At 68.2% G+C, this 97,941-nt stretch carries 78 protein-coding genes and 1 pseudogene (1 of these 79 cut by a window edge); 43 read left to right on the forward strand and 36 right to left on the reverse strand.

The window, feature by feature from the left end; all coding sequences use genetic code 11:
* The 3 genes in view from L6Q67_RS12845 to L6Q67_RS12855 are tightly spaced (at most 19 nt apart) and all read left to right on the forward strand, a layout consistent with a single transcriptional unit that may run on beyond the window.
* On the forward strand, positions 1–1,269 hold the 3' portion of the coding sequence (locus L6Q67_RS12845) for a hypothetical protein (RefSeq protein WP_296569906.1). The gene continues 798 nt to the left of window position 1, outside the view; the window shows 1,269 of its 2,067 coding nt (coding positions 799–2,067); its start codon lies beyond the left edge, outside the window; its stop codon occupies positions 1,267–1,269.
* Between the two features lie 19 nt (positions 1,270–1,288).
* A complete protein-coding gene (locus tag L6Q67_RS12850; protein ID WP_296569908.1) occupies positions 1,289–2,806 on the forward strand; it encodes a cytochrome c in 1,518 nt (505 codons plus the stop codon).
* Positions 2,807–2,818: 12 nt separating this feature from the next.
* On the forward strand, positions 2,819–4,303 hold the full coding sequence (locus L6Q67_RS12855; protein ID WP_296569910.1) for a c-type cytochrome: 1,485 nt from the start codon (positions 2,819–2,821) through the stop codon (positions 4,301–4,303).
* A gap of 19 nt (positions 4,304–4,322) precedes the next feature.
* On the opposite strand, the gene L6Q67_RS12860 is transcribed toward L6Q67_RS12855, so the two are convergent.
* From L6Q67_RS12860 to L6Q67_RS12875, 4 genes are read right to left on the reverse strand one after another with little or no spacing between them, the layout of a single operon-like run.
* Positions 4,323–7,712, reverse strand: a complete 3,390-nt coding sequence (locus L6Q67_RS12860; RefSeq protein ID WP_296569912.1) for a CHAT domain-containing protein — start codon at positions 7,710–7,712, stop codon at positions 4,323–4,325.
* A gap of 6 nt (positions 7,713–7,718) precedes the next feature.
* Positions 7,719–8,849, reverse strand: a complete 1,131-nt coding sequence (locus tag L6Q67_RS12865; protein WP_296569914.1) for a VWA domain-containing protein — start codon at positions 8,847–8,849, stop codon at positions 7,719–7,721.
* Positions 8,846–9,784: a MoxR family ATPase gene (locus tag L6Q67_RS12870; protein WP_296569916.1), complete on the reverse strand. Its 939-nt coding sequence runs from the start codon at positions 9,782–9,784 to the stop codon at positions 8,846–8,848. Before L6Q67_RS12870 ends, L6Q67_RS12865 begins: the two co-directional genes overlap by 4 nt.
* 11 nt (positions 9,785–9,795) lie before the next feature.
* Complete coding sequence (locus L6Q67_RS12875; protein WP_296569918.1) at positions 9,796–11,151, reverse strand: DUF4062 domain-containing protein; 1,356 nt, start codon at positions 11,149–11,151, stop codon at positions 9,796–9,798.
* A 236-nt stretch (positions 11,152–11,387) separates the two neighbouring features.
* On the opposite strand from L6Q67_RS12875, the gene tpx reads away from it, so the two are divergent.
* Positions 11,388–11,891, forward strand: a complete 504-nt coding sequence (tpx, locus tag L6Q67_RS12880) for a thiol peroxidase (RefSeq protein WP_296569919.1) — start codon at positions 11,388–11,390, stop codon at positions 11,889–11,891.
* A 66-nt stretch (positions 11,892–11,957) separates the two neighbouring features.
* Here the strand turns inward: tpx and L6Q67_RS12885 are convergent, their stop codons facing one another.
* The 6 genes from L6Q67_RS12885 to alkB form a co-directional block, all read right to left on the reverse strand.
* Positions 11,958–12,779, reverse strand: coding sequence for a peptidylprolyl isomerase (locus L6Q67_RS12885; protein WP_296569921.1), 822 nt, complete (start codon positions 12,777–12,779; stop codon positions 11,958–11,960).
* A 127-nt stretch (positions 12,780–12,906) separates the two neighbouring features.
* Positions 12,907–13,461, reverse strand: a complete 555-nt coding sequence (locus tag L6Q67_RS12890) for a hypothetical protein (protein ID WP_296569923.1) — start codon at positions 13,459–13,461, stop codon at positions 12,907–12,909.
* Between the two features lie 21 nt (positions 13,462–13,482).
* On the reverse strand, positions 13,483–13,839 hold the full coding sequence (locus tag L6Q67_RS12895; protein WP_296569925.1) for a YciI family protein: 357 nt from the start codon (positions 13,837–13,839) through the stop codon (positions 13,483–13,485).
* Positions 13,840–13,850: 11 nt separating this feature from the next.
* Entirely contained in the window at positions 13,851–14,315 is a 465-nt protein-coding gene (locus tag L6Q67_RS12900) for a VOC family protein (protein ID WP_296569926.1), read from the reverse strand.
* A gap of 44 nt (positions 14,316–14,359) precedes the next feature.
* Positions 14,360–14,707 carry a YciI family protein gene (locus tag L6Q67_RS12905; protein ID WP_296569928.1) on the reverse strand — a complete coding sequence of 116 codons (348 nt, stop codon included), beginning with the start codon at positions 14,705–14,707 and terminating at the stop codon, positions 14,360–14,362.
* Positions 14,708–14,798: 91 nt separating this feature from the next.
* On the reverse strand, positions 14,799–15,443 hold the full coding sequence (alkB, locus tag L6Q67_RS12910) for a DNA oxidative demethylase AlkB (RefSeq protein WP_296569931.1): 645 nt from the start codon (positions 15,441–15,443) through the stop codon (positions 14,799–14,801).
* Positions 15,444–15,579: 136 nt separating this feature from the next.
* Between alkB and L6Q67_RS12915 the strand changes: the two genes are divergently transcribed.
* From L6Q67_RS12915 to L6Q67_RS12925, 3 genes are all read left to right on the forward strand, one after another.
* A complete protein-coding gene (locus L6Q67_RS12915) occupies positions 15,580–15,738 on the forward strand; it encodes a hypothetical protein (protein ID WP_296569933.1) in 159 nt (52 codons plus the stop codon).
* A gap of 19 nt (positions 15,739–15,757) precedes the next feature.
* Complete coding sequence (locus L6Q67_RS12920) at positions 15,758–16,723, forward strand: ZIP family metal transporter (protein WP_296569934.1); 966 nt, start codon at positions 15,758–15,760, stop codon at positions 16,721–16,723.
* A 131-nt stretch (positions 16,724–16,854) separates the two neighbouring features.
* Complete coding sequence (locus L6Q67_RS12925; protein WP_296569936.1) at positions 16,855–17,352, forward strand: Dps family protein; 498 nt, start codon at positions 16,855–16,857, stop codon at positions 17,350–17,352.
* Between the two features lie 235 nt (positions 17,353–17,587).
* Here the strand turns inward: L6Q67_RS12925 and L6Q67_RS12930 are convergent, their stop codons facing one another.
* Entirely contained in the window at positions 17,588–18,475 is an 888-nt protein-coding gene (locus tag L6Q67_RS12930) for a pyridoxamine 5'-phosphate oxidase family protein (RefSeq protein WP_296569938.1), read from the reverse strand.
* 5 nt (positions 18,476–18,480) lie between these two features.
* Positions 18,481–19,116 (reverse strand): glutathione S-transferase family protein, encoded by a 636-nt coding sequence (locus L6Q67_RS12935; RefSeq protein WP_296569940.1) that lies wholly within the window; start codon positions 19,114–19,116, stop codon positions 18,481–18,483.
* A gap of 126 nt (positions 19,117–19,242) precedes the next feature.
* On the opposite strand from L6Q67_RS12935, the gene L6Q67_RS12940 reads away from it, so the two are divergent.
* From L6Q67_RS12940 to L6Q67_RS12950, 3 genes are all read left to right on the forward strand, one after another.
* Complete coding sequence (locus L6Q67_RS12940) at positions 19,243–20,136, forward strand: LysR substrate-binding domain-containing protein (protein ID WP_296569941.1); 894 nt, start codon at positions 19,243–19,245, stop codon at positions 20,134–20,136.
* Positions 20,137–20,304: 168 nt separating this feature from the next.
* A complete protein-coding gene (locus L6Q67_RS12945; protein ID WP_296569942.1) occupies positions 20,305–22,095 on the forward strand; it encodes a serine protease in 1,791 nt (596 codons plus the stop codon).
* Positions 22,092–24,446, forward strand: coding sequence for a tetratricopeptide repeat protein (locus tag L6Q67_RS12950; protein WP_296569943.1), 2,355 nt, complete (start codon positions 22,092–22,094; stop codon positions 24,444–24,446). Before L6Q67_RS12945 ends, L6Q67_RS12950 begins: the two co-directional genes overlap by 4 nt.
* Positions 24,447–24,456: 10 nt before the next feature.
* Here the strand turns inward: L6Q67_RS12950 and ovoA are convergent, their stop codons facing one another.
* Both ovoA and dinB read right to left on the reverse strand, forming a co-directional pair.
* Positions 24,457–26,856 (reverse strand): 5-histidylcysteine sulfoxide synthase, encoded by a 2,400-nt coding sequence (ovoA, locus tag L6Q67_RS12955; protein ID WP_296569945.1) that lies wholly within the window; start codon positions 26,854–26,856, stop codon positions 24,457–24,459.
* 39 nt (positions 26,857–26,895) lie between these two features.
* On the reverse strand, positions 26,896–28,056 hold the full coding sequence (gene dinB / locus L6Q67_RS12960) for a DNA polymerase IV (RefSeq protein WP_296569947.1): 1,161 nt from the start codon (positions 28,054–28,056) through the stop codon (positions 26,896–26,898).
* A 172-nt stretch (positions 28,057–28,228) separates the two neighbouring features.
* On the opposite strand from dinB, the gene L6Q67_RS12965 reads away from it, so the two are divergent.
* The 7 genes from L6Q67_RS12965 to L6Q67_RS12995 all read left to right on the forward strand — a co-directional run bounded on the left by L6Q67_RS12965 (position 28,229) and on the right by L6Q67_RS12995 (position 46,997).
* Positions 28,229–28,948, forward strand: a complete 720-nt coding sequence (locus L6Q67_RS12965; protein WP_296569949.1) for a hypothetical protein — start codon at positions 28,229–28,231, stop codon at positions 28,946–28,948.
* Between the two features lie 81 nt (positions 28,949–29,029).
* Positions 29,030–29,713 carry an SDR family oxidoreductase gene (locus L6Q67_RS12970; protein WP_296569951.1) on the forward strand — a complete coding sequence of 228 codons (684 nt, stop codon included), beginning with the start codon at positions 29,030–29,032 and terminating at the stop codon, positions 29,711–29,713.
* A gap of 282 nt (positions 29,714–29,995) precedes the next feature.
* Entirely contained in the window at positions 29,996–31,942 is a 1,947-nt protein-coding gene (locus L6Q67_RS12975; protein WP_296569953.1) for a filamentous hemagglutinin N-terminal domain-containing protein, read from the forward strand.
* Positions 31,926–33,632: a ShlB/FhaC/HecB family hemolysin secretion/activation protein gene (locus tag L6Q67_RS12980; protein WP_296569956.1), complete on the forward strand. Its 1,707-nt coding sequence runs from the start codon at positions 31,926–31,928 to the stop codon at positions 33,630–33,632. Before L6Q67_RS12975 ends, L6Q67_RS12980 begins: the two co-directional genes overlap by 17 nt.
* A gap of 11 nt (positions 33,633–33,643) precedes the next feature.
* Positions 33,644–46,012: a filamentous hemagglutinin N-terminal domain-containing protein gene (locus L6Q67_RS12985; RefSeq protein WP_296569957.1), complete on the forward strand. Its 12,369-nt coding sequence runs from the start codon at positions 33,644–33,646 to the stop codon at positions 46,010–46,012.
* Entirely contained in the window at positions 45,976–46,365 is a 390-nt protein-coding gene (locus L6Q67_RS12990) for a hypothetical protein (RefSeq protein WP_296569959.1), read from the forward strand. The genes L6Q67_RS12985 and L6Q67_RS12990 overlap by 37 nt, the downstream gene beginning before the upstream one ends.
* Complete coding sequence (locus tag L6Q67_RS12995) at positions 46,362–46,997, forward strand: hypothetical protein (protein WP_296569961.1); 636 nt, start codon at positions 46,362–46,364, stop codon at positions 46,995–46,997. The genes L6Q67_RS12990 and L6Q67_RS12995 overlap by 4 nt, the downstream gene beginning before the upstream one ends.
* Positions 46,998–47,158: 161 nt before the next feature.
* Here L6Q67_RS12995 and L6Q67_RS13000 read toward each other — a convergent pair.
* The 10 genes and pseudogenes from L6Q67_RS13000 to apaG form a co-directional block, all read right to left on the reverse strand.
* A pseudogene (locus L6Q67_RS13000) lies at positions 47,159–47,641 on the reverse strand (ISAs1 family transposase); the annotation flags it as partial.
* A gap of 388 nt (positions 47,642–48,029) precedes the next feature.
* Positions 48,030–49,451: an esterase-like activity of phytase family protein gene (locus L6Q67_RS13005; protein WP_296569962.1), complete on the reverse strand. Its 1,422-nt coding sequence runs from the start codon at positions 49,449–49,451 to the stop codon at positions 48,030–48,032.
* 149 nt (positions 49,452–49,600) lie between these two features.
* On the reverse strand, positions 49,601–50,707 hold the full coding sequence (locus tag L6Q67_RS13010) for an acyltransferase (RefSeq protein WP_296569964.1): 1,107 nt from the start codon (positions 50,705–50,707) through the stop codon (positions 49,601–49,603).
* A gap of 30 nt (positions 50,708–50,737) precedes the next feature.
* Positions 50,738–50,995, reverse strand: a complete 258-nt coding sequence (locus tag L6Q67_RS13015) for a MoaD/ThiS family protein (protein ID WP_296569967.1) — start codon at positions 50,993–50,995, stop codon at positions 50,738–50,740.
* Positions 50,992–52,158 carry a glycosyl hydrolase gene (locus L6Q67_RS13020; protein WP_296569969.1) on the reverse strand — a complete coding sequence of 389 codons (1,167 nt, stop codon included), beginning with the start codon at positions 52,156–52,158 and terminating at the stop codon, positions 50,992–50,994. The genes L6Q67_RS13015 and L6Q67_RS13020 overlap by 4 nt, the downstream gene beginning before the upstream one ends.
* Before the next feature lie 108 nt (positions 52,159–52,266).
* Positions 52,267–54,081, reverse strand: a complete 1,815-nt coding sequence (locus L6Q67_RS13025) for an ABC transporter ATP-binding protein/permease (protein WP_296569970.1) — start codon at positions 54,079–54,081, stop codon at positions 52,267–52,269.
* Between the two features lie 45 nt (positions 54,082–54,126).
* On the reverse strand, positions 54,127–54,753 hold the full coding sequence (locus tag L6Q67_RS13030) for a LysE family translocator (RefSeq protein ID WP_296569973.1): 627 nt from the start codon (positions 54,751–54,753) through the stop codon (positions 54,127–54,129).
* Positions 54,754–54,822: 69 nt separating this feature from the next.
* The gene (locus tag L6Q67_RS13035; RefSeq protein ID WP_296569974.1) at positions 54,823–55,959 is read right to left on the reverse strand and encodes a methyl-accepting chemotaxis protein; all 1,137 of its coding nucleotides are present in this window, start codon (positions 55,957–55,959) and stop codon (positions 54,823–54,825) included.
* 201 nt (positions 55,960–56,160) lie between these two features.
* The gene (locus tag L6Q67_RS13040; RefSeq protein WP_296569976.1) at positions 56,161–58,689 is read right to left on the reverse strand and encodes a bifunctional diguanylate cyclase/phosphodiesterase; all 2,529 of its coding nucleotides are present in this window, start codon (positions 58,687–58,689) and stop codon (positions 56,161–56,163) included.
* Positions 58,690–58,823: 134 nt separating this feature from the next.
* Complete coding sequence (apaG, locus tag L6Q67_RS13045) at positions 58,824–59,210, reverse strand: Co2+/Mg2+ efflux protein ApaG (protein WP_296569978.1); 387 nt, start codon at positions 59,208–59,210, stop codon at positions 58,824–58,826.
* Between the two features lie 151 nt (positions 59,211–59,361).
* On the opposite strand from apaG, the gene rpe reads away from it, so the two are divergent.
* Positions 59,362–60,054 carry a ribulose-phosphate 3-epimerase gene (rpe, locus tag L6Q67_RS13050; RefSeq protein WP_296569980.1) on the forward strand — a complete coding sequence of 231 codons (693 nt, stop codon included), beginning with the start codon at positions 59,362–59,364 and terminating at the stop codon, positions 60,052–60,054.
* 13 nt (positions 60,055–60,067) lie between these two features.
* On the opposite strand, the gene L6Q67_RS13055 is transcribed toward rpe, so the two are convergent.
* Positions 60,068–61,009, reverse strand: a complete 942-nt coding sequence (locus L6Q67_RS13055; protein ID WP_296569986.1) for a GlxA family transcriptional regulator — start codon at positions 61,007–61,009, stop codon at positions 60,068–60,070.
* 105 nt (positions 61,010–61,114) lie between these two features.
* Between L6Q67_RS13055 and L6Q67_RS13060 the strand changes: the two genes are divergently transcribed.
* The 15 genes from L6Q67_RS13060 to L6Q67_RS13130 all read left to right on the forward strand — a co-directional run bounded on the left by L6Q67_RS13060 (position 61,115) and on the right by L6Q67_RS13130 (position 80,125).
* Positions 61,115–62,290, forward strand: a complete 1,176-nt coding sequence (locus L6Q67_RS13060) for an MFS transporter (RefSeq protein WP_296569990.1) — start codon at positions 61,115–61,117, stop codon at positions 62,288–62,290.
* A gap of 49 nt (positions 62,291–62,339) precedes the next feature.
* Positions 62,340–63,011 (forward strand): phosphoglycolate phosphatase, encoded by a 672-nt coding sequence (locus tag L6Q67_RS13065; protein WP_296569992.1) that lies wholly within the window; start codon positions 62,340–62,342, stop codon positions 63,009–63,011.
* 190 nt (positions 63,012–63,201) lie between these two features.
* The gene (gene trpE, locus L6Q67_RS13070) at positions 63,202–64,674 is read left to right on the forward strand and encodes an anthranilate synthase component I (protein ID WP_296569994.1); all 1,473 of its coding nucleotides are present in this window, start codon (positions 63,202–63,204) and stop codon (positions 64,672–64,674) included.
* Positions 64,675–64,806: 132 nt separating this feature from the next.
* Positions 64,807–65,379: an aminodeoxychorismate/anthranilate synthase component II gene (locus L6Q67_RS13075; protein WP_296569996.1), complete on the forward strand. Its 573-nt coding sequence runs from the start codon at positions 64,807–64,809 to the stop codon at positions 65,377–65,379.
* A 14-nt stretch (positions 65,380–65,393) separates the two neighbouring features.
* Positions 65,394–66,422: an anthranilate phosphoribosyltransferase gene (trpD, locus tag L6Q67_RS13080; RefSeq protein WP_296569998.1), complete on the forward strand. Its 1,029-nt coding sequence runs from the start codon at positions 65,394–65,396 to the stop codon at positions 66,420–66,422.
* A gap of 174 nt (positions 66,423–66,596) precedes the next feature.
* Complete coding sequence (trpC, locus tag L6Q67_RS13085; RefSeq protein ID WP_296570000.1) at positions 66,597–67,385, forward strand: indole-3-glycerol phosphate synthase TrpC; 789 nt, start codon at positions 66,597–66,599, stop codon at positions 67,383–67,385.
* A gap of 3 nt (positions 67,386–67,388) precedes the next feature.
* Positions 67,389–71,450: a translocation/assembly module TamB domain-containing protein gene (locus L6Q67_RS13090; RefSeq protein ID WP_296570002.1), complete on the forward strand. Its 4,062-nt coding sequence runs from the start codon at positions 67,389–67,391 to the stop codon at positions 71,448–71,450.
* 375 nt (positions 71,451–71,825) lie between these two features.
* A complete protein-coding gene (gene fdnG, locus L6Q67_RS13095; protein WP_296570055.1) occupies positions 71,826–74,882 on the forward strand; it encodes a formate dehydrogenase-N subunit alpha in 3,057 nt (1,018 codons plus the stop codon).
* 12 nt (positions 74,883–74,894) lie between these two features.
* Positions 74,895–75,791 carry a formate dehydrogenase subunit beta gene (gene fdxH, locus L6Q67_RS13100; RefSeq protein ID WP_296570005.1) on the forward strand — a complete coding sequence of 299 codons (897 nt, stop codon included), beginning with the start codon at positions 74,895–74,897 and terminating at the stop codon, positions 75,789–75,791.
* Positions 75,788–76,408 (forward strand): formate dehydrogenase subunit gamma, encoded by a 621-nt coding sequence (locus L6Q67_RS13105; protein WP_296570007.1) that lies wholly within the window; start codon positions 75,788–75,790, stop codon positions 76,406–76,408. The genes fdxH and L6Q67_RS13105 overlap by 4 nt, the downstream gene beginning before the upstream one ends.
* Before the next feature lie 68 nt (positions 76,409–76,476).
* Positions 76,477–77,370: a formate dehydrogenase accessory sulfurtransferase FdhD gene (gene fdhD, locus L6Q67_RS13110; RefSeq protein WP_296570009.1), complete on the forward strand. Its 894-nt coding sequence runs from the start codon at positions 76,477–76,479 to the stop codon at positions 77,368–77,370.
* A gap of 27 nt (positions 77,371–77,397) precedes the next feature.
* Positions 77,398–78,276, forward strand: coding sequence for a formate dehydrogenase accessory protein FdhE (fdhE, locus tag L6Q67_RS13115; protein ID WP_296570011.1), 879 nt, complete (start codon positions 77,398–77,400; stop codon positions 78,274–78,276).
* 152 nt (positions 78,277–78,428) lie between these two features.
* Complete coding sequence (locus L6Q67_RS13120) at positions 78,429–79,154, forward strand: DUF2189 domain-containing protein (protein ID WP_296570013.1); 726 nt, start codon at positions 78,429–78,431, stop codon at positions 79,152–79,154.
* A gap of 36 nt (positions 79,155–79,190) precedes the next feature.
* Positions 79,191–79,745 (forward strand): peptide-methionine (S)-S-oxide reductase MsrA, encoded by a 555-nt coding sequence (gene msrA / locus L6Q67_RS13125; RefSeq protein ID WP_296570014.1) that lies wholly within the window; start codon positions 79,191–79,193, stop codon positions 79,743–79,745.
* A gap of 35 nt (positions 79,746–79,780) precedes the next feature.
* Positions 79,781–80,125, forward strand: coding sequence for an FKBP-type peptidyl-prolyl cis-trans isomerase (locus L6Q67_RS13130; protein WP_296570016.1), 345 nt, complete (start codon positions 79,781–79,783; stop codon positions 80,123–80,125).
* 63 nt (positions 80,126–80,188) lie between these two features.
* Here L6Q67_RS13130 and hisC read toward each other — a convergent pair whose 3' ends face one another.
* A complete protein-coding gene (gene hisC / locus L6Q67_RS13135) occupies positions 80,189–81,280 on the reverse strand; it encodes a histidinol-phosphate transaminase (RefSeq protein ID WP_296570017.1) in 1,092 nt (363 codons plus the stop codon).
* A 108-nt stretch (positions 81,281–81,388) separates the two neighbouring features.
* Here hisC and hisB point away from each other — a divergent pair, with 108 nt between their 5' ends.
* The 10 genes from hisB (at position 81,389) to tatC (ending at position 86,875) form a co-directional block, all read left to right on the forward strand.
* Complete coding sequence (gene hisB, locus L6Q67_RS13140; protein WP_296570019.1) at positions 81,389–81,976, forward strand: imidazoleglycerol-phosphate dehydratase HisB; 588 nt, start codon at positions 81,389–81,391, stop codon at positions 81,974–81,976.
* The gene (hisH, locus tag L6Q67_RS13145) at positions 81,973–82,611 is read left to right on the forward strand and encodes an imidazole glycerol phosphate synthase subunit HisH (protein WP_296570020.1); all 639 of its coding nucleotides are present in this window, start codon (positions 81,973–81,975) and stop codon (positions 82,609–82,611) included. Before hisB ends, hisH begins: the two co-directional genes overlap by 4 nt.
* Before the next feature lie 54 nt (positions 82,612–82,665).
* Positions 82,666–83,415, forward strand: coding sequence for a 1-(5-phosphoribosyl)-5-[(5-phosphoribosylamino)methylideneamino]imidazole-4-carboxamide isomerase (gene hisA, locus L6Q67_RS13150; RefSeq protein WP_296570022.1), 750 nt, complete (start codon positions 82,666–82,668; stop codon positions 83,413–83,415).
* 7 nt (positions 83,416–83,422) lie between these two features.
* Positions 83,423–84,181, forward strand: coding sequence for an imidazole glycerol phosphate synthase subunit HisF (hisF, locus tag L6Q67_RS13155; protein ID WP_296570024.1), 759 nt, complete (start codon positions 83,423–83,425; stop codon positions 84,179–84,181).
* A complete protein-coding gene (hisI, locus tag L6Q67_RS13160; protein WP_296570026.1) occupies positions 84,178–84,582 on the forward strand; it encodes a phosphoribosyl-AMP cyclohydrolase in 405 nt (134 codons plus the stop codon). The genes hisF and hisI overlap by 4 nt, the downstream gene beginning before the upstream one ends.
* A complete protein-coding gene (locus tag L6Q67_RS13165) occupies positions 84,579–84,905 on the forward strand; it encodes a phosphoribosyl-ATP diphosphatase (protein WP_296570028.1) in 327 nt (108 codons plus the stop codon). Before hisI ends, L6Q67_RS13165 begins: the two co-directional genes overlap by 4 nt.
* 12 nt (positions 84,906–84,917) lie before the next feature.
* Positions 84,918–85,265, forward strand: coding sequence for a histidine triad nucleotide-binding protein (locus L6Q67_RS13170; protein WP_296570030.1), 348 nt, complete (start codon positions 84,918–84,920; stop codon positions 85,263–85,265).
* 16 nt (positions 85,266–85,281) lie between these two features.
* Positions 85,282–85,506 (forward strand): Sec-independent protein translocase subunit TatA, encoded by a 225-nt coding sequence (gene tatA, locus L6Q67_RS13175; RefSeq protein ID WP_296570032.1) that lies wholly within the window; start codon positions 85,282–85,284, stop codon positions 85,504–85,506.
* Between the two features lie 98 nt (positions 85,507–85,604).
* A complete protein-coding gene (gene tatB, locus L6Q67_RS13180) occupies positions 85,605–86,141 on the forward strand; it encodes a Sec-independent protein translocase protein TatB (protein ID WP_296570034.1) in 537 nt (178 codons plus the stop codon).
* Positions 86,138–86,875 (forward strand): twin-arginine translocase subunit TatC, encoded by a 738-nt coding sequence (gene tatC / locus L6Q67_RS13185; protein ID WP_296570035.1) that lies wholly within the window; start codon positions 86,138–86,140, stop codon positions 86,873–86,875. The genes tatB and tatC overlap by 4 nt, the downstream gene beginning before the upstream one ends.
* A gap of 171 nt (positions 86,876–87,046) precedes the next feature.
* Here the strand turns inward: tatC and L6Q67_RS13190 are convergent, their stop codons facing one another.
* The 10 genes from L6Q67_RS13190 to L6Q67_RS13235 form a co-directional block, all read right to left on the reverse strand.
* Entirely contained in the window at positions 87,047–87,625 is a 579-nt protein-coding gene (locus L6Q67_RS13190) for a recombinase family protein (RefSeq protein WP_296570037.1), read from the reverse strand.
* A 254-nt stretch (positions 87,626–87,879) separates the two neighbouring features.
* A complete protein-coding gene (locus L6Q67_RS13195; RefSeq protein ID WP_296570039.1) occupies positions 87,880–88,173 on the reverse strand; it encodes a helix-turn-helix domain-containing protein in 294 nt (97 codons plus the stop codon).
* Between the two features lie 56 nt (positions 88,174–88,229).
* Positions 88,230–88,562 carry a type II toxin-antitoxin system PemK/MazF family toxin gene (locus tag L6Q67_RS13200; protein WP_296570041.1) on the reverse strand — a complete coding sequence of 111 codons (333 nt, stop codon included), beginning with the start codon at positions 88,560–88,562 and terminating at the stop codon, positions 88,230–88,232.
* Positions 88,556–88,804, reverse strand: a complete 249-nt coding sequence (locus L6Q67_RS13205) for a hypothetical protein (RefSeq protein ID WP_296570043.1) — start codon at positions 88,802–88,804, stop codon at positions 88,556–88,558. Before L6Q67_RS13205 ends, L6Q67_RS13200 begins: the two co-directional genes overlap by 7 nt.
* Before the next feature lie 171 nt (positions 88,805–88,975).
* Positions 88,976–90,556, reverse strand: a complete 1,581-nt coding sequence (locus L6Q67_RS13210) for a YfjI family protein (RefSeq protein WP_296570045.1) — start codon at positions 90,554–90,556, stop codon at positions 88,976–88,978.
* Complete coding sequence (locus L6Q67_RS13215; protein ID WP_296570046.1) at positions 90,553–90,960, reverse strand: hypothetical protein; 408 nt, start codon at positions 90,958–90,960, stop codon at positions 90,553–90,555. The genes L6Q67_RS13210 and L6Q67_RS13215 overlap by 4 nt, the downstream gene beginning before the upstream one ends.
* Positions 90,957–91,274, reverse strand: a complete 318-nt coding sequence (locus L6Q67_RS13220) for a hypothetical protein (protein WP_296570048.1) — start codon at positions 91,272–91,274, stop codon at positions 90,957–90,959. The genes L6Q67_RS13215 and L6Q67_RS13220 overlap by 4 nt, the downstream gene beginning before the upstream one ends.
* Positions 91,271–91,732 carry a DNA repair protein RadC gene (gene radC, locus L6Q67_RS13225; RefSeq protein WP_296570057.1) on the reverse strand — a complete coding sequence of 154 codons (462 nt, stop codon included), beginning with the start codon at positions 91,730–91,732 and terminating at the stop codon, positions 91,271–91,273. Before radC ends, L6Q67_RS13220 begins: the two co-directional genes overlap by 4 nt.
* Before the next feature lie 1,569 nt (positions 91,733–93,301).
* Complete coding sequence (locus L6Q67_RS13230; protein ID WP_296570051.1) at positions 93,302–95,944, reverse strand: DUF927 domain-containing protein; 2,643 nt, start codon at positions 95,942–95,944, stop codon at positions 93,302–93,304.
* Entirely contained in the window at positions 95,941–97,386 is a 1,446-nt protein-coding gene (locus L6Q67_RS13235; protein ID WP_296570053.1) for an IS5 family transposase, read from the reverse strand. Before L6Q67_RS13235 ends, L6Q67_RS13230 begins: the two co-directional genes overlap by 4 nt.
* Positions 97,387–97,941 lie beyond the last annotated feature (555 nt).

Genomic DNA, 97,941 nt, shown 5'->3' on the forward strand with positions numbered 1-97,941 from the left:
CCCGGCCCCGACGGGCAGCACTGCCGGGCTGGGCTCTACGCCGCGGCCCTGCGTCTGCGCCTGGCCGATGGCCTGGCCCTGCCGCCCGCCCAGGCGATTGACGCCCGGACAGCCGCCACCCTCAAGGCCACCGCCGCCCGCCTGTGGCCCGGCGGCCTGGCCCTGGGGCGGGCCGACCTGCCCAACCGCAACCCCCTGCAGGGGCTGACCCGCTGGCCCGATGACCCCGCCGCGCGGCAGGCCCGCGCCCATGTGCCGGCCGCCTTCGACCCCCTGGCGCCCCGCCTGCCCGACAGCTTCTGGCGGGCTGACGGGGCGGATGCCGTCGCCGAGGCGGTGGGCGGCCTGGCCGGATTCGTCGCCGACGGCGACTGGGCGCGTTTCCAGGCGGCCCTGGCCCGGCAGGGCGCCGCCTTGCCCCGGGTGGTCCGGCAGCTCACCTGCACCCCGCTGCCCGCGTCCCGGGCCTCCCGCTGTCAGGATGCCCGGGGTGCCAGCCTGGACCTCGACCCGGACAGCCGCCAGGTGCGGCGCCTCAGCCTCGACGGTGAGGCAGCACGGGCCCCGTTTGCCCTCACGCCTCGGCCCGGCCTGCGTCTGGCGGGGGGCGATGTGCTGGAGGCGCTGGACACCACCGGTGTCGTCCGCGGGCAGGGCCGCCTGCGCCTGACCGTGCGCGCCGACAGTCAGGCCTTGGGCATGGCCCTGGCCCGGATCGCCGGGGGCGCCGATGCGGACCTGCTGCCGGGCGGGCAGCCTTTTCCCCGGGCGGCCCTGATGCGCGCCCTGCTGACGGCCCTCGGCGACACGCCCCGAGAGCGGCCCGGGGTGTCTCCGCCTCCCGCACTGGCCGCCGATCCGGGGGGCTCCGCGCTGGCCGAAGGCGGCCTGCCTGCCTCCCTGGCGGCCTTCCAGGCCTGGTGCGCCGCCTGCCACCTGGGCAGCGAGGCCTCGCCCCCCAACTTCCTGCATGGCCCGGCCGACGGGCTGGCCGCGCGCCTGCGCCAGTGCGCCCCGCGCATCTACGTACGGCTGGCCATGGCCCGCCTGCCCTTCGCCGCCCGGGCCAAGACGCCCATGCCCCCCGAAACCCTGCTGCCGGCCCTGGGCACCCACCCCGCAGCCTGGGCCGCGAGCCCCGCGCGGGCCGGCCTGGAGGTCACCGTGGCCGCCCTTCTCAAGGCCGAGAGCGGCCGCGACCCGGACATCGACAGCCTGCTGGCCGGCGGCTACGAAGCCCTGCGCCCATGCCTGGCCCCCACGCCATGACCCCGAGGAGGATGCCGCCATGCCCCACCGAGCCGTGATCCCCGCCGCGCGCTGGAAGCGCCGCTTCCTGGCCCTCTTCGCCTTCACCGTGCTGCTGCCGGCGGCCATCCTGCTGTGGCTCGCCGGGCGCTTTGGCGGCGACATCCCGGTGGACTACGCCGACCCGGTGGAGCACTTCAAGTACGGCTCCACCGGCGGCGAGCACGAGATGGGCTTCCCCTACTGGATCTGGCGGGCCCTGCCCGAGGTGTGCGGCCAGTACCTGCCGGGGCCCGGCTACCAGTCCATCGGCATGCTCTACGAGACCAAGCCCGACGGCAGCCTGCGCGACCTGCCGGTGGGGACGTCCCGGCGCCGCTACCAGGGGGTGGATCGGGTCTTTGTAAACTGCGCCGTGTGCCACACCAGCACCGTGCGCACCGCTGCCGGCCAGCCGCCGCTGCTGGTGCCGGGCATGCCCGCCGCCCAGTTCAACATGAAGGCCTTCGAGGAGTTCTTCTTCCGCTGCGCCGCCGACCCGCGCTTTGCCAAGGAGTACCTGATCCCCGAGATCCAGCGCCAGGGCGCCGACCTGGACCTGCTGGACCGCTACCTGGTCTACCCCGCCGCCATCGCCATCATGCGTGACCGGGTGCTGGCCCTGAAGGGGCGCTTCGAGTGGGTCTTCGAGCAGCACCCTTGGGGCCCGGGGCGGGTGGACACCTTCAACTCGGCCAAGGTGATCTTCAATTTCCCCATGCACCGGCTCGACCCGAAGGAGTTCGACGCGCCGGCGGATTTTCCGTCCCTGTGGCTGCAGCGCCCGCGCCGCGAACCCCGTGCCATGGAGCTGCACTGGGACGGCAACAACACCGACATGACCGAACGCAACAAGAGCGCCGCCTTCGGCACCGGCACCACTCCGCCCACCATCGACCTGCCGCGCATCCGCCGGGTGGAGGAGTGGATCCTCGACGCCGAGCCGCCGGCCTTCGGCACGCTCTTTCCGGTGGATCAGGCCCTGGCCGCGCGGGGTGCGCCGCTCTACGCCGAATACTGCGCCGCCTGCCACGGCGCCAGCGGGCGGGACTTCAGCGGCCCCTACGTGGGCCGGGTCACGCCCCTGGCCGAGGTGGGCACCGACCGCCGCCGCCTGGATTCCTACACCCACACCCTGGCGGTAAACCAGGCCACCCTCTACGCCGGCTACCCCTGGCGCTTCACCCAGTTCCGCAAGACCCATGGTTACGCCAACATGCCCCTGGACGGCCTCTGGCTGCGGGCGCCCTACCTGCACAACGGCTCGGTGCCCAGCCTGCGCGACCTGCTGGAGCCGGCGGCCCGGCGGCCGGCCGTGTTCTGGCGCGGCAGCGATGTATACGACCCGGCCCGGGTCGGTTTCGTCTCCGACCAGCCCCAGGTGGACGGCAAGCGCCTGTTCCGCTTCGATACCACGGTGCCGGGCAACGGCAACGCCGGCCACGAGGGGCAGCGCTACGGCACGGCGCTGCCCGATGCCGACAAGGCCGCCCTGGTCGAGTACCTGAAGACTTTCTGAGGGGAGCCCGCCATGACCTTTCCCGCCTCCATCCCGCGACGTGTCTGGCTGCGCGCCGCTGCCGTCGTGCTGCTCCTCACCCTCATCGTCGGTGCCTATCTGGGCTGGAGCCGTGGCTTCCGCGAGGAGCCCCAGCCCGCCTGGGTCTTCGAATCAGCCGAGAGCCGCTTCCGCTATGGCTCCATCGGCGCCGAACACGACGCCGGCGTGCCCTACTGGATCTTCTACGTGCTGCCCCGGGTCTTCCCCGAGAAATTCCGCCAGGACGGCCAGCAGGTGGCAGGTGGCTATGCCGCCCTGGGCGTGGCCTGGGAACAGGGCCAGGAGCTGCCCGTCGGCTTCACCAAGAAGACCATCGGCTTTCCCCGGGTGGGCAACAACTGCGCCGCCTGCCATACCACCAGCTACCGGCGCAGCCCCGACTCCAACCCGGTCTTCGTCAGCGGCGGGCCCGGGCATACGGTGAACATCGAGAACTTCTTCCGCCTGCTCATCGAATGCGCCCGCGACCCGCGCTTCAACGCCGACATCCTGATGGCCGAAATCAACCGTGTGACGCACCTGGACGTGATCGACCAGCTGCTCTACCGCTTCGTGATCATCCCGGTGACGCGCAAGCGCCTGCTGGAGCGGGAGGCCCAGTTTGCCTGGATCTTCCGCCCGGACTTTCCGGAATGGGGGCGGGGCCGCGATGACGGCATGAACCTGACCCGCTACTTCATGCTCAAGGCGCCCATGGACGACCGCTTCGGCCCCGCCGACATCCCCGCCGTATGGAACCTGGCCAAATACAAGGCCGAGACCGGCCAGCTGCCCAATTACGCCGGCGACACCCACGACGTGCACTCCGTGATGATCGACTCGGCCCTGGGGGTGCTTGGCGCCCCCCCGGCCGACAAGGCCGACTTCCACGCCCAGGTGAAATGGCTGCAGGACTACCTGAGCGCCCTTGCGCCACCGCTCTATCCCTTCCCGGTGGATGCCGCCCGGGCGGCGGCCGGCAAGCGGGTGTTCGACGCCGAATGCGCCGCCTGCCACGCCAGCCCGCGCACCGGCACACGCATCCCCCTGGCCGAGGTGGGCACCGACCCCGGCCGCCTGGACACCTGGGACAAGGCCTCGGCCATCAAGGGCAATCAGGTGGTGGCCGCCATGGGCATCACCCGCAAGGGCCTGGTGGAGGAAGACCTGCCCGGCTACAAGATCCCCTTCCTCGACGGCATCTGGCTGCGCGCCCCCTACCTCCACAACGGCGCCGTGCCCACCCTGCGCGACCTGCTGGAGCCCGCAGCACAGCGGCCCCGGGAATTCTGGCGAGGCTACGACGTGTTCGACCCGCTGAAGGTGGGCTTCATCACCGACGGCGACGAGGCCCGCCGGGTGGGCACGCGCATGGATGTGAGCCAGCGGGGCAGCGGCAACCAGGGCCACGAATTCGGCACCAGGCTGCCGGCGGCCGACAAGGAGGCGCTGGTTGAGTATCTGAAGACCTTGTGAGCCCGGGCGAGCCGGGGCCTCAGGCCGCGGACCCGGAGGGGCGTGGGAGCTGGTAGTCCGGGTCGCCCCAGGCCTGGTAGGCGGCCCAGGTGTTGAGCTCCGGTGTGGCCCGTGAGGCGGCCTGCCGGGCTGCGTCCACCGCGTCCTCGAAGCGGCTGCCACTCGCGAGGGCGGTGAAGAAGGATTCGGAAAAGGCGGCGGCCCCCAGGTCATTCACCGCCCAGCCCGGAGCGATCACGGCCTGCACGCCGGCCTTGAGCAGCGCCAGCACCATGTCCCGGGGCGGGCCGTCATTGCCGCCGGCAACAGGGCGGCCGGCATGGCAGCCGTTGAGGAAGACAACGTCGGGCATGACGCGCATCTGCTGCAGTTCCAGCGCAGTGAGGAAGACCCCGTCGCTCAGCACGAAGCCGGTGACCTTCTGCCCGCCCGGCAGGGGGTATTCGTGCACGGCGTTGCCGCTGATAAGAAGGATGCGGTAATCCCGGGCGAAGAGCCGGCTCATGATGGCCGAGGCGTTCTCGCCGGTGCCGACGTTCGTGGTGAAGCCGGCGTTGTGCAGGATGTTCATCACGCCCGCCACTTCCTGCTGGGCGCCGGGCAGGTCCGGCAGGCCGCCATCGGTGTTGGGCAGCGTGCTGGAGGTCTGGGGGTTGCCGATCAGCAGGGCGCTGAGGCTGTCCGGGCGCCGCCGGGGTGAGGCCGGGCGCAGGCCGTCGAGGCGGCGGATGACGCTGGAGGGGAACAGGTCGGCAAACGGGTCCGCGAGGTCGTGGAGGAGCAGCTCCCAGGGCAGCGCGGCAGTGTCCGGGCCGAGGTTGAGGTGATAGCGGTTTGCCCGGGGCAGGGACGCCAGCTCCCGGGGGATGAGCAGCTGGGTGAGGGCCAGCAGGGCTTCGCGGTGGATCTGCATGTCGGCGAGCAGTTCGCGCAGCAGCTGGTCCACCAGCGTGCGCTGGAAGTGCACGGCGGCCTCGATGCGCTGGCCGTCGAGGTCGAGGATGAACTGCAGGACGCCCTCGCTCCGCAGGCGGATGACGAGTTTCCAGAGGATGTTGGGGATCTGGGTCTGACCGCTGCCGGCGGGGATTGCATTCCAGGCCTCGCTATCGCGGAGCGAGTTGGCGATGTCGCTGGCGATCCCGGCGATGGCCGAAGGTCGTTCGTTCTCGGATAGCCCACCGAGATAGCGGATGTGGCCGTCAGCGCCGGTGTTGGCGACCTGGTTTTCGAGCAGGGCGGCGGGCTCGGTGATCGGCTCGACGAGCACCGGGAACAGGTGCTTGCCCTGCCGCAGTGCCCGGTCGATTTCGGCCATGGCGAAGGCGCTCGTTGCCGTGCCTGCGCCGGCGATGGAGATGACCGCATCGGCCTCGTCGAGCATGGCGTCGAGCTTTTCGTGCCAGGCGTCGCCGGCCTTGAGGTCCATGTCCCAGGCCACGTCGATGCCCTCGGCCGCCAGGGCCCGCGCCAGGGGCTGGGCGTACTGGCGGTAGGTGTGGACGTAGGAGATGAATACGCGGGGCCGGGGGGGCGCCGGGGCTTCGTCGCGGGCTTCTGCCTCGGGGGGCGGCGGGCGCCGGACAGGGGGGCGGAGCCCGGGCAGGGCGAGGTAGACCGGGCTGTCCGTTGCCGGGCTCGCCATCGCTGCCTTGAGCCAGTTGCCGATTTCGCCACGCAGCCGGGCCGCCTCGCGGCTGCCCACGTTTTCGCCCAGTTGCTTGTAGCGCAGGATGCGCAGGGTGGCGAGCCCCGGGGGGATGCGGTAGTCCTCGTCGGCCAGCAGCAGGGTCCGGCCGGGGCGCAGGCCGTGGCGCAGGCCGAGCTGGAGGAGCACGTCGGGCGGGCTGGCGGAGAGGTCGACGATGGCCAGTGGGGCGCGTAGGAGGAGGTTGAGTTGCTTGATCTCCAGGCCCGGGCTTGCTGAGTCCAGGCGTACGCAGTGCGCCCCCGCGGCCGAGAGCTCGGTACTGAGCAGGTCCAGCAATCTGTCTGGGTCGTGCTGCCTCTGAGTGATGAAATGGGTCTGGATCACCAGACAGGTCCGGGAGAGCTCTTCCGTTTCGGCGCCGGAGATGGCGGGGCTGGCCGTGGGTGTCTGGTCCACCGAAAGCTGTGGCGGCGAGGCCATGCTTATCGGTGGCTGCATGAGGGTGTTCTGGAGCAGGCTGCGCTGCTGCACGACCGCCGAGCCGGCCGCGACATGCTGCAGCCGCTCAGCCAGGAGGTGCCGGAGTGGCGGCTTGGCGGAGGCGGTACTGGCTGGCGGCGGATAGCGGAGTACTTCGCCGATCCAGTCGGGGAGCAACTCGATGGGGAAGGTCTCGTCCGCAAGGGACTCCAGGTTGGTGGGGCGCAGTGCCAGGCACACCCCCGTCAGGTAAAGCACCATGTCGTCGCGGGTGCTCAGGTCGCAGATCACGGTATCTGCATGGAGGATGTCTCTGAGCAGATCGGACCACTGTGGGCTGGCGACGACACTGAGCGTCCGGGTATCCGCCCGGGAGCTCTCCATGCCTGCTTCTGTCACCGTCTCGCGGATCTCCCGGTAGCTGGCATCCATGTCACGCAGCTGCCCGGTGGTGGCGTCTGTCTGCATGCCCGTGGCCTGGATCACCAGGCAGCGCCGTCGCGGAGTGCGGCCACTGCCTTGGGCGGCTGGCGCGGAGTTCTCTGTCCGGTACTCCGCCAGCACCGCCCCCGGTGCCTTCAGCACGATGTCCCCGACCCGGATCTCGTCACTGCCCAGGGCGCCCAGCAGGCGGCTGGCTTCGTCGTCGTTGCCACCCGCCAGGGCGTCCAGGCCGCGGGCGTAGGCGATGAGTTCGGGTTGGCCGGCGAGGGGCACCTCGATGGCCGAGGCCAGGCCGCCCAGGCGCAGGGCCACGCTGCTGGTGCTGGCGTCCACCTGGCGCAGGGCGTCGGCAAAGGCGTGGGCGGCGCTGGCGGGTTCGAGGAAGGCCAGGGCGACCCAGCGCTGGATGTCCAGGAACTCGGCCATCTGCGGGTCGGCGGCGCGGCTGGCGGCGTGCTCGCGGGCTTCCACGTAGCGCCACAGCAGCTCGGCGATGCGCCGGATGCGCGGGCGCGGGTCGTGGCGGTGGAGGGAGCGCAGCATCACCAGGCAGTGCCAGCGCACCTGAGGGTCGATGCGGTAGTAGCCGCCGCCCAGGGCCGTGGAGAGCGGCGAGAACAGCACGTCGGCTTCCAGGCTGGGGTCGGGGCCGTGGGCGGCGAGGAAGTTCACCCGGATCAGGTTGAGCAGGTCGGGCCGCAGGGTCTCGGGCACCGCGGCGTGCATCAGCAGGAGCAGCGGGTCGCGGCCGTAGTCGGCGGCAAACTGCTCCAGGGCGGCGTAGGCCTCGTGGACTTCCAGTGGGCGTTGGCCGAGGGCGGCGGGGTAGGGCATGGCGGGCTACTTGTTGCCGCGCAGGATGTCGATGGCGCGCAGCAGGTGGGGCGCATCGACGGGGAGCATGGGGACCGGGCCGGTGGCGATGAGCCCGGCGGTGGTGCCGGCCCAGCGGCGTCTGGGCATGGGGTTGAGCCACACGGCGGCGGGGAAGAGGCGCCGGGCCTCGTCGAGGAAATCGGTGGTCTGCAGGGCGCGGCGGCGGTTGAGGGCGCCCCGGGCGCTGCCGGCGTCGCTCACCACCAGCAGGGCGGCCCCGGCGTGGCGGCGCAGCACCTCGTTCCGGTCTTCGGGTTGGTCCAGGTCGGGGGTGGCGTAGAGTTGCCGGCGGGGCTGATTGCTGAAGTAGCGCAGCTCGGCCCGGGCCAGCCGGCCCAGGGGCAGGGAGGCGGCGAGGGTAGCCAGGAAGGGCCGCCACGGGTCCATGCTCGGGCTGGCGTCGGCGAGAATCAGCAGCCGGGCGCTGTTGCTGCGCCGGGGGCGGCACACCGGGCGGCACAGCAGGCCGCGGCGGCAGCGCTCGCGCAGGGTGGCGGCCAGGTCCATCTCGGTGCGCGGGCCGTGGCGGGTGCTGCGGCGGTAGCGGCGCCACAGCACGGCCAGATCCCGGGGGCTGATGAGGGGTTGGGGATCGAGCACGTAGTCCTCGCCGATGGGCGGGGCGCTGGCCAGGCGGGGGACGGGCAGGCCGCTGCCTTCGCGGGCGGCGGCAAAGGAGACCCGGGCCCGGGCGGCCTCGGTGCTCGTCGTGTCGGGTGACGGACCCGGCATCCCGGTGGGGCCGGCCTGGCTGCCGGCGGGGGTGGGGGCACTGGGGCGGGCAGGTGTGGCCGGCGCGACGGCGGGTTCATCGGCGCGGGCGTCGAGGGTGTCGAGGGCCTCGTCGATGCCCGCAATCTGTGCTGCCTCGGGGGCCGGCAGCACGTCGAACCAGCGGGCGATGAGGCGGCGCTCTTCGTCGCTGCGGCCCCACAGGGCGCTGGCCAGCTCCCGCAGGGCGGCCCGGTCGCCCTGGCCGAAGCCCAGGCGCAGGGCTTCCACCCCGTCGAGGTAGTCGCGCACGCCCACCGGCACGCCATGGGCCTTGAGCTCGCGGAACAGCCCGAGCAGCAAAGGTGGCAGGGTGTCGCTCACCGGCGGGCCTCGTCGTCGGTGCGGGCGCGGTAGCGTTCTATGTCCTGGCGCACCTTGAAGAGCACGGCCTGATCCACCGCGTCGAGGGCGTCCACCGACACCGCCTCGGCCTTGCGGCCCTGCCAGTGGAGCACCCGCACCCAGTCCACCAGTTCGCTGGTGGCGGGGAGCTTCTGCATGCCCAGCTCGCGTCCGCGCTCGCGGATGCGACACAGGCGCTCCACGGCACCGGTAATGAGCTCGTCGCCGATCTGCTCCAGTCGGGCGTCCAGGTTCCTGCGCACGATGTCGGCGAGCATGGCCGGGTTGTCGGCGGGGAAATCCAGCTGCACGTACAGGCAGCGGCGCAGGAAGGGCTCGGGGAGCTGCTTCTCCCGGTTGCTGGTGATGAGCACGATGGGCCGCGCGCCGCCCTCGGGCCCCTTCACATGGCGGCCGAAGCCCCGGGCGGCGGCGCAGGCCTCGTCCTCGGCCCGGGGCAGGTCTTCGATGTCGAACTCGAAGCGGTCGAGCACGTCGAGCAGGTCGTTGGGAAAGTCGATGTCGGCCTTGTCCACCTCGTCGATCAGCACCACCCGGGGCTGGCCTTCGCGGATGGCGTGGCCGAGGGGCTCCAGGTCGATGTAGGGATGCACCTGGCGGGCGGCGGTGTTGGCCGGGTCCTGGGCGTCCTGCAGGCGGCGCAGGGCGTCGAAGCGGTAGAGCAGGTCCTTGGCCTGGCTGGTGCTCTTGACGGTCATCACCGTGAGGCCGATGCCCAGCTCCTCGGCGATGGCGCTGGCCAGGCGGGTCTTGCCGCAGCCGGCCTCGCCCTCCACCAGCAGCGGCCGGCCCAGGCGGATGGCCAGGTTGACGATGGTGGCGGTGTGGGGGGCGGCCACGTAATGGGCTGCGCGGGTGCCGGTGAACTCGGCGTAGGGGGCGGTGTCGGGCACGGTGGCTTTCCTCAGCGGGCGCGGCTCCAGAAGCCGTGCAGGTTCAGGCGGTTGTACACGTTGGGTGGGGCGCCGTCGGGGGTGGTGGCGTAGGTGGCGATGGCGTCGCGGGTGTCTTCGTCGAGGCTGATTCCGGCGTTCTTGCGCAGGTCCTTGAGCCAGCTGCGCACGTCCCGGGCGGCGATGGGGCCGAGGGGCGGCAGGGCGAGGATGTGGCGGTAGTCCAGGTCGTCCGCATCGAGATCGTCGGTGCGGAAACCGGCCTCCGGTGGGTCGGCCAGGGCCTCGTGGTCGGTGATGAAGCAGTACAGGCGCCCCCGACCGCCGGGTGGGCGTGCCGCCAGCGCCGCGTGCAGGGGCTGCCAGAAGCGCTGCTGGAAGAGCGCCAGGCGCCGGGCCTCGCGCCCCACGGTGCGCAGGATCAGCACCACCGAGCGGCTGGCCAGCCGGGTGGCCAGAAGCCCCGCCAGGCCGTCGATGGTCGGCTCGCCCAGGAGCGGTTCGCCGAGCTGGCTGCAGGCCCAGCAGATCAGGGATTCGGCGCTGTCGGGTTCATCGGCCTGGCCGCAGCGGATGTCCATGCCGTCCCACTCGTCGTGCCAGTTACGCAGAAACTCGACGAACTCCAGCTGGCCGTGGTTCTCGGGGCCGTGGATGAGGAAGGCGGCGGCCCGCTCGGCGCGGCGCTCGCGCAGGGCCTCCAGGGCGGCGGAGAGGGCGTCGACCTGCGCGCCCCGGCCGATCTGCCCCAGTTCGCTGTCGGGGATGGTGCCGGGGGCCTCGAAGCGGCTGCGGCTGGCCTTGCGCAGTACCGCCTGGTCCCAGTTCTTGATGCAGCACAGGGCCTTGCCCAGCAGCTGCGTCGAGTCGTTGTAGAAGACCTGGATGCGTCCGTCGGAGGCCCACTGGTCGACGCTGGCGAGGAAGGCCCGCTGGGCGGCCCGGTCGGCCTCAGCGTCGACGGGGCTGAGCTTGTCGTGGAAGACGGCGGCCTGATCGCGCAGGTGCCGGTCGGCCTCGCTGCCCGGCACCGGGCGCAGCACGAAGAGGGGGGCCTCGCCCGTGCCCCAGCGGTCCACCGCCCAGCGGAACTCCAGCTCGGTGATGGAGCGGCGCTGCAGGGGCGGTGTCCAGCCGTAGCGGTAGCCGAACAGCCCCATGTAGGCGTCGCATTCGTCCACCTTGCGCTTGCACACCGGCTCGACGAAATTGCCGCCCTCGGCCCAGTCCTCCTGCAGGAAGACCTTGGCGGCCTCGATATTGCCGTGGATGAAGTTGCGCACGGCTTCCCGGTAGGTCTTGCAGTCCTGGGCGGTGGCGCTCAGGAAGATCTGCCGGATTTCCGGGATGTCGGCTTCGTGGGGCATGGCGTGGGCGGATCCGTGGGGAGTCTCCTTGCATTGAAGAATATGCCAGACCCCGGCGCTGTGCCATCGTCTTGCGCGGTCTTTCACCCGGCGATGTCCGACGGCAGTCCTGCCGCCAGCCGGCTCCGCTTTCGGGGGGCTGGTCAGATTCCCCGGGCGGCCCTACCATGGCGCGTCTGGCTTGCCCCCGGGCGCGCCGGCCTACAACAACATCACTGATCCCCAGGAGTCCTCTCATGTCCAGTACCGTTACCCTCGGCGGCAACCCCGTCCAGGTCGAAGGCAATCTGCCCGCCAAGGGCCAGACCGCCCCGGCCTTCTCCCTCGTCGCCAAGGACCTCGCCGACACCCCGCTGGCCAGCTTTGCCGGCAAGCGCAAGGTGCTCAACATTTTCCCGAGCGTCGACACCCCCACCTGCGCCACCTCCGTGCGCAAGTTCAACCAGTCCGCGTCTGATGTGGCCAACACCGTGGTGCTGTGCATCTCCGCCGACCTGCCCTTCGCCCAGAGCCGTTTCTGCGGCGCCGAAGGCCTGAACAACGTGGTCACCCTGTCCACCCTGCGTGGCGCAGCCTTCGCCAAGGACTACGGCGTGGCCCTGGCCAGCGGCCCCCTGGCCGGCCTCACTGCCCGTGCCGTGGTGGTGCTGGACGAGAACGACACCGTGCTGCACAGCGAGCTGGTGGGCGAGATCAAGAACGAACCCGACTACGCCGCCGCCCTGGCTGCCCTGGCCTGATCGGGTTTCGTAGTACCAAAAAAACGGGAGCCCTAGGGCTCCCGTTTTGTTTGCGGGTGATGCGGATCAGTTGATCTTGGCGGCCTTGGCCAGTTCCTGGATGTGCTGATCCACGCCCTGGGCCTGCAGGCGCTGGATGATCTGGGGCTTGGTCTCTTCGAAGCTGGGTACCTTCAGGTCGCGCACTTCGTCGAGCTGGATCACGTGGTAGCCGAACTGGGTCTGCACCGGGGTCTGGGTGTAGCTGCCCGGGGTGAGGGTGGCGAGGGCCTTGCCGAAGGGCTCGACGAAGCCGCCCGGAACCGCCCAGCCCAGCTCGCCGCCCTTGTCCTTGGAGCCCGGGTCGAGGGACAGGCTGGCCAGCTTTTCCATCTTCTCGCCCATCTTCAGACGCTCGATGATGTCCAGCGCTTCCTTCTCTTCCTTCACCAGGATGTGGCGGGAGCGGTATTCCTTGCCGCCGGCCTGGACCACGATGCGGTCGTACTCGGCCTTGGCCGCGGCATCGGTGACCGGGTGGCTCTGCATGTATTCACCCACGTAGGAGCTGGCCATGATCTGCTGGCGGGCCATGTCGAGTTGCAGGGCGACTTCGGGCTTGCGGTCGAGGTTCTTCTTCTTGGCGGCCTGGTTGAGCAGCTCGGCCTGGATCAGGCGGCCGCGCAGTTCGGAGGCCAGCTGGGGGCTGTCCTGGGCACCCTGGGCCTTGGCGCGGGCGGCGAGGAGTTCGTAGGCGGCCTGGGAGATCACGACGCCATTCACCGTTGCCACGGGCTTGCCGAGGGGGCTGGCGGCAGCGGCTTTGGCCGGTTCGGCGGCAAAGGCGGGAGCCTGTGCCAGCAGGCCGGCGATCAGGGCGAGGCGGAACAGGCTGCGGGAGGACTTCATGGTATTTCCTTGGTGTGGAGTGAGGCGCCGCTGCCGGCTGCGGTGAGCGGCAGAGCGCGACTGTATGAAAAACGGGTGACAGCGAGTGTGTCGCGCCCGGCAGTATTCCGAAGGCCGGGGCATTCCGTCAACGCGCTTCGATGGGTGGAGGCAGGCAGGCGTCGGCGCGGGCCTGCAGCAGGGCCTGTTCCCGGGCGTTGCGGGTGAGCCCGGCCGCACGCAGGAACTCGGTGCGGGCTTCGTCGGAGCGGTTCAGGCGGCTCAGCAGATCGCCGCGTACGGCCGGCAGCAGGGGGTAGCCGTCGAGGCTGCCCTCGCTGTGCAGCTGTTCGACGATTTCCAGCCCCGCTGCCGGCCCGAAGGCCATGCCCACCGCCACGGCCTGGTTGAGGCGTACCACAGGGGACGGGGCGGCGTGCGCCAGAACGTCGTAGAGGGCGGCATCGAGGCGTTCGGCGACATCGGCGGCGGCGGCCTGGTGGGCGAAATCCAACTCCCAGGCGGCGGGGTTGGCGGGGAGGCCGTCCGCGGGCCAGCGCTCCAGGGCGGTGACGAGCACGTCCTGGGCGATGTCCTCGGCCAGGCCCACGTCACGCACGATGCGCGCTACCCGGCCGATGACCCGCGCCGCCTCCAGGTGCCACAGGGCGACCAGGCTGCGGGTGGTGTCGTCGGGGGGCATCAGCAGGGTGCTCGGGTGGGGTCAGAGGACGTGGCAGGGCGCGCACTCGCGCACTTCCACGGTGGCCCAGGCGACGGCGGGGCAGCGCCGGGCGATGGCGAGGGCTTCTTCCCGGGTGGCGACGTCGATGAGGAAGAAGCCGCCGACCATCTCCCGGGCTTCGGCGAAGGGGCCGTCGAGGAGCTGGGGCTTGCCGCTGCGGGCGCTGATGCGCACGGCGTGGTCGTCGGTGCGCAGGGATTCGGCGGCGCGCAGGATGCCGTCGGCCTGCAGGCTGGCGGAGAAGGCCATCATGTCGTCGTACAGCCGGTGGGCTTCGGCTTCCGGGCGGCCGGCGCGGTCGCCGCGGGTTTCGTTGATGAGCAGCAGGTAGGCCATGGGGTGTCCTTTCAGGGGGTGCCGGTGCAGCCCTGCACCGAGGCGGCGATGATCTCGTCCGCGCTCATGTCGCGGATGTGGCTGGCCAGGGACCAGGCGTGGCCGAAGGGGTCTTCGACGCGGCCGTAGCGGTCGCCCCAGAACATGTCGGTGGCGGGCAGGGTGACCCTGGCGCCGGCGGCTTCGGCCCGGGCCATGGCGGCGTCCACGTCTTCCACGTAAAGATGCAGGGTCAGGGGTGTGCCGGCAAGGGCCTGGGGGCTGTGGCAGCCCATTTCCGGAAACTCATCCACCAGCATCAGGGGCGAGCCGCCGATGCGCACCATGGCGTGCATCAGGCGTCCGTCGGGGGCGGGCAGGCGTGCCTGCTCCACGGCACCGAAGGCGCGCACGTAGAAATCGATGGCGGCGGCAGCGCCCCGGCACACGATGTGCGGGGTGAGGGCGGGCATGTCGGCGGGGATGGGGTGGGTCATGGTGTTCTCCTTGGTGGGGCGGGTCAGGATTCGGTGGTGGCGAGTCAGCGTACCGGCCGCAGCTCGATATGGGTGGAGTGGCCGGCACCCCGGGGGGTGGGAAAGCGGCGGGCCCACTCCAGGGCTTCGTCGGGGCTGCGGGCCTGGATCAGGGTGTAGCCGGCAACGAGCTCGCCCGGGGTGTCGAAGGGGCCGCGTTCGAGCACCGGCTCTGCCTTGCTAAGGTGAAGGCGCCAGCCTTCGGCGCTGGGGGCGAGGTCCGCGGCATCGAGTAGCGCGCCGCTGCGGGCCAGGGTGGCGTGAAAGTCGGCCATGGCGGCGATCAGCCCGGCATCGGGGGGCTGGCCGGCCTCGGATTCTGCGCTGGCCTTGATGATGATCAGGAATCGCAAGGTGCTCTTCTCCGTGCTGCCGGCGTGGTGGGCCGGCTCTCCTGCTGTCGACGGGCCAGCCGGTGCCGGATCGACATCCGCCTCAAAAAAATCAGGTGGCCCGGCGGAAGGTCAGGTTGATGCGGCATCCACCGGTGGCCGGATGATCCCCCGCGGCCAGGGGCGCCACCCCGTGGAAGTGCAACCGGGCCGGGCCGCCCCACACCACCACGTCGCCGTGCACGAGGGGAAGACGCAGGGGGCTGCCACCCCGGGTCGGGCCGCCGAACAGGAAGGTGGCCGGCAGGCCCAGGGACACCGAGACGATGGGCTGGCTCAGGTCGGCTTCGTCCCGGTCCTGGTGCAGGCCCATGCGGCAGCCGGGCAGGTAGCGGTTGATCAGGCAGGCATCCGGTGCAAAGCCCGGAAAGCCGGCCTCGGCGGCGGCCCGGCGGGCCAGATCGGCCAGGCGCGGGGGCATGGCCGGCCAGGGGGCGCCGGTGTGCGGGTCGGTCGGGCTGTAGCGGTAGCCGCGCCGGTCGCTCACCCAGCCGCATTCGCCGCAGCTGCTCATGGCCACCGACATGGTCTGACCGCCGGGTGTCTGCATCTGCCGGAAGGGCGCGGCGGCGATGACACCGGCCACGTCGGCCAGCAGCGCCGGGGCGTCGTCCAGCGCAAAGGCGCGCAGCAGCAGGGCGCCGGGCTGGAGGGTTTCACGGGGGGCGAGGGTGTCGGGGAAGAGGTCGGCAGTCATGGGCCTGCAGGGGGGAGGGGGGAAGAGGGAGGGCGATGGTTTTTTCCAATCGGGATCAGCGAAACAGGCAATTGGACGGTGCTCCGATGGGTAGGGAGAATGAATCCATCTGGTCCATTCGCACAAGGAGAAAGCCATGACCACGCTCCAGTTGGCACGTCACGAAATCCAGGCCCAGGCCAAGGGGCAGGCCCGTGCCCATCCCGTCCGGTTTGTTGTGGGGGCCGTCATCACCGCCGCGGGGGCTGCGCTCTTTCTTGCCCAGGTGGCGCAGTTCCTCGCCACCGCAATCTGATTCCACGCCGGGAGGGCGCATGCAGGATAACAACATGACGGGGGCCGGGCTGGCCCTCGAGGGGGCGGCGGGTTCGGGCGTGCAGGCCTGGCGTGATGCGTGGCGCTTGCAGGTGCGCCAGCATCCGTGGATGACGGGCGGGCTGGCGCTGTCGATGGCGGCGGTGGCCGTGATGTTGATCTCGGGCATTGCCGAAGGACTGGCGGGGGGCGGTGCGCCCCTGCGTCTGGCAATGCTGGGCGGGCTGGCCGGCTTTGCCGCGACGGCGCTGGGGGGCCTGGCCGGCATCGCCCTGGGGCGCATCTCGGCGCGCATGGAGGACAGCCTGCTGGGCTTTGCCGCCGGCATGATGCTGGCCGCCAGCTCCTTCTCGCTGATCCTGCCCGGCCTCGCCGCGGCGAAGGAGATGACCGGCAACGGCGCCGCCGGCGCTCTGATCGTGGTGGTCGGCCTGGGCCTGGGGGTGCTGCTGATGCTGGGCCTCGACCGCTTCACCCCCCACGCCCATGACAGCACCGGCCCCTGCGGCCCGGGCTGCGAGCGCATCGGCCGGGTCGGGCTGTTCGTGCTGGCCATCACCCTGCACAACCTGCCCGAAGGCATGGCCATCGGGGTGAGCTTTGCCCGGGGCGAGCTGGACGTGGGTCTGCCCCTCACCAGCGCCATTGCCATCCAGGACATCCCCGAGGGGCTGGCGGTGGTCATGGCCCTGCGGGCCGCCGGCCTGGGCGCCTGGCGGGCGGTGCTGATGGCCGGCGCCTCGGGCCTGATGGAGCCCCTCGGGGCGCTGTTTGGCGTGGGCATCGCCGGCGGCCTGGCCCTGGCCTATCCGGTGGGGCTGGGCCTGGCGGCGGGGGCAATGATCTTCGTCGTGTCCCACGAGGTGATCCCCGAAACCCATCGCAACGGCCACCAGACACCGGCCACCCTGGGCCTGATGGGGGGCTTCGCGGTGATGATGTTCCTGGACACCGCGATGGGGTAGTTCGTGGATAGTCAGGGCCAATCCCCATCAGCGAAATTGCCAATTGGACCGGCGGCGGCGGACTTCCGATACTGGAATCAGCCCCGCCGGCATTCATTTCCGGCGGTGGCCTTGATCAAAGGGAGACTGCCATGAAATCCGCCTACCACCCCGCCGGCCCCGTGATGGACATCGGCATCGCCGCCCAGGACCGGGCCGACATCGCCGCTGGCTTGTCGCGCCTCCTGGCCGACAGTTTCACCCTCTACATGATGACCCACAACTTCCACTGGAACGTGAAGGGGCCCATGTTCAACAGCCTGCACCAGATGTTCATGGTGCAATACACCGAGCAGTGGAACGCCCTGGACGTGATCGCTGAGCGCATCCGTGCCCTCGGGCATCCAGCCCCCGGGACCTTCGCCGAGTTCGCCCGCCTGACCTCCATCGAGGCGCCCGAGGGCGTGCCCGCGGCCCGGGACATGATCCGCCTGCTGGTGGCCGCCCAGGAAGCCACCGCCCGTACCGCCCGGGGGCTCTATCCAGTGGTAGACGAGGCCAACGACCAGCCCAGCGCCGACCTGCTCACCCAGCGGCTGGAAGTGCATGAGAAGACGGCCTGGATGCTGCGCAGCCTGCTGGAGGAGTGATGCCTGGTGGGCTTGCTGTGACTGGCCGGCGTTCTGTTGTTTTGCGTGACGTTGGCCGGGGGCAAGTCCCCGGCCAATGTGACGTCATACAACGGAAAACCGTTCCGTAGCGTCAGGAAAGCGCTTTCGACCTCCGCAGCATGAGCCTCAGGCAAGCCGGTGACCGGAAGTCCGCGGTCGAATGAACTCGACCCCACGCGCCGTCCCGCCTGCGTCCTTGTCATCCGGCCACCTGTCACGTCTCACCCGTCGGCGGAGCTGCTTCCCAGCGCAGGGGCAGGGCGGCGGGGCGGTGGGTGACGTGGGTCACCCGCAGCAGCAGGCGACGGGGTGGGCCGGGGAGGATCTCGGCGGTGGCGTTCAGCTGCAGCAGGCCGCCCCCGGCAAAGTCGGCAAAGACCAGGCCGGCCTGGGGGTTGAGCAGCAGGTTGCCCAGGGTGTTGAAGTAGTTGTTGCCGGCAAAGTCGTCGATGCCCAGGGTGTCGCCTTCGACATGGATGAAACCCGGCGGGCCGCCCCGGTGGGAGACATCGACCCCGTGGGCGGGGTCGATGTCGTCCGACGGGTGGGCGGTGGCGATGAAGAAGGTGTCGGCTCCGCGTATCCAGGCCCGCTCCGCGTCGTTCAGGGAGCGGCGCTGCTCCGCCTGGGCGCCGGGTTGCCAGTCCGGGTCGAAGACCGCCCGGCGTGGCTGGATGTACTTGGGGCAGTTGCCGAAGCTCTGGCTCACCGCCAGCCGCAGTCCGTCGGTTCCATGGGCCAGTACCCGGCCGTTGGCCCGGTTGCGCCGCCGGGTGTGAGGCTCGATGCCGAGCAGGCCGAAGCGGGCGCCGGGGGACAGCAGGGTGTGCAGCGGGTCGTCGGGCGCCGGCAGGCGGGCGAGCTGCAGGTGGCGGCTGTCGGTGGCGGTCAGCAGGCCCGGCGGGCCGGCGAGCAGGGTGGCGTGGGGCTGCCCACCCGGCCCCGTGGCCGCCAGCACCACGAAGGGCAGACCGGCGAAGAAGGCCCGGTGCTGCTCGGGCATCTCCTGGCGGATCACCCGGGCCCCCACCTCGGCCAGCCGCTCGCGGCTCCCGGCGGTGGCCTGGAGGGTGGCCTCGCCTTCATGAAAGACGTCGGCCATGGGGGTCAGGCGCGCAGCCCGGCGGCGCTCACCGGCATGGGGAAGAAGCCGGGCAGGGCTTCGACCCGGGCCAGCCAGGCGCGGATGGCCGGATAGGCGTCGAGGGACACGTTACCCTCGGGGCAGTGGGCAATGTAGGTGTAGTTGGCCACGTCGGCGATGGTGGGCTGATCGCCGGCCACCAGCCAGGGGCGGCCGGCCAGCTCCTTCTCCATGATGGCGAACAGGGCGTGGGCGCGGGCGATCACCTCGTCGGCGTGGAAGCTCATGCCGAACACGGTGATGAGGCGGGCAGCACAGGGGCCGTAGGCCACCTGCCCGGCCGCCACCGACAGCCAGCGCTGTACTTGGGCCTCGGTGGCCGGATCGGTGGGCAGCCAGTGGGCGGCGCCATAGCGGCGGGCCAGGTACACCAGGATGGCGTTGGAGTCGGCCACGGTCACGTCGCCGTCCTGGATCACCGGAACCTGCCCGAAGCAGTTCATGGCCAGGTAGGCGGGCGTCTTGTGCTGGCCGCCGAGCAGGTCCACATCCAGCGGCGTGACCGGCAGGCCGAGCAGCGACAGGAAGAGCTCGGCCCGGTGGCTGTGGCCGGACAGGGTGAAGCGGTGGAGCACGATGGGCTGGGCGGGGTGGGTCATGGTAGGCCTTTCTGAAGAGGGAGGTCGGTAGCGCGGAGAACCGCTGAAGGGCAGTGTGATTTAATCCGGGATCCGGATAAATGCCGGAATATGGATTTGACTCTTCCGTTTAGTGGAGTAATTGCCATGGACAAGCTGAAGGCGATGGCGACCTTTGTGCAGATCGCCGAGGCGGGCAGCCTGAGCGCTGCGGCCCGGGCCAGCGGGGCGTCCCTGCCGGCGGTGGTGCGCACCCTGGCGGCCCTGGAGGCCGAGCTGGGGGTGCGGCTCTTCAACCGCAGCACCCGCCGCATCGCCCTGACCGGTGAGGGGCGGCATTACCTGGACAGCTGCCGTGACCTGCTGGCCGCCCTGGCGGAGGCGGAGTCGGCCCTGCGTGACGAGGCGGGCGATCCGGCCGGCCAGCTCACGGTGACGGCGCCGGTGCTGTTCGGGCAGATGTACGTGGCGCCGGCGGTGACGGCCTTCGTGCAGCGTCATGCCGGCATGCGCTGCCGCCTGCTGCTCCTCGACCGCATCACCAATCTGCTGGAGGAGGGGATCGACGTGGGCGTGCGCATCGGGCACCTCGAGGATTCATCGCTGATTGCCCACCCGGTCGGCAAGGTGCGGCGCATGGTGGTGGCCAGCCCGGACTATCTGGCCCGCCAGGGGGTGCCCGCCCATCCGCGGGCGCTGCTGCAGGGCAACTGCATCGGCTTTTCGGCCGGCGGCGGGCCCTGGTGGCGCTTCGAGGAGAAGGGGCGCAGTTTCACCGTGCCGGTCACCGGCAACCTGGAGTTCAATCATGTGGCACCGGCCGTGGATGCCTGCCTGGCCGGCCTGGGCTTCGGCATGTTCATCTCCTACCAGGTGGCGCCGCACCTGGCGGCCGGGCGCCTGGTCGTGGTGCTGGAGGATTTCGAGGCACCGCCGCGGCCGATCAGCGTGGTCCACCCCCATGCCCGCCTGCAGCCGGCGCGGGTGCGGGGCTTCGTGGCGTGGGTGCGGGAGGCGCTGGAAGGGGCGCTCGCAAAATAGCGCCCCTGCAGAACGGTGTGCATGCCCAGGGGGTAGAATCGGCCGGCCCCCATCGGGGAGTGACCCTCCCGCCACGCTCCTGAGCATTCCATCATGCCGATTCCGAAAATTTCCCCATCCTCCCCGCCGGGCTCCGCCATCCGGAGGGGAAAACCCCCCGCCTGCGCGTTGGCGGCCGGGCTCCTGGTGGCCATGGCGGGGCCGGCAGCGGCCTTGTCGCCGCAGCAGGTATTCACCACCGTGGCGCCGGCGGTGACGGTGCTCGAGGTGCGTGACGGGGAGGGCCGGGCGGTGGGGCGCTACTCGGCAACGCGCTGGGCGGCGGGCCGCTTCGTGACCGTGTGCGAAATCCTCGACGGGGCGGCCAGCCTGCATCTCGGCGCCGGGCCGCAGCCCCTGCCGGCGCGGGTGGTGGCCCGGGATAGCGAGCGCAACCTGTGCCTGCTGGCGGCGGAGGGGGATGCGGGGCCAGCCCTGCCCAGGGCCCGTCCGTCCGCACCGGGGGGGCGGGTGTTTGCGGTGTCGAATGCCCTGGGCCTCGGGGTCGGCATCTCCGAGGGCGTGCTGTCGGGGGTGCGGCGCTTTGCGGTGGGGGATTACATCCAGTTTTCGGCGCCCATCTCGCCGGGCTCGGAGGGCGGGGCGCTGGTGGACGAGCTGGGGGCCCTGGTCGGGATCATCGATTACCGCCGGCGCGACGGGCAGAACGTCAATTTTGCGTCCCTGGCCGCCTGGGGGGACGAGATCGAGGGGCGGGCGGCCCGCAGCGTGGAGCAGCAGCAGCGCTACGAGGCCGCCTCGGCCCTGCTCAAGGCGGAGGGCTGGAGTGAGCTGCAGACCCTGAGCACCGACTGGGCGCGACGCGACCCGGACAGCGCCGATGCCTGGCGTTTCGCCGTGTCGGCGGCCCGGGGCCTGCGCCAGCGGGAAAAGGAGCTGGAGGCCTGGCGCGCCCTGTGGCGCATCAACCCGGACCGCCCCGACGTGGGCTACGGCCTGGGTCAGGCCCTGGTGGCGGCCGGGCAGGCCCGCGAGGCCCTGACCCACGCCCAGGCCCTGGTGGCGGGCCACCGGGAGTACGCGCCGGCCCGCCTGCTGGTCGCCCAGCTGCGCCACGGGGCGGGCCAGTACCGGGAGGCGGAGGCGGCCTACCGGGAGTCCATCGACCTCGACCCGTGGCAGATGCCGGCTTACTGGGGCCTGGCAGACCTGGCCCGCCTGCGCGGCGATCATGCCACCTCGATCTCCCTCTATACCCGCCTGGCCAGCCTCTACCCGGAAGCCCCCGGACCCCGCTATGGGCTGGTCCAGGCCTACCTCAACGCCAACAAGCCGGAGCGCGCCTACGGGGTGCTCGCCCGCCTGCCCGACAAGAGCAGGGACGACGCGGCGACCTGGTACTGGCGCGGTGTGGTCGAGGCGCGCCTGGGGCGGCCGGAGGCGGCGATCAGCGCCTTTCGCGAAAGCCTGGCCCGTGACCTGCAGGGCCCTGACCGGGCCTGGGTCGGCATGGGCTTGGCCTACTACGAGATGAAACGCTTTCCCGAGGCCATCGCGGCTTTCGATTCGGCCCATCGGGCCAACCCCGCGGAGCCCTTCTGGGACTACCAGCTGGGGGTGATGCTGAAGGACGGTGGCCGCCCGGAAGAGGCCCTCAAACGGTTCCAGGCCCTGGCGGGGCAGGCCCCCGACGAGGCCCGCAACTGGCGCCAGGTGGGCTTCACCCTGTCGATCCTGAACCGGCAGGAGGAAGCCGCACCGGCCCTCAAGCGTTCCCTGCAGATCGACCCGGCCCAGGCCAAGGTGTGGGCGGCGCTGATCGAAGTCCAGCGCTTGCTGGGGCGGCGCGAGGAGGCCCTGGATGCCTACGAAAAACTCCGCGCCCTCGACGGCAAGGCCGCCGAGGAAGCCTGGCGGGCCAATTTTGCGGCCTTCGAAGACAAAGGGGGCGCACGATGAAGCCGCTGGTGTGGATGCTGGCAGGTGTGCTGGGTGCGGCTGGCGGGCCGGCGGCAGGCGAGACGGACGATGCAAAGCGGGTCTTCGCGCTGGTGTCGCCCGCGGTGGTGACCCTGCGCACGGAGGATGGCGCGGGGGCCGCCGAGGGCCAGGGCAGTGGCGTGGTGGTGGCGCCGGAGCGGGTCGTCACCAACTGCCACGTCATCGAGAACGCCCCGGTGATCCGGGTGTTTGTGGGCGAGCGGGGGCTGCCCGCCACCTGGCTGCGCCGCAATGCCGTCCAGGATCTGTGCCTGCTGCAGGTGGATGGCCTGGGCGTGGCCCCGGCCAGGCTGCGCCAGGGGCTGGCGCCCGGGGTGGGCGAGCCGGTCTTCGCGGTGGGCAACCCCCTGGGTTTCGGCCTGGCGGTGAGCGCCGGTCTGGTGGCCGCCGCCGAGCAGACCCAGCCCTATCCCTACCTGGTCAGCACTGCGCCCCAGTCTCCGGGCTCCAGCGGCGGCGGGCTGTTCGACCGGGAGGGGCGTCTCGTCGGGGTGACCCGCGCCATCCTGGGGACCGGGCAGAACCTCAACATGGCCATGTCCGCCGCGGGGGTGGCGGCGCTGGTGGCGGGCGGCGACGCACCGCCGGCCCCGTTGCAGATCCCGGCCCCCGAAAGGCCGTGGCTGGCCGAGGCCGATGCTTTGGTCCGCAGTGAAAGCTGGGCCGCCCTCGAGGCCCACGCCCGGGCGTGGACCCTGGCCCAGCCCGGGTCGGCGCCGGGGCAGTCCGCCCTCGGGCAGGCCCTGCTGCGGCAGCAACGTCTGCCCGAGGCCGAAGCTGCGCTCCGCGCGGCCCTGCAGAGCGATCCTTTCTCCTTCTGGGCTTGGACGCAGCTTGCCCAGGTGCTCTATGCGCGGGGCGAAGCCGCGGCGGCGGAGGCCAGCCTGGCGAAGGCCGATGCCATCCATCCGGCCAACTCCGAAACCGCGGTGCGCCGCGCCGAGTGGCTGCGCGGGCAGAAGCGCCTGGAGGAGGCCCGCCCCCAGGCCAGGGAGGCCGTCCGGCGTTCGCCGGGGTGGATCTCGGCCTGGCGCCTGCTGGGCTTGATTGAGGACGAAATGGGGCTCCCCCGGGATGCGGCCCGGGCCCTGGCCGCGGCCGCCCGGCTGGGGGACGTGGACGGCGCCGCGCGCAGCCGGCTTGCCGAGCTGTATGCCCAGTCGGGCAAGGTCGAGGAGGCGAGCCGCCTGTCGGCGGGGGCCGAAGGCGGCAGCCGGGAGCAGGCCCGCACCCAGTTGGTGCTGGGCTACGGCGAACTGAAACGCGGTCGCCTGGGGCCGGCGGAGGAGGCCATGCGCAAGGCCGTGGCCCTGGCGCCGGATCTGGCGGACGGGTGGTCGGGGCTGGGGGTGGTGCTGATGCGGCTCGGGCGCACCGCCGAGTCCGAGGCCGCGGCCGACAAGGCGGTGGTGCTGGCGCCGAAGAATGCCGACATGCTGGCCAACCGGGCAGGTGCCCGGATGGAGCTGAACAAGCTGCCCGAGGCCATCGAAGATGCCCGGAATGCCACCGGGCTGGATCCGAAAGCCGTCCATGGCTGGCGCATTCTGAGCGTGGCCTACCTGAAGGCCGGCAAGCCGCGGGAGGCGGCTATGGCCTTCCAGCGGCTCGACGGGCTGGGCGAGATGAGCGTGGACGATCTGGTGTCGTGGGCCGAGGCCATGCTCGGCAGCGGCAACCCGGATCAGGCCCTGGCCATCCTGCGCCGGGCCGAGGCGGCCGATCCGAAATCCCTGCGCCTGTGCCTGACCACCGCCAGGGTCCTCGGTGCCAAGGGGGATGCCGCCGGCGCCCTGGCCTACGAGGAACGTGCCCTGGAGATCGACCCGGTGAGCGTGCTGGCGTGGAGCGGCAAGGGCTATGCCCTGATGAAGCTTGGCCGCCTGACCGAAGCCATCGAGCCCCTGGAGACTGCCGTGCGCCTCGACCCGAACATGGCCAATGCGTGGATCAACCTGGGCGAGGCCCAGCTGCGCAACCGCAACCTGGGGCGGGCCATCCAGGCCCTGGAAAAGGCGCTGACCCTGAGCCCGACGGCCCAGGACGCCCGCTACTACCTGGCCCAGGCCTACCTGGCCGCGCGTATGCCCCAGAAGGCCCGGGAGAGCGCCCTGCGCCTGCTGGAGCGGCAGCCGGGGGCGGTGCCGGTGATGACCCTGGTGGTGCTGAGCCACCTGATGGAGAACAACATCCAGGCCGCCGCCGACGCCTACCTGCCGCTGCGCGCCCGCTCCCCCGAGGCGGCCCGCCAGCTGCGTGAGCGGGCCATCGCCAGCGGTGTGGCCGCGGCCCGCAGCTGGCCCGAGTAGTGCCGGTGGTTCAGCGTTCCCGCTGCCAGAGCATGCCGTGGGTGACGATGAACTGGTACTTGCGGGCGTGCTCGCGGATCACCAGGGGCACTTCCTCTTCCCGGCGCAGCACGAAGCCTTCCTCGCGCAGGTAGGCCTTGAGGGCGTCGGCGCTCCGCACCGGCTCGCCGCCGTGCTCGTAGCCGCCGAGCCAGGCTTCCTTCGGGGTGAACTGCTCCAGCCACGAGTAGGGTGAGAACAGGGCCACCAGCCCGCCCACCCTGACCAGCCCCCGCGGCCCGCCGAGGCGCCCGAGCAGGGATTTGGGGCTGGGCAGGCGGCACAGCAGGTTGGCCAGCAGCACGGCGTCCAGGTCCACCAGCTCGGCAGGCAGGGAGCAGGCGTCGGCCTGGCGGAAGCGCACCCGGCTGCGGTCGATGGCGGGGTCGATGCGGGCTGTCAGGGTCTGGCCGAGGTCGCCTTCGTCACGTCGGAACCAGGGGCGGCTGCCGTCCTTCTGCAGGGCATTGGCGGCGTCGATGAAGGCCCGGGACAGATCCACCCCAAGCACCTCGTTGAAGCCCCGGGCCAGCTCGAAGCTGGCCCCACCCACCGCACAGCCGATGTCCAGGGCCCGGGCCGTGCCGCTGGCGTAAGTGCGGGCACCGTCGATGAGCCAGTCGGCGCAGCGCTGGGGAAAGGCGGTGGCACGCTGGGGGCCGCCGGGCCAGGGCATCTGGGTCTGGGGCTCGCCGTGGTGGAGGAGCATGTAGTCGTCCACCATGCGCGCGTCTTCGTACACCTGCCGGCCGGAGTCGGCCATGGCCAGCTTGACGATGCCCCCATCGTGGGCGGCCTGCACGACGCGGAAACCGGCGTGCTGGAAGAAGTGGGGGCGGAAGTGGAAGCGCGCCCACACGCTGGCCTCGTCACCACAGGCGATCCACGAGCCGCCCAGGATCATCTGGTGCTGGCCGTCGTAGCAGGGGGTGGAGAAGTCATCGTAGTAAGGATGGACCTTGCTGCCGGGCAGGGGGTTGAAGTCGTCCCCGTGCCACTGCCACACGTTGCCGAACACGTCCCGGGCGCCGCTGGCGGCGGGTTGGCCGGCATCCACCGGCCAGGGCGAGCCATGGGCCAGCTGGCTGTTCCAGCCGAGGGCCTGGCCCAGGCGGATGCCGTCGTGGTGAGCGGCGGGGTCGGTGCTGGCCCACGAGGCTTCACGCAGGGCGTGATGTTCGGCCTCGGTGGGCAGTCGACAGGGAATACCGTCCCGGGCGCTGCGCCAGGCGCAGAAGGCGGCGGCCTCGTGGGCGTTGACCTCGGCGGGCCAGCTCCACGGCATCGGGATGGTCTCGAAGAGGGTGCGCAGGCGGTACTGGTGCAGGCCGGCGGGGCCGTCGGGCATCCAGAAGCACGGCCACTTGCTGTTGCGGAAACCGCGCCATTCCCAGCCGGCCTCGGTCCACCACTGGGGGTCGAGATAGCCGCCGCTCTGGATGAACTCCAGGAAGGCGCCGTTGCTGACGAGCTGGCTGTCCACCCGGAAGGCCTGCACGGCCACGCTGCGCTCGCCGTATTCGTTGTCCCAGCCGAAGCTGGGCCAGTCGCGGGGCTTGCCGATTCTGGCCTGGGCGGCGGGCACATCAATGAAGCGCGGCAGGGGGTAGTCGGTGCCGGCAGTGGGTGGAAACGGGGAGGCGGTGCCGGCGCTGGGGTGCAGGGCGGGCCATTCGAGCGGGCGCTGCACGCAGTCGATGGGCAGCTCGCGGATCAGCACGGACGAGGTTTCCAGGTGGATGCGCTCGTGCTCGAAGCCCAGGAACAGCGCCCACAAGGGGTGATCCATGTTGATCGGGGCGTGGCCCGGGGCGAGGTCGGGGTGGGTCTCGATGAGCTGGCGCACGGTGGTGTACACCTGCTGCCGGTAGCTGTGGGCTTCGGCAAAGCTCGGCCACAGCATCTCGTTCTTGGACATGTCGTCCCAGCGCATCTCGTCCACGCCGGTTTCGAAGATGCGCTCGAAGTAGGGGTTGAGGGGGTTGTCGATGAGCCCGGCGACCCGCAGCTTGTTGATGTAGAGCGCTGCCGGATGGCAGTAGTAGAACAGCATGGGGTGGCGCAGGTGGTGGTAGGGCGGCCGGTAGAAGGCGGCCTCGCCCTGCAGGCCGGCAAACAGCAGCTCGGTGAGGGTCCAGCCGTTGTCGAACACGGCCAGTACCCCTTCGCGGGTACAGGTGTCGAGGCGGGGCTGGGGCAGGGCGGTGAGGCGGCCGTCGGGCTGGCAGCCGGGGCAGTCGGCGGGGGGCAGGCCGGTCCACCACCAGGCCGGGCGGGGGCCGTGCAGCAGGGCGTCGTGCTCGCCGCGGAGGTTCTGGCGCCAGGGTTCCACGGCGGCGGGGATGGCCGGTTCGAGGGTGGGGTGGGACATGCGGGTCTCCTGGAAGGCTTCGTTTTTCTGGCTGCGGGCTCAGGCGAAGAGTTCGGCCTGGGCCGGTTGAGGGGAGGGGTGTTCGGCCAGGGCATCGCGGCGGCTCAGGCCGGCCACGCGCACCCCGAGCAGGCGGATGCGCCGGTCGAGCTGCACACGCCGCGCACATTCGCCCGCGGCCCGGCGGATGGCCGCGGCCTCGCCGGTGGGGAGGGGCAGGGTCTGGTCGCGGGTGACGGTATGAAAGTTGTCGAAGCGCAGCTTGAGGCCGATGGTCTTGCCCACGTAGCCCTTGCGCGCCAGGTCGGCGGCGAGCTGTTCGCACAGGCGGGTGAAGTGACCGGAGAGTTCGGCCTTGTCGGCGCGGGGGTGCAGGTCGCGTTCGAAGGTGGTCTCGCGGGACAGGCTCTTGGGCTCGCTGCGGGTGACCACCGGGCGGGTGTCGTCGCCCTGGGCGGCGCGGTGCAGCCACACGCCGTAGCGCTCGCCGAAGTGATCCTGCAGCCAGGCCGGGTCGGCGGCGGCGAGGTCGGCGATGCTGACGATGCCCAGGGCTTCCAGGCGGGCGGCGGCCTTGGGGCCGATGCCGTTGATGCGCCGGGCCGGCAGGGGCCAGATGCGCGCGGCGATGTCGTCGGCGGCCACCACGGTGATCCCGGCGGGTTTTTCCAGGTCGGAGCACAGCTTGGCCAGGAGTTTGTTGGGCGCCACGCCCAGGGAGCACGACAGCCCGGTGGCCTCGCGCACGGCCTGCTGCAGGCGCAGGGCGATGGCCCGGGCGCCGTCGTGGCTGCCTTCGGGGTTGAGGGCGGTGAGGTCCAGGTAGATTTCGTCGATGCCCCGGTCTTCCATCTCGGGGGCAATGGCGCACACGGCCGCCTTGAAGAGCCGCGAGTAATGCCGGTAGGCATCGAAATTGGCGGGCAGCAGGATGGCGTCGGGCGCCAGCTGGGCGGCCTTCATCAGACCCATGCCCGAATGCACCCCCAGCGCCCGCGCTTCATAGGTGGCGGTGGTGATCACCCCGCGCCCCACGTAGCTGCGCAGGCGCGGAAAATCCTCCAGCTGTTCGCCCGCGGCGGCCCTGCGCCCGCCCACCACCACCGGCAGGCCGCGCAATTGCGGGTAACGCAGCAGCTCCACCGACGCGTAGAACGCGTCCATGTCCAGGTGGGCAATGCTGCGGGGAAGGTGAGGCATGGGGCCGGAAGCGGGCGTGCTGAAGATCCAGGGCTTCTATTCTGCACTACCGCGTGATGCTGTGCTGCGGCGTCGTCCGGGGGCTGGCGGCGGGTGTGCGTGCCCGGCAGAGCGTGCCTGGGGGCTGTGCTACATTTCCTGTACAAGGCAGTTGCCCCGGTATGGAGATCACATGATGCACAAGTTTGGAGTTCTGGGCCCGGTCACCCTGGCCCTGGTGGCGGTGGCAGGTCTGTCGGCCTGTTCGAGCAATCCCGAGAAGAAAGAGGCTGCGGCCGCTCCGGCCCCCCAGGCACCGGCTCCTGCGCCGGTTGCTGCTCCGCCTGCCCAGGCGCCCGCCGCCCCGGCGTCGGCCAAGGTAGAGGCACCTGCCAAGGGCAAGAAGGGTTCAAAGGCGGCAAAGGGGGCAAAGGCAACGAAGCAGGCTGCCCCGGCCCAGACGGTGGAGGCGGCGCCTGCAGCAACGCCGGCACCGGCACCTGAGCAACCCGCGGCGCCGGTGTCGGGCAAGATCGGGCCGGGCATGAATGCGCGTGGCGAGGTGGTGGACTCCTCCAAGGTGGAGTCGGGCCACGGCCAGAAGGTGAAGGGGATCCGCGATTTCGAGGGTGAGATCACCGGGCGCCCCGCCCCGGGCACCAAGTTCACCCGTCTGCAGATCGGCATGCCCATGAAGCAGGTGACTGACCTGATTGGCCAGCCGTCCGACCAGGGCGCCTACATCACCGGGAAGGCCTTCATTCCCTTCTATTTCGGTGGCGATACACATCGCCAGGAGCTCGTGTACAAGGGCCAGGGCCGGCTGATCTTTGCCGGCGGTTCGATCGGCGATTTTACGGGTGCCAACCTGATCTGGATCATCCATAACGCCAACGAGCCGGCGTACCGCTGAGCCCCACCGCCGGCGCAGGGGGCGCTCTCGTTTCAAGTCCGGGTGCCCTGTGGGGCACCACCAGCGAGTGGAGGCAAGAAAATGACCGAGCTGACCCTGCACGGCAAACGCATCCTGGTCACCCATGCCGACGCCTTCATGGGCCCGGTGCTGTGTGACGTGCTCGCCCGGCGCGGCGCCACCGTGATTCCGAGCACCGATGCGCTGCTGACCCCCGAGGCGCCCGCCGCCCTTGTGGAGGCATCGGGTCAGATCGACGTCCTGGTCGCCAACCTGGCCATCCGTAATCCGCGAACCCCCGCCACGGAGGTGGGCGAGGCGGAATGGCGCGAGGTCTTTGCCGCCCTTGTGGACCCGCTGCCGCGCCTGTGCCGGGCGGTGCTGCCGGCCATGATTGCGCGGCGTGCCGGCAAGATCCTGGTCATGGGCAGCGCCTCCGCCCTGCGCGGCATCAAGGGTGCCACCACCTACAGCGCCGCCCGTGGCGCCCAGCTTGCCTATGTGCAGTCCCTGGGGGTCGAGGTGGCTGGCCACAATGTGCAGGTCAATGCCATCGCCCAGAACTTCGTGGACAACCCCACCTACTTTCCGCCCGAAGTGCAGGCCGACCCGCGCTTCCAGGACCGCCTGAAACGCGAGGTGCCCCTCGGCCGCCTGGTGAGCGCCGCCGAGGACGCCGAGTTTGCCGCCTACCTGTGCAGCGACGCCGCCAACTGTTTTGTGGGGCAGGTGTTTCCGGTGTGTGGGGGGTGGGTGCCGCGCTAGGATGGCTTCGTAGCGCGGGTGCCAATCATCCTGCTGTCTCCGATTTGCTGTCGTCTGCCACCCCGGGTGTGCCTTGGCTCCCGGGGCTTGCCCCCGCTGGTGATCTGATCGGGCGAGCCCAAGTCCTTGTCGTGCTTGGATTTTTGGCCGCTTTGGTCAGGGCCGGCAGGGAAAATCCGTTTATTTCAAGTGAGTATTTTAATATGTGAATTTTTGTGTCTAATGAAAATGACATTTCAATGAATGTCTTAATGGCGGCCTGGTGTGTTTTTGTTCAGGTTTATGCCAAAAAGATTTGTTCGGGGCGTCGCGGGAGCCCTGTTTCCTCTCTGTGTTTCGGCAGGTGTCGTTCCGGACGGACGCACCGCTACGACGGTCTCGCTTGATCCGTCGGGCAAGACCCTGATCCAGCTGGCCCCTGTGGCTGGCGGTGTTTCCCACAACGTCTTCTCGCAGTTTGACGTGAGCCGAGCGGGCGCAGCCTTCCAGAACCAGGAGGTCGGCGCCCGCAGCATCGTGGCGGAGGTCCGTTCTGCGCAGCCCTCACTGATCGAAGGGCCCGTGTCGGTGGACGGGCCCCGGGCCAACCTGATCCTCGCCAACCCCAACGGCCTCGCCATCAATGGCGGGAGCTTCATCAACTTCGGCAGCGTAGCCCTGGTGGCGGGCAGCGTCGCGCTGGAGAGCCGGACCGTCGGCGGCAGCGTTCAGACCTACGTTTCCGCCACATCGGGGAACGGCGCCATCCGCATCGGTCCCGAGGGCCTGGCGGCCGACCTGATCCGCCTGGAACTGCTGGCCCGGCGCATCGACGTGGCCGGCCCGCTGGTCAATGCCTACAGCTCACCGACGGCCCTGCTGCGCCTGGTGGCAGGTGATGCCAGCGTGCTCTTCGACACGGCGGCCTCCCCCACCGACAACCTGACACCCTGGGCCTATTACACCGCCGGAAAATCCGCCGATCAGGGCATCGTCATCGACCTCACGGCCCAGGCCCGGATCAGCTCGGGGCGCATTGAGCTGCTGGTCACCGATGCCGGCGCCGGGGTGCGCAACGGGGGGCATCTGCAGGCTGCGTCGGGTGACTTCGTGATCGACAGCAGCGGTCTGCTCGAGCAGAGGGGGCGCATCGAGGCGGCGGGCGACATCCACATTCGGGCCGGGTCATTGCATCAGGAGCAGGCTGCGTCGGGCGACGCGCCGTCCATATCGGCGTCGGGGAGCCTGGATATCCGGGTGAGCGGCAGCCTGAGCAACCAGGGTGGCAGCCTCTCGGGTGTGGCCCGCAACCCCGCGGAAGGGGCCACAGCGGCCGCGCTGCGCATCGTCGCCGGCGCTGACATCGTCAACCAGACGCCCGCAGGGGCTTCCGGTGCCGTGATCTTCGGTGCTGCGGACGATGTGTTGCTGGAGGCGGGGGGCGACATCCGCAACATCAACGGGCGGGTCATCTCCAATGGCGCCCTGAGCCTGCAGGCGGGTGGTACTGCGCTGAACGAGTCGGTCTTCGTGGCCGGGAGTGGTCGTAGTGCGTCGTCCCGGGACGAGCGCAACTGGCTCGGCCTGCCCCGTGAGCGCCGCAGCACGCACATCGACAACGGTGCGCTGGCCGACCCCGCGCATGCCGCCTACTGGGTGGCGGACGGCACGCTGAGCGTCACTGCCGGACAGGTGCATAACCTGGGGGGCAGCCTGCTCGCCAACAAGGGCGACGTGGTGCTCGAAGCGCGGGGCGAGATACTCAACCGTGCCTGGCTCACCGGCTCCCTCACCCTGAACGAGTCCTGCAATCTCCTGTTCTGCCGCCGCACGGCGGAGGTCAGCGAGAGCCTGGTGGGCGGGCAGATCCTGGCCAGCCAGGATCTGCGCCTGAAGGCCGGTGAGCGTGTGGTGAATGAGGGGGGTATGGTTCTGGCGGCCCGGGACATGCACCTCGACGCGCCCCGCATCGAGGCCCGTGGTGTGCCGGTGCATGTGGCGTTGAGCCGCGAGGAGGGGCTGCGCGCCTTTTTCGGTGATCGCTGGGCGGGCCTCTACGCGATCGACCAGGGCGGCGGCTTCACGGCCCAGACCGGTCGCCTGAGCCTGCGCGGTCAGGCCATCCAGGACCGGGGTTTCTTCAGTGCCAGCCAGGGCGTCGATGGTGTCATCACCGTGGAGCGGGCGCCGGGGCGCGATCCGGTCGAGCTGAGCAGCCATCTGGGGGTCTTCAGTGCGTTCTGGCGCTGACTCCCGGCGGTGCCTGGGGCTGGCCCTCATCCTTACCCTGGCTCTGGCCGCGGTGAGTGCCCAGGCCCAGCAGCTGCCGGTGCAGCCGCGCCAGGACCAGGGCGACCGCATCCTGCGGGAGGAGATGGAACGCGAGCGGGAGCGCCTGCTGCGCCAGCCCACGCCGCGCATCGAGCAGCCCGCTGCCCCGGCTGCTGTGGGGCCGGACCCGGCCGAGGTGGCCGAAGCCGGGCCGGTGTTCCGCATCGTGCGCATCGAGGTGCAGGGCGATGACCTGCTACCCGCCCCGGTTCTGGCACGCCGGCTGCAGCCCTTCACCGGGCTTGACCTGGGCGCCGTGCGCATCGGCCTGCTGCTGCAGGGGCTCAACGCCGACCTCATCGAGGCGGGCCTGATCACCTCCCGGGCCTACGTGGTGAGCCAGAACCTGGCGAGCGGCGTGCTCAGCCTGCGCATCGTGCCGGGCCGCATCGAAGCCATCCGCTACAACGGCCGCCCGCTGGAGGCGGACGCCTTCAGCGATGCCGGCGTGCGCCTGGCCCTGCCCATGGCGGTGGGGGACATCCTGCAACTGCGGGACATCGAGCAGGGGCTGGACCAGCTCAACCGCCTGCGTGGGCGACAGGCCCAGGTGCGCATCGTGCCCGGGCAGACCCCCGGGGGCTCGCTGCTCGATTTCATCGATCCGCCTGCGGCGTCGGCCTGGCGGGCCTGGCTGGGCGCCGACAACCAGGGCAGCCCCGCCACCGGCACGCGGCGCTTGCGCCTTGGCCTGGAGGTGGGGGATCTGCTCGGTCTCAACGAGGCCGTCAACGTGGGCTACACGGGCAGCCTCGAAACCAACGCGCTCAATGCCGGGCTGTCCCTGCCCTGGGGCTACAACACCTTCAGCCTGCTCACCACCTGGTCCGAGTACCAGAGCCTGATCGGCAACGTGGCGTTGCTCCACGGCAGCTCCACCAACCATGCGGCGTCGTGGAATCGCCTGCTGTTCCGCGACCGGGACACCAAGGTGGCGGCAGATTTGGCCCTGTCCGTGCGGGAGGCCCGGCGGGACATCAACAACGTGGCCCTGGCGCCACAGAAGCTCACGGTGCTGCGGGCCGGCATCAATCGCCTGACCCGCTTCGAGACCGCCGGGCTGGCCGGCCAGTGGGTCCTGGATGCGGGCTTCTCCCGGGGGCTGGATGCCTTCGGTGCCATGGGCGATGCCGGAGCCGGTGGCGGCCCGGCCCCCCGTTCCCGCTTCGGCAAGCTGGATGTCTCCGGCAGCACGGCCCTCCATCTGCCCGGCAACTGGAGCCTGCGTGGCAACGGGGCGTGGCAGTGGAGCGGCGTGCCCCTGTTCTCGTCAGAGCAGATCTTCGTCGGTGGCGTGGCCAGCGTACGGGGCTTTGCCGAGTCTGCGGCCGGGGGCGACCGGGGCGGCTATTGGCGCACCGAGCTCGCCCGCAGCCTGGCGGCCGCCCCTGTCGGCTTGCACTTCGAGCCCTTTGCCTTCTGGGACGCCGGCTACGTCCGGACCCTCGCCAGCGGGCGTGCCAGCACCCTCATGTCCGCCGGCCTCGGGCTGCGTGTGGCCAGTTCTGCCGGCCACCTGGAAGTGATCGCCGGTCGCCCCGTGGTCCATCCGTCGGACATGCCCGACACGGCCTTCCGCCTCAACCTGTCCCTGACCCTGTTCTTTTGAGAGAGCTGCTTATGCGCGCCACCCTGCCTGCCGATGACGACATGTCCTGTGTCTCCCCATGGCGCCGCATCACCGCGCGCATCCTGCTGGTGGTCTTCGGTTCCGGTTGCGTGCTGCCCGGCGGCGCCTACGCGGCACCCATCGCGGATCCCAATGGTCCCATCGCCTTCCGCCCCGGTATCGGCCAGACCTCCACCGGCGTGCCTGCGGTGGACATCACCCGTCCCAACGCCGCCGGTACGTCCTACAACCGCTACCAGCGTTTCGATGTGGATCAGGAGGGGGTGGTCCTCAACAACAGCAGCCGGGCGGGCACGACCCTGCTGGGCGGCAACGTGACGGCCAACCCGAATCTGGCGGGTGGCGCTGGGGCCAGCGTGATCGTCAATGAGGTGGTGGCCCCCGGGGTCGCATCCCGTCTGGCCGGGTCGATCGAGGTGTTTGGCGCCCCGGCGGCGGTCATCGTGGCCAATCCCAATGGTGTCACCTGTGCCGGCTGCGGCACGGTGAATAGCCCGCGCTTCGTGCTGTCCACCGGCACGCCGGTGTGGCTGGACGCGCTGGGCTCACCGGCTGGCTTCGCGGGTGCCACGGGGGTGGGCTTCGAGGTGCAGGGCGGGCAGGTGCGTGTCAATGGACACGGCCTGGAAGGGACGGTCGGCAAGGTCGAGCTGGTGGGCGCCTCCATCCAGCTGGATGGACCGGTACGGGCCCACTACCTCAATCCCGAGCTCGCCGGCATCACCGTGCTGGCGGGGGCCGGACGGGTGGCCGAGAGGGCAGGGCAGCTCGAGAACCTCAGCCCCGGGCAGCCGGCCTCCGTTCCTCCCGGCAGCTTCGCCATTGATGGCACGGCCTTTGGGGCCATGAGCAGCAGCCAGATCCGTGTCGTGTCCACCGACCAGGGTGTCGGCGTGCGCCTGGCCGGGCCCCTGCTGGCCGACAGCCTGGGGCTGGTGGTCCGCAGCGCGGGCGATCTCAGTGTTGGCGAACTGGTGGCGCGCCAGTCCATCAGTCTGGATGCGGCGGGCAACCTGAACATGCTGGGGGCGACGGCGAGCGGCGGCGATCTTTCCGCTCATGCCGGGGGGCGTGTGCGTGTCACTGCGGCCAGCTCGGCGACCGGCGCGGCCAGCCTGTCGGCCGCAGATACGGTGGAGCTTCTTGCCCCGCTGACGGCGGGGGGCCGTGCCAGCGTCAGCGCAGATCAGGTGCGTTTGGCGGCAGGGGTGACGGCCAACGAAACGGAGATCGACGCTCGCTCGCTGGTGCTGGGTGACGGTGGGCGCGATGTCCAGATCCGCGGAGACCTGAACCTGGCCGTGACCGGTGATCTGGTGACGCCCGGGGCGGTGACGGTCAGCGGTAATACCCGCCTTTCGGCAAGTGCCTCGGTGGGGCTGGGCGGGGATGTGACGGTGGGGGGCAACCTGCTGGTGGATGCGGCCGCGGATATCCGTGCCGGAGGCCACCTGAGTGCGGGCGGCCTGGTGCGCCTCCGCGCCGGGCAGGGGGTGGACATTATTGGTGGTGTATCGGCGGGTGCCCTCGATCTGGTGGCCGGCCGGGCCGTCTTCGGTGGCGACCTGATGGTGGCCGGTGATGGAAGCATCGTGGCCGCCAGCCTGGTGCTGCCGTCCCGGGTCGAGGCCGGCGGGAGCCTGCGCATCGACACCAACGGCGACCTCATCAATACCGGACGCCTGGTGGCCAGCGGTGACCTGAACCTGGGTGCCGGCGGGCGTGTCGCCCTTGCCGAAAGCGGTGCTGGCGGCCGGGCCGATCTGATCGCCCGGGGTGGCAGCCTGAGCATCGGCTCCCCCTTCGTGGCCGGGCGCAACGTGAGCCTTGCCGGGCGGGACGGGGTGCTGGCGAATGCGGTCCAGTCGGGGGGCGATCTGGGCATCGCCAGCAGTGCGGGCACCGTGGCAACGGGGGCGCTGGTGGCGCCCGGAGCGGTGGCCGTCAATGCCGCCCTCGGGCTGAATGTCGGTGGCCCGGTGGCTGGCGGTGCGGATGTCAGCCTGGTGTCGGGCGCAGCCCTGCAACTTGCGGGCAATGTCTCTGCCGGCGCCGGGCTGAGCCTGGTCGGGAGCTCGATTCGCGCCCGGGAGGTGCTGGCGGGGGGCCAGTTGCTGATCGACGCTGGACAGCTTGAGGCTGAGACCCTGGGGGCGGGCGGTGCGCTCGGTTTGCGTGCGCTCACGGGGGTGAGCGTGAGTGGCGCTGTCGTTGCCAATGGGCCCGTCAGCGTCGTGGTGAGTGATGGTGCCCTGGCGGTCGGCGGGCCGCTGCTCTCCAACGGAGCGCTGGCAGTCACGGCACGAAGCGACATCGGTGTGCTGGGCGGAGTGAGTAGTGGTGCCGCGGTCAGCCTGGTCAGCCAGCAGGGGCGCATCGCCGTGCAGGGCGGGGCTGGCTCGGTGGGCGGCATCACGCTGGATGCGCTCCGGCAGATCGATGTCGGTGGAGACATGGCGGCCGGCGGCCCAATCCTGCTGCGCAGCGGGACGGCGGGTATCGACGTGGCCGGGAACCTCGCCAGCGCTGCCAGCCTCTCTGCCGACGCGCCGGGGGACATCCGTTTCGCCGGTGATACCCGGGTGGGCGCGGAACTGGCCGTGGCGAGCACGGCGGGGGCCCTGGCCTTTGCGCGTGCGCTTGAGGTGGGGGGAGCCGCGCGGCTGGCGGCCGCCCGTGGCATCGATTTCGGTGGCGACAGCCGCTTCTTTGGTGCCCTGAGCGTGGCTGGCGGGGGCGGGCCCATCATCAACCGCGGCCATCTCTATGCCAGCACCGATTTCATTGTCGACACGCTGGGCGATTTCATCAGCGAAGGCCGGATCGACAGCCTGGCCGCGGTTTCCATCCGCGGTGCGCGGCTGAGCTTCAACACGCAGCAGGCCGGCGGTGTCTTCGCCAATGGCGGCATCAGCCTGGTGGCGCGGGATGGTGGCTGGCTGGGGCGCTCGGGCACGCTCGCCAGCAGCGCCGCCATCGCACTTGAAGGGCCGCGTTTCGAGACGGCCGGTGAGGTGCTTTCTTCCGGCGGCGCGCTCTCCTTCACCGGCAACACCCTGGTCAATGCCGGCCTGGCTGCGGCACAGGCCGTGGTGGTCAATGGGCGGCTGGAGAACGAGACCGGTGGCCAGGTGTCGGCAGCGTCGGTCGAGGTTCGCGGCACGACGCTCAACCGGGGCGAGATCGGTGGCGCTACGGTGATCCTGGCGGAGGCTGTCCGTAACGCCGGGACGATCGCCGGGGATCGCGTGCTTGTGGGAGGTGATCTGCTCAACGAGGGCAGCCTTGGCGGGGGCGACTTCAGCTTCACGGGCCGTAATCTCGACAATGCCGGGTTGCTGGCGGCCAGGGCCGTGGGCGTCACCGCGGTGAACATGGACAACCGCGGGCAGGTCCAGGGGGGCCGTGTCGACCTGCAGCTTGCCGGGGCCCTGGGTAACAGCGGGATTATCGAGTCCATCGGTACGACGACCGTGGCGGCGGATGCGCTGCACAACAGCGGCACCGTGCACGCCGGCGGTAGCGGAAGCATCCGGGTGGCGCAGGGCGTGGTGAACGACGGCGGGCGCCTCTCGGCGGCGGAGGGCCTGGACATTGTTGCTGGCGCCTCCCTCAGCAACCGCGCGGGGCGCATCCTGGCCGGGGGCGATCTGGCGCTGCAGCTCGGCGGAGAGTTGAGCGGTGCCGGCCTGGTTGCCGCCAATCGCGATCTGCAGGTGAAGGCGGGCCGAGGGCTTGAGCTGGCCGAAGGTGGGGCCGGGCGTGACGCGGCACTCTCGGCCGAGGGGGGCGAGCTGCGCATCGGCAGCTCTTTTGCGGCTGGGGGCAATCTGTCCGTGGCTGGGCGTGATGGCGTGGTGACCGAGGCCCTGTCGGCGGCGGGTGCGCTGCGGGTGAGCAGTACCCGGGGCGATGTGGCCACCGGAAGCCTGATGGCGGTTGGCCCGGTGAGTCTCGCTGCAGCGGGGGCGGGCCAGGTGTTTGGCGCGGTGGTGAGTGACGGCGCCGTGACCCTGGGCGCGGGGGGCGTGCTGGGCGTGGACGGGGTGCTGGCCTCCGGAGGCAACGCCACCCTTTCCGCGGGGGGCGTGCGGGTGGCTGGCCCGGTCCAGGTGCTGGGGGCATTGGCGGTGGATGCCGGGACCGCCGGGCTGATCCTCGGCGGCGAGGCCAGGGCGGATGCCGGTGTGTTGCTCAAGGGCCAGCAGGTTTCGGCCAACGGTGTGCTGACCGGTGGTCGCCTGGCAATCCAGGCCGGGGCGGGAGGCTTCGACAACCGCGGCAGCCTGGTGGGCAATTCAGGTGTCGATGTGAGCACCCTGGGCGCCCTGGTGCAGCAGGGCGTGGTGGCGAGCCAGGGGGATGTGTCCTTGACCGCCTTGCTGGGCTTGAGCCTGTTGAGCGAGGTCGGGGCGGGCGGCAGTCTGACCCTGGATACTGCCGGCCAGATCGTCGGGGCTGGGGCCTGGAGATCGGCCGGTGCCTTGAACGTCCGGGCCGGACAGTCCATCGACCAATCCCGCGATGTGCTCGCCGGCGGGGCCGCGAGCCTGAACGCGGAGGGCGCTTCCCTGAGGCTTCGCGACCGGGTGGTGGCCAACGGCGCCTTGAGCCTCAAGGCCGGGGGCGAGATCGAGGCCGGGGCGCTGGGCGGCGGGCTGGAGAAGGGCGAGACCGTCTCGGTCGAGGCCGGAGGCAATGTCGGGTTCGCCGAGGTGCAGGCTGGCGGCAACTACCTTGCCCGGGCGGGGGGCGATTACCGGGTGAATGGCGCCAGCGTGGTGGTCGGAAACCTGGATCTGGGTGCGGCCCGGGATGTGGTCCACAGCGGCGCAGTGAGCATCGGTGGCAATGCCCTGGTGCAGGCCGGTGGTCGCCTTGCCCAGGGCGAAACGCGCATCCTGGGCAAGGGCGTGCTGGCCAGTGCCGGTGCGCAGGACTACGCCGGCAGCCTGTCTGCGGGTGATTCCCTGGATCTGCGGGCGGGCGCCGGGGTGGCCGTGGCCGGCGCGCTGCTTACGCCTGGGGCGCTGTCCTTGGAGGGCGGTGCGGGTGGGGTGAGTGTGGCCGGTGAGTTGAGCGCTGGTGCTCGTCTGCAGGTGGCGGCAGACAGGGCCGTGAGCGTGGGCGGCGAGCTTCTGGCGCTGGGGGCTGCTCAGGTGCGCAGCCGGCAGGACGGTATCCATCTGAAGGGCCCCGTCACGGCGCTGGAAGCTCTGGGCCTTGATGCCCAGGGGGATGTCAGGCTGGGGGGAGACCTGACGGCAGTGGGGGCGCTCGATATGCGTTCAGCCATGGGCTCGGTGGTCTTCGAGCGGGGGCTGGGGGTGGCGGGGCCGGCCAGCTTTTCGGTGGGGCAGGATCTGGTTTTCCTGGGCGATGCCCTGTTTTACGGGCCCCTGTCGGCGACCCGGGTGGGGCGAACCCTGGACAGCCGCACGCGCCTGCAGGTGGGGAGCGATCTGCTCCTCGACATCACCGGCGACTTCGTCAGCGAGGGCCTGGTGCAGAGCGCCGGCGGGGTACGTATCGTTGCCCGCAACATCCGCGCCAACCTGCTTCGTGCGGGCGGCATCGTCGCCAACGGTGACATCGAACTGGTGGCCCGCGACCAGGGGCAGCTGGGTGCCCCAGGAGGCGTGAGCAGCAGTGGCGGGGCGATCCTGTTGGCGGCCAATCGCTTCAGCAATGCCGGGGATGTGGTTTCCGGCGGGGTGGGCTTTGCCTTCTCGGGGGGCAGCCTGAGCAATGCAGGGCGTATTGCGGCGGACGCTGTGCGCGTGGCGGGTGCGCTAGACAACCAGGGCGCAGTCTACGGCGAGACGGTCAGCGTCAGCGGCCATACCGGCAATCTGGGCACCATCGCCGGCGGCGTGCTCTCGTTCAACGGCGGGCTGGGCAACGGTGGCGTGATCGCCGGGCGCAGCGTGAGCGCATCCGCTGCCGTCAGCAACAGTGGCGAGATCAGCGGCGACAACATCAGCCTGTCGGGTGGCGCGGTGGCCAACAGCGGGTTGGTGTCGGCAAGCCGGGTGAGCATCCAGGCGGCCGAACTGGCCAACCAGGGCACCCTCAGCGCCGGGTCACTCGATGTCCGGACCCTCGGTGCCTTCGTCAACGGCGGCAGCGTGCAGGTGGGGGGCAATGCTGACATCGTTGCCGACGGCGGCTTCGTCAATCAGCTGGTCGAGGCCTCCCGCTGTGTTACTGCAGCGGTGTGCAATCCCCGCCCGGGCCTGCCGCCACCTCCGCCGCCCGACCCCGAAAAGGACTTCCGCTTCGTGCAAAGCCCTGCGGTAATGGCCGTGGGTGGGCAGCTCAGGCTGTCCGGCGGCAAGGTCGAGAACCGGGGCATCATCCAGGCCAACGGCATCGACATGGCCCTTGGGGCTGCAGCTCTCGTCAATGTGCGCAGCGAGAATGACGTCCTCACCGATACCAATTTCGGTACCGAGGCACCGACGACCAATACCGGCCTGATCCTGGCGGCTGAAGACATCAGCATCGCTGCCGGATCCCTGCTCAACCAAGGCGGTCGGATCGCTGCAGGGGGCGGGCTGGATGCCCGGGTCAGCGGCACGCTGGGTTCGGTGGCGGGGGCGCGCGCAGGCCTGTCACCCCTGCTGAGCGGGCGCTATGTCACCCTCTCCGGGTCTGAGCTGCTTACCGACGGGCTGGTGCATGCCACCCAGGATCTGAGCCTCCTTGCTCCTGCAGGCAGCCTGATCAATCGCGGCACCCTGCTGGCTGACAACAGCCTCTCCGTCGTCACCGGTACGACCGTGACCAACGCCGACAAGGCGGCCCTGTTGGGCACGCGCTCGGTCAGCCTCAAGAGCGCCCACGGCATCTTCAACGCCGGCCTGATCTACGGTAATGGCGAGGCCGCCGAGCGGGTGGCCATCGATGCCGGTGACGGCAGCTTCACCAATGTCGGTACTGGCACCGTACTGGCCGGCGCCTCCCTGGACATCAAGGCTGCGGCATACGCCAATGGCGGCACGGTGGCGTCCCGTGGCGATGCCCGGCTGGATGCGCCGTCCTTCGTCTTCCGGCCGGCAAGCAGCGGCCTGCTGGCCTTTGGCACCCTGAGCCTGGACGTGGCCGGAGTTGTGGTGGATGTGGGTGAAACCTGGGTCAGCCCGGCCATGAACACCCTCTGGCGCGGCGTTCTCTCGAACACGGGGCGCGTGCTGCTGGGGGGCAATGCGGCGGGCAGTGTCGACAACCTCGCCACCGGAGGCCGCACCCTGACCGGCGAGCCGGACCTGCAGGGGGGGGCTTACCTTCTGCTTGGTCTGCCGACCCTGAATGGTGCCTACGTGGATAGCCATACCGATGTGGCTACGCGTGCGCAGTTCGTGGTCAATGGGCTGTTCCAGGGGAGCCTGCGCAATGTGGCCTCCGATGCCAAGGTGGCCGGCAGCTATGCCTACAGTGCGGGAAGCGTTGCCCAGACCGTTCGCTGGACCAATGCCCTGGGGGAGACCGAGGAAACCTCCGCGCTCAGCCTCGCCCGTCTCGATGCCACCGGAGGCGCCACCCTCATCACGCTGGACAGCCCTGACGCCGGCACCATCGTCGCCGGCAATCTCGGCATCACGGGGGTCAATCTCAACCTGGGCTCGGGTGTCGACCCTACTGCGGCCCAGCAGGCCCTGGTTGCGTCCCGCCTCAACCGGGTGACGGCAGGCAGCCAGACGGGTGTCCACGCTGCGGTTTCCGGGCCTGCGGGGATCGTCGGTACGGGGGGCGCACTGCAGCCCGCTGCAGTCCTCGGCGCCGACCCGACTGCAGGGCTTGCGGCGGCACCTGCCAGTGCAGGGCAGACCCTGTTCCCAGGTGTCACGGCCACCCCTGTGCAGGGCCGTGGTGTGGTGGAGGTGAGCGGAAGCCCTGTTGCTGGCGCAACCGCGGGAGGCGTCAGTCCGGTGGCCCCGGATCTGGCCGATCCTGGCCAGCCAGCCTCCGGAAATGGCACCCGCGTCGTTCCCCAGGCGGTGATTGATCCCGCGGCAATGCCTGTTGCAGGCGGTGGAGCGGACCCCTCGATCAAGACCCCCACGGTGCCGGCAACGCCCGGCGGAAGCCTGCCTGTCGATGAGGCCGCCCGGTATGGTCTGGCCTTTCCCGACTGGGGCAGCTTCACAGCAGCTCCCGGCGCTCTCCGCGCCGATAACGTGGATCTCCTGCTGTCCGGGCGTTTCACCAACCGGGGCGTGTTCGAGGTCGCCGATCAGTTGCTGATCCAGGCTGAAGGCGGCATCGACAACTTTGGCGCGTCCATCCGCGCTGGAGGGGCCCTGGGCCTGTTCGGGGCCAGCCTGGACAACCGCAACGGCTCCATCCAGGCCGGCAGCCTCACGCTCGCACTGGGCGGGTCGCTGGACAACACCCGGGGCCGCATCCTCATAGACAAGGACGCCACCCTCGCCGTGGGCGGCGATCTCATCAATGATTCCGGCCGTATCGAAGCCGGCAGCCTGGCCCTGGATGTGGCCGGAAACCTCTACAACCGCACGCTTTACGCCGTCGACCTCAAGGACACGACCACCACCCGTCGGACCGAGTTCGACAGTGTCTTCGGCACCACCGTCACCACCCGCAGCGACAGCACGGTGATCCAGAGCGCCGACCTGCGGGCCGGCATCGTCGCCCGCACGGGTGACCTGAGTCTCAACGTCGGGAAGGACCTGGTCGTCACCGGCGCCGATCTGAAGGCTGCCGGCGCGCTCACCGGTCGGGTGGGCGGCAACATCGACATCCAGGCCTTGTCCGTGGAGAACAGCCGGAAGCGCGTCGACACGATCAGCAACGAGCGTAGCTATACCCTCAACAACGGCGAAACCGAGACCACCGGCCTCACCGCCAGCGGTCGCACGGTCACCACCCGGATCGACAGCGAGATCCGCCATCAGGCCTCCGTACTGGAAGCCGGTGGCAAGCTCGACCTTGAAAGCGGCGGCAGTACGGCCATCGTCGGCGCCCGGGTCAAATCCGGTGCAGAGACGCGAATCGTCGTCGGAGGGCATCTGGCTGTCGGCGCTGTCGTTGACAGCAGCCATGTCGAACAGCGTGTCACTACCCAGGTGGAAGGGGCGGCCTTTCTTCCCGGTCTGCCCACGGCAGGCGGGGAGCGCCTGGAGCTGAAGCATGCCGACACCGCGATTGGCGGGCAGATGGACTCCGGTGGTGCCACGACACTCCAGGCGGGTGGCAGCCTCATCCTGAGTGGTCAGCGCATCAGCAGCGGCGGAGATACGCGCCTCTCGGGCAGTAGTGTTGTCCTTGACGGGCTGAGCCTTGAGACCCGAAGTGAATCGCGCAACGCCGGCTCTACAGTGGTCTCCCTGGATGCCCAGACCCGCCATGCGGGCAGCGCCATTCAGAGTGCCGGCAGTCTGGATGTCACCGCGACTGGTGTTCCCGAAGATGCGGCCAGCACGACGGGCAGCATCCGTGGCCGCGGCGTCCAGCTCGAGGCCCGCGCCACACTCACCCTGGCCGCGGCAGGCGACATCGCCCTCGAAGCCGGCCGTAACACCGACGATTTCGTATCACGCAACCACTCCGGTACCGCCATCGTCGAGCGCAGCCGGGACGAAAGCGCCCGCAATGGGCTCAGCGGCGAAGCCATCTCCGTGGCTGGCCGCAACATCACCCTGGAGGCCGCCAGCCTGAGCTCGCCGGGCAAGGTGAATATCGTGGCCCGGGATGCCCTGAGCCTTGCGGCAGCCACCGATTCCGCCTCGGACCACACCCTCAGCGTCAAGAAAACCGGCAGCTGGCTGAGCAAGAAGACCACCACCACCGAGCACGCCGAGCAAAGCCTGCGCGCCGCCACCACCCGGATCGACGCCGGGGAGATCCTGCTCCAGTCCGGCGGCGATCTTGATCTCTACGGCACCCGCCTCGACGCCAGCGGCCAGGTTCGTCTTGCCGCCGGCGGGGAGCTCCACGCCTACGCCGTGCAGGACGTGCACAGCGTCATGGACCGCCAGAAGGTTGTCCGTGCGCCGGGGATCGGTGCCCTGCTGCTCGGCGAGGACCCGACCTTCCGGCGCCGAAAGACCGAAACCCGCGACAGCCGCACCAGCGAAGAAGCCCAGGTCACCCAACTGCAGAGTGTGGGTGAGCTCACCACCCAGAGTGGCGGCGACACCCTGCTGCAGGCAAGCCGCATCGAAGCCGCCCGAACCACCATCGCGGTTGGCGTTGGTGACAAGGCTGAGGCCGACGCCACCCTGATCCTCGAAGGCGCGAAGAACCGGCTCGACACCAGCCACACCGTCAGCAAGAAATCCTTCGCCTGGCAAAACCAGTCCGGCCAGGGAGAAGGTAGCGAGACCCTGCAGGTCGTCAATATCCAGGGCCCGGTCTCCATTCATGCCCGGAGGATCGTCGCCCAGTTGCCCGAAGGCGACTTCAAGACCCAACTGGAGAAGCAGGCTGCACAGCCCGGCCAGGCCTGGATGCTGCAACTGGCCGACCGCCCCGACGTGGACTGGAAGGCCGTTGCCCTGGCCCACGACAAGTGGGACTACCAGCAGGAAGGGCTGACGGCGGAAGCGGCGCTGATGATTGCCATTGCGGTCAGCATCGTCACTGCTGGTTCCGGTGCCGCACTGGCCAGCTTTGCTACAGGCACTACCGTTGCTACCAGTGCCACCTCCGCCATCATCCTGCAGGCCGGTATCGTCGCCCTCACCACTCAGGCCACGGTCACCCTGATCAACAACAAAGGCAACCTGGGCAAGACGCTCAGTGATCTAGGGCGCGACGAAACCATCCGGAACGTTGCCACTGCGATGCTCACTGCCGGCGCCCTGAACGCCCTGGCCGGCAGCATCAGTGTCCCCAATGCCGACGGCAATCTCGTCACCCTGGCGGAGATCAGCGGCAAATCCGATCTGGTTGCCCAGATCGGCAAGAACGTCATCAACAACACCGCCAGTGCTGTCATCGATACCGCCATCAACGGCGGCGATCTGGGCGACAAACTTGGCCGAGCTATTACTACCGGCGTCATCGATGCCGCCGGCGCCAGCGCCGCCAACAGCGTGGGTGACCTGACTGGCTTCAGCAACCGCATGGGCCACCTCGTCGTTGGCTGCGCCATGGGCGCCGCCAAAGGCGGCGACTGCGGCTCCGGTGCCATCGGCGGGCTGGCCGGCGAACTGGCGGCCGAATGGTACGGCGGCGACCGCGAACCGGTCAGCGCCACTCAGGCGAGCAAGACAGTGGACGTTGCTCGGTTGTTTGGTGCACTAGCCGTTACGTTGGTGGGTGGCGATGCACAGGTTGGCGCGACTGCAGCGGGGAATGCGGCGCAGAACAACTTCCTGAATCACTTCCAGGTCAAGCAACTCAACGAGCAGCTCGCTCAGTGCAAAGGACAGGCAGGTTGCATCAATCAGGCAATTTCGGAGGCCCGAGAACTCGACAAGCGACAGCACGACCTGATTGCTCAGACCGAAACAGCCCAGGGAAGCCGGGCTCTGGTCGAAGGCATTCAGAAGCCCGGGGCAACGATTGAAACCAGCCTATGCGCGGGGGTCTCTGCCTGCGTCAAGTATGCCGAAGAGCTTCCTCTGATCAACATGAGGGGCTATATCTATGGGGTCCAGGATCGTGTCGGCGAGCTTGCGCAGATCAAGAGAATTCGCGCCTTCGAGACCCAGATCCGGCAAGCAGATCCGGCACTGAGTGACGAAGAAGTGACGCGCCAGGCTGCAGTACGGGCAGGGGTCTATGATGCGGGGCGGCTGGGGCAGTTGTTGGGGGCTGCCGGGAAAGCAATACTTGAGGACGGTGTCCAAAGTATAAGACCTTCGGGTAACAAGCCCGCTCTTGGGGGGGCTGGGGAGAATGTCAGCGTCGTAGGGGGGGCGGCGGAGCGGGGTGGGGAAAATAGTGTAAAGGGAGTGTCTGGCGCAGGAACTATCCCGTCCTATGAAGAGCTTCAGAATCTTGCGGCGAACACGTTAGACTTTAGTACGAAGCCTAACGGCGCAGTGTTTTGGTCTGGCGCGAACAATATGATGGTCGCGCAGTGGTGGGCAAGCCTGACCGGAAAAACAACCCTTGAGCAAACTGTCGGTGGACGGTACCTCCATAGTTTGAATCTGTTCGACAACTTGCCAGGTGCCCAGGCTGCCCAAATCTGGGACACGGCTTCTGTACGGTTCGCAAACGGCGCCAGCGGCAATGTCAATACGTTCGCGAAAGGGGCTACGCAATTTGGCCCCTATGGAGAGCGCACTTGGTGGCGCCTGGAACAGCCCGCATTGCAGGCTAATCCAAACATAACCAATATCCGACAATGGAACTGGACGATGGACCCAAGGCGCTTACCATGATTGGAAAACTACTCAGGGTGCTCAATCCACGCTGGCATCTTCTAAAAAGGGAAGTTGCGCGCCAGCATGCTGGACCTTATGTGGAGAGGAGTGACGCTGGATACACGATTGCGATCATATGCAGAGGTGAGCAGCTTCTCTACACGGATGAGAACGGGAGTTTGGTTCTTGAGATATGCATTCCGGGGCGATGGGTTGATGCATCATCAATAAGTAAGTGGGATGAAGTCGGCAGTGTTTCCGAGCGGCAGCGTGCGACGATTGTCGGCAGGATCAAACGGTACTTTGAAGACCGTCAGGGCTTCAGCGTTCACGTTATCAATAGAGACAAGATGGCAGGGCCGGGAAAATGACAGGCACGATTATTAACGCGAACATGCGCCGGCGCATTCTTGCCTGCGCCGACTTGGCCGATTTCTTAGCCGAGAAAACTCATCTTGAAATGAGGACAGGAGATCGCAAAGGAGCAGAGTTTGCAGGTGATTGCGAGCGATTCAGGGCTTGGTTTGGCGATGCCTCTTCCGTCCGAGAGAAGCTTCAAATTCTCTCGCTCTGTCGTGAACGTCGTTATCCGACGCCCCTGGTTGGTAGTGGTGAACTTCTGGGGGTTGTCATTGAGTTGGGCAATGAGTTTGGTGTTGACGCCCTTGCTGTGTATTCGGACTTGCAAGGGGCATGGTATAGCGGACGGGATAGCACGCTGACGGAGGTTGACCTGTCAGCAGGTTCAAGGGTGGCATACCAACAGTTGCGCGATGTGGTCAATCGTGGCATGCAACATTGCATGCCTCACCCTACGGAGATTCCTTCACCACCCCCGCCGGGATACACGGTAATCAGCTTTCTTTCGGAGAGCGGGATTGCGTATGCCTTGGGTTCGAGCCGTGACATGGCCTCGGATGGTATTAGTGGGCCAATAATCTATTCGGCGCTAGCTATTCGAAAACTGATCTTGGGGAGTAGGTCCGACGCATCGTGCATCTGATCCGCAACAGCGTGAGCTACGCCAGGCGGACCACAAGGCGCCGGTGGTGACGATCAAGCTGATCTGCACCGTGATCAGTGCCGAAGGTGCATCGACGCCCGCAACCTCGACATCGAGGCCGGCGGCGAGCATGCAGGGCTCCCGCGGCTACCCAGTTGACATCAATCCGCGTCGTCGTTCTCACTCTCCACCGCCAACCCCAGCAGGGCTGCTTGAAACTCGTCCGAGGTCGCAGCCTGCAATCGCTTGGTCTTGATGCTGGTCTTGATCGAGGTGTTCAATTCGATGAGGTTCAACGCGATATGGCGCACCAGAGCGAGGTTGTGGGCGACGTGGCTGGCGCGTGCGCGTGAGTAGTCATCGCCAAGCTGAACATCTAGGCACCAGTGCAACCTGTTTTCGACTTCCCAATGACTGCGTACGGCGCGCATGAATTTCTCGGCATCCGGGGCCAGGCTGTTGATGTAGTAGCGGCGTTCAACGCTCGTCCTGTCAACGATACGGCGTGTGCGCTCGACGAGAGCAAAGCTCTGCAGCTCGCGCCACTGATCGCCCTTGTAAAGTCTGTCGCCCGCGTCGAAAGCCCAGCAGCGGCTCCATTCTTTCCGGCTGTGTCCCGTGTTGTGACTCTCTCCGCTTGAGGCGGCCTGCAGTGCTCCGCCAACGCCCGCCTGAGCCAGCAGAGTTTCGGGTGTCACTAAGCCCCACGCCGCCATTGTTGATCTGTGCTATCGGGGTGTAGAGCTGCCCGGGGTTGGGGTTATCCACCGTGGCCGGATTGAGAGCTTGAGCGACAAGGCGCGCCGGCTACTCAAACGCCGTCAGGTGGTGGAGCTGGTGATCGGGCACTTGGAGGACGATTGTGGAGTACGACGGAACTGGCTCAAAGGATCGGAAGGCGATGTGCTGCACCCGGTGCTGTTTCCTGTCGGTGACCACGGCCCGTGCGCGGGAGCTGGAGGGCTTTGGCAAGCCCTAGGGGATGTGGCCCTCGCCCGCCCGGACGGGCGGGGAGGGGGCTGCGCGCGGTGCTTACTTCCGGCGACGCAGCATGAAGCCCGTCAGCCCCAGCGCTGCCAGGGCGAGGCTGGCGGGTTCGGGGATTTGCTGGGTCTGGAAGTCGGCGAAGACGTCGCCGGTGATGCCGAGCACGAAGAACTGGTTGGGGTTGGCGGTGGGGGTGCCATTGACGTCCACGGTGTCGAGGAAGTCGTTGTCGTTCACCACAATGAGGCTGTGCTGGAGCACGCCGTCCACCCACACGTCGGGGCCGAAGGCGAGGCCTTCGATCTTGGCGGGGATGGTCCGGTCGGTGTAGCCGTTGGCCTTGAGCAGGGCGACCAGATCAACAAACAGGGTTTTGCTGACGGCCTTGCCGGCGAGGTTTGCGGCGCCGGTGAGGGTGCCCACGTCCTGGGCGCCGTTCAGGTTGATGGTGTAGAGCTTTTTCTGGACGGCCTTGGAGTCGTCGCCGAGGCCCTTGCCGTCGCGTTCGTCGATGATGAATTCGTGGTCGTTGATGGCGACGATTTCGCTGATGGTGCCGTACTTGGGCTTGGCGGTGGTGCCGATGTTGTCCAGTTCGTAGGCGTATTCGTGGGTGACCTTGCCGGTGGCCAGGTCGATGGTGACGATGCGCACGGTGCTGGCGGCGGTGCCGCCGTCCTGGGCGAGGGGGCTCTGCATGACGCCGACCAGGGTCTTGCCGTCGGGGGTGATGGCGAGGCCTTCCATGCCCTTGTTGGTGACGCGGCCGCTGGTGTTGGCGGCGATCTCGGCGCTTTCGGTGGCGGCCGGGGTGGGGGCGGCAAACTTTTCGGGCAGGGTGATCACGCCGGTGCGTTCGCCGGTGGCGCGGTCGAAGCGGTAGATGTAGGGGCCGTATTCGTCGGAGATGTAAACGCTCTTGCCGTCAGCGGCGACGCGGATGCCTTCCAGGTCGAGGCGGGCGTTGTTGGGGTTGGTGGAGGTGCCAGTGGCGAAGGCGTCGGAGCGGCCGGTGAAGTAGTTTTCGCCATTGCTGCCGGTGAGCACCGGAGCGCTGCCGTAGTTGAGGGCGGTGCTGCTGGAGAGCAGGGTGGTCGCGTTTAGCACCGGGGTGAGGGTGGCGAGGCTGCCGGCGCTGAAGGTGGTGGTGCTCAGGCCGAGGTTCATGGTCTGGAAGCGGGGGATCCAGCTGGTGGTGTTGTCCACTGCGCTGTTCCAGGCGCTGGCATTGGGGCCGCGGTCGGGGGTGAGCAGGAAGGTGTCGCCACCGGCCCACGCAATGGCGGAGCCGAGCCCGCCGAGGATGTTGGCGGGGGCGCCGTTTTCAAGGGTGTTGGTGAGGCCCGACAGGTCGGAGCCGCTGATCTGGCCGATGCCGATCAGGGACACGCCGGCGTGGGCGGGGAAGGACACGGAAAGGGCAAGGGCCACAGGCACGAGGGCCGTGAGCAGACGTTGGGTGGGCATGGAGGCTCCGCAGTGGGATGGATAAACCCCCAACGCTACCTGCGTCAGATTACAGGGCTACGACACCCCGGACCGGCGGGCTGTGCGCAATTTCCTCCCCTTCGTCCTCGTTGGTGCGTTTTCATCCTACTGCCGTCAGCGGGCGGCTTTCACTGTGTCGGGGCCCTTTCGGGCAGGTGCCCGAGCAGACGGCGGAACTGCTGGCGGAAGAAATGCACCCGCCTTTCGCCCAGATGGGAGAACAGTACGCAGAGGGCAAACACCAGCACGGCGACCAGCCCGGTCTGGAGTCTGGAGCTCCGGTCCGGGCCCAGCTGGGCGCTTGCGAGGTATAGCAAGGGCATGTGAAACAGGTAGAGGGTGAAGGTGGCGCCGGCCAGGTAGCGGATTGCGCCGACCACGCGCTCCGACTTCGCCAGCCATCCGCCATCTCCACGCACCGATGCAATCGCCAGGGCAATCAGGATGCCCATCAGCATGTCTTCCGGCAGCTGGGCCATGCCGCCGACGAAGAGGCGGAAGTTGCCGATGGGGAGAAAGTCGTCGGCGTAGAGCGCCGCGAGGCTCTGGCGGACTGGTGCCAGGGGGCTGCCAAAGGCGAGGATGCCGAAGAAGGCTGCGGCACAGACCGCTTGCACCAGCCGCTGTTGATGGCGGGGAGGATGCCATTGCCGGCAGGCACGGTAGGCCAGCACGCCGAGGAGCCACAGGGGCAGGTAGGCCACGATGCGGGGCCCGGCGCACAGGCACAGCAGCAGGGGCAGCACATACCGCCAGCGGCCGGTGGAGAGAACGGCAGCACCAAATATCAGGTAGTACCAGAACTCGTAGCCGAGGGACCAGAAGGGGCCGTTGGAAAGGGGAATGACGGTCAGATTCCAGTTCTGCTGCACGAACAGGCCGTTGATCAGGAGGCGCAGGGCAGGGTGGTCGGCGGGGATGGCAGCGTAGAGTTCCGGAGCGATCTGGCGGCCAATGCCATCGGCCACGGCAGTCAGGGCCAGGGCCGGCAGGACCACGGAATACAGGCGCCCCAGGCGTGCGGCCATGTACTCCCGATAGTCGCGCTCCCGGCCGCTGACCACGTGAGCAATGACGAAGCCGGAGATCACGAAGAAGACCACCACGGCCTCGTGCCCCCAGGGCACCCACGGCCACACCGCATTGAAGTTATGCTCGGTCACGTGGCTGAGGAAGACGATGCAGGCTGCGGTGAAGCGGAGAATGTCGAGAAATATCGAGGTCGAAATAGGCATGTGCTTTGGGGGGCCGTCTTGCGGTTCGCCTCAGCCTCCGCTGAGGGCCTGCACGATGATCAGTTCTCCGGCGGCGGGCAGCGTGTGATCCAGGTCGCGGATCTGGATGTTTTCCGAGAAGAAGCGGATGTGGCGCCGGATGCGGTTCTGCTCGTCGATCATGCGGAAGCGGATGCCCGGGTGGTGTCGGTCCAGGTCGGCCAGCACTTCGGCGAGGGTCTCGCCGTCGGCTTCGGCGCGAGCCCCTCCGGTGTAGGAGTGGAGGGCGCTGGGGATGAGGACTCTCACGCCGGCAGGGCCCGGGTGGCGGTTTCAACGGCGTAGATCTCGGGCAGGTGGCGGGCGATGCATTCCCACTGCCGGCCTTCGTCGCGGCTCATCCACAGTTCGCCGCTGCTGGTACCGAAATACACGCCCACCGGGTCGTGGGCATCGGCGCTCATGGCCTGGCGCTTTACGGTCCACCAGGCCTGGCTGGCGGGCAGGCCGGCGTCGAGGCGCTGCCAGCTGGCGCCGGCATCCTGCGTGCCGTACACCGCCGGCTTGCCGTCCGGGCTGGTGCGGGGCCATACGCTGGTGCCGTCCATCGGAAAAACCCAGGCGCAGTTGTCATTGCGCGGGTGCACCACCATCGTGAAGCCGATGTCGCCGACCTCGGCCGGCATGGTCTTGCCGATCCGCGTCCAGGTATGGGAGGGGCGGTCGAGGCGGTAGATGCCGCAGTGGTTCTGCTGGTACAGGCGGTCGGGGTTGGAGGGGCAGAGCCGGACGCAGTGCGGGTCGTGAAAGGCGACGTCGTCGGGGTCGAAGCCCTCGACGACCTGCAGGCCGTCGATCATCGGGGCGAATGTGTGGCCGCCATCGGTGGATTCATGCACGCCGCCGCCGGACATGGCCATGTAGAGGTGGCGGGCATCCCGCGGGTCGATGATGATGGAGTGCAGCTTGGGCCCATTCGGGGTGCCGTCCTGCACGGTGCCCATCCATCTGCGGTACTGGGGGTCGTCGTTGATGGTGGAGGCGGGGGCCCAGCTGATGCCGCCGTCGGTGGAGCGGAACAGGCCCTGGGGCGAGGTGCCGGCGTACCACAGGTCCGGTTCGGTGGCGTGGCCCGGGGTCAGCCAGAAGGTGTGATCCACGGCGCGCCCTTCCTGGCCCTCCGGCGCGGGGGCGAAGGCGGGGGGCTTAGCGGCTTCCTTCCAGCTGCGGCCGAAATCCGTGGAGCGAAAGACGGTGGGGCCCAGGTGCCCGGTCTTGGCCGCGACGAGGAGGGTACGTCCGTCGCGGGGGTCGAGCACCATGTGATGGATGATGTGGCCGAGAAAGTGCGGCCCCTCCACGCGCCAGGCCCGGCGTTCGGCGTCCGAGAAATACAGCCAGGCCCCTTTGCGGGTGGCGATCAGCAGAATGGTCTCTCCCGGCGCGGCCGGGCTTCCGATGGGCTGTGTCATGACGCGCTCCTGAGCCGGTGGGGTGACGCGGTGCGTGAGGTGCTGATGATGCACCCGTCGGGCACCCGCCTGTCAATCAGGCCATGGTGCCCGCCGCCGGGCTCGGGTTCAGGCGGCTTCTTCCTCTGCTTCCCGCTCTTCCTGCTGCAGTTTCCACATCTGGGCATAGGCGCCGTTGGCCGCGAGCAGCCCGGCGTGGCCACCCCGCTCCAGGATGCGCCCTTGATCGAGCACGATGATCTCGTCGGCGTTCATCACCGTGGACAGCCGGTGGGCGATGACCAGCGTGGTGCGGCCCCGGGCGGCGGCGTCGAGCTGGGCCTGGATGGCCTTCTCGGTCTTGGAGTCGAGCGCCGAGGTGGCCTCGTCGAAGATCAGGATGTCGGGGTTCTTGAGCAGGGTGCGGGCAATGGCCACCCGCTGTTTCTCGCCGCCCGAGAGCTTGAGGCCGCGCTCGCCCACGCGGGTCTGCCAGCCTTCGGGCAGGCGGGCGATGAAATCCTCCAGCTGGGCGGCCCGGGCGGCGGCCTCCACCTCCTCGCGGCTGGCATCCGGTCGGCCGTACTGGATGTTGTAGAACAGGGTGTCGTTGAAGAGCACGGTGTCCTGGGGGACGATGCCGATGGCGGCGCGCAGGCTGTCCTGGGTGAGCGTGCGGATGTCCTCGCCGTTGATGCGCACGGCGCCACCCTGTACGTCGTAGAAGCGGAACAGCAGGCGGGCGAGGGTGGATTTGCCCGAGCCCGAGTGCCCGACCACGGCCACCGTGCGCCCTGCCGGGATGGTGAAGTCCACGCCGTGCAGGATGGGGCGGCTGGGCTCATAGGCAAAGTTCACGGCCTCGAAGCGCACGCTGGCCGGGCCCCGGGGCAGTACGCGGGCCGCCGCGTTGTCGGCCACTTCCCGATGGGTGCCCAGCAGGCCGAACATGCGCTCGATGTCGGTGAGGGCCTGGCGGATCTCCCGGTACAGCACCCCCAGGAAATTGAGGGGGATGTAGAGCTGGATCAGGAAGGCATTGACCAGCACCAGGTCGCCCAGGGTCATGCTGCCGTTGGCCACGCCGAGGGCCGCCCGCCACATCATCGCGGTGACGCCCACGGCGATGATGGCGGCCTGGCCCATGTTAAGCAGGGACAGGGACTTCTGGTTGGTGATCTGGGCGGCGGTCCACTTTTTCAGCTCGGTGTCGTAGCGGCGGGTCTCGAAGGCCTCGTTGTTGAAGTACTTCACCGTCTCGTAGTTGATCAGGCTGTCGATGGCCCGGGCGTTGGCGGCCGAATCCAGCTCGTTGGCCTGACGCCGCAGGGCGGTGCGCCAGTTGGTGACCTTGAAGGTGAAGGTGACATACAGCACCAGGGTGACCAGGGTGATGATGGCGAAGCTGGGTTCGTACTTCACCAGCAGGATGCCGATGACCAGGCTGATCTCCACGAAGGTGGGCAGGATGGAGTACAGGGTGTAGCTGATCAGGCTGCCGATGGAGCGGGTACCGCGCTCGATGTCCCGGGTCAGGCCGCCGGTCTGGCGCTCCAGGTGAAAGCGCAGCGACAGCGCGTGCAGGTGCCCGAAGACCTGCAGGGAGATCTCGCGCACGGACTCCTGAGTGACCCGGGCGAACACGATCTCGCGCAGCTCGGTGAACAGGGACGTGGAGAAGCGCAGCACGCCGTAAGCCACCAGCAGGGCTGCAGGCACCACGATGACGGCCTGTTCGCGGGTGATGTCCAGGCCATCCACCAGCTGCTTGAAGATCAGGGGCACGGTGACGTTGGCGAACTTGGCCGAGATCAGGCAGCCCAGGGCAAACAGCACCCGCCACTTGTAGGCCCACAGGTAGGGCACGAGTTTCTTGATGGTCTGCCAGTCGTGGCGGTCGCCGGTGGCGGGGAGGGGCTGGGCGCCGGAGGGGGAACGTCGCATTTTTATGATTCTTGGTATTGGGGTGAGGGGCGGGGGCGCCCGGGCTTACAGGTCGTCGCTGGCGATGCGCACCGCCAGCCCGATGAACAGGACGCCGCACAGGCGGTCGAGCCATGGCCCGATGGATGGCCTTTGGGCGAGCAGTTGGCCGATGCTGCCGGCGGCGCAGGCCATGGTGCCAAAGATCAGGCTCGTCTGGGCGGCGAAGACCAGGCCCAGTACCAGCATCTGCAGGCTCACGCTACCCCGGGTCGGGTCGGCAAACTGGGGCAGGAAGGCCAGAAAGAACAGGGCGACCTTGGGATTCAGGGCGTTGGCCACAAAGCCCCGGCGCAGGTCACGCTGCCAGGGCTGGGCCGGGGTGCCGGTGGCCGGGCGAAAACCGCCTCCACTGCGCAGGGCCTGGATGCCCAACCACAGCAGATAGGCCGCGCCGGCCAGCTTGATGGCCATGAAAAGGCCCGCCGAGGCGCGCACCAGGGCGGCGATGCCAAGGGTGGCCCAGGCGATGTGGGTCAGGCAGCCGGCGGCGCAGCCCAGGCCAAAGGCCAGCCCGGCCCGGCGGCCCCGGGACAGGCTCTGGCCGATGACCATGAGGTTGTCGGGGCCGGGGGCGAGGGTGATCAGGACGGAGATGCCAAGAAAGGCGAGGAGGGTGTCGAGGCTGGGCATGGCGCCCGATTCTGGGCGGGCGCGGCGGGGGAGTCAATGCGGGCCGGCGGGCTGGCCGGCCCGGGCAGGTCAGTGGACGTGGCCGTGCTCGTCGGTCATGCACAGGGCGGAGGGGTCATGCATGGCGGCCTCGCCCATGCGCTGAAGGTTGTCGAGCACGCGCATGGAGGCGGTTTCCATGTGGTCGAGGTGGCGCAGGACGCCGCCCATGTCGCCGCTCTCCAGGGACGACAGGGTCTCCACGCCGGCCCGGTGAACCTCGACGTGGGGCGGCTCGATCTCCCGGTAGCCGGGCAGGCGGCTGAAGCAGGCCTGGCCTTCGCCCTCGTAGTACCACTTGCCCAGGCGGCAGGCGGTGTGGGTGGACACCTCGTGGGCCTTCAGGTTGATCAGTCCGAACACCGCCAGGTAGATACGGAACTTGAAGACGATGTGGTCGATCTTGGCCACCTCCACGAAGCTCTTCATGGCGCTGCCGGCAATGACACCTTCCATGTTGCCGGACAGGGCCATCAGCAGCTTCATGTCCTCGGTGGCCTTCTGGCCCCGCTCGCTGAAGCGGCCGGCGGCTTCGGCCAGGCTCTCCATGCTGCTGCGGGCGCGGTTGGAGTCCTCGCGGATGCGGGTGACCAGGGTGGAGATCTCGGCGGTGGCGGTGGAGGTGCGCTCGGCCAGCTTGCGCACTTCGTCGGCCACCACGGCAAAGCCGCGTCCGGCCTCGCCGGCACGGGCCGCCTCGATGGCGGCGTTGAGGGCCAGCAGGTTGGTCTGGTCGGCCACGCCGTGGATCAGCTTGACGATGGCGCTGATCTCGTCGGCGCGCAGGGCGAGGGCTTCGACTTCGCGGGCGGAATTCTGGGATTCCGTGGCGAGGCGCTGCAGGTTCTCGGCGATCTCGGTTGTGGCCTGGCCGCTGGTCTGGGACACGTGGGCGGCTTCGACGGCCTTCACCTTTTCGTCCTTCAGGATGCTGGCCATCTCGCCCAGGCTGCCCTGGGCACCGGACAGGGAGTTACCGAACTCGGACATGCGGTGCACCACGGCGAGCAGGTGGTCGCAGTGGCGCTCTTTCTCGGAATGGGTGTAGCGCAGGGTATCGAGCTCACTGCGCAGGGCACCGAGTTCGCTTTCAAGGGCCTGCTCGCGGGCTGTTGCGGCCTGGAATTCGGCCTGGAGTTGTTCGTACTGTTTACGGTTGATCCACATGGGCGTGATCCACTCTTTTATTGTCGATTTGTCGGCGTATGGCGTGGGAAGCAGCTCAGCAAGTGCTTTGGGGGTCGCGCGCCATGAGCGCATTTACGGCATGGCCCCGGCTTTCTTCGCCCATGGAACAGGGTGTTTGAATGAAACTTTGACAATTGTCATCAAGTCGTAAAATCGGACTTGTGTTTTGACCTGTCCGGCTCAGTGGGACAACCAGATTTCCACGGCGCCGCTGCTCCAGGGCTGGGCGGGTTGCCGCAGCAGGGCTTCTAGTTGATCGGCGGGCAGCGGGCGGCTGATCAGATAGCCCTGGATCTTCTCGCAGCCGATGCTGCGCAGGAACTTGAGCTGGGCCTCGGTCTCCACCCCTTCGGCCACCACTTCGAGGCCCAGCTTGTGGGCCAGCAGCACGGTGACGTCGCAGATGTCGGCGTCGCTGGGGTCGGTCTCGATGTCCTTGACGAAGGAGCGGTCGATCTTGAGGGTGCGGATGGGGAAGAGCTTGAGGTAGGCGAGGGACGAATAGCCGGTGCCGAAGTCGTCGATGGACAGGCTCAGGCCGCGTTGGGTGAGCGCGCGCATGACCTCGATGGTTTCGTCGGGGGAGGCCATCGAGACGGACTCGGTCACCTCCAGGTCGATCAGCCCGGCGGCCAGGCCGTGGCGGGCCAGCAGCGCGTCTACGCGGGCGGGCAGGGCTTTGTCGAGAAACTGGCCGGTGCTCAGGTTGATGGACATGCGTAGCTCGGTCAGGCCCCGGGCGCGCCACTCGGCGAGCTGGCGCAGGGCCTCCTGCAGCACCCAGTCGCCGAGGGCGTCGATGATGCCGGTTTCTTCCGCCACCGGGATGAACTCGGCCGGCGGAATCAGGCCGCGCACCGGGTGCTGCCAGCGCACCAGTGCCTCCACGCCCACCAGGCGCCCGTTGCGCAAGTCCTGCTGGGGCTGGTAGTGGAGCGCGAACTGCCCGCGCTCCAGGCCGACCCGCAGCTCCGATTCCAGGGCGATGCGCCGCATGATGGCGGCGTTCATGTTCTCGGTGAAGAACTGGTAGTTGCCGCGCCCCTTGGCCTTGGCGTGGTACATGGCCATGTCGGCGTTCTTCAGCAGGTCGCCGATCTCGGTGGCGTCGTCCGGGTAGATGCAGATGCCGATGCTCGGCGAGGTGCGCTGCTCCTGCCCGCCCACCAGGTAGGGCGCCGACACCGTCTGGACGATCTTGTCAGCCACGTGGGCGGCATCGGCCGGTGAATCGATGCCCGGCAGTACAACGACGAACTCGTCACCGCCCAGGCGGGCCACGATGTCGCTTTTGCGCACGGTGCTGCTCAGGCGCTTGGCCACCTGCACCAGCAGCTCGTCGCCCACGTGGTGGCCGAGGGTGTCGTTGATGGCCTTGAAGCGGTCCAGGTCGATCAGCATCAGGGCCATCTGCACGCCCTTGCGGGTGCAGAAGCCGACCGCCTGCTCGAGCTTCTCGTTGAGGCTGAAGCGGTTGGGCAGGTTGGTCAGGGGGTCGTGATGGGCCAGGTGGCGGATGCGTTCTTCGGAGGCTTTCAGCTCGGAGATGTCGATGAAGCTGCCGATGTAGTTCTGGATCTGCCCGTGCTCGTCGCGCACCAGTGAAATGGACAGCCACTTGGGGTAGGGCTCGCCGGATTTGCGGCGGTCCCACAACTCGCCCTGCCACGCGCCGGTGCTCTCCAGGCTGGCCCACATCTCCCGGTAAACATCCCGCGGCGTGCGTCCGGCGGAGAGCATCGACGGGTCCCGGCCGGCGACTTCTTCCTGGGTGTAGCCGGTAAGCTTGGTGAAGGCCTGGTTGGTGGCGATGATGCGGTTGGCCCCATCGGTGACGATGATGGCCTCGTTGCTGTTGGAGAACACCGTGGCCAGCAGGCGCAGGTGCTCCTCGGCGTGGCGGCGCTCGGAAATGTCCTGCACCGTGCCTTCGTAGCAGATGAAGCGTCCGCTGGCGTCGCGTACCGTGTGGGCGTTCTCGGAGATCCAGATGCGCGAGCCATCCCGCCGGCGCACCTCCGATTCGAAGTTGATGACCTCGCCACGGGTTTCCATGATGTGGCGGAAGACGTCACGGCGCTCGGGGTCGATGTAGAGCCTGCTCTCGATGTCCGACAGGTCGGCCATCAGCTCGTGGGGCGAGGCGTAGCCATACAGGCGTGCGAGGGCCGGGTTGGCGGCCAGGTAGTGGCCGTCCTGGGTGGTCTGGAAGATGCCCTCCGAGGCGTACTCGAAGATGTGGCGGTAGCGCAGCTCGGTATGCTCCAGGGCGTCGAGGGTCACCTTTCTGGCGGTGATGTCCTCGATGAAGCCCTCGATCACCATGCGCCCCTGCTCGTCCGGCACCGCGATGCCGCGCTCGATGACCCAGCGCAGGTCGCCCCCGCGGGTGAGGATTCGGTACTGCAGGGAAAAGCGCCGTCCTTCACTGACCGCCTGGCGGATGTGATCGCCTACCCAGGGCCGGTCGTCCGGGTGGGTGATGTCGGCCCACGACAGGGTGGCGTTGTCGAGGATGTCGGCGGGGGTATGGCCGGTCAGGGCGGTGCAGCCCTGGCTGACGAAGATCATGGTCCACCGGGTGTCGTCGAGGCAGCGGTAAACCATGCCTTCCAGGTTGTTCACCAGGGTATCGAGAACCCGGGTGCGGTCTACCGCCCGGGCGGTGTGGAGGCTGGTGCGGCGCTGGCGGCCGGAGAGTGGGGGCACGTGTCGAGTGTTCCGGACGTAATCGTGATGCAGGGCGAAGCGATATTCGTGCCCACCGACACCCCACAGACGGGGGCATGCAGGCCGCGCCGGATCAATCAGGTGAAGGCTGGCGCAAACGGGGCTGCGGTGGGTCAGTGCAGGGTGCGGGGCATCGCCAGGGTGAATTCCGGGACCGGTGCATCAAAGCGGCTGCCGTCCTCGGCGACCATGCGGTAGCTCCCCTTCATGGTGCCTACCGGGGTGGCGATGGTACAGCCGCTGGTGTATTCGAACTTCTCGCCGGGGCGCAACAGGGGCTGCTTGCCGACCACGCCGGCGCCTTCCACTTCCTGCACCGCGCCCTCGGCGTCGGTGATGATCCAGTGCCGGCTGACCAGCTGGGCCGGGGCCTGGCCGGTATTGCGGATGGTGATGCGGTAGGCGAAGACGTAGCGGTTCGCTTCGACGCTGGACTGTTCCTCGATGTACTGGGCCACGGCCCTGACTTCGATGGCGTCCTGTTCCTTGCTGGTGGTCATTGTTTTGGATGCGGCGCGTTGGGGATTCAATTGAAGCCGAATTGTGCCTGTGCCGCAACCACGCCGGGCACGGACGGGCCCTGGCCTTGGCGCAGCGCGGGCCGGGCGGGTACACTCCCGCACCTCCGCGTTCTCCCCGCCAAGACCTGCCATGAGCTTCCGCATCGCCCCCAGCATCCTCTCCGCCAACTTCGCCAAGCTGGGTGAAGAAGTCGCCAACGTGATCGCCTCCGGTGCCGACTGGGTGCACTTCGACGTGATGGACAACCATTACGTGCCCAACCTGACCATCGGCCCCCTGGTGTGCGAGGCCGTCCGCCCATGCACCACCGCGCCCATCGACGTGCACCTGATGGTCAAGCCGGTGGATCGCATCGTGCCCGACTTCGCCAAGGCCGGCGCCAACATCATCACCTTCCACCCCGATGCCTCCGATCACGTGGACCGTACCCTCGGCCTGATCCGCGACTGTGGCTGCCAGGCCGGCCTGGTGTTCAACCCGGCCACGCCCCTCAACTGGATGGACTACGTCATGGACAAGCTCGACGTGGTGCTGATCATGAGCGTCAACCCGGGCTTCGGCGGCCAGTCCTTCATCCCCAGCGCCCTCGACAAGCTGCGCGAGGCGCGGGCGAAGATCGACGCCTACACCGCCCGCACGGGCCGCCAGATCCTGTTGGAGATCGACGGCGGCGTGAAGGTGGACAACATCGCCGAGATCGCCCGGGCCGGGGCCGATACCTTCGTGGCGGGCTCCGCCGTGTTCGGTGCCGGCAAGGACAGCGACCCCCAGCGCTACAACAGCGTGCTGGCCGATCTGCGCACGGCCCTGGCCGGGGTCTGATCCGCTTCGGGCTTCAGGCCGACTTGCGCCGCAGGGCGGAGGGCGGCCGGCCCAGGGTGCGCACGAAGGCCCGGCGCATCCGCTCCTGATCGCCAAAGCCGTAGTCCCGGGCGATCTTCTGCACGGCCTCCGTGCCGCTCTCCAGGGCCGCCGCCGCGGCCTCCACCCGCAGTTTCTCCACCGCCCGTGCCGGCGTCACGCCCATCTCCTCGGTAAAGCGCCGGGAGAAGTGGCGCGGGCTCATGCACGCCCGGGCGGCCAGGGCGTCTACCTCCAGACGCTCGCCCAGATGCTGGCGGATGTAGTCCAGAAGGGACGCAAAGCGCCCGCCGGCCGGCTGCATCTCGGCCAGCTCCGAAAACTGCGACTGGCCGCCCGGCCGTCGGTAATACACCACCAGCTGCCGGGCCACCTGGCGCGCCACCGCCTCGCCCAGGTCGTCGGCGATCAGGGCCAGGGCCAGGTCGATGCCGGCCGAGATGCCGGCCGCGGTCCATACCGGGCCATCCTGCACATAGATCAGATCGGCATCCAGTTGCACCGAGGGAAAGCACTGCCGGAAGCGTGAGCTGCGCCGCCAGTGGGTGGTGGCCCGCCGGCCGTCGAGGAGCCCCGCGCTGGCCAGCAGCCAGGCGCCCGAGCAGACGCTGGCGGTGCGCCGGGCGCTGGCGCTGGTGGCCCGGACCAGGCCCAGGGTGGCGGGGCAGGTGGAGGCCTCATCCACGCCATCGCCGCCCACCACCAGCAGGGTGTCCGGCGCTTCGTTGGCGCCCGCCGGCCGGGTCAACAGCACGGCGCCGCTGGAGCTGGCCACCGGGCCCCCGTCCCGGGACAGCAGGGCCAGCCGGTAGCTGTCGGCCACGAAGCGGTTGGCGGTTTCGAAGGCCGACAAGGGGCCGGCGGCGTCGAGGATCTGGAAGCCGGGATAGACCAGCAGGCTGATGAAGCGGGGCATGGCGGGGATGGTAGAGAGGGTGGCAGAAAAGGTGGCTTTTGTGTCATTTACGCCATTCACTCTAGCCGGCGACCATGGCGGCGTCAAAGTCACCGGGAGCTTCCCATGAACGCCAACGTATTTCTCCTCGCCCTCAGCCAGGCCCTGATGATGACCCTGGTCGGGCTGGTGCTGTCCAGCTCGGCCCGGGTGGCCGTGGGTCTGTCGGCACCGGCCGGGCTGGCCAACCTGCCCCTGGCGGCCCAGTACCTGGCCACCCTGCTGGTGCTGCATCCGGCCGCCCGGCTCATGAGTGCCCATGGCCGCCGTCCGGTGTTCGTGGGGGCTGCACTGGTGGGGGTGGCCGGGCTGCTGCTGGCGGCCCTGGCCGTTGCCCGGGGCAGCTTTGCCCTGTTCGTGCTGGCAGGCCTGGGCATCGGCGTGCTGGGTGGCGTGGGGCAGTTCTATCGCTTTGCCGCCATCGAAGCCGTGCCAGCAGCACGCAAGGGGCTGGCCGTGTCCCTCACCCTCACCGGCGGGGTGCTGGCGGCCTTCCTGGGGCCGTGGCTGGCGCGCTCCACCCGTCATCTGTTCGACACGCCTTTTCTCGCCAGTTTTCTGATCCTCGCCGCGCTGGCCGTGCTGGCAGCCGTGGCAGCAGGGCGCTTGCGTCTGCCCCCGCTGCCCCGACCGCCGGCCCTGGCGTCTCCCCGGCCGGCGCGGCAGCTGCTGGCCGACCCTGGCGTGGGGCTGGCGGTGGCCGCGGCGATGGTGGCCTACGGGGTCATGAACCTGCTGATGACCGCCACGCCCCTGGCCATGCTGTGCGCCGGCCACGATTTCGACGCCACCGCCACGGTGATCCAGTGGCATCTGGTGGCGATGTTCGCCCCGTCCTTCTTCACCGGGGGGCTGATCGGCCGTATTGGCGCGCTGCCGGTGATGGCCCTGGGTGTGCTGGCCAGCCTAGCGGCCATCGGCATCGCCTTGCTTGGCGACCGCTACGGGCACTTCCAGGTGGCACTGGTGCTGGTGGGCCTGGGCTGGAACCTGCTCTACGTGGGCGCCACCACGCGCCTCGCCGAGCGCTGGCGGGACGAGGAGAAGGGGCGGCTGCAGGCGCTCAACGACAGCCTGGTGTTCGCCGTGGTGACGTTGGCCACCTTTGCCGCCGCACCCCTGGTGGACCGGCTGGGCTGGCCCCTGGTGAATGGGCTCGCGGCCGTGCCCTTGCTGGTGCTGCTGGCCTTGGTGGGGCGGGCGATCCTGCGGGGGCGTGCAAGGCTGGCGCCGGCAGGCTGATCTCCCGTATGCTGCGCCGCTGTTCCATTGCCCCGCCACGAGCTGCCTGATGTTTGCCCACCGCGCCCCCACCGCCGTCCTCTTCGATCTGGATGGCACCCTGCTGGATTCCATCCCCGATCTGTCCGAGGCCTGCCACCGGATGATGGTGGAGCTGGGGCGCCCGCCCCACGCCCTGGAGGTGATCCGCACTTTCGTGGGCAAGGGCATGCTCAACCTGGTGCGGCGCTGCCTGGCCGAGTCCGGTTCGGCCGGAGACGCCGAGGTGGAGGCGGCGGTGGAGGTCTTCCGCCGCCATTACGCGGTGGTCAACGGCGAGGGCACGCTGATCTACCCCGGCGTGGTGGAGGCGCTTGAGGCCTTCGAGGCGGCCGGGGTGCCCATGGCCTGCGTCACCAACAAGCCCGGGGCCTTTACCGGGCCGTTGCTCGAACGCACCGGCATCGCCCGCTTCTTCAGCGTAACGGTAAGCGGCGACACCCTGCCCGACAAGAAGCCCCACCCGGCGCCGCTGCTCCATGCCTGCAGCCAGCTGGGGGTGCCGGCGGATGCGGCGTGGATGATCGGCGACTCGGCCAACGACGCCGAGGCCGCCCGGGCCGCCGGCATGCCGGTGCTATTGGTCACCTACGGCTACAGCGAGGGCCGGCCGGTGGACAGCATCGAATGTGACGGGCTACTATCCAGCCTCGTCGATGCGCTGCCGCGCATCCTCACCTGAATTCACGGATACCCAACCATCGTGACCCGCAAGCGCATGTTCTTCGTCGAGGAGTTCCCTGCCGTTCGTATCCCCCGCTCTGGCGGATGCGGCGGCCGGTCATGGCTGCTCGCCTGAGCCAGCCCTGAACTGTCGCGGGCCTGCCCCGTGATACCCTCGCGAAAAAGCACCATGCCCTTCCGGAGTCTCCATGACCGAAGCCGAATTCAACGCCCTGGCCGCCCAGGGCTATAACCGCATCCCGGTTACCCTCGAAACCTTTGCGGATCTCGACACCCCGCTCTCCGTCTACCTGAAGCTGGCCAACGCGCCCAACACCTACCTGCTCGAGTCCGTGCAGGGGGGCGAACGCTTCGGCCGCTATTCCATCATCGGCCTTGCCGCCTCGACCCGCATCGAGGTGCATGGCCGCTCGGTGCTGCTGCTCACCAACGACCGCCTGGTGGAGCGTCGCGATTATGGCGACCCTCTCAACTTCGTCGCCGAGTTCATGGACCGCATCAAGGTGCCGCCCCGCGACCACCTGCCACGCTTTGCCGGTGGCCTGGTGGGCTGCTTCGGCTACGACACCGTGCGCTATATCGAACCGCGCCTGGCCAAGACCGAGAAACCCGACGCGCTGGAAACCCCGGACATCCTGCTGCTGCTGTCCGAAGAGATCGCCATCGTCGACAACCTCTCCGGCAAGCTGACCCTGGTGGTGTATGCCGAGCCCGAGGTGCCCAACGCCTACGTGCGCGCCGTGCGCCGCCTGAAGGTGCTGCTGGCCAAGCTGCGCGAGCCGGTGAGCGTGCCCGTCGAGCAGATCTCCGAGCCCGCCGAGGCGGTGTCCAGCTTTGGCGAGGAGGCCTTCAAGGCCGCCGTGCAAAAGGCCAAGGACTACATCGTAGAAGGCGACATCATGCAGGTGGTGCTGAGCCAGCGCATGAGCAAGCCCTTTGCCGCCAGCCCCCTGGCCCTGTACCGGGCGATCCGCAGCCTCAACCCCTCGCCCTACATGTTCTATTTCAACTTCGAGGAGTTCCAGGTGGTGGGCGCGTCCCCCGAGATCCTGGTGCGCCTCGAGGATGGCGACGTGACGGTGCGCCCCATCGCCGGCACCCGCAAGCGTGGCGCCACCCACGACGAGGACCAGGCCCTCGAGGCCGAGCTGCTGGCCGACCAGAAGGAGCTCGCCGAGCACACCCAGCTCCTCGATCTGGGCCGCAATGACTGCGGCCGGGTGGCCCGCACCGGCACCGTCAAGGTCACCGAGCGCTTCACCGTCGAGCGCTACTCCCATGTGATGCACATCGTCTCCAACGTGGAAGGCAAGCTCAAGGACGGGCTCAACGCCCTGGCCGTGCTGCGTGCCACCTTCCCGGCGGGCACCGTGTCCGGCGCCCCCAAGCTGCGGGCCATGGAGATCATCGACGAGCTGGAACCCACCAAGCGCGGCATCTACGCCGGCTCGGTCGGCTACCTGGGTTTCCACGGCGACATGGACCTGGCCATCGCCATCCGCACCGCGGTGGTCAAGGACGGCCAGATCCACGTGCAGGCCGGCGCCGGCATCGTCGCCGACTCCAACCCGGAAGCCGAATGGCAGGAGACCCGCAGCAAGGCCCGCGCCATGCTGCGTGCCGCCGAGATCGCCGAAGCCGGACTCGACACACGCCTGTGATCGCCCGGTTTGCGGCCTTGCGAACCTGACCTGCCCGCAGCCGCCCGCGACCGGCGGGCGCTGTGAAAAAAATGATTCCCCTGCGCTGACCGCCACCGCGCCGCAGCGCAATTCCGGAAAGGAATGACAGCCATGTTGCTGATGATCGACAACTACGACAGCTTCACCTACAACCTCGTGCAGTACTTCGGCGAGCTGGGCGCCGACGTGAAGGTGTTCCGCAACGACGAGATCAGCGTCGAGCAGATCGCCCACCTGCAGCCCGACCAGATCGTCGTCTCGCCGGGGCCGTGTTCGCCGGCCGAGGCGGGCATCTCGGTGGCCGCCATCAAGGAATTTTCCGGCAAGATCCCGCTGCTGGGGGTGTGCCTCGGCCACCAGAGCATCGGCGCGGCCTTTGGCGGCAAGATCATCCACGCCAAGCAGCTCATGCACGGCAAGGTGTCGCCGGTGCATCACCTGGACCAGGGCGTGTTCAAGGGCCTGCCCAACCCCCTCACCTGCACCCGCTACCACTCCCTGGCCATCGAGCGCGAGAGCCTGCCCGACTGCCTGGAGGTGACCGCCTGGACCGACGACGGGGAGATCATGGGGGTGCGCCACAAGACCCTGCAGGTGGAGGGCGTGCAGTTCCACCCCGAGTCCATCCTCACCGAGCGTGGCCACGACCTGCTGCGCAACTTCCTCGAACAATCCAAAGCCTGACCCCGGAGCCCCCCATGACCTTTAGCGCCCAGGAAGCCCTGCAACGCACCATCGACCACCGGGAGATCTTCTACGACGAGATGCTCTCCCTGATGCGTCAGATCATGGCCGGCGAGATCTCGCCGGTGATGACCGCCGCCATCCTGACCGGCCTGCGGGTCAAGAAGGAGACCATCGGCGAGATCGCCGCCGCGGCGACGGTGATGCGCGAGCTGTCCACCAAGGTGGTGGTGCCGGCCGATGACAACTTCCTGGACGTGGTGGGTACCGGGGGCGATGGCTCCCACACCTTCAACATCTCCACCGCCACCATCTTCGTGGCGGCGGCGGCTGGTGCCAAGGTGGCCAAGCACGGCGGGCGCAGCGTCTCCAGCAAGTCGGGCAGCGCCGACGTGCTGGAGTCCCTGGGGGTCAATCTCAACCTCAACGCCGCCCAGGTGGCCGAGTGCATCGCCGAGACCGGCATCGGCTTCATGTTCGCCCCCAACCACCACAGCGCCATGAAGAACGTGGCCCCGGTGCGCCGGGAGATGGGCGTGCGCACCCTGTTCAACATCCTCGGCCCCCTCACCAACCCGGCCGGTGCGCCCAACACCCTGCTGGGGGTCTTCCACCCCGACCTGGTGGGCATCTGCGTGCGCGTGATGCAGCGCCTGGGCGCCCGGCACGTGCTGGTGGTGCATGGCCGCGACAGCATGGACGAGGTGTCCCTGGGCGCCGCGACCCTGGTGGGCGAGCTGAAGGACGGGGAGATCCGTGAATACGAGATCCACCCGGAAGACTTCGGCCTGACCATGATGGCCAGCCGCAATCTCAAGGTGGCCGACGCCGACGGGTCAAAGGCCATGCTGCTGGGCGTGCTCGACAACCAGCCCGGCGCCGCCCGGGAGATCGTGGCCCTCAACGCCGGCACGGCGCTGTACACCGCCAACGTGGTTGGCTCCATCGGTGAGGGCATCGTCAAGGCCCGCGAGGTCATCGCCTCCGGCGCCGCCCGGGCAAAGCTGGAGGCCTTTGTGGCCTGTACCAGGCGCTTTGCCTGAGGCCGCAGGCTGAATGTCCGTGGGGTCGAGTTCATTCGACCTCAGGGCGTTGATCATCCACATGCCGTTCGCCACAGTCTGCGGTCGAACGAGTCCGACCCCACCGCCGCGCCGGTCGGAGACAGACTGCCAGCGTGCTGGACCCGGAAACGATATCCACGAAAGAACACACTGATGTCCGACATCCTCAACAAGATCCTCGCCGTGAAGCACGAGGAAGTGGCTGCCGCCCGGGCGGTAGTCTCCGACGCCGCCGTGCGTGATCTGGCGGCCGCCCAGGCGCCGGCCCGCGATTTTGTCGGGGCGATCCGCAGCAAGATCGCCGCCGGCCGCGCCGCCGTCATCTCCGAGATCAAGAAGGCCAGCCCCTCCAAGGGGGTGATCCGGGCCGACTTTCGGCCGGCCGAGATCGCCGCCGCCTACGAAAAGGCCGGCGCCGCTTGCCTTTCGGTGCTGACCGACCGGCAGTTCTTCCAGGGCGCCCCCGAGTACCTGCAGGCCGCCCGCGCCGCCTGCAGCCTGCCGGCCCTGCGCAAGGACTTCCTGGTGGACAGCTACCAGGTGTACGAAGCCCGGGCCATGGGCGCCGACGCCATCCTGCTGATCGCCGGGGCCCTCAGCCTGGCCGAGATGCAGGAGATGGAAGCCATTGCCGAGGGGCTCGGTCTGGGCGTGCTGGTGGAGGTGCACAACGGCGCCGAGCTGGATCTGGCGCTGCAGTTGCGCACGCCGCTGCTGGGCATCAACAACCGCAACCTCCGCACCTTCGAGGTCAGCCTGCAGACCACCCTCGATCTGCTGCCGCGCATCCCGGCCGACCGCATCGTGGTCACCGAATCCGGCATCCTGGCGCCGGCCGATGTGGCCCTGATGCGGGCCAACCAGGTCAACGCCTTCTTGGTCGGCGAGGCCTTCATGCGTGCCGACGACCCGGGTGCCGGACTGGCGGCCCTGTTCGGCTGATCCATGAGCGAGGTACCGGCACCGCCGGCAGACGCTGCACCGCCTGGCACGCCGGGTGAGTCGCCCGGGCCGGCGCCCCGTCGCCGGGAGTCCTGGGCTGCGCGCCTGACCCGCGGAGGGCTGGGCCTGTGCCTCGGCCTGGTTGTGGTGGTGCTGCTGCTGGTCGGCTGGCTGGGCGCAACCGCCTCGGGGTTGCGTACCCTGGCCGAGCTGGCCGGCAGCCTGAGCGGTGGCCTGGTGCGCATCGAGAAGCCCGAGGGCTACCTGCTGGGCGAGTGGCGGGCGGGGGCCGTGCACGTGCGCACGCCGACCCTGCAGGTGGACGTCCTCAACCTCCAGCTGGACTGGCGCCCCGGCGCCCTGATGGGCCGGCGTTTCGAGGCGGCGAACCTGAGCGCTTCGGAGCTCCGCGTGGCGAGCCAGCCCAGCACCGAACCTGCCACCCTGCCGGCCAGCCTCGTGCTGCCCCTGGCCCTGCAGCTCGACCGGGTGAGCATCGACCGTCTGCGCATCGCCGACCTGGTGGACGGCCAGCCGACCGCACCCACGCTCGAACTCACCGCCCTGGCGGGCCGGCTGGTGTCGGATGGGCGCCATCATCAGCTCACCGACCTGCGGGCGGGCGCCCCCTTTGGCCAGCTCGCGGCGGATGTCACGCTGGACGGCCAGGCGCCGTTTCCGCTCAAGGCCCGCGCCCATCTGAACACCGTCCAGGACGGCGAAGCCTACGCCGTGGACGCCGAAGCCGACGGCACCCTGGCCGAGCTCGGCCTGACTGCCACGGCGAGTGGCGCCGGCCTGCGCGGCGACGTCCGGCTGGCAGCCACCCCTTTCGCACCGCTGCCCTTGCGCTCGGGGCAGCTCAGCCTGCGCGACGTGGATCCTGCGCGTTTCCATGCCGCCGCGCCCACGGCCCGTCTCGACATCGAGCTGGAGCTGGTGCCCCAGGCGTCGGCCGATGCCCCGGCCGGCCAGCCCGTGGCGCCGGCCGACTGGGTGCTCAGCGGGCCGCTGCGGGTCGTCAATCACACGCCGGGGGCCCAGGATGCCGGGGCCCTGCCCATCGAGTCGCTGCAGGCCAGCCTGCGCTGGGCCAGCGGCGAACTGGCCGCGTCGGGGCTGGTGCTGAAGGTGCCGGGCGAGGGGCGGGCCACGGGCATCCTGCGCTGGAAATCCCCCGGCAAAGACGAGGCCGGTTTCGGGCGGGTCGACGCCGATCTGCGCATCAGCGGCCTGGATGCGCGGCGCCTGGACCGACGCGCGGTGAAAACCCGCATCGCCGGCGAGATCACCGCCCGGGCCGATGCCGACACCCAGATCGTTCAGGCCGACCTGGCCGACGCCCGCCTGGCCTTGCGCCTGAAGGCCCGCCATGGGGCCGGGGTGATCCATGTGGACGAGGCGGTGGCCAGCGCCCGGGCGGCGCGCCTGGCGCTGAGCGGCACGCTGGCGCTGACGGGGACGGGGGCTTTCGACGCCCGGGGCACCTTGAGCCATTTTGACCCCCGCGCCTTCGTCGCAACGGCGCCGCCGGCCGATCTCAATGCCCGCTTCGAGGCTCGCGGCCAGCGACTTCCGCAGCTGGCGGGGGCGTTGGACTTCGAGCTGGCGCCCAGCCAGCTGGAGGGCAAACCTCTGGCGGGCAAGGGCGAGCTGGCCATCGACGGCAGCGTGCTGACTCGCAGTGACGTGAAGCTCGATCTGGCGGGCAACCGCCTGACTGCCCAGGGGCGCTACGGCCGCCCGGGGGATAGCCTGGCCCTTCATCTTGATGCACCGGCGCTGGGCGCCCTGGGCCACGGGCTGGACGGGCGACTCAAGGCCGATGGCGTGCTGCGGGGCAGTGTGGCCCAGCCGGCCGGTGAGTTTTCGGTGCTGGCCGAGCGGCTGGAGGCCGGCGGCGTGCGCATCGACGCCGTCAACGGGCAGGGGCGGATCGCCCCGGGGCGCGGTGGCGAGCTCAAGCTGAACCTGGCCCTGGCCGGGCTGCGGGCGGGGGAGGACAAGGAAGTGCTGGTGCGTCGTGGCAGCCTGACCCTGGGCGGAACCCGGGATGCCAGCACGGCACGGCTCGAGGTGCATGGCTTCCGGCAGCATTCCCTGGTCACCACGCTGGTCGGCAGCCTGTCGGATGGTCCCCGCTGGGACGGGCGGCTGGAGAGTCTGGAGCTGAGCGGCGACTATCCGGTCCGGCTGCTGGCCCCGGCGCCCCTCGTGCTGTCACCGACGGTCGTGAGCCTGGGCCTGGCCGAGCTGCGGGGCGGCAGCGGCGGGCTCTACCGGCTGGAAGAAACCCGCTGGGAGGCCCGCCACCTGGTGGCGCGTGGGCGGGTCAGCGGTGTCCAGGTGGGGGTGATGCTGGACCCCAACACCCGCGCGGTGCGGCGCCAGGGCGACTCCCTGCAGATGGGCGGCGAGTGGGACGTGGACATTGGCGAACAGGCCAACGGCTACGTGCGTTTCCAGCGCGAGAAGGGGGATCTGATCCTGCAGGGGGACATGCCGGTGCGGCTTGGCCTGAGCGATCTGCAACTCACCGTGTCGGCCGCCGCCAGCCGCCTGGCCTTTGGTTTCAGCGCCCGTGGCAGCCAGCTGGGCAGCCTGGCCGGGTCGGGGTCGGCCCTGGCCGAGCGCACCGCCGATGGCAGCCTGCGCCTGGTGCCGGGGGCGCCGCTGCTGGGGTCGGCCAGCCTCGACATGCCTTCCATCGCCTGGGCCGGCCCCCTGGCCGACCAGAACCTCAAGACCGATGGCAGCCTGAAGGGCGAGTTCACCCTGGCCGGCACCCCGGCGCGGCCCGAGACGGCGGGGCGCCTGCGCGGCGAGAAGCTCGATTTCGTGATGGCGGACCAGGGCCTGCACCTGTCGGGGGGCACCCTGGTGGCCGAGTTCAACCGCGAAGTGCTGCGGCTGGACGAGCTGAGCTTTGTCTCCCCCAACCGGGTCCGGCCCCGGGAGAGCCGCATCGACGTCGGCCGCCTGACCCGGGAGCCGGGTACCCTGCGCACCACCGGACAGGTCCAGCTGGCCAGCGGGGAGGGGCGCTTTGTCTTCAAGGCCGACCGCCTGCCTTTATTGCAGCGGCCCGACCAGTGGCTGGTGCTGAGCGGCGAAGGTGAGGTGCTGAGCGGCTGGAATTCGGCCCACCTGAAGGGCCGCCTGGCGGCGGATGCGGGCTTCGTGGAGCTGTCGCGCACGCCGGCCCCCAGCCTGGGGGAGGATGTGGAGGTGCTCGATCCGCGCCGGGCCGAGAAGGCGCCGGTGAGCCCCTTCCGCATGGGGGTGGATCTTGTTCTCAGCTTGGGGGATGCCCTCTACGTGAAGGCCCTGGGGCTCGACACCCGCCTGGCGGGTGAGCTGCGCCTGCAGTCTGGCGAGGGCAAGCCCCTCAGTGCCACCGGCACCATCACCACCCAGGGGGGGCTTTTCGAGGGCTATGGCCAGCGCCTCTCCATCGAGCGCGGCATCGTGACCTTCAACGGGCCGGTGGCCAATCCGGGGCTCAACGTGGTTGCCCTGCGCAAGGGGCTGACCGTGGAGGCGGGCGTCGGCATCACCGGCACGGCCCGCCGGCCGGTGGTGCGCCTGGTGTCCGAGCCCAACGTGCCCGACCCGGAGAAGCTCGGCTGGATCGTCCTCGGGCGTCCGCCCGACCAGGGCTCCGGCGGTGAAATGGCCCTGCTGCTGCCGGCCGCCCAGGCCTTGCTGGGGGGGACGGGAGGGGGCCTGTCGGCCAGCCTGGCCAGCGCCCTGGGGTTTGACGAAATCTCCTTTGGTTCCAGCATCGACCCTCGCACCCGGGTGCAGACCAGCAGTGTGGCGACCGGCAGCGTCACCGGCACGGCGTCGAGCGCCTCTTCGCGCAATGTGGATTCGGTGCCCGGCCAGGTCATCACCATCGGCAAGCGCCTGTCGTCCCAGGCCATGCTGTCCTTTGAGCAGAGCATTGCCGGCACCTCCAGTGTGGTCAAGCTCACCTACCAGCTGACCCGCCGCATCTCGGTGATCGGCCGGGCGGGCAGCGAGAACGCCCTGGATGCCCTGTTCTCCATCAGCTTTCGCTGAGCTAAAGCCATAAGCCGAGGAGGGACATTTTGTCTTCGCGGAGACAGATTGTCCCTTTCCTTCTTATGGTCTTTTTTCCAAGTCATTGATTCTGCGGGTGGCGCCTGCTGGCATGTTACGTGCCATGCAGAAGCAGCTTTGATAGGTCCTATTAAGCGCGCGTCCATAAAAAGTGGTGCATTTTTATTGGTTATCAAAGCCGGGGCCGGGCCTGCCCTCCTGTCACAGAACAGGGGGCAAGGCGGGAAGCTCCGGGTTGATGACCGGTGGGGTGAGCACCCTCTCCAGCACTGATCCCGGAATGCTTCCGTGCCTCCAATTTCGGGAATCAATTTGGAGACTTTCATGGACAACAAGGGAACACCGTCCGTTGGGGTGAAGATCAACCGTCGGCAGTTCTTCCGGATTTCGGCGGCGGGGGTGGGGGCGTCCAGTGCGGCGCTGGTCGGCGTGATGCCGGCAACGGCACAGGCCGAGGTGCGGCAGTACAAATTGACCCGGGCGCGGGAGGTGCGCAACACCTGTACCTATTGCTCGGTGGGCTGTGGCCTGCTGATGTACAGCCTGGGGGGCGGGCCGAAGAACGCCCGGGCCGAGATCATCCACATCGAGGGGGATCCGGACCATCCGGTCAGTCGCGGGGCCCTGTGCCCGAAGGGCGCCGGGCTGCTCGACTTCATCCACAGCCCGGGGCGCCTGCGCTATCCCGAAGTGCGCGAGCCCGGCAGCAACGCATGGAAGCGCATCTCCTGGCACGAGGCCATCGAGCGCATCGCCAAGCTCATGAAGGCCGACCGCGACGCCAACGTGGTGGAGAAGAATGCCGAGGGTGTCCCGGTCAATCGCTGGATCTCGACCGCCATGCTCACCGCCTCGGCCTCGTCCAACGAGACGGGCATCATCACCCAGAAGTTCATGCGCTCCCTCGGGATCGTCGCCACCGACGCCCAGGCGCGGGTTTGTCACGGCCCCACGGTGTCGGCGCTGGCGTCCACCTTCGGGCGTGGGGCGATGACCAACAGCTGGGTGGACATCAAGAACGCCGACTTCATCCTGGTGATGGGCGGCAACGCCGCCGAGGCGCACCCGGTAGGCTTCCGCTGGGCCATCGAGGCCAAGAAGCAGCGTGGAGCCAAGCTGGTGGTGGTCGATCCCCGCTTCAACCGCACCGCTGCGGTGGCCGACCACTACATGCCGATCCGCGCCGGTTCCGACATCGCCTTTCTCGGCGGGGTGATCAACTGGCTGATCGCCCACGACAAGATCCACTGGGACTACGTCAAGGCGTACACCAACGCGGCGGCCATCGTCGGTGAAGGCTATTCCTTCGACGAAGGTTTGTTCTCCGGCTACGACGCCGAGAAGGGCAAGTATGACCGGGCCAGCTGGAGCTACGAGCTGGACGCCGCCGGCATCATCAGGACCGACCCCACCCTGCAGCACCCGCGCTGCGTGTGGAACCTGATGAAGGCGCACTACGCCCGCTACACCCCGGAGATGGTGACCAACCTGACCGGCACGCCGCTGGAAGGCTTCCTGAAGGTGTGCGAGCTGCTGGGCGAGACGGCGGCGCCCGACAAGGTCGGCACCATCCTCTATGCGCTGGGCTGGACGCAGCACACGGTGGGTGCCCAGAACATCCGCACCATGGCCATGATCCAGCTGCTGCTGGGCAACATCGGCATGCCGGGGGGCGGCGTGAATGCCCTGCGCGGCCACTCCAACATCCAGGGCCTGTCCGACCTCGGCCTGCTGTCCACCGCGCTGCCGGGCTACCTGACCCTGCCCAACGAAAAGGCGCATCCGGGCTTCACCGACTATATCGCCAAGACCACCCCGAAGGCGCTGCGTGAGGGGCAGTTCAACTACTGGAGCAACACCCCCAAATTCTTCGTCAGCCTGATGAAGTGGTTCTGGGGCGACAAGGCCACCAAGGACAATAACTGGGGCTACGACTGGCTGCCCAAGTGGGACAAGCTCTACGACGTGCTGCAGGTCACCGAGCTGATGCACCAGGGCAAGATCAACGGCTTCATCGTGCAGGGTTTCAACCCGCTGGCTTCCTTCCCGGATGCCAACAAGGTGGTGGAGGCCTTCAGCAAGCTCAAGTACATGGTGATCATCGATCCGATCGCCACCGAGACTTCCACCTTCTGGAAGAATCAGGGTGAATCGAACAACGTTGATCCCGCCAAGATCCAGACCGAGGTCTTCCGCCTGCCGTCCACCTGCTTTGCCGAGGAAGACGGCGCCATCGTGAACTCCGGCCGCTGGTTGCAATGGCACTGGAAGGGCGCCGAGCCCCCCGGTGAGGCCAAGGGCGACCAGGAGATCATCGGCGAGCTCTTCGTGGCCCTGCGAGAGCTGTACCGGAAGGAGGGCGGCAAGGTGGCCGAGCCGATCCTCAACCTTTCGTGGCCTTACCGTGATCCGGCCGCGCCCACCCCCGAGGAGCTGGCCAAGGAGCTCAATGGCCGGGCCCTGGCGGACATCCCCGACCCGAAGGACCCGACCCGCTTTCTGGCCAGAAAGGGCGAGCAGCTGCCGGGCTTTGCGGTGCTTCAGGACGACGGCTCGACCCTGTGCGCCAACTGGATCTTCTCGGGTTGCTGGACGCAGGCCGGCAACCAGATGGCCCGCCGGGACAACACCGACACCGGCCTGGGCAACACGCCGGGCTGGGCGTGGAGCTGGCCGGCCAACCGCCGCATCCTTTACAACCGCGCCTCGTGCACGCCGGAAGGGAAGCCCTGGGATCCGAGCCGCAAGCTGATCGCCTGGAATGGCGAAAAGTGGGCCGGGGCCGACGTGCCCGACTTCAAGGCCGACGCGGCGCCGGACTCGGGCATGGGGCCTTTCATCATGAACCCCGAAGGCATCGGCCGGCTGTTCTGCGTGGACAAGCTGGTGGATGGCCCCTTCCCCGAGCACTACGAGCCGATGGAGTCGCCGCTGGGCACCAATCCGCTCCATCCCAAGGTGGTCACCAGCCCGGCGGTGCGCATCTTCAAGAGCGACCAGGAGCGCCTCGGCACGCACAAGGACTTCCCCTATGTGGGCACCACCTACCGCCTCACCGAGCACTTCCAGTTCTGGACCAAGTCGGTACGCCTCAGCGCCATTGCCCAGCCGGAGCAGTTTGTCGAGATCAGCGAGACCCTGGCGCGGGAGAAGGGCATCGCGGCCGGAGACTGGGTCAAGGTCAGCTCCAAGCGGGGTTACATCAAGGCCCGGGCGGTGGTGACCAAGCGGGTCAAGGCCCTGACGGTGAACAAGCAGACCGTGCACCAGATCGGCATACCGCTGCACTGGGGCTGGGAAGGCGTGGCGAAGAAGGGCTTCCTGACCAACGTCCTGCCGCCGGCGGTGGGCGACTGCAACACGCAGACGCCCGAATACAAGGCCTTCCTTGTCAATCTGGAAAAAATCTGAGGAGCATGAACGATGGCTCTCCAATCGCTTGACATCCTGCGCCGCTCCGCCACCACCACGCCCCCGCCGGGCGTGCGCAAGGGCGTCGAGGTGGCCAAACTGATCGACGTGTCCGCCTGCATCGGCTGCAAGGCCTGCCAGGTGGCCTGCTCCGAGTGGAACGACATCCGCGCCGAGGTAGGCAGCTGCGTCGGTGTGTATGACAACCCGACGGATCTGTCGGCCCAGGCGTGGACGGTGATGCGCTTTGCCGAACACGAGGAGAAGGATCGGCTCGAGTGGCTGATCCGCAAGGACGGCTGCATGCACTGTGCCGATCCGGGCTGCCTGAAATCGTGTCCGTCGCCCGGCGCGATCATCCAGTACGCCAACGGGATCGTCGATTTCCATCAGGAAAACTGCATCGGCTGCGGCTACTGCGTGACCGGCTGCCCCTTCAACGTACCGCGCATCTCCAAGGAAGACAGCAAGGCCTACAAGTGCAGCCTGTGTTCCGACCGGGTGGCGGTGGGCCAGGAGCCTGCCTGCGTGAAGACCTGCCCGACCGGCGCGATCCAGTTCGGCTCCAAGGAGGACATGAAGGATTACGCCGCCACACGCATCGCCGACCTCCAGCGGCGTGGCTACGACCAGGCCGGGCTGTATGACCCGCAAGGGGTGGGCGGCACCCACGTGATGTACGTGCTGCACCACGCCGACCGGCCCGAGCTCTACAACGGGCTGCCGGCCAACCCGAGCATCAGCCCGCTGGTGTCCCTGTGGAAGGGCTTTGCCAAGCCCCTGGCCACCCTGGCCCTGGCCGGTGTGGCCCTGGGCAGCCTGTTCCACTACGTCACCAAGGGGCCGAACGAGGTCTCGAAAGAGATCGAGGACGAGATCGAAGCGGAAGACAAGGAGGCAACGAAATGATCCGTGATCCGAAGGACCTCAAGCGCTACAACGCGTCCGAGCGGGCCAACCACTGGGTGGTGGGCATCAGCTTCATCCTGCTGGCCCTGTCCGGCCTGGCCTTCTTCCACCCGGCCTTCTTTCCACTGACCCAGCTGTTTGGCGGGCCGGTGTGGGCGCGCATCCTGCATCCCTACGTCGGGGTGCTGATGGCGCTGGCCTTTCTGGTCATCTTCCTGCGCTTCAAGCATCTCAACAGGATGACCGCGGCGGACAGGGAATGGCTGGCCAAGGCAAAGAACATGGTGGATGGCAACGACCATGACATGCCCGAGCAGGGCAAATACAACGGGGGGCAGAAGGTCATGTTCTGGGCTCTGGCCACCTGCATGCTGCTGATGACCGTGTCGGGCTTGGCCATCTGGCGGGCCTGGTTTGGCTTCGACATCACGCTGGTGCGGCTGGGGGCGGTGGTCCATGCCGCCGCCGGCGCGGTGATGATCGCCCTGATCATGGTCCACGTGTATGCCGCCATCTGGGTGAAGGGCACCATCCGCGCCATGTGGTACGGCACGGTGACCCGGGCCTGGGCCAAGCAGCATCACCGGGGCTGGTATCGCCAGATGACCGGAAAGTAATCGCGTCGAACGCGCGGGGAGGCCACTCCCCGTGCCGGGCGATTTTCCCCTTGTGATGAAAGAGGATCATGACTGCTCCAATCCTTGATTTTCCGCCGGCTGCCTCCCCGGGTGAACTCCCGCTGCCGGCGACGACCTTCCTCCGTCCCGTCGTCCGGGTGCAGGACGGGCAGCGCCGGGTGACGGAGGACGAAGTGATCGAAGAGGTGCCGGTGGCGCTGGTGTACAACGGCATCTCCCATGCCGTGATGCTGGCATCGCCTGCCGATCTCGAGGACTTCGCTCTCGGTTTCAGCCTTGGCGAGGGCATCCTGGCCGAGAAGGGCGAGCTGTACGACCTGGAGGTGCGCACCACCTGCGATGGCATCTCGGTAGAAATGGAGATCTCGACGGCCCGCTTCATGGCCCTCAAGGCCAGGCGGCGCTCGCTGGCCGGCCGCACCGGCTGCGGTCTGTGCGGTGTGGACAGCCTGGCCAGCCTTACCCGGCCTTTGGGGGGGCGTCTGGCGCGTCCCGAGTGGGCCCTGTCGGTGGCTGCGGTGGGCGAGGCGCTGCGCCAGCTGCCCCACTGGCAGACGCTGCGTCAGCAGACCGGGGCCGCCCATGGGGCAGCCTGGGTCGGCCCCGACGGCACCATCCGCTGTCTGCGGGAGGATGTCGGCCGCCACAACGCCCTCGACAAGCTCGTCGGCGCCCTGGCACGCCAGGGGGCCGCACCCGGCGATGGCTTTGTGCTGATCACCAGCCGTGCTTCGTACGAGATGGTGCAGAAGGCGGCCAGCGCCGGTATCGGCACCCTGGTGGCGGTTTCTGCGCCGACCGCCATGGCCGCCCGCCAGGCCGAGGCCGTCGGCATGCTGCTGATCGGCTTTGCCCGCCCGCAGCAGCTGGTCGCCTACAGCTGCGCCAGCCATCTGGAGTCCACCGCCGCCCCGCACGGGGACGGCCGCTCCTTCATGTAGCCCTGCCCAATTCTTTTCATGCCCTCAATGAATCTCACCGAAAACATCCTGCCATCCTCCATTGCACCGGCCACGCTGCTGCTGCCGTCGCCGAGCCTGTTCGGCACCCGGGCGTCCCGCCTGCGCCAGCTTGCCCACGGGCACGAGCTGGCTCCCTGGCTCAATGGACTGGCAGCCCTGTGCGATGCCCAGCAGCGGGCCCTTGATACCTTGCCGGTGCTCACCGGCCTCCCAGCGGGCAACTCCGCGCGACCGCCCCTCGCTGGTCCGGTGGCGGCCCTGGAGCAGGCCTTGCCTGCCGTCGTCCACCAGCTGTTCGCCGCCAGTCGCGGGCTTCCGCTGTCCGTGGCCCGGGTGCCCGGCGTGGAGGAATTGCAGCGCAGCGCCCGGGAGGGCCTGAGGCTGGCCGCGGGGGAGGTGGCTGCCGGGCCGCGGGATGCCGTTGCCGTTCTGGTGGCCGCCGCGCTGCAGGTGGTGTGGACTGCCGCCGCCCGGACGATCGCCCTGCCGTCCATGACGCCCCTGCAGGATCTTGCCCCCTGCCCATGCTGCGGCAGCGCCCCGGTGGGGGCGGTGGTGATGGCGGGGGAGGGTAAGGGCGGCCTCCGCTACCTGGAGTGCAGCCTGTGCGCGACCCGCTGGAACGCGGTGAGGGCGCGCTGTACCGTCTGCGAAGAGGGGAGTGTCGTCCAGTATCTGGGTCTTGAAGGGGCTTCCGGTGCGGTCCAGGCCGAGGCCTGTGATCACTGCGGGGGCTACATCAAGACCTTTTTCCAGGACAAGGACATTCAGGTTGACCCGGTGGCGGACGATCTGGGCTCGCTGGCGCTGGACATCCTGGTGGGGGAGCAGGGGTATGCCCGCGCTGCGCCCAACCTCTTCCTGGGGGATGCCGAGCCGGTGTGAAGGGTGGGCAGGCCCCGGGGCGAGATACCGGGCCCTGCACATTGTCAGCCGTGCATGTGGTTTCCATCGGCCGCGCCGGCCTAATTGATCCGCATCATGGACGGCCTGCCGGGCCTTGGGCGAGATGGTGGACCCCCTGTCAGGAGCCCGTCATGTCTGTCCGCCTCGATCCCCGCCGAATTTCCAGCGCTGTCGTCCTTGCCGCCCTGAGTGAGGGCTGGCGGCAGCTGCGCCGCTGCCTGAAGCCGGCGGCCGGCTTTGCCGCCGTCTTCGTGCTGATCGGGCTGCTGATCTTTGCGGCGCTGCTCCGGCTTGACCTGGCCCAGATGATGCTGCCCTTTACGGGGGGCTTCCTGCTGGTGGGGCCGGCCGTGCTCAGTGGCTTCATTGCCCTGCGGCGGGCGCGGGAAAAAGGGGCGCGCCCGGGCATGCGGGACGTGCTGGAAGCCTTTCGCAGGGCGCCCCGGGGCCTGTGGGTGGTGGCCGGGGTGTGTGCGCTGCTGTTCCTTATCTGGATCTCCGACGCAGCCACGGTGTACAGTTTCATGATCGGCGTCGGCACGGCGCCGGAGGCCGGGCAGGTGCTGCGCTTTCATGCCTTCACCGGGGTGATGGGCGCGGTGCTGGCCTTCATCGTGTTCTGCATCTCGGCGTTCTCGGTGCCGCTGCTGTTCGATCGCAGGGCCAACCTGGTCCAGGCGGTCAGTGCCAGCGTGAAGGCCGTGTTTGCCAATTTCGGGGCGATGCTGGTGTGGGGCCTGGTGCTGGCCGTGGCGGTGATCGCCACCATCCTGTGCCCGCCGCTGCTGCTGTTGAGTCTGCCCTGTCTCGCCTTTGCCAGTGATCTGATTTATCTTGAAATCTTTCCGCCGGACTGAGGTCTGCCGGATATCTCCCACTTGTTCAGGACAGTCATGGCAGAGAATCTTCCGACAACCGAGGTGGCCATTCTTGCGGGCGGCTGCTTCTGGTGCCTCGAAGCAGTGTATCTGGGCGCCGAGGGCGTCCATGGCGTCACCTCCGGCTACATCGGCGGCCACCTGGATGCGCCCACTTACGAGCGCATCTGCGATGGCGACACCGGCCATGCCGAGGCGGTGCGCATCGAGTTCGACCCGGCGGTGATCGGCTTTGCCGACCTGCTCGACATCTTCTTCGCCATCCACGACCCAACGACGCCCAACCGTCAGGGCAATGATGTGGGTACCCAGTACCGCTCGGCGATCTTCACCACCACCCCCGAACAGGAAACCCTGGCCCGGCAGGCGGTGGCGGTGCTGGAACGAGAGGGCGTCTTCCGGGCCCCGATCGTCACCGAGATCCTGGCTGCGCCCCGTTTCTGGCCGGCGGAGCCCTATCACCACGACTACTTCAGCCGCAACGGGCACCAGCCCTACTGCCAGTATGTGGTGGCGCCCAAGGTGGCCAAGTTCCGCAGCAAGTTCGCCAAGCGGGTGAAGGCCACTTGAAATAGAATCCGGCGGTCTTTCACAAGGAGCATTCCATGACCCAAACCACCACGGCGAGCGGCCTCGTCATCGAAGACCTGGAAGTTGGCACCGGCCCCGAGGCCACGGTTGGTCAGCACGTCCAGGTGCATTACACCGGCTGGCTCACCGACGGCAAGAAATTCGATTCCAGCAAGGATCGCAACGACCCCTTCGTCTTTCCCCTGGGCGCACGCCACGTGATCTCGGGCTGGGATGAGGGTGTGCAGGGCATGAAGGTGGGCGGCCGCCGCAAGCTGACCATTCCGCCGAACCTGGGCTACGGTGCCCGTGGCGCCGGTGGCGTGATCCCCCCGAACGCCACCCTGGTGTTTGAAGTGGAGCTGCTGGCCGTCAAGTGATGCCGGCCTGAGCACAAAAAAGGGCGCCTGCGGGCGCCCTTTTTTGTCTGCGTGCAGCGGGGTTCAGGCCAGGATGTCCTTCAGGGCGTCCACCAGCAGCGCGCACTGGGCGTCGGTGCCGACGGTGATGCGCAGGAACTGCTCGATGCGTGCGGCCTTGAAGTGGCGCACGATGATGCTGCGCTCCCGCAGGGCGGCCGCCAGCGCGGCGGCGTCCCGGGTCGGGTGGCGGGCGAAGACGAAATTGGCGGCCGACGGGAGCACCTCGAAGCCCAGGCCACTGAGGCTGGCCGACAGGGCGTTGCGGCTGGCGATGACCTGGCGCCGGGTAGTGTGGAACCAGGCCTCGTCGTCCATGGCGGCGCTGGCGCCCACCAGGGCCAGGCGGTCGAGGGGGTAGGAGTTGAAGCTGTCCTTGACCCGGGTGAGTGCCTGGATGAGCTCGGGCTGCCCGATGGCAAAACCCACCCGCAGACCGGCCAGGGAGCGGGATTTTGAGAGGGTCTGGGTGACCAGGATGTTGGGGTGGCGGCGGATGAGGGCCACCGCGGTGGGGATCACGTCCAGCCCGCCGAAATCCACGTAGGCCTCGTCGATGACGATGGGGGCATCGGGCAGCGCGGTGGCGACGCGGGCGATGTCGGCCAGTGGCAGCAGCCGGCCGGTGGGGGCGTTGGGGTTGGGGAAGATCACCGCGCCGACCCGGTCGGCGCCCCGTGCGATGTAGTCGTCCACCTGGATGGCGAACTGGGCATCCAGGGGCACCGCTTCGAAATCGATGTCGTAGAGCCCGCAGTAGACCGGGTAGAAGCTGTAGGTGATGTCCGGGAAGAGCAGGGGCGCGTCGTGCTTGAGCAGGGCCTGGAAGGTGTGGGCCAACACCTCGTCCGAGCTGTTGCCTACAAAAACCCAGTCGTCCGGCACATCGAAGTGGCGTGCCACCGCGGCCTTGAGCTGGGCGCCGGTGGGGTCGGAGTAGAGCTTGAGGCGGTCGCCGTCCTCACCCAGTTCGGCGCGGATGGCCTCGACGACCCTCGGGCTGGGCGGGTAGGGGTTCTCGTTGGTGTTGAGCTTGACCAGCTTGGCGAGCTTGGGCTGCTCGCCCGGCACATAGGGGGTCAGGTCGTGGACGACGGGGCTCCAGAAGCGGCTCATGGCAAATCTGCTCGGCGGCGCGTGGCGCCGCAAGGGACGATAAAAACGCTAGATGCTATCATGGCCCATTCGTTCCTCCGTTTTCACAGTTCTCCGGAAATCAGCGCAATGCGGCAAGCCGAAATCTCCCGCGATACCCTCGAGACGAAGATCCGGGTCAGGCTCGACCTGGACGGCTCGGGCAAGAGCCAGCTCAACACCGGTATCGGTTTCTTCGACCACATGCTCGACCAGATCGCCCGCCATGGCTGCTTCGATATCGAGATCGAATGCGCCGGTGACCTGCACATTGATGGTCACCACACGGTCGAGGACGTGGGCATCGCCCTGGGCCAGGCCTTTGCGAAGGCTGTCGGCGATAAAAAGGGTCTGACCCGCTACGGCCATGCCTACGTGCCCCTGGATGAGGCGCTGTCCCGCGTGGTGGTGGATCTGTCCGGCCGGCCCGGCCTGGAGTTCGACATTCCCTTCTCCGCCGGCATGATCGGAGCTCTCGACACCCAGCTGGTGTACGAGTTCTTTCAGGGCTTCGTCAATCACGCCCTGGTGTCCCTGCACATCGACAACCTGAAGGGCCGCAACGCCCATCACCAGTGTGAGACCGCCTTCAAGGCCTTCGGCCGTGCCCTGCGCATGGCGACGACGCCCGATCCGCGCCAGGCCGGTGTGATTCCTTCCACCAAGGGGGCGCTATGAGCCGGGTCGCGATCATCGATTACGGCATGGGCAACCTGCGTTCGGTGGCCAAGGCCATCGAACATGTGGCCACCTCCGACACCGTGGTGGTCACTGCCGACCCGGCCGAGGTGTTGTCGGCTGACCGCGTGGTCTTCCCCGGCCAGGGCGCGATGCCCGACTGCATGCGCGAGCTCGACGCCCGTGGCCTGCGTCCGGCGGTGCTGGAAGCCGCGCGCAACAAGCCCTTCCTGGGGATCTGCATCGGTCAGCAGATGCTCTTCGAGCACAGCGAGGAGGGCAACGTGCCCGGCCTGGGCATCTTCAAGGGCGAAGTCCGGCGTTTTCCTGCCGAGCGCATGGTGGCCGCCGACGGCTCCCGCCTGAAGGTGCCGCACATGGGCTGGAACGAGGTGTGGCACAAGCAGGCCCACCCCCTGTGGGCCGGCATCGACGACGGCGCCCGTTTCTACTATGTGCACAGTTATTACGTGGACCCGGCCGACCCCGCCATCGTGGCGGCCTCCACCGATTACGGCATCCCCTTTACCGGGGCGGTAGCGCAGGCTAATATCTTCGCCATCCAATTCCACCCGGAAAAGAGCGCGCAAGCGGGCCTGCAACTCCTGTCGAACTTCATGTCCTGGAAGCCCTGAAGCCGTTCCTTTTCATCCCGTCGCCTCGTTTCAACTCCTCTACCGCCCTCTCCTATGCTGCTGATTCCCGCTATCGACCTCAAGGACGGTCACTGCGTGCGCCTGAAACAAGGCGAAATGGACGCCGCCACGGTCTTCTCCGAAGACCCCGGTGCGATGGCCCGACACTGGATCGACCAGGGCGCCCGGCGCCTGCATCTCGTTGATCTGAATGGCGCCTTTGCCGGCAAGCCGAAGAACGGCGCCGCCATCAAGGCCATCCTTGACGAAGTGGGCGAAGAGATCCCCGTGCAACTGGGTGGCGGTATCCGTGACCTCGACACCATCGAGCGTTATCTGGACGCCGGCCTTACCTACGTCATCATCGGCACCGCGGCGGTCAAGAACCCGGGCTTCCTGCATGACGCCTGCAGCGCTTTCCCCGGCCACATCATCGTCGGTCTGGATGCCAAGGATGGCAAGGTGGCTGTGGACGGCTGGTCCAAGCTGACCGGCCACGACGTGGTCGACCTGGCGAAGAAGTTCGAGGATTACGGCGTCGAAGGCGTGATCTACACCGACATCGGCCGCGACGGCATGCTCTCCGGCGTCAACGTCGAAGCCACCGTCCGCCTGGCCCAGGCTCTGCGCATCCCGGTCATCGCCAGTGGTGGCATCGCCGCCATCGGTGATGTGGAGGCCCTCTGCGCCGTCGAGGCCGAAGGCATTACGGGCGCCATCACCGGCCGTGCCATTTACGAGGGTACCCTCGACTTCGCTGCCGCCCAAGCGCGGGCCGACGAGCTTTCCGACTCCGACGACTGATCCCTTCATGCTCGCCAAGCGCATCATTCCCTGCCTCGACGTCAGCGCAGGCCGCGTCGTCAAGGGCGTCAATTTCGTCGAACTGCGGGATGCCGGTGATCCGGTCGAAGTTGCCCGCCGCTACGACGAGCAGGGCGCCGACGAGATCACCTTTCTCGACATCACCGCCAGCTCCGACGACCGCAACATCATCCTCCACGTGGTCGAGCAGGTGGCTGAGCAGGTCTTCATCCCGCTCACCGTCGGTGGTGGCGTACGCACTGTCGATGACGTGCGGCGCCTGCTCAACGCCGGGGCCGACAAGGTCAGCATCAACACCGCCGCGGTGAACAACCCCCAGGTGGTGGCCGACGCCTCCGGCAAGGTGGGCAGTCAGTGCATCGTCGTTGCCATCGACGCCAAGCAGGTGGCCCCCGGCAAGTGGGAGGTCTTCACCCATGGCGGGCGCAACCGCACCGGCCTCGACGCCATCGAATGGGCCCGCAAGGTCGAGTCCCTCGGTGCCGGCGAGATCCTGCTTACCAGCATGGACCGGGATGGCACCAAGAACGGTTTTGACCTGGGCCTGACCCGCGCCGTCTCCGACGCCGTGGCCATCCCCGTGATTGCCAGCGGTGGTGTGGGCAGCCTTGAGCACCTGGCCGACGGCGTCACGCAGGGCCGCGCCGACGCTGTTTTGGCCGCCAGCATCTTCCACTTCGGCGAGCACACCGTCCGCGAAGCCAAGGAGCTGATGCGGGCCCGGGGCATCGAGGTGCGCCTGTGAGCGCCGCGCCGAAGGATGCTGCCTGGCTGGACGAGCTGCTCTGGGACAAGGACGGCCTGATTCCGGCCATCGCCCAGGACGCCGCCACCGGCGACGTGCTGATGTTCGCCTGGATGAATCGTGATGCCCTGGCACGAACGGTTGAAACAGGCGAGGCGGTATATTTCTCGCGTTCCCGCGGCAAGCTGTGGCACAAGGGCGAAGAGTCCGGCCACACCCAGAAGGTCCGCGAGATCCGCATCGATTGTGACAACGACGTGGTGCTTCTGAAGATCGAGCAGGTGGGCGGGATCGCCTGCCATACCGGGCGACGCAGCTGCTTCTTCCAGAAATACCTCTCTGACGGCCGCTGGGCGGCGGTCGACCCGGTTCTCAAAGACCCGAAGGAAATCTACAAATGATCGATATCGAAGTGCTCCACCGCGTGTCCGAGACCCTTGCCTCGCGCAAGGATGCCGACCCCGAGTCGTCCTATGTGTCCGGCCTGTTCCACAAGGGCACCGACGCGATCTGCAAGAAGGTCGCCGAGGAAGCCGCCGAGACCATCATGGCCGCCAAGGACAAGGATCTGCTCCACGTGGTCTGGGAAGTCACCGACGTGTGGTTCCATACCCTGGTCCTGCTGCACCACTTCGGCCTGTCGGTGGACGACGTGCTCGCCGAGTTCCGCCGCCGTGAAGGCGTGTCGGGCATCGACGAGAAGAAGTCGCGGACTGCGGTTTAAGGAAATACGCCGATGCAGGATTGTCTGTTCTGCCGTATAGGTCGGGGTGAGATTCCCGCGAGCAAGGTGTACGATGATGAGCTCGTGATGGCCTTCAAGGACATCCAGCCCCAGCGTCCGGTCCACATACTGGTCATTCCCAAGAAGCACATCACTTCACTGGCCGAGGCCACCGAAGCCGATACCGAGGTGCTGGGGAGGATGCTGGTGGTTGCGAACCGGATTGCCGTCGATCAAGGCAGCACCGGAGGCTTTCGGTCCATCATCAACACCGGCCACATTGGCGGGCAGGAAGTCATGCATGTGCACATGCACATCGTAGGCGGGCAGGAGCCGGTCGGGCCGATGCTTAAACGGTAGTATCAAGGAGATTTGAATGGGTTCCTTCAGCATTTGGCACTGGCTGATCGTATTGGTGATCGTGATGCTGGTGTTCGGCACCAAGAAGCTGCGCAACATCGGGCAGGATCTGGGCGGTGCGGTGAAAGGCTTCAAGGACGGCATGAAAGAGGCCGATCAGGGCGGTGACGCCAGTCAGAAGATTACCAGCGGCAACGGCCAGACCATCGACGCCGAAGCCCGGGAAAAGAACAAGTCCTGATCCCGGACCCGCGGCAGGCGCGGAAGGGGGGCAGGTTTGCCCCTTTTTCGTTTCTGCCGCCCCGCCGTTCCGGCGTATTTCAACTTTAGGCGAAGCGGATGTTCGACATCGGTTTTTCGGAGCTCATGGTCATCGGGATCGTGGCACTGCTCGTGCTCGGTCCGGAGCGGCTGCCCAAGGTGGCGCGTACCACCGGGCACCTGCTGGGCCGCCTTCAGCGTTACGTGTCCGACGTGAAGTCGGACATCAACCGGGAGATGCAGCTCGACGAGCTGAAAAAGCTCCAGGAGGAGGCGCGCACGGCGGCGATGAATTTCGAGGGTACCGTGCGCAGCGAGGTGGCGAGCGTCGAAGGGGGTTTGTCTTCGTCGCTGCAGTCGGCCTCCTCGGCGGTGGCGGATCTGGAGAACAGCATCCGCAACCCGGCTGGTGAGCCCCAGGCTGCCACCGCGGACGCCGAGCACTCGGCCGCCCTCGACCGGCAGCTCGCAGAGGCTGACAGCCATGCCGGCCCGCCGGCCTTCGGCGAGGCCCAGTCCGCCCCTGAAGCCGCTCCCCAAGCCGCGGTACCGGATTCCCAGCTGGGCCTGAATTTCGATGCACCGGCGCCTGAAGCCCGGAAGACTCCCTCATGAGCGCCCAGGAAGACACCTTCATCTCCCATCTGGTCGAGCTGCGTGACCGCCTGCTGCGGGCGGTGGTGGCGGTGATCGTCATCTTTGCCGGGCTGATGCCCTGGGCGGGGGATATCTACGACATCCTGGCCCATCCGATGATGCAGGCCCTGCCCGAGGGTACGCGGATGATTGCCACCGGCGTGGTGACGCCCTTCTTCGTGCCCATGAAGGTCACCCTGATGGTGGCCTTCGTGATCGCCCTGCCTTATGTGCTGTACCAGGCCTGGTGCTTCATCTCCCCGGGGCTGTATGCCCACGAGAAGCGCCTCGGCCTGCCCCTGGTGGTGGGCAGTACAGTGCTGTTCCTGGCCGGCATGGCCTTTTGTTATTTCTTCGTGTTCGGGACGGTGTTCACCTTCATCGCCCAGTTCGCTCCCAAGAGCATCACCCCGGCGCCAGACATCGAACAGTACCTGTCTTTCGTGATGTCCATGTTCCTGGCCTTCGGCATCACCTTCGAAGTGCCGGTCATCGTGATCGTGCTGACCAAGCTGGGCATCGTCAATGTGGCCAAGCTGAAGGAGGCCCGGCCTTACGTGATCGTCGGCGCCTTCGTCATCGCCGCCGTGGTCACACCGCCGGACGTGGTGTCCCAGCTGATGCTGGCAATCCCCATGTGCCTGCTCTACGAGCTGGGGATCTTCCTGGCGCGCTTCGTGACCACGACCCGGGTCGAATCCGTGACGGAGTGAACTGCTCCGTGACAGGACAAAAAAGGGGAGCCGGCTGGCTCCCCTTTTTCATGAAGGTGGCAGGGGTCAGACGTTGAACAGGAAGTTCAGCCTTAAAAGTCCCGCTAATTATCTGCTTCGGCCTCTCCTCTTCCTGGTATGTACCCGGTTTTGTACCCGGTCTTGTCGCCGCTATTCGGTATGCCGCGCCGCCAGGAGCGCGCAAGCCCGCTTCACGCTCGCCGCCGAAATCCCGAAGTGCTCCGCCGTCGCCTTGATGCTGGCGGAGTTCTCGGCACGCCAGGCGATCACGGCCGCATCGTCAATGCTCTTCGACCGCCCCAGGTGCTTGCCTTCGGCCTTGGCCCGTTCAAGCCCGGCGAGCTGGCGGGCCTTGATGTTTTCCCGCTCCAGCTCGGCCACCGCTGCCAGCATGGTGAGCATCAGCTTGCCCGCCGGCGTCGCCAGGTCGAAGCCTTCCCGCATGGATACCACGGACACACCCTTTGCCTTCAGGGCTTCGACGGTGTTCAGCACATCCAGGGTGTTCCGTCCTAGTCGATCAATGGCCGCCACCACAACGACGTCACCGTCCCGGACATAGGCAAGGAGGGCGCCCAGGCCCGCCCGCTGGGTCGCGGCCACCGTCCCGGAGACGCCATCATCTGAGAACCACTTGCCCACCGCGTAGCGGGCCGAGATGGTCCGGCGTTGGTTCTCACAGGTTTGATCGTCGGTGGAGACGCGGGTGTAGGCAACGATGGCAGACATGACAGGCCTCTGTGTGGCTCAAAATGTATGGCTCATAAAATAGCCTGGCTCAAAATAAGAATCAACGATTTTGAGCTATGGTTCAGCTGGGCCTTTGTGGGTGGCTCAAAAGGTATAGATTTTGAGCTGCATGCCGAAACGAGAAAATCCAGAGTCGGTCTGAAAGAGTGAAGACGCCTGCACCAGAAAGCACAACGCCGGGAAATGCCCGGCGCTGCTGTGTGTTGCTTCCCTAGTCGGGCTGGCAGGTGCTGCTACCCCTGCAACGCCTTTACCGCTGCCCGCGGGTCATGCTGAAAGATCCGCAGCAATGCCCGGGCCGGGCCCGTGGGGCGGGTGCGGCGTTGCTCCCAGTTCTCGACGGTGCGGCGTGACACCCCCAACAGGGCTGCAAGTTCCTTTTGGGTCACGTCCGCCGCTTCACGAATGGCGTGCACATCGGGGTCGGGAACGGTCGTTACCTTCAGCCCCGGCACGTCCTCGCCGCGCATGTGGGCGGCCATTTCCTTGACGCCCTGCATGAGGGAGGCAAAGTCCTTTTCATTCATTGCGAAGCACCCCTTCAATCAGCTTTGCCAATTGCCGGGCCTGGTCGGGTGTCATGTCAAGGGGCGAACAACTCTTGAAGCACTTCCAGCACCTGCTGTAACTCCCCCTCCTGCACCGCGCCAAGCCGCTTCACCAATCGCAGTTTGTCCACCGCCCGAATCTGGTCAAGCAGCACCAGCCCGGACTTTTCATCAAACTCCACGGATATTCGGAACGGTGCCGAAAAACCTTTGCTGGTGAGCGGCGCAACCAGAGCGGTGCGCAAAGAGCCGTGAATCTCGAGCGGCGACACCACCAGGCACGGCCGCGTTTTTTTGATCTCGGCGCCAAGGGTTGGATCGAGCGAAACCAGCCACACGTCGCCCCGCTGCAGGGCGGGTTTCACCATTCCCACTCCCCGCTGTCTTCCTCGGGGAAGGTCACGGGCCATACCTCTTCGTCTTCCCCTCGTGCGGCGATCTCGGCCGCCGCCGCTGCCCAGCCGGCACGCGTCGCCCGCACGGGCGCAATCACCAGCCGCCCGGCCTCCACTGTCAGCTCTACCGCGTCCTGTATCTGGCATTCCGCCAGGAGTGCCGCGGGAATCAGCACTCCCCGCGAGTTCCCCACCTTGCGCACTGTCGTTCTCATGGCCGTCACCTCGTTAATAGTTATAACAAGGTTATACCGACAGGCCCACTACAGCAACCGGACGGCGGAAAATTTCCCCCATGCCCCCCGTGAAGGCACTGCCAAAACTGCCAAATTAAGAAAAGACAGTTTTGGCAGTACGGCCTTGGCGCACATGGGCAGAAATTCCCCTCAGTGCTGTACTGGCACAGCCTTGGGATTGGCCACATACAGGGTACGGGGCTTTGTCCTGGAGGGCTCCTGCCATTCCTCCAAGTGCCCCAACTCCACCAGCAGCCCGAGGCCTTCCGCCACACGCTTCTGATCGGCCAGCCCTGACCACCCCGGCCGCCATACGTCCCGGCTCCCGAACCCCTCCCGCACCAGATCCCCCTTCCTCACCCGCTCCAGGATCCGCCTGGCCGTATCCACCTCGCCCGACTGGGCCACCCCGTAACACCGCCGGGCATGCGTCTGCAGATACACGCTCCAGTGCAGCGCCCGCAGGGTGGAGGCGAAGCCCACCGGGCCGTGGTATCCATCCGCCAGGTGGAAGGCTAAGGCAAGGGCCGGCACCAGCTTGCGGTACTTGGCCAGGTGCGATTCAAGAGCCGGGTAGAGGTCGCCCGTGCGCAGCTCCGCCTCAAAGCCCGTGCGCCATTCGGTAAAGGCCTCGAGGGCTTCCGGGTCGAAGCGCAGGAAGGGCGGGCCGTCCGGGGCTTCCTGCTCGGCCCCACGGGCCAGGGGATCGAGGGCGTCCAGCTCCTCGAACACCTGGAAGGCCGCATCCTTGGCCGGGCCATCGGGGTAGCGGTCCACGTTCTTCCAGGCCCCACCGGTCTCGGGCCACACCAGCAGGCCGAAGCGGGCGAGCATGCCGTCATCTGATGCCCCACCCCGCATGGCGGCCCGCAGGTATTCGCCCAGGGGGCCGGGCTGGGCGCCGCCGATCACACCCAGGCACACCGCCGGCACGCGGCGGTGGCCTCGCCCGATGCGGTCGAAGGTCCATCCGTCCTTGCCGTTCCAGCCGGTCATGAGGAAGGCACGCAGCTCCGCGGCATCCTCCCTGTCCAGGCCAGCGAGCCAGCCGGGCAGCTCGTCCCGCACCACCAGCAGCCCACGGGGGTTCTCAATGAGCTTCTCGGCCAGGGCCTCCACGGTGGCGCTGGCCACGGTGTAGCGGCGCAGGATGGGGGCTTCGTCGGCATCGGGGCTCAGGAAGCTGGCCACGTCCACCAGGGCGTTCGGGTCTTTGCGCAAGGCCTTGGTGGCTTCGCTCTTGCGGGCTTCGGCCCGGGCCTTGGCGATTTCGCTTTCTGCCCGCCACTGGCCTTGCGCAGCGGTCCATTCCTCCAGGGCACGGGCCTCCAGGCGTACCAGCGGGGCCAGGGCCGCCATCATGGCCGGGCTTTTCATCATCCCCGGCCGGCCGACGATGCAGCCCCACAGGTTGGGAAACTCCTGCCAGTCGCTGCGGGCCTGGGGGCGGATGGCGCAGCGCCGCCCCACTAGGTTGCCCAGGGCGGCCACCATGGGCACCGCAACGAAGTCCGGCGGGCACTGCATGCGGTCGGCCACGTCTTGCACCCAGGGGCGCAGGCGCTCCGGGAGCATGGCGTAATCGAAGGGCGCCACCGGCGCCAGGCCCTCGGGCAGGGGCTGGGGATCGGGCCACGAGGCCACCGGCCAGGTGCGCGGGTCGCCCAGGGCCGGAGCCAGGGCGGCCCGCTCTTCGAGGCGGGCGGGCTCATAGGGTGGCGGGGCCTTCATGGCTGCACCTCCACCCCGCGGGCTTCGCTGATGATGAACTCGGCCACGGGCACCTTGCCCGGCCGCAGCAGGATCAAGCGCTTGGGGCGGGCCGCTACCAGTTCGGCCAGCAGATGGCGCAGGCGCTCCGGGTCGGGCGCCGGCAAGGTCACCACCAGCACCGACAGGGCCGCCAGGTAACGCCAGTCGAGCCGGCCGGGGTGGAAGTCCGGCGGGCAGCAGATGGCCGGCCCCAGGCCGGTGACCCGCCCCGCGGGCCAGCGGTCCAGATACACCGCCACCTGCCGCTGTGCCGGCACCAGATCCCGCGCCCGGGCGTCGGCCAGGTCGCGGGCATAGGCCGGCAGGCGCCGGCCCGGGGAGCAGCGCCAGAAGACGCGGGGGTCTGTCTGGGGCGCAGTCATGATGCCGGCCCCTCGGGCGCTGGAAACACCTCCCTTGCGAGACACAGGGCGCGCAGCAGTTTGCGCAAGGCCACCGCTTCGGGGTCGGGGCTGTCCAGGCGCCACCGGCCCTGGGTGAGCACCGCAGCGGCGGCTTCGGCCGCGGCGAACAGATCCGGGGCGGCGGCGATCAAGGCTTCGTTGGCATCCGCCTCGGAACAGTCGCCCCACGAGTACAGCTCGCAGATCGTGACGCGGCTGACACCTAGGCCGGCAGCGATGCTGCGGTGCCCGGCACGGCGCCAGGGGCCGGGGGTGAAGGTCGGGGCGGTCACATTAGCCCCCTTTCAGCGAAGCTCATGGGGCGGGCGGCACCACCCACGATGAAGTGATCGAGGACAGTGACATCGATCAAGGCAAGCGCGCTTTTCAGCGAGCTGGTAAGGGTGCGGTCGGCCGTGCTGGGCTCCGCCACACCGGAAGGGTGGTTATGCGCAAGGATGACGGCAGAGGCATTTAGCTCAATGCATCTTCTAATCACCTCACGCGGATAGACGCTGGTTTGGTTGAGCGTCCCAACGAATAGCGGTTCGCAAGATATGGCCCGGTTCTGCGAGTCCAAGAAGATGACGTAGAACACCTCCCGGGCTTCCTCGGCCAACTCTAAAACCAAGAAATCCCGGACCACCTTTGGGCTGTCGAAAGTCGCTCCAGGCTCACCCAGGCGCCGGGAAAGCACCTTTTTGGCGCGGGCAATCAGCCGGTCTTCACGGGTCATTGTGGCCGGGTCCATCACGCATCGGCTGATGGGGGAGGCGTAGAGCGCACTGGCTTCCCGCACCAGGTAGCGGCGTTGCAGCATGGAGACGGCTTCCGTCCCGCGGTGTGCTTTGGGTTGAGCTTTGGAGGTCATGCTGCAGCCCTCCACGCGAAAGCCAGGCGCCAAGCCAGCACGGGGCCGACCAGGGGGCGCAGGGCGCGGTAAAGCTGCAGGGAGAAAGCGGGGGATGCAGGCGCGTGCAGACGTCTGCACGCCAAGGCGAGTGTTGCCATGGTGTGATGCTCCTAGGATTCGGACTGAATCCGCTCACCGTCGCCAAACGGGGGGCGGGCCAAAGCGGGGTTGGCGAACCGGCATCCTAGGAACCGGCAGCCCGTGAGGGCTCCCCACCCGGCCCACCATAGAACAGGCGCACTACGGGTGCTACGGACGTAAAAAAAGCCGCGGGGCGGCAGTGTCCGCCTAGGAATGTTCGGGTCGCCAAACCCGGTCACCACTGTTTAGGTGACGGCCGCATGATGGGGGCGGCCGGGCGGCCACGTCAAGCCTTTGCGCGCGGCAACCGGGGGAAGAGAGCTCTACGCCAGTTTGCGCAGGCGGCGACTGAAGGCAGGGGAATGTTCCCACCGTTCCCACTATGTTGACTGAGAGTGGGAACAATCATATCTACTGGGAACCCGCGCCCCGCTTGGGTTTCGGAGATGTGTTCCCACTGTTCCCAGTGTTCCCGCTGTTTTCTGGCTAGCGGGGGCGGGAGTGATGCGGTTCAACCTGCCGCGGGCCTTGAATCCCTTGTGCGGCAAGGCGTGCAGTTGGCGCCCTGGTCCGTTGTCTTGGATCTTGTGCGCCAGGCTATGCAGGGGGCTGCAGGTGCCTGGATCGGGCCGGATCTTCTGAAAAAGAAGGAATCTGGATCATCGTCCGTAGCATGGGGTTTCCTCTTGACCCCCCCACCCCCTAGAAAATGTCCCCATAAAACTGGGATTAACCGTACGGTCCTGACGGGGCCAGGTGCTCGACTTTTGCCTACCCCCTCCTCTTGGGCCTGCCAAGAAAAAATCCCAAAACTCGCGCACGTGAAAATTTGGCTAACTGTCCGGTCCTGCGGCCAGGTCGGCCAAAGATTCACACCCCCCCTGGTGTGGTCACCAGAATGGATGCAGTGCCCAGGCCTGGCAGTCGGCTCCGTGATCGGCAGGCAGCTGGCGGAGGGGATGCCCAGGCCCGAAGGCGGGGGGCAGGTCGGGCCGGCCACCGCACAGCCCATCCGAGAGGCCAGGCCGGGCGAAGTGTTCGCAGTTCCGGCAAGTGTGTTCGCGGGGTGCTTTTACTGGCGCAGATGCTCCGGGAACCCCACCCCCACCCGGCGCGTTCAATGACGTATGACTTGAATTTTCATGTAGTCCCTTCCTTGTCCCTTCTAAAACGTCGGGAACACTGGGAACGTGGGAACACAAGACACTATTTTCTTTTGAATCAGCGTCTTGAGTGATGGATTCTGTTCCCACTCCCTGGCCCGTGTTCCCCCTGCCTTGATGGGAACAGGCCGATTCAAGGGCGGAATCGATGGTTTTGAGCCATTCATCCATGGTCGGCATCCCATTCGAGCACGCCAGGTTTAAGGCAGAACATCCAGCCGGAACCCTCGGCACCAGGCTCACGGACCTTCACTTGATGGCGGGTCTTCTGCCCGTCCTGTGTGGTCTGCAGCAGCTCCCGTTTGATCAACTCCCGTTCCACCTGCTTGGGGTCGAAGCCGTTGCACAGCTCCTCCCGGAAGACCGCCGGATAGACCAGGTACTCGAAGACGTGATCACGCTCGCTCAGCGATGCGGTTTCCCTGGTCGGGCGCCGCCAGCCGGCCCGGTTCATCGTCCGCGGGGCGTGGCTATCGACCACCGACGGCCGGCGCCAATCCTCCAGGCGGGTACCGGCATTGGCCTGAATCCAGGTCTGCACCTGCTCCACCATCTTGCGGGGCTCGCGGTTCTCTTCGCCCCCGTAGGCGGTCAGCCAGTCCTTGAACATGCGCATGGCGGCGGCGCCGGCCTCCCCGGTCCGCCATCCGGTGATGCCCCAGCGGGAGGCCAGCTCCCCGGCGTAGGCCACGGCGGCAAAGCGGGTGGCCGCCCGGATGGCCTGTCCGCCGGCCTTGTCGGTGAGGGCATGGCGCTCGAAGGTGGTGCGAAGAGCCTCAAACTCCCCAGGCAGGGCGCCCCGATGGGCGATCACCTGGCGGATGAACTCGGGCCAGGCGGTGCCGTAGTGTCGGGCTGCCCGCCCCTGAATGGCATCGGTGAATCGGGCGCCATCGGGCTGGCCGTGCAGGATCTCCCAGCAGCCAAAGCCCACCCCGGCATCCGCCGGAAGCTCGCAGAAGCGCACCTCCTGGCCGGCATAGGCCCGCTCCCCGTTCTCGGCCAGGAACTGGGTGAGGCCGAGTTCCCCGTTCGACTGGAACAGAAGGCTGAAGGAGGCGGTTTCCCGCAGTCCGCCAGCCGCCTGGCCCCGCCCCTTACCCTGCCCGCTGGCCAGCATGTAGGCGGCCTGGGCCACGTCCCGAGGGTTGCCGGCCTGCTTGAGCTCATCGAGGAGCAAGGGGGCGTCACAATGCCCGGCCGCCAGCCATTCCACGGCCGTACCGGTCTGCATCCAGGTGCGCCGGTATTCCTTGGGGCCGCACAGACTGGCGGCAGCGAACAGCAGGCCAGACTTGCCCAGGGACGAACCCCCCGACCAGTGAAAGCCCCCGGCCACGTTGGGATGCAGCCAGCACAGGGCGCCCGCAAAGGCGGCCGAGATAGCGAAGCACAGACGGGAGTTACCCACCGCTAGGGCAGCCACATTGCCCCGCCATTCGGCCAGGGTGCCGGCTTGCTTGAACTGTGCATGGCCGGCCCCGCTGCCCGCGTGCATCCACAGTTCGGCGCCCTCCGGGCTGATGGGGTCCAGGTCGCCCGGCAGCACGTAGGACCAACGGCCCGGCTCGATCACATCGTCGTGCCAGCCGATCCGGCTTGTGCAGCGGGCGCGGGCGGGCGGCCTGGAGCGGTTCACGTACATCTTGAGCAGCCCGCCCTTGTTGTCGCCGATGAACAGGCCGTGCGCCCGCAGCAGCTTTGCCAGGGCGGCCCCGTCGCCTTCGAGCATCTCATCGGGCACCAGCACCCGGCGGCGCCTACCGTCGTGGTCGCTGAAGGTGGCCAGGCGCTGCCAGCCCTCGCCCTTGGCGTCACGGACCATGTGGGTGATCTCCAGCGGGGCGCAGACGAACTGCTCGATCTGCTCCCAGCCCTCGCCCCGGCGCTCGACCTTCAGGCGATACACCCCCCGCCCCTCGGCGCCGTCGCGCAGCTCGAACAGATCACCACCAGGTGCAGACGTCTGCGCACCGGCTGCCTTGCCTTTGCCCTTGCTGGCCGGCTTTGCCTTGGGCTTGCGGGTGGGCTGTGACTCGGATTCGGGCTTGCTGGTGGTCTCGGAATCAGGAAGGTCCACCGGGGCCGATTCCGGGGCCGCTGGCGCGTGATCCGGGGTTTGGGTGGGGGTTGGTGCATCCTGGGGTAGATCTCCCGCTACAGGGCCGGGATTCTGGTCTGCGGCGTGCTCCAGGATCTGGCGCACCGCATCGAGCCCGCCCCCAGGGAGCTGATGGAGGTCGTTGAAGTCGGTCGCACTTTCCGGACGATCCGGCCCGAAGTCCGGCACGGCCACCCCGCCCCCCACTGCCCGTGCTGCTGCCTCGGCCTTGCTGCGGCCAGGGTTGCCCGGGGTGCGGTGATCATCGTCAGCACAGATCAGGATGGAGGCGGCGGGGTAGGTCTCACGCAGCACGTGGGCCACGGGTTCAAGCCCACCCGCATCGAAGGCCACGGCAACGGGCCAGCCGGTGGCCTGGTGGATGCTCGCGGCCGTGGCGTAGCCCTCGGCCACACACAGGGGCAGATCCGGGGTGATCTCGCCAATCAGATGGAACTTACCGGCCTTCTCGCCCCCGGGCAGAAAGTCCTTGTCGCGGCCGTCCACCTTGTCCTGGTAGATCGCCTGCAGGCTGTGCAGGGTGCCTGACGGGCTGCGCATGGGCACCATCAGCGCAGCAGGGATGCGCTCTTCCCGCCATTCACCGGGGCGTGCCTCCACCCACTTGGGCCAGGAGCCCACGCGCAGGCCATAGGCCGGCACACCCTTGCGGAGCAGGTAAGGAGTCGGTCCTGAAATATTCAACTAGCCGCCTCCAACCGCCGCCCCACCGGCCAAGAACGGTCGTCACTGAGCACCCGTCCGAGCATCCCGACCAGAAGCCAGAGCACAAAAAGGGCTTTCAGCCCCAGGCGTGCCACCGCCCGCATCAACCAGCGCAGGTTGTACCCGGCAGCACACAGCACCGGGTGCAGCACATCCCCTTCCGATCCCTTCAGCCAGTTCCGCCGTAGTCCGCAGTCGTCCTTCAGATGCCCGATCACCGGCTCAACCGCCTGACGGCGTTTGAGTAGTCGGCGCGCCTTGATGCTCAGGCTCTTGATCCGGCCGCGGTGGATGATCTCGACCCCCGGCACTTCAACACCCCGATAGCCCAGATCGACGATGGCGGTGCGGGGCTTCGGGGCGCCTTTGACGTCCTGCATCAGGATCGTCGCCTGCTCGATCTGCTCGGCGAGAGTATGGCCGTCGTAGGGATTGCCGGGAAAGGCCCGGGCGCCGACGATCAGGTTGCCTCTCTCGGTGGTGGCAATGCCCACCTTGACCCCGAATTCATAGGGCTGACGGGCTTTGCCCTTGCCGATGCACTCGACTTCCGGTGCGTGCAGGGCGTAGAGCTTGTTCTTGTCCTTGGGCTGCTGGGTGTGGATGCGCCGGGCTCGTTCGAGCCACAGGGTGGCCATCTCCTTGATGCCGTCGGCCATCTGCGGCAGGCGACGCTCCAGGTCCCGCATGACCCGGCCCAGGACCGTGCGTTGGCGCTTGAGCACCCGGCGCAGGCGCCGGTACTGTCTGGCGTGGGCGTAGCCACCGGCCCGCCGCCTGAGGCTGCGACCTTCCTTCTCAAAGGTCTGGCGCAGCACCACGCCAGACCGTTTGGCGATCAGCACCAGCTTGCGCCGGGCCACCTCGAGCAGCCGGCTGTCGGTGGGAAAGGCAATGGCCTTCTCCTGCACCGTGGTATCGACGATGACCCGCTCCAGGTCCTTCGGGGCGATGGCCTTCATCGAGACGGCGGCCTCGATGGTCTTGGCCAGGAGTTCCTCCACCCCCGCGTCCCCCAGCGCACGACGGAAGCGTGTCAGGCCACTCGGGTCGCAGGGCAGTCGGGTCTCGAAGTACTCGCCGCCGCAAAAGAACTGCCAATAGGGATTCTCCGCCCATCGTTGCACAACGCTCTCGTCGCTCTCGCCGAAGGCGTGCTTGAGGTACAGCAGCCCAACCATCAGCCGGATCGGAAGGCGTCGCCGCCCTGCCGGGCTCGTACCCGCTCCGGCCATCTGCAAGCTCGGGCCAAACAGATCCAGGCCTTCGATAGGACGCCCTTGGCGATCCTGACGGGCAAAGCACGGTGCCAGTGCCGATTCGATCTCGGCCCACGGCATGCGGGTTGCCAATACGGCCAGCGGGTGACGTAGGTCGATCATCGCATCGAGCCGGGCGCGGAAAAAGTCCGGAGTCGTCATCGCGAACCTGCACTCCCAATCTTCCAGAAAGTGAATGTGATTGCACTGGAAACTGGAGGATTCGGCAAGCCCTCAGAGGCCCTCAGCCCGCGTGGGGAAAGGGACGGCCTGATTGTTCAGGGCCGACTAACTAGGGCGAGTTCGGACGAGTCAAAGTGCCCGACCGCTCTCTGAAGTTGAAGTTGCCCCATTCCGTGGGCAGGTTGCGGCTTGAAACTCAAGCGCTCTGATAGTGTTCGATTGTCGTGGTCTGGGCGTTCTCCTTGTCGAAAGTGGTATTGCTCGAAGTTCATCGGAGAGCTGTATCTGAGGGCTGAACGGCGGCGGCGTGGGTTGCCCCAAATCTCTTCCTCGAAGGTCTCATTCCATGATGCCCAGGATTGCCACCCTCAGGGCGCGGTGCGCCGCCCTCGTCCTGGCGTTCCCGGCCCACGCCGGTACCCTGGTTTGCTTCGGTAAACTCTCCCAGGTCCAGACCGCCGCCTCCGGCGAGCTGCGCGTGCTGTCCGTAAGCCCCCGGCGATCCCCTCTTGACCGAGCCTCAGGCTGAATCCG

It is taken from the genome of Zoogloea sp. (genome assembly GCF_023150065.1).
In the GTDB taxonomy this organism is placed as follows: Bacteria; Pseudomonadota; Gammaproteobacteria; order Burkholderiales; family Rhodocyclaceae; genus Zoogloea.

What these genes read in the sequence shown, in the direction of transcription:
- L6Q67_RS12995 (WP_296569961.1), top strand. Translation starts at nt 46,362, where the DNA reads ATGACAGGCACGATTATTAACGCGAACATGCGCCGGCGCATTCTTGCC.
- L6Q67_RS12860 (WP_296569912.1), bottom strand. Translation starts at nt 7,712, where the DNA reads ATGCCCTACCCCGCCGCCCTCGGCCAACGCCCACTGGAAGTCCACGAG.
- L6Q67_RS13030 (WP_296569973.1), bottom strand. Translation starts at nt 54,753, where the DNA reads ATGCCCAGCCTCGACACCCTCCTCGCCTTTCTTGGCATCTCCGTCCTG.
- L6Q67_RS12885 (WP_296569921.1), bottom strand. Translation starts at nt 12,779, where the DNA reads ATGAAGTCCTCCCGCAGCCTGTTCCGCCTCGCCCTGATCGCCGGCCTG.
- tatC (WP_296570035.1), top strand. Translation starts at nt 86,138, where the DNA reads ATGAGCGCCCAGGAAGACACCTTCATCTCCCATCTGGTCGAGCTGCGT.
- L6Q67_RS12975 (WP_296569953.1), top strand. Translation starts at nt 29,996, where the DNA reads ATGCCAAAAAGATTTGTTCGGGGCGTCGCGGGAGCCCTGTTTCCTCTC.
- L6Q67_RS12940 (WP_296569941.1), top strand. Translation starts at nt 19,243, where the DNA reads ATGGACAAGCTGAAGGCGATGGCGACCTTTGTGCAGATCGCCGAGGCG.
- L6Q67_RS13005 (WP_296569962.1), bottom strand. Translation starts at nt 49,451, where the DNA reads ATGCCCACCCAACGTCTGCTCACGGCCCTCGTGCCTGTGGCCCTTGCC.
- L6Q67_RS12985 (WP_296569957.1), top strand. Translation starts at nt 33,644, where the DNA reads ATGCGCGCCACCCTGCCTGCCGATGACGACATGTCCTGTGTCTCCCCA.
- tpx (WP_296569919.1), top strand. Translation starts at nt 11,388, where the DNA reads ATGTCCAGTACCGTTACCCTCGGCGGCAACCCCGTCCAGGTCGAAGGC.
- hisA (WP_296570022.1), top strand. Translation starts at nt 82,666, where the DNA reads ATGCTGCTGATTCCCGCTATCGACCTCAAGGACGGTCACTGCGTGCGC.
- L6Q67_RS13105 (WP_296570007.1), top strand. Translation starts at nt 75,788, where the DNA reads ATGATCCGTGATCCGAAGGACCTCAAGCGCTACAACGCGTCCGAGCGG.
- L6Q67_RS13195 (WP_296570039.1), bottom strand. Translation starts at nt 88,173, where the DNA reads ATGAATGAAAAGGACTTTGCCTCCCTCATGCAGGGCGTCAAGGAAATG.
- ovoA (WP_296569945.1), bottom strand. Translation starts at nt 26,856, where the DNA reads ATGTCCCACCCCACCCTCGAACCGGCCATCCCCGCCGCCGTGGAACCC.
- L6Q67_RS12895 (WP_296569925.1), bottom strand. Translation starts at nt 13,839, where the DNA reads ATGGCCTACCTGCTGCTCATCAACGAAACCCGCGGCGACCGCGCCGGC.
- L6Q67_RS13170 (WP_296570030.1), top strand. Translation starts at nt 84,918, where the DNA reads ATGCAGGATTGTCTGTTCTGCCGTATAGGTCGGGGTGAGATTCCCGCG.
- L6Q67_RS12900 (WP_296569926.1), bottom strand. Translation starts at nt 14,315, where the DNA reads ATGACCCACCCCATCCCCGCCGACATGCCCGCCCTCACCCCGCACATC.
- L6Q67_RS13120 (WP_296570013.1), top strand. Translation starts at nt 78,429, where the DNA reads ATGTCTGTCCGCCTCGATCCCCGCCGAATTTCCAGCGCTGTCGTCCTT.
- tatB (WP_296570034.1), top strand. Translation starts at nt 85,605, where the DNA reads ATGTTCGACATCGGTTTTTCGGAGCTCATGGTCATCGGGATCGTGGCA.
- hisH (WP_296570020.1), top strand. Translation starts at nt 81,973, where the DNA reads ATGAGCCGGGTCGCGATCATCGATTACGGCATGGGCAACCTGCGTTCG.
- rpe (WP_296569980.1), top strand. Translation starts at nt 59,362, where the DNA reads ATGAGCTTCCGCATCGCCCCCAGCATCCTCTCCGCCAACTTCGCCAAG.
- dinB (WP_296569947.1), bottom strand. Translation starts at nt 28,056, where the DNA reads ATGCCTCACCTTCCCCGCAGCATTGCCCACCTGGACATGGACGCGTTC.
- fdxH (WP_296570005.1), top strand. Translation starts at nt 74,895, where the DNA reads ATGGCTCTCCAATCGCTTGACATCCTGCGCCGCTCCGCCACCACCACG.
- tatA (WP_296570032.1), top strand. Translation starts at nt 85,282, where the DNA reads ATGGGTTCCTTCAGCATTTGGCACTGGCTGATCGTATTGGTGATCGTG.
- L6Q67_RS12970 (WP_296569951.1), top strand. Translation starts at nt 29,030, where the DNA reads ATGACCGAGCTGACCCTGCACGGCAAACGCATCCTGGTCACCCATGCC.
- L6Q67_RS13035 (WP_296569974.1), bottom strand. Translation starts at nt 55,959, where the DNA reads ATGTGGATCAACCGTAAACAGTACGAACAACTCCAGGCCGAATTCCAG.
- L6Q67_RS12990 (WP_296569959.1), top strand. Translation starts at nt 45,976, where the DNA reads ATGGAACTGGACGATGGACCCAAGGCGCTTACCATGATTGGAAAACTA.
- L6Q67_RS13060 (WP_296569990.1), top strand. Translation starts at nt 61,115, where the DNA reads ATGAACGCCAACGTATTTCTCCTCGCCCTCAGCCAGGCCCTGATGATG.
- trpD (WP_296569998.1), top strand. Translation starts at nt 65,394, where the DNA reads ATGACCTTTAGCGCCCAGGAAGCCCTGCAACGCACCATCGACCACCGG.
- L6Q67_RS12965 (WP_296569949.1), top strand. Translation starts at nt 28,229, where the DNA reads ATGATGCACAAGTTTGGAGTTCTGGGCCCGGTCACCCTGGCCCTGGTG.
- msrA (WP_296570014.1), top strand. Translation starts at nt 79,191, where the DNA reads ATGGCAGAGAATCTTCCGACAACCGAGGTGGCCATTCTTGCGGGCGGC.
- L6Q67_RS13020 (WP_296569969.1), bottom strand. Translation starts at nt 52,158, where the DNA reads ATGACACAGCCCATCGGAAGCCCGGCCGCGCCGGGAGAGACCATTCTG.
- fdhD (WP_296570009.1), top strand. Translation starts at nt 76,477, where the DNA reads ATGACTGCTCCAATCCTTGATTTTCCGCCGGCTGCCTCCCCGGGTGAA.
- hisC (WP_296570017.1), bottom strand. Translation starts at nt 81,280, where the DNA reads ATGAGCCGCTTCTGGAGCCCCGTCGTCCACGACCTGACCCCCTATGTG.
- L6Q67_RS12915 (WP_296569933.1), top strand. Translation starts at nt 15,580, where the DNA reads ATGACCACGCTCCAGTTGGCACGTCACGAAATCCAGGCCCAGGCCAAG.
- L6Q67_RS12920 (WP_296569934.1), top strand. Translation starts at nt 15,758, where the DNA reads ATGCAGGATAACAACATGACGGGGGCCGGGCTGGCCCTCGAGGGGGCG.
- L6Q67_RS12875 (WP_296569918.1), bottom strand. Translation starts at nt 11,151, where the DNA reads ATGCCCCACGAAGCCGACATCCCGGAAATCCGGCAGATCTTCCTGAGC.
- L6Q67_RS13165 (WP_296570028.1), top strand. Translation starts at nt 84,579, where the DNA reads ATGATCGATATCGAAGTGCTCCACCGCGTGTCCGAGACCCTTGCCTCG.
- L6Q67_RS12855 (WP_296569910.1), top strand. Translation starts at nt 2,819, where the DNA reads ATGACCTTTCCCGCCTCCATCCCGCGACGTGTCTGGCTGCGCGCCGCT.
- L6Q67_RS13065 (WP_296569992.1), top strand. Translation starts at nt 62,340, where the DNA reads ATGTTTGCCCACCGCGCCCCCACCGCCGTCCTCTTCGATCTGGATGGC.
- L6Q67_RS13215 (WP_296570046.1), bottom strand. Translation starts at nt 90,960, where the DNA reads ATGACTGCGCCCCAGACAGACCCCCGCGTCTTCTGGCGCTGCTCCCCG.
- L6Q67_RS12950 (WP_296569943.1), top strand. Translation starts at nt 22,092, where the DNA reads ATGAAGCCGCTGGTGTGGATGCTGGCAGGTGTGCTGGGTGCGGCTGGC.
- alkB (WP_296569931.1), bottom strand. Translation starts at nt 15,443, where the DNA reads ATGACTGCCGACCTCTTCCCCGACACCCTCGCCCCCCGTGAAACCCTC.
- L6Q67_RS13010 (WP_296569964.1), bottom strand. Translation starts at nt 50,707, where the DNA reads ATGCCTATTTCGACCTCGATATTTCTCGACATTCTCCGCTTCACCGCA.
- hisB (WP_296570019.1), top strand. Translation starts at nt 81,389, where the DNA reads ATGCGGCAAGCCGAAATCTCCCGCGATACCCTCGAGACGAAGATCCGG.
- L6Q67_RS13130 (WP_296570016.1), top strand. Translation starts at nt 79,781, where the DNA reads ATGACCCAAACCACCACGGCGAGCGGCCTCGTCATCGAAGACCTGGAA.
- apaG (WP_296569978.1), bottom strand. Translation starts at nt 59,210, where the DNA reads ATGACCACCAGCAAGGAACAGGACGCCATCGAAGTCAGGGCCGTGGCC.
- L6Q67_RS12890 (WP_296569923.1), bottom strand. Translation starts at nt 13,461, where the DNA reads ATGCCCCCCGACGACACCACCCGCAGCCTGGTCGCCCTGTGGCACCTG.
- L6Q67_RS13235 (WP_296570053.1), bottom strand. Translation starts at nt 97,386, where the DNA reads ATGACGACTCCGGACTTTTTCCGCGCCCGGCTCGATGCGATGATCGAC.
- trpC (WP_296570000.1), top strand. Translation starts at nt 66,597, where the DNA reads ATGTCCGACATCCTCAACAAGATCCTCGCCGTGAAGCACGAGGAAGTG.
- L6Q67_RS13190 (WP_296570037.1), bottom strand. Translation starts at nt 87,625, where the DNA reads ATGTCTGCCATCGTTGCCTACACCCGCGTCTCCACCGACGATCAAACC.
- radC (WP_296570057.1), bottom strand. Translation starts at nt 91,732, where the DNA reads ATGGACCCGGCCACAATGACCCGTGAAGACCGGCTGATTGCCCGCGCC.
- fdhE (WP_296570011.1), top strand. Translation starts at nt 77,398, where the DNA reads ATGAATCTCACCGAAAACATCCTGCCATCCTCCATTGCACCGGCCACG.
- L6Q67_RS13075 (WP_296569996.1), top strand. Translation starts at nt 64,807, where the DNA reads ATGTTGCTGATGATCGACAACTACGACAGCTTCACCTACAACCTCGTG.
- trpE (WP_296569994.1), top strand. Translation starts at nt 63,202, where the DNA reads ATGACCGAAGCCGAATTCAACGCCCTGGCCGCCCAGGGCTATAACCGC.
- L6Q67_RS12935 (WP_296569940.1), bottom strand. Translation starts at nt 19,116, where the DNA reads ATGACCCACCCCGCCCAGCCCATCGTGCTCCACCGCTTCACCCTGTCC.
- L6Q67_RS13200 (WP_296570041.1), bottom strand. Translation starts at nt 88,562, where the DNA reads ATGGTGAAACCCGCCCTGCAGCGGGGCGACGTGTGGCTGGTTTCGCTC.
- L6Q67_RS13210 (WP_296570045.1), bottom strand. Translation starts at nt 90,556, where the DNA reads ATGAAGGCCCCGCCACCCTATGAGCCCGCCCGCCTCGAAGAGCGGGCC.
- L6Q67_RS12925 (WP_296569936.1), top strand. Translation starts at nt 16,855, where the DNA reads ATGAAATCCGCCTACCACCCCGCCGGCCCCGTGATGGACATCGGCATC.
- L6Q67_RS13025 (WP_296569970.1), bottom strand. Translation starts at nt 54,081, where the DNA reads ATGCGACGTTCCCCCTCCGGCGCCCAGCCCCTCCCCGCCACCGGCGAC.
- hisF (WP_296570024.1), top strand. Translation starts at nt 83,423, where the DNA reads ATGCTCGCCAAGCGCATCATTCCCTGCCTCGACGTCAGCGCAGGCCGC.
- L6Q67_RS13055 (WP_296569986.1), bottom strand. Translation starts at nt 61,009, where the DNA reads ATGCCCCGCTTCATCAGCCTGCTGGTCTATCCCGGCTTCCAGATCCTC.
- L6Q67_RS13090 (WP_296570002.1), top strand. Translation starts at nt 67,389, where the DNA reads ATGAGCGAGGTACCGGCACCGCCGGCAGACGCTGCACCGCCTGGCACG.
- L6Q67_RS12850 (WP_296569908.1), top strand. Translation starts at nt 1,289, where the DNA reads ATGCCCCACCGAGCCGTGATCCCCGCCGCGCGCTGGAAGCGCCGCTTC.
- L6Q67_RS13205 (WP_296570043.1), bottom strand. Translation starts at nt 88,804, where the DNA reads ATGAGAACGACAGTGCGCAAGGTGGGGAACTCGCGGGGAGTGCTGATT.
- L6Q67_RS12930 (WP_296569938.1), bottom strand. Translation starts at nt 18,475, where the DNA reads ATGGCCGACGTCTTTCATGAAGGCGAGGCCACCCTCCAGGCCACCGCC.